Here is a 115343-nt window from a genome sequence, read left to right on the forward strand (position 1 = left end):
TTCACAAACAAATAAGATCATACCGCTCAAACAATACGATGTGATTGTTTGGGTTTTTTTGTAAATTTAAGAAATGCAGGAAATGATCATTGTATATCGAATTTTTCATAATTGGAGCTGATAGTAATGTCGACTATTCTTAAACGAATGTTTAAGTCGTACGATTACTCGTTGCTTGTTGTATATTTGCTGCTAGGTTTTTTTGGTGTTGTGATGGTGTATAGTGCAGGGATCGTTTGGGCTGTTGAGCGTTTAAATCAGTCGAGTGATTTTTTGTACCATTTACAGCTTCGCAATCTCATAATAGGATTCATTGGCTTTTGTGTAATGGCATTAATTCCATACAAACTTTATCGTGAGAAGCCAATAACGATTTTTATTGTAGGCATAATGTTTGTATTGTTGGGCGCAGTTCATTTGTTTGGAGCAAATTATAATAATGCTCAAAGCTGGTTGGAAATTGGATCGTTCCAGCTTCAGCCTTCTGAATTTGCGAAATTAGGAATTATCGTATACTTGGCTGCAGTTTATACGAACAAGCAATCGTATATAGACGAATTTAACCGTGGTGTAATGCCACCTCTCATTGTCTTGGCTTTTGTGTTTGTTTTAGTAGCTTCAGAGCCTGATTTTGGTACAGCAGCTATTATTTTTATTATTGGCATGACTGTTATGGTGGGTTCTGGAATGAAGCTGAAAAGTATGCTCAAATTGGCGGGTATTGGGCTAGGCATTGTGGGCGTATTAGCTGGCTTTTTCTATTTATTCCTCCAAGATCGCTTTTTTCGAGTTTTTTCTGAGGAAAGAATGGGCCGGATTGCTGCTTATACAGACCCGTTTGGTCACATTACTGATAATGGGTGGCAGCTAGTAGGCTCCTATTATGCTATAGGTAATGGCGGCTTATGGGGAGCTGGTCTTGGTCAGAGTATACAAAAGCTTGGGTATTTACCGGAGCCTCACACAGACTTCATTATGGCAATTATCGCAGAAGAGCTAGGGATCTTTGGAGTTAGCTTTGTTCTGCTCGGGCTTGGCTATATTGTCCTAAGAGGTATTTACATCGGAATTAGAAGCCGCGACCGATTTGGACGAATGTTGGCGATTGGGATTGCGAGTATGATCGGCATACAAGCCTTTATTAATCTAGGTGGCATGTCCGGCTTGATTCCGATAACAGGTGTGCCGCTTCCTTTCATTAGCTATGGAGGTTCATCATTAATTTTACTTTCTCTAGCTATGGGTGTTTTATTAAATGTCTCTATGTTTGTAAAATATGAAGAAAAATACCGTAATGGAGAAAAAGAATCTATTCCAAAACAAGCGGAAGTGAAAGCTGTCCCGCGCTACAACGCAACGAGAAAGACTGGACGAGGGTAAGAGGGTAAGTTCGCACGGGCATATCAATCACCTTTTACCTGTGCGTGATTAATAGATTAAGAAGGAGGTTGTTTCATTGAAGAATATTCAAAAAATCCTGGTAGCAAACCGTGGTGAAATTGCCATACGTGTATTTCGTGCTTGTACAGAATTAAGTGTAAGGACAGTAGCTATTTATTCAAAAGAGGATAGCGGATCGTATCATCGTTACAAAGCGGACGAAGCATATTTAGTCGGTGAGGGGAAAAAACCGATTGATGCTTACCTTGATATAGAAGGAATCATTGAAATAGCCTTGAAGGCTAATGTGGATGCAATTCATCCCGGATATGGCTTTCTTTCTGAAAACATCCACTTTGCAAGACGTTGTGAGGAAGAAGGGATCGTATTTATCGGTCCTAATTCAAAGCATTTGGATATGTTCGGAGATAAGGTGAAAGCGAGACAGCAGGCAGTTAATGCGGGTATCCCTGTAATCCCTGGTACTGATGGCCCTGTATCGAACCTAGAGGAAATAGAAAAATTCGGCAAAGAACACGGCTTCCCTTTTATTATTAAAGCTTCTCTTGGCGGTGGCGGTAGAGGGATGAGGATTGTTCGATCGGCAAATGATATGAAAGAATCGTACAATCGGGCGAAGTCTGAAGCCAAAGCGGCCTTTGGAAACGATGAGGTATATGTTGAAAAGTATATCGAAAACCCAAAGCATATTGAAGTCCAGATTCTAGGTGATAAAGATGGTAATATTATTCATCTTTACGAGCGGGATTGCTCAGTTCAACGCCGACACCAAAAAGTAGTGGAGGTAGCCCCTTCCCTTTCTCTGACTGAAGAGCTTAGGAATGAAATTTGTGAAGCGGCAGTGAAACTGGCCAATAATGTAAACTACATCAATGCAGGAACTGTAGAGTTCCTTGTGGCTAATGACAAATTTTATTTTATCGAGGTAAATCCACGTGTTCAGGTTGAACATACCATTACTGAAATGATAACTGGTGTTGACATTGTTCAATCACAAATTTTAATTGCAGAAGGTCATTTCTTACATAGTGATCGTATGGGAATCCCCCTTCAAGAAAACATACAATTAAACGGATTCGCAATTCAATCACGTGTTACAACGGAGGATCCATTAAACGGATTTATGCCGGATACGGGAAGAATTATGGCTTATCGTTCTGGCGGCGGGTTTGGTGTTCGTTTAGATGCCGGAAATGCGTATCAAGGGGCAGTCATTTCTTCACACTACGACTCCCTTTTGGTAAAAGTATCAACGTGGGCACTTACCTTTGATCAAGCTGCAGCTAAAATGGTCAGAAATCTTCAAGAATTCCGAATTCGCGGAATCAAAACAAATATTCCGTTTCTTGAAAATGTGGTAAAACATGAAGCATTTTTAACAGGGAATTATAATACAAATTTTATTGATACAACTCCTGAGCTTTTCTTGTTCCCTAAAAGAAAAGACCGGGGAACGAAGATGTTGAACTATATTGGAAATGTGACGATTAATGGGTTTCCTGGCATTGAAAAGAAGAGTAAACCCGAATTTCCAAAAGCACGAATTCCTAAAGTTAGCATACTTGAAGCACCACCAAGGGGAACAAAACAAATTCTTGATGAAAAAGGTGCAGATGGGTTAGTACAGTGGGTTAGAGAACAAAAGGATGTCCTGTTAACGGATACGACCTTCCGCGATGCGCATCAATCATTACTTGCAACAAGAGTTCGAACGGTTGACTTGAAAAATATTGCGGATGCGTCGGCTCGGATGCAGTCGGATTTATTCTCCTTTGAAATGTGGGGAGGAGCAACATTCGATGTAGCCTACCGTTTCTTAAAAGAAGATCCATGGATGAGACTTTTGACATTAAGAGAAAAAATCCCTAATGTTTTATTCCAAATGCTGCTTCGTGCATCTAATGCAGTAGGCTATAAAAATTACCCTGATAATGTGATTCAGGAATTTGTTCAGAAATCTGCTTACGCAGGGATTGATGTTTTCCGGATTTTTGATAGCTTGAACTGGGTGCAGGGGATGGAAGTAGCAATTAAAGCTGTGCGGGATACAGGCAAGCTCGCTGAAGCGGCAATTTGCTACACGGGTGATATTCTTGATCCATCCCGTTCAAAGTATGATATTGACTATTATAAAAAGCTGGCAAAAGAGCTGGAAGCTCAGGGTGCTCATATTTTGGCGATTAAAGATATGGCAGGTCTACTTAAACCTGAAGCAGCTTATCGATTGATATCTGAACTAAAAGCAACTGTTGATCTCCCAATACACCTTCATACGCATGATACAAGCGGAAATGGTATATTCCAATATGCTAGAGCAGCTGAAGCAGGCGTGGATATTGTCGATACTGCACTTGGCTCAATGGCAGGCTTAACTTCTCAGCCTGGAGCAAGCACGATGTACTATGCGCTAAAGGGCAATAAACGCAATCTCATTATGGATATTGATAATGCTGAGAAATTATCACACTATTGGGAAGATGTAAGAAAATACTATCAGGATTTTGAAAGCGGCATGAATTCACCTCATACGGAAGTGTACAAGCATGAAATGCCTGGTGGACAATATAGTAATTTACAACAGCAGGCAAAGGGTGTTGGACTTGGCGACCGTTGGGAAGAGGTCAAGGAAATGTATGCTCGTGTCAACCATATGTTCGGAGATATCGTAAAGGTTACACCATCTTCAAAGGTTGTTGGTGATATGGCTCTGTTCATGGTTCAAAACGATCTTGATGAGGATGCTGTACTTGAGAAAGGGCATATGATCGATTTTCCTGATTCTGTAATTGAACTATTTTCAGGCTATCTTGGTCAGCCTCATAATGGTTTCCCTGAGAAGCTTCAAGAAGTCATTTTAAAAGGTAAGGAATCTATTACTGTAAGACCAGGTGAGCTTCTCGAAGATGTTGATTTTGAAAAGCTGAAAGAAGAGCTATTCAGAGAACTTGATCGACCTGTAACCAATTTCGATGCCATTGCACATGCGTTATATCCGAAGGTGTTTAAAGAGTATACAAATACAGACAAACAATTTGGTGATGTTTCCGTATTAGATACTCCAACGTTTTTTTATGGCATGAAGCTGGGTGAAGAAATAGAGGTAGAGATCGAGACCGGAAAAACATTGATTTTGAAACTTATTTCGATTGGTGAACCAAGACTAGATGGAACAAGGGTCATTTATTTTGATTTAAATGGACAGCAGCGTGAGGTCGTAATTAAAGATGAAAGCGTTAAATCGAGCATTTTAACAAAGAGAAAAGTAGATCCAAAGAATGAAGAAGAACTTGGTGCTACGATGCCTGGAACTGTTATTCAAGTAGTGGTGAAAACAGGGGACGAAGTTCATCGAGGAGATCATTTGCTTATTACAGAAGCGATGAAAATGGAAACGACCGTTCAAGCACCGTTTGATGGTGTAATTGATGAAATATTTGTGGAGAACGGAGAAGCATTAAGTCCTGGTGATTTATTAATTCGACTTAAAAAAAATACCTAAAAAATGACTGGCAGCTAAAGCTGCCAGTCATTTTTTTTACTATTCGCTTTGCTTCTTGAAATAAGAAGGATAAAGTAGCTGAGTAATCCAAACAAAAGTGAAATGATTAATGCGTGAGATAATGCAAAAATAAGATTCAACCGTGTAATAACAACGAAAGCACCTGTTGTAACCTGGGCTAATACAAGTCCAAAAGCAATCATCCAGCCATAATAAATGACTTTTTGATGCTGGTAGTTACGGAATGCAATAATCGCAATGTAGGTAATCCAAACAAATATTAGTAATGCGGCCAGGCGATGCCCCATTTGAATCCATTGTGGAGTGTTTAATGGCAATGACATCCACTGAGAATTTGTACAGAAAGGCCAATCAGCACAAGCAAGGTTTGAATCAGTGTGACGGACGAATGCTCCTGAATAGACAACGATAAATATATATAGCATTATCCCGATGGTATGGAATCTCATCCTCGTATCAATAACAATCGAATTTGCATCAAATTTGCGGTCCACTTCAAAGATGAGAAGAGTTAGTAATAGGACTGAGGCAAATGATATTAAAGATATGCCAAAATGCAGAGCTAAAATGACATCAGATTGTCCCCATACGACAGCTCCTGCGCCAATCAATGCTTGTACCATTAAAAAGACAAAAGCTAAAATTGCCAAGAATTTAGTTTCACGCTTATGGCCAACCGCTCTCCATGACCATACTGATAATAGTAAAACTAAAATACCGGCAACTGCAGAAACTACACGGTGCGATAATTCCACGACTGTTTCAAATTCCAGATTTTCCGGGAGGAGTACACCGTGGCATAGCGGCCATGATTGACCACAACCTGCTCCTGAATCCGTTTTGGTTACGAGCGCTCCGCCAAGCAACACGAATAACATGACCAGCGTAGTCAAAATGCCCAATATTTTTAATGCTTTTTGTTGCAAGTTATTCACCTTCTTGTAGCTGATTTCGTGCAAAAGCACAATTGTTTTCAATTTCTTCAATATAAGTATCACTTTTATTATGGAATAGAAAAGGAGAGGATGGTACCTTTTTTTTCTCAGTGACACAATTTAGCCATTGATGAAGACATAGTTTTTTCACAAAAATAAATATTCTTTGTTCACAACATTATTTCATTTATTACACAGGTGTTTATAAAATATGTGAAAAAATTGTTACATTTAGCTGCAGCTGTCTTGTTGGAAGTTGTCTGAATTTCATTTTAAATATAGAAATCACGTTCGCTATCCTTTATAGTAGATGTAGTCATGTGTATTAGCAAGTTTGGAGAGGAGGGGAAAGTGTGTCAAATAGTCGAGTTGTGGCGGCTGTAAAAGGGGCGGAATATCCAGAAACAACTGCTTGGAAAGATTTCCTTGCACTAATTAAAATTGGGATTGTTAATTCCAATTTGATTACCACATTTACAGGATTGTGGCTGGCTTTATATTTTACCAATACCCATTTCCTCGTATCATTAGATACAATATTTCTAACGCTAGTTGGTTCATCATTGATTGTTGCGGGATCATGCAGCATTAACAACTACATAGACCGTGATATTGATCACCTGATGGAAAGAACAAAAACACGTCCAACTGTTACGGGACGCGTTCAAGCTTCCAAGGTGCTGTCTTTAGGATTAGTTTTAATTGCAATTGGTCAAATCATGCTATTTATGACAACAATTACAGCTGGGATTATTGGGTTAATTGGTGTTTTTAGCTATGTGGTTCTATACACCATGTGGTCAAAAAGAAAATATGTCAGCAATACGATTGTAGGCAGTATTTCAGGTGCAGTGCCTCCTTTAATTGGATGGGCAGCTGTTGATGGCGGCCTTGGTGCAATGCCTTTAGCGCTATTTTTAATTATGTTCGTATGGCAGCCGCCTCATTTTTATGCAATTGCGATGCGCAGAGTTGAAGAATACAGAGCAGCGGGTATTCCAATGCTGCCTGTCGTGAAAGGGTTTGCGGTTACTAAAAAGCATATGCTTATTTGGGTAATTGCTTTACTGCCGCTACCATTTTTACTGTCGTCACTTGGAACACCTTTTTTAGTTCTTGCCACCATTTTAAATATAGGTTGGTTAGCATTATCAATCTATGGGTACAAAATGAAGGACGATCTAAAATGGGCAACATTAATGTTTGTGTATTCATTGAACTATTTGACAATTCTTTTTGTCGGAATGGTTCTTATCACTTTCATTTAAGAAGAGGGAATTCTTTCTTATAGGAAATCCATATAGAACATTCTCCATTTTTAACAGAATATTTAAATGAAAGAGGGGTTTAATTAAGCTATGAAAAATGGGCTAAAGAAATGGCGCCTTTTGCCGTTATTTACGGCGTTAGCGTTTATTTTGTCCGGCTGTGGAGAGCCGTTCCTATCTGCACTTCAACCGGCGGGTGAAGTGGCTCAGATGCAATATGATCTGATGCTCCTAAGTACGATTATTATGGTTGTGGTCATTATTGTTGTAATGATTATTTATGTGATCTCAATTGTAAAATTCCGCCGAGCAAAGGTTGGAGAAAATACGATTCCGAAACAGGTTGAAGGCAGTCATAAGTTAGAGATTATTTGGACTGTAGTTCCAATCATCTTAGTACTTATCTTAGCTGTTCCAACTGTTGCTGCTACGTTTATTCTCGCAGATCAGACAGAAATGGAAGCAGTTGATGAAGAAGGAAATCGAACGGCCCTTGTGGTAGATGTTCGAGCGAATCTTTATTGGTGGGAGTTCAATTATCCTGATTTAGGTATTGTGACTGCTCAGGACTTAGTTGTTCCTACTGATCAAAATGTATATTTTAATGTTATTGCTTCGGATGTAAAGCACTCATTCTGGATTCCGGCAGTTGGAGGAAAGATTGATACGAACGTAGAAAATATGAACACGTTCTACCTTCATTTTGATGGTGAAAAAGCTCAAGAAGCAGACAACTTATTTTATGGTAAATGTGCTGAACTTTGCGGTCCATCCCATGCACTAATGGACTTTAAAGTACAAACGTTGTCTCCAGAAGATTTTGATAACTGGGTTACAGCGATGCAAGAAGCAGAAGCTGAGCCAGAACCACAAAATGACTTGGCTGCTCGAGGAGAAGAAGTATTCGGAGAGCAAGGATGTATCGGCTGTCACGCTGTTTCTCCGGCTCAAGGAGCTGGAATATCTCAAGGACCGAACCTTGCTACATTGGGTGAGCGTTCACGCGTTGCGGGAATCCTTGATTATAAAGGTGACGAAGAGCAACATGAGGCGTATATCAAAGAATGGATTCGTGACGCTGATCGTTTGAAGCCAGGTAATACAATGGGCGGATATAACGAAGATGATCTTTCCGATGAAGATTTGGATGCGCTTACGGAATATTTAATGGGCTTGAAAGTTTACAGTGAATAAAATGGAGATCGTCCAAGGGAGGTAGAACTAGTGAGTACCGTTGTACAAAAAAAGGGATTTTTCCCAGTCCTGTGGGATTACCTCACAACGGTCGACCATAAGAAGATAGCGATACTCTATTTAATTTCCGGAGGTTTCTTCTTCTTGGTTGGCGGACTTGAAGCCATGGTGATTCGTATCCAATTGGCTGTTCCTGACAGCAATTTTGTCAGTGCAGGATTATACAATGAAATATTAACTATGCATGGTACTACCATGATTTTCCTGGCAGCCATGCCGCTGCTATTTGCATTTATGAACGCCGTAGTACCACTTCAGATTGGAGCGCGTGACGTAGCATTCCCATTTCTGAATTCACTTGGTTTTTGGTTGTTTTTCTTTGGTGGTATATTTCTAAATCTTTCATGGTTTTTAGGAGGAGCACCAGATGCAGGATGGACATCTTATGCGTCATTATCGCTCGCTTCTGAAGGACATGGAATTGACTTTTACGTTTTAGGTCTTCAAATCTCAGGTGCAGGTACATTGATTGCAGGGATTAACTTCCTCGTGACCATTATTAATATGCGTGCACCAGGCATGACCTATATGCGTATGCCGTTATTTACATGGTCAACATTTGTGGCCTCAGCACTTATTCTTTTTGCATTCCCTCCTCTTACAGTGGGATTGTTTCTAATGTTGTTTGATCGTATGTTCGGAGCGAATTTCTTTGATCATACAATGGGTGGTAACACAATCATCTGGGAGCATCTATTCTGGATCTTTGGACACCCGGAAGTATACATTCTGATTCTTCCGGCATTTGGTATTTTCTCTGAGATTTTTGCTACATTCTCTAGAAAACGTCTATTCGGTTATTCAGCAATGGTTTTCGCAACCGTGTTAATCGGTTTCCTGGGATTCATGGTTTGGGTTCACCATATGTTTACCGTTGGACTAGGTCCTACAGCGAATGCAATTTTTGCCGTAGCTACTATGGCCATTGCGGTTCCTACAGGAGTTAAAATCTTTAACTGGATGCTAACAATGTGGGGCGGAAGCATTAAATTTACCACACCAATGCTATATGCTGTTGCGTTTATTCCATCATTTGTTGCGGGTGGGGTAACAGGCGTAATGCTTGCAGTAGCAGCTGCTGACTATCAGTATCATGATACGTATTTTGTAGTAGCTCACTTCCATTATGTGATTATTGGTGGGGTAGTGTTAGGACTATTAGCAGGAACACACTTCTATTGGCCGAAGATGTTTGGAACAATGTTGAATGAAACATTGGGTAAAGTCACATTCTGGTTATTCTTAATCGGTTTCCATCTTACTTTCTTTATTCAGCATTTCCTTGGTTTAATGGGGATGCCGCGCCGTATATGGAAATACCTTCCGAACCAGGGGCTTGAAGTTGGAAATGCGATTAGTACTGTTGGAGCTTTCTTTATGGCTGCAGGTGTTCTCGTATTGATTTACAATATTATTATTACTCAAGTACGAAATGAAAGAGTTGGAAATGACCCTTGGGGAGATGGACGTACGCTTGAATGGGCGATTGCATCACCGCCGCCATTTTACAATTTTAAGCAGCTTCCTTTAGTACGTGGATTAGATCCATATTGGATTGAAAAAATGGAAGGCAACGATCGAATGACGCCTGCAGAACCAATTGGTGATATTCACATGCCAAACAATTCATTCATTCCATTCGTGATGTCACTTGGATTGTTCATTGCAGCATTTGGTGCTATGTATCAAGTTGACTGGCGTGCATCTGATGGAGCAGAGTATGGATGGGCTATTCCTGTTCTTGTAATCGGTATGTTAATTACGATCGGCTCTATGGCTGTTCGTTCACTCAAAGATGATCATGGTTATCACGTTCATAAAGAAGATCTTGAAAAAGACGATGAAGAAGGGGGTAGACTATAATGGATATGGAACAAAAATTCACATCCAAGACATGGCCGGAATCTCCGGAAAAAACTACCCTCGAAGGTAAAAATAAGTTCTTAGGTTTCTGGCTTTTCCTTGGTGGAGAAACAGTTCTCTTTGCATCACTGTTCGCTACATATTTAGCGCTGAAGGATCGAGTTCCTGATAACTCTCATGCTCTTGCGCAAGATATGTTTGAACTGCCGCTTGTATTCATTATGACGATGTTGCTTTTGACGTCTTCGTTAACAAGTGTGTACGCCATGTATCACATGAAAAACTACAATTTCAAAAAAATGCAAACATGGTTACTAATTACGGTAGGCCTTGGTCTTGCATTTTTAGGATTTGAAATTTATGAGTTTAATCATTATGTACATGCATTTGATCACACGTTTACGAGCAGTGCTTTTGGATCGGGATTCTATACGCTTGTTGGATTCCACGGAGCACACGTTGTAATCGGACTTGGATGGTTTATACTTCTATTGATTCGTAACTCTAGACGTGGACTTAACCTTTACAATGCACCAAAGTTCTTTGTAGCTTCTCTATACTGGCACTTTATTGACGTTGTTTGGGTATTCATTTTCACGGTTGTATACTTAATGGGAATGGTGGGATAAACTGATGGCGACTACTACAGGATCTACTTCAGCGAACCCGAAAGTGAACTATAAGTACAGACGTAATAAAGCAAGACAAGAAATGCGTGCACACGTTACTTCGTTTGCAATGATGATTTTCTTGACGCTTATTGCTTTTATTATGGTTATGTCAGGATTTGACAAGTATTATGTGTTTCCTGTCTTATTGCTTTTAGCGGGAATACAAGTCGTGCTTCAGCTTTATTACTTCATGCACATGAGTCATAAGGGGCATGGAGCAGTTGCTTTATTCCTATACTCTGGTGCACTAGTTGCTTTAATTGTTATCATTACCTTCATGACAATTGTTTGGTGGTAATAAGTAAAAGAGTCAGCCTATGGGCTGGCTCTTTTTTAGATAAACGGCAATTTTTCGTTATGGAGTTCAATAGATTGTCATGAGGAGACATTGAAGTCGTCTCTTTGCATGGCTATAATATAGGTAGATTAAAGTTGAAGGATATAGAAAAGGAGGTGCAATATGTCCATCGAGATCTTTGGATTTCGTGCGCTATGGAGTCCATATTTTTTAATTAGTATGCTGATATTAACAGCGCTTTTTTTCTTGCTTGCGACTAAATGGAGACGTCGATTTAAAGAGAATGAACCTCTTACAAAAAGACAGGTGTTCCTTTTTATAACAGCGATGGTATTAACATATGCCGTTAAGGGATCACCAATTGATTTACTTGGGCACATTCTGTTTTCAGTCCATATGATTCAAATGGCCATTTTCTATCTGGTCATACCTGCTTTATTTATTGTAGCGATTCCTTCCTATATGTGGAGAGCATTGTTAAGGGTTCCGATTGTAAAACAGTTATTTCTATTTTTCACTAAGCCACTGATCGCTTTGATCGTATTTAATGGTATATTTTCTTTTTACCATATTCCTGCGATTTTTGACACGGTAAAGATCGATGTATACTTACATGCTGCTTACACCTCGTTGTTGTTTATTTTGGCAATTTTTATGTGGTGGCCAATAGTGAACCAATTAGGAGAGCAGTATCGTATTAGTGGTCTTAAAAAAGTCGGTTATATTTTTGGAGCTGGAATTCTTTTAACACCGGCTTGCGCATTAATTATATTTTCTGATACACCTATGTACGATACGTTCTATAATGGGGGAGCTTGGCTTAAAGCGATGGAGCTCTGTGTTCCTGCAAGTACACTTCAAAATTTGGCATCAATCGGATTAACTGGACCTGAGTTATTTACAAATATGCCGCCGCTTGAGGATCAGCAGGTGGGTGGCGTAGTGATGAAAGTGATTCAAGAGCTTGTATATGCATTTGTACTGGGTAAAGTATTTTTTGAATGGTACAATCGTGAGAGAGCTGAAGAGGAAGCATTAAATGCTTCATTATATGAGCCAAAGAACGTTTAATCATGTGTAAAGAATTTGATGGAGAGAGGACAAATGAATGACACTACCCTTATTACCTACGATAAGTACGTTTTTTATTGTTTTAAGTGCTGTATTGGTTGCTGTTGGTTGGATATTGGTCAAGCAGGGTAAGATTGAAGCCCATAAAAAAACGATGTTTGCAGCAGCCATTGCCGCATTAACTTTTTTTGTCTTCTATGTCAGCCGAACTATATTTATCGGTAATACCGCGTTTGGAGGACCTGAAGATATCAAAATTTACTACACAGTATTTTTGATATTTCATATTATCCTAGCAACTTCAGGTGCCGTTTTTGGTTTGATTACGATTTGGCTGGGCTATAAGAATAGAATTAAAAAGCATCGAAAAATCGGTCCAATTACATCTGTAATCTGGTTTTTTACCGCCACTACTGGAGTTATGGTTTACCTGCTCCTGTATGTTTTGTACAGCGGCGGAGAAACTACATCAGTCATCAAAGCAATTCTTGGATTATAAAAATAGCCCTATTCCTTGATAATAGAAGGAATAGGGCTATTTTTAATTCTCAATGTTAAAATTTGAAATTTACTTTAATGATCCGAGCCTCTTTCGCAGAATTGAAAATAATGAGTAAGAGAGGACATTCTTTTAGATGATTGTCACGATTGATTTTATGTGGATTCATCATATAAATGGACAGAGCAATTAAGTATAGTAGTAAATAACAAAGATTAGGGAGATTTGATAAAGAGGTCTCGGTATTAGGAGAATTTGTGATACTTATGTGAAAATCCATAAATCGAATTAAAAAAGAGCCATTAGTTAAATGGCCCTTTTATTACTATTTTTCAGCAATAAGTGAAAGTTCTGCGTAGACTGCTGCAAGTGCCTTCTCACATGTTTGAACAAGATGCTCAGGAAATTCTTCGCCTTCTCCATATTCTATGCCGTGCGGGTAGTAATGCTTGCCAAGAAGCGGGGTTAGAAGCTTAATATCCGCATCGTGACCGCCAACATCGCCATCTTCAGTATAGCCAAAAATACGAAGATAGAAAGTGCCTTCACGAATTTGGAATTTTCGATCGTATGTAACGCGTTCCCAGTCCCATTGACCGGCACGGATTAATCCATGTTCCTTCATAATTTCATCTAAGCGGTCTAATTCTACTACAAGTGTTTCAATGCCTGTATTTTCAAAGCGCATATGAATAATTCCCTCCTATATGTCATTGGCTGATTGTTATTTCAATCTTCTCTAGCTTAATAATAGTCGAAAAAAAGGGAACATGCAATTGTGTCTGAATGAATTCCGTATATTTGTGGCAAATCATTGAATGGGTCAAAAGTATGAACCATTCTATTCAGCTTAGATTTGGATGTGTATAATAAAAGGAGTAAGTTATTTGAGGGGAGGGGCATTATTGAAAACACTCATGAGGATTCTTGTCGTAATTGTTTTTGTGTTTTTAATTGGTTTTTATCGTAATCCCTCCATTCAGGAAAATGATGTACTAGAAAACCAATTAACAGAAAAACCAAGGAAAGAAATGACTCCCGATACATCCGCCCCGGCTATATCAGATGGTCTTACAAGACCGAAATCAGGACTATCAGTGTACATAGGTAAAGATATAAATGCTTATACGGAACAATGGGGCGAGCCTGATCGAGTGGACGCCGGGGATTATTATTTGGATTGGTGGATTTACAATAGGGGAGCAGAAGGCTATATGCAAATTGGTGTAACAAATGGTATTATCCGATCGGTTTATGTAATGGGAGAAGGCGTTGACGTCTCGCCATATTATATTGGGCAGCCGATTGATGAAATCTATCGCTTTACAATGATTAATAGTGAAGTTGTTGTTGAAAGCGAGGATGGTATTTATCAATTTGAATTATCTGAAGAGGATCTTCATACCCGTTTATTAATTCCATTTGGGGAAGTATATGCACAGTTATATATCGATCAATACACGGGAAAAATTCTAGGGGTTCAGTTTTTAGATATTGAAACTTTAATCAATCAAAGACCTTATGAACTTGCTTATCGCGGTGATTTACCTGAGGTTACTATAGCAGAGCAAGAGCAACAGCAGATTGACGCAGCCTATGAAAGACAAATATTTGATATGTCAAATATAATAAGGTTAAATGAAGGGTTAGCTCCTTTAGAATGGGAAGAAAGGATTGCGGTTATTGCAAGAAGTCATAGCCAAAAGATGCAAGAAGACGTATTTTATTCTCGGGAATCCTCGACTGATGCTGCACTTGCAGATCGATTAGATGAAACGATGCTTACGTATGAGATTGCAGGTGAAAATATTGCATCTAATTATACGGATGCATTTGCTGTTGTCCATGCGTGGATAAATTCTGAAAAACATCGTGCAACCATGCTGAGTGATGATTTTACACAAATGGGTGTAGGGGTTATAAGCGATTACTATACTCAAATTTTTATCAAAATTGAAAACGAAGAAGAGGAAGTTTTAGAGTAACACAAAACATCTGTTTAATCTCTGTAAGCTAAACAGATGTTTTTTTAGAAAAACGGAGGAGCTTTTATCAAAAATAAACAATGAAGCCGTAGCATGAGCTAGACGTTTTCCATTTTCACAGAGAATAGCCCCCTTCTAACGCGATTGTGCGGTTGCCTTGATGAAGAAGGTTTGCTGTTGATGTCATTTTTCCCCCTCGAATGGTTGCAATGTAGTGAACATTTAGTTGATTGGTTACGGCACCATAGCCTTCGGGCACCAATTGATTGGCTAATATCCTCATTGCGGAATCAATCATTGTGGCGGTTACTCCTCCATGAACAATCCTTAGTGAGTTAAAAAGCGCTGGAGTGATCGGGAATGAGACTGTACTATTGAAAGATGCAGCATCCCAATTCATATTAAGTATAGCTCCGATATACGAAGAATAGATGCTTTCACGCTTTTCTTTTAACCCTTTAACAACTCGGTGAAGCACTTGTGTATCTTCTTCTGACCCACATTTTAATATATCTCCTGTTAAAGCAATTTTTTCATCCCTTATATGAACAAAGCCTCCCAATAAATGTTATAACGGGTTCATCATAACATTATCAGGTTGTAAAACCATCTGTAAAAGATCTTACCCAATTTTGTTGATGTATCATATACTATTAAAAATTCGGGGAGAGATGATCATGGAGGACCGTGAACGTCAAATACAAAAGTTTAAAGAATTTCTTCTTAAAAATCCTCATTTAATACACTATGTGCGCAAGGAAAATAAGACGTGGCAAGAAATGTTTGAGGAATGGTATTTGTTTGGCGATGACGATTCAAGATGGTATACAGAATATGAAGGGAAAAAAGAGAAAAATAAGCAATCAAACGACTGGATCCAATCGGTGAAAGGTCGTTTGCAATCGTTGGATGAGCAGCAAATAGAGCAATATTTAGCACAGTTTAAAGATGCACTTGAAATGATTTCAAGCTTGCTTACTCAATTTAAACCAACAAATGATCAACCAAACAGACCTAATAATGAAACGAAGAATGAATCCTACATGACATATTGGAGGTAGTGATGATCATTGATTTACCAATTTATGATTAATCATGGTAGAATAAAGTCATGGAGGTGAAGATATGTTTGCAACAATGGAACGAATTGAACTGCTTGACCTTTCGGATGAACTGTCCGATATGATCATAGCTTCAGATATAGCAAAACAATACCTGCTACAATATAGATCGCTTAAATCCTCAAAAGAGTCGATGGACAAAATTTATCGATTCGTTAAACTGAAAGATTTATATGAAGAGGTTCAGCGTTTTGGACGGTACCATCCTGATTACAGCAGAGTGAATAAAGAAATACGTGAAATGAAGCGTGATATGGACATGGATCCTCTCGTTGCAGCATTTCGAGTAGCGGAGAATAGTCTTCAATCACTTCTTGATGAAGTGAGTGTGCTCATAGGGCGCTCAGTATCTGAAAACGTTAAAATTCCAACAGGTAATCCATTTTTCGATTCTCAATCGGGATGCAGCGGAGGCTGTGGCTCTGGAGGAGGATGTTCTTGCTCAGCATAGTTTTATGCTCTGAGCAATAAATAAAGATAAGCCGACTTTTTGACAAGTCGGCTTATCTTTATTTATTATGATTCATCATGAGCAATAAGCTGCATGGCAATGTCAGGTCTGTCGGTAATAATGCCATGTGCCCCATACCGAAGAAGACGATCCATCGTTTCTACATCATTTACTGTCCAGTATTCAACATGAATATTTAGCGATGTTAAAAATTCGATAAAGGTTTGTGAGTCCAATGGCAGAATGCCGTATTTTGTTGGAATTTGAAGGACATCGGCGCGCGGATGATACAGGTGACCAAAGCCGCTTTTGAATAATGAAAAAGCTTTTTTCGCTTCATTTTCACCCGCACCGACAACAACCCGCCCTTGAGCGTAAAGAGAGAATCGGTCGATTTGCTCATCATAAAAGCTTGTAATAAGCACACGATCCTCAACACCTAGTTTTTCAATCAGTCTCCATAGTTTAGAAGGTAGGAGGCTTCCTTCATAGGTATCAGGATCTTCTTTCATATCAATATTGATCAATTTATCCGGGTAAGCTTCCAGCAGTTCCTGCAAGGTAACAATTTTTTCACCCTTACCACGATAGCTTTGAGCCCCTTGAAGATCACGAAAGTGAAAACCTAAGTCAAACTCTTTTAATTCTTCAAGCGTATAATCTGCAATTCTACCGGCGCCATTTGTTGTACGGTCAATAAAGCGATCATGAAAAACGACAAGGATTTCGTCCTTTGTTAAGCGCACATCTATTTCAAATCCATCCACCCCAAGCTCTGCTGCATGACGAAATGCAGCCATCGTGTTTTCGGGCGCTAAATGAGCTCCTCCTCTGTGGGCAAACACACGCGGCTTTTCTCCTTCGAAAAAGGGCTTCACTGGCCGTTTTTCAGGCTTTGAAATGACTTTAGATCCTGCCCAGATTGCCGCTCCAGTCGCAGCGATCGCTATACCTACTTTTGTTTTGCTTCCCATTTTCTTCCCCCATTTCTTTATGTACATGTCTTCTTCTTCATGGTAGCATGTTACCCTTTATCGAACAAATGTAACCTTGCTATCTCTCATTAAATCGTATACAGTCAATACAAAGATTTCCACAGCAAAACATTTTCATCTGAGGAACATAAAAGCGATGCCGGAAAACATAGAGGTATCCATTTGAACGGACTGGAATGGTTTCGGAATGAAGGCGCTTACCTTTCATGGATTTGGCTGCGCATTTGCGAATCGTCAAAGTAAGTTCTTCCTTATGGATATCCTTAGCTGAAATATATAAAAATGGAATACCGGCAACTCGTTTCCACGAAGCATGATCAATTTTGTCTACTTCAGCAAGCCGAGCAATGAAGTCACTCCAAATTATGTCTAGATCCATTTTCATCTCCTCCGTTCATACAAACATTGCCGGTGTACTTAGCCATGTGCTACAATTTAATATAATGATGAACAGGTGAGGTAAAAAAATATGTTAATGGATCGACAAGGATTAATTGTATGGTTGCATAGTTTAAAACACGCAAAAACGTTAAGAAGGTTTGGCAATGTCCATTACGTATCAAGAAAAATGAAATATGTCTTATTATACTGCAATCAAAATGAAGTTGAAAAGCTATCTGAAAAATTGGCAAACTATTCATATGTTAAAAAGGTTGAACTTTCACAGCGTCCTTTTGTAAAAACCGAATATGAAAACACAAAACCGGATAAAGCGAAAGAGTACGATTATAAAATGGGTTTATAAGATCCTCCATAATCAAAAAGGCGAGAACAAAATATGTTCTCGCCTTTTATGCTAGAGGGCGAATGAATCGATTCATTCGTAAAATGCCTATCAAGTATTGATAGTAAAGCTCTTTTTCAGCAAACATACTTGAGTGCTGAACATCCAGATCTATAACTGCCATGTCAACTTCTTTTGCAGCTTGTATAAACAAATCAAATCGTTTATTTTTAACTTTCCTAGGATCAGGGATTCCTTCTCTGCATGTGTAAAGAGCTTGGAACTGACCAGGATCTGTTGGTTTCATGACAACAACTAAAGTTGTAGTATGCTTGTCGTTTTTTTTAGTATGAAGTGCAAGAACTCGTTCTAATCGCTCCTGGTTTTGTTTTATCAACTCTAGTAATTCATAGATATCTGAATACCCTTCACCAAGTTCAATAAATCGTTGAATCATCGGCTCGTCTCCTTCCTGTATCTCGTTGACTAGTTTACCACCTTCCTGTGTACTTGCCTAATAACATGATGATTACCTTTAAAAGGAGTGAATCTTATGCATGTGGACTCCTTTCTTATCGTTGGTGTTCTGCTGCTAGGCTATATTTTCACTAATTAAAAAAAATGTAAATGGAGAGATAGACGAATTAATGATGGTTGCTGCCATACTGTCCGCATTGGTAACCCCACGGGGTAATTTCAATCGTGCAGTAACAGGAGTGGTCAGCATTATCACTCTATGAACTGCAGTGGGCTATGGTTAATGAATTATCAATTGATGAAAATAGGGAAGACTTTATTCAAAAGTATTTACAAGTCAATGATGCAACAGAATTTTCTCATACTGACTACCAGTTTGATGGCTAGGCTGGCTAGATCTGTGGATTGTATAATTTTTTTCATAATCGCAAAGTTAGACCACGGTGTTTTTTGTTTAAATTTGTTCTATTTCCAGATATTACTATACATCCATTTTCTCTTTTGGAGAAATACAAAAAATTAAACAAAAAAAAGAGCAGTGCCAGCGATCAGCACACTGCTCTGAAGTGGGGGAGCCACTTCATAAGGGAGAGGAGAAACCTTGGAAGAAGTGCTTACCAAACTTCATTCCACTACCATCTTTACCTAAAAAAGCTGGATTTATACGACAAACCATACATGGCGGTAAAGCGTAAAATATGATAGGATAGTGAGCGATATTAACGGATAAGTGGTGAGAAGTATGAGAGTGATCTCAGGAGAGAAAAAAGGGATTCATTTAAAAGCGGTCTCCGGCATTAATACTCGTCCTACGACGGATAAGGTAAAAGAGTCCATTTTTAATGTGATTGGACCGTATTTCTCTGGAGGCTGGGGTCTGGATCTGTTTGCAGGCAGCGGTGGACTAGGAATAGAGGCGTTAAGCCGGGGAATGGAAAGGGTCATCTTTATTGACCGAGATAAAAATGCGATTCAGACAATAAAATCAAACATTGAACGCTGTGGATATCAAGATCAGTCTGAAGTGTTTCGCAACGATGCCGAACGTGCATTGAAAGCTGTTTCAAAACGAAACATTAAATTTTCATGCATTTTTTTAGATCCGCCATATCGGCTTCAAAAGCTAGCGTTGTTACTAGAGTTGATCGATGAATTTGGTATACTAGAAAAGAATGGCGTCATTATGTGCGAACATGATTCAGAGGTTTCATTGCCAGAATCAATCGGTTCGCTAACATGTATAAAAGGGGAGACTTATGGCGTGTCAGCGGTCTCAATTTATCGTCTACAGTCAGAGGATAGGGAGGAATAACGATATGGCAAGCAGGGCCGTTTGCCCGGGGAGCTTTGATCCGGTTACATATGGACATTTAGATATTATTTCTAGAGGAGCAAAGGTCTTTGACGAATTGTACATTGTGGTACTAAATAATTCGGCGAAGCAGCCAGCATTTTCAGTAGAAGAAAGAATCGACTTGATTCGATCGGTTACAAAGGATATTCCGAATATTAAGGTGGATTCATATCAAGGGCTTTTAGTTAATTATGCAAGGGAAATTAAAGCAAATGCCATTATTCGCGGATTGCGAGCTGTGTCAGATTTTGAGTATGAAATGCAGATCACATCGATGAACAGGGTACTTTATGAGGAGTTAGAGACGTTTTTTATTATGACAAATAATCAATATTCATTTTTAAGCTCCAGTATTGTAAAAGAAGTTGCACGATACGGAGGACATATTTCGGAACTTGTTCCTCCTCAGGTAGAAGAAGCATTAATGAAAAAATATGTTACATCTAAATAAAAACAAAAAACGTACAGCCCCATCCAAAATTGGGAGGGGCTGTACGTTTTTTATACTGAAAGAATTCTTTTTTTAATTAGGATCAAACAGGTAAGAAATAGTGTAATCAAGGTTAGGATAGGCCCGTAAAAATGCAGTAATTCCAACCATACCACCATTCTTTGGAAAGAATCAGGTTGTAACATTGTTTCCCTTGTGAGAAAAGAATAGGGCAGCTTGAGTAGATCGATGATTTGCAGAATTCCCCATAGGAGAATAGGGGACAGAATAGTGTGTGCAATACGAGAATACAAATAGGGACGATAAGATAAAGGAGAACCATGCAGACATGAGATGATTTGTGCGTGAATGCAAAATCCTCCAAAGGACAAAATAGCAACAATGAGCAAACAACGAACGATAAGATCATTGTTTGCAACGGCAATTAATGCGATACCGTTGGACATTTCCAAGAGCCCTTTAATGAATCCGCTACTCCAATCAGAGGAGATTGCTAGTTCAGAACTTATGGAATGGAGTCCATTTGTGAATATAGAAAAAAAAGGAAGTTTCATGATTAAATCACTTAGAACTGAAAAAAATACAATAAGACCTCCTATTAGCAAAAGCTGTTGAACTGAATTTGTGACGGCTGTCTGCAACAATGTACCAATTGATTTTCGAGATTTCATTTCCTTTATAACCGTGCGGAAAGCAGGTTGGGAGGTATCTTCTTGAATCATTCTTCCTATAAAGATTCCAATAATAATATTCCCTAAATAGTGAGAGGTCAAAAGCAGAATCCCGAGCTCAGGAGTTTGAAGCAAGCCTGCAGCGATCGCCCCTAAAATGAAAATAGGACTAGCCCCATTAGTAAAGCAGATTAGCTTTTGTGCATCAGTTTTGCTTAGCATGCCTTCCTGGTATAGCTTCACAGACATTTTTGCTCCGACTGGAAAACCAGAGGTATAGCCCAACAAAAGGATAATTGCCCCGTTCCCAGAAACACGAAATATCGGTTTCATAACGGGTTCAAGAAACTGACCTAACCGGCTTGTCCAGGTTGCTTCTGATAATAAATCAGACAAAATAAAAAAAGGAAGCAATGAAGGAAATATGATGGTCCACCATAGTTCTAATCCTCTCGTTGAAGCATCAAGCGATTCTTTAGGAAACAAAAGAAGCCCAAGTAAACAAATAAATACACACGCTGAAAAAAGATGAGGCATTAATCGCTGCTTCATTTTTACCAAATTCCTCTCATCAAAAGACTGTGGTAGAATGATCAATCTTTTATGTATGCTTATATCAGTGGTAAAATAAAGTAGTTAACAAACCTTTTTTATGATATGAAAAATCAATCGAGATAGAACTGTCAAGCTTTTGGGAGGATTGAGAAAATGGAGCCTCGGATAGGTCTTGCATTAGGTTCTGGAGGTGCAAGAGGGTTTGCTCACCTTGGTGTATTAAAAGTCTTGAAGGACGAAAATATTCATATAGATATGATTGCTGGTAGCAGTATGGGATCGTTGATTGGTGCATTATATTGTGCAGGGCATGACCTGGAGGATTTGTACCGTTTAGCAAACACCTTTCACAGTAAGTACTTTGTTGATTTTACTGTACCTCGCATGGGATTTATATCAGGAGAAAAAATCAAGCAATTTATCAAGCTCTTTACTCATCAAAAAAAATTGGAGGACCTAGCGATTCCATTGGCGATTGTCGCAACAGATATCGTTAAAGCGGAGCGGGTTGTTTTTATAGAAGGACCGATTGATATTGCCGTTAGAGCGAGTATATCTATTCCGGGAATTTTTGTACCGCAAAAAGTGGGAGATCGATTGCTGGTGGACGGAGGCGTGATTGACCGCGTGCCCTCATCAGTAGTGAGAGAGATGGGAGCAGATATTGTAATTGGAGTGGACGTGTCTCAAGTGAAGAGAAATGCAGACATTAACACCATTTACGACGTCATTATGCAAAGTATCGATATCCTGCAAATGCAGGTTCTACAGTATAAAGCAACAACGTCAGATGTACTGATAAGCCCAAAGGTTGGACAATTTAGTTCTAAAACATTTACTCAATCTGTAGATATTATCCGTTTTGGTGAGGAGGAGGCGCGTAAAGCAATTCCGGCGATTCGAGCAGCAATTGTTGATTGGAAGGAGCGTCAAAGGACGAATGAAAAATAAATTATGGTTCACCATCTTACTGGCTTTCACGATTCTTTTATTGTTTGCGAGCTTTTATACTCTGCCCTACTATGTGCAAAAACCAGGAAATGCTTTTGTATTAGATGATATTGTTGAGGTTGAAAATGGGACTGAAAGTGAAGGAGATTTTTCGCTGATGACGGTTTCTCAGATCAAAGCGAATGTATTTTCTTATTTGTGGGCCTTAATGGACGAGTATCAGATTATTTATCCCGTGGATCAGGTTAGAGCACCTCATGAAAGTGAAGATGAGTATTCAGTTCGCCAACTTTATTTAATGGATAATTCTGCTCAACAAGCCATTGAAGTTGCCTATAAACAGGCCGGTGCTGATTTGTCTTATGAATACAACGGAATATATGTGTTAAATATTTATCCTGGTATGCCTGCTGAAAAAATTTTAAAGGCAGGAGACAGAATTACTTCAATTGATGAACATATTTTTCAATCATCAGAGGAATTTATCGACTATGTCGGAGGAAAAAAGAAAGGAGACTCGATTACGGTTACAATCGAACGAGACAATCAAGTTTTTGATGAAAACCTTACGCTGCAATCCTTTCCGGACAATCCTGAACAAATAGGATTAGGAATATCGCTCGTAGATGATCGGAATGTACAATCTGATCCGCAAGTATTAATTGACTCAAGCGGAATAGGAGGGCCCTCTGCTGGGTTAATGTATTCTTTAGAGATTTATGATCAGCTTATCCCTGAGGATTTAACAAAGGGTTATAACATTGCGGGCACGGGAACCATTTCTTCTGATGGTGAGGTCGGCAGGATTGGAGGTATAGAACAAAAAGTGATAGCAGCAGACCGCCAGGGAATTGAAATCTTTTTGGCTCCGGATGATACGATTCCCGAGGATGTAGCTGCTGAAGACCCTGATGCTGTGTCAAATTATCGTGCAGCAGTAAAAACAGCAGAGGAAATTGGAACAGATATGCAAATTATTCCTGTGAAAACATTTGAAGATGCACTGAAGTACTTACTATTATTAGAGAAAAAATCTTCATCATAAAAGCCGCTTTAAAGCGGCTTTTATGATGAAGAATGGAGGTGAATTGGGGGTTGCGTGAAGTCTTTTTTTAGAAATTCTTGTCTGCGTGTGCGATCTTTTATTCCAAGTGCGTAAGTACGACCGGCACGGAGATCAAGGTTTAAAAGCGGATCAATCATTCCTCCAACCTTACTTACAAGGGGCAACGTTAATTTTTTCTTGTTTTTTTGTAAATAATTTCTGCCATTATCGGTCATTCCAAGTAGACGAATGTATGTAGGAGATTGTATTGATTGAACTTCTGATTTTTTTGTTCCAGTCAACAGGTGAGTAAGCATTCGCTGAATTCTTGTCCAGGTATAACGCTTTGTTTTTACTTGTTCCATAAATAAAAGGAAAGAAAGCGATGTATAAGCAGCCTCCTGAAGACGGTGTTCGATTCCTTCTTCAATCTCATAATGATCTCTTAGCTCATGAAGAGACGAAGTCACAAGTTTATATTGAAGGATACTCCAATAATCTTCCCAAGAATGAAATTGGTGATAAGACTTTTTATAAAGAAGTAATTCATTGTATGTAGATGGTGGGACATGATCCTCAATATCTTCTAAATAGGAACCATTTATTTTTTTGCGAATGCTAGTGGCGCTGGAGATTTTGTTATTTCCAAGTATTTCATCGTGATAGTTTGCCTCTACTCGCTTAATTGTGTGTGGGGTGATTGATAGCTGCTGCTGATCGATTGCCTCTGTATAATGGAGCCCGAGAATATTGTTAGGCTTAGATAAATCAAGAACAGGAGCTTTATCGATGGATGTATAGCTTTTAGCAACGGCAGAAGGATAGCTAAGTCCTAAGCGGATATACTGTTGAATAAGTCGATCAATTTCTTTAGAATGCTTCTTTTTCCATTGAACTGCATGAAGAAAAGGAGCAATCTGGCCGTCCTCACTGCCAAAGCAAACAGCTGAGCAGCCCATTGCGCCTAAAATCGCGATAGAGCCTGATGCAAATGTTGTTGCATGTTGTGTTGAAAAAACATAGGGCAATTCAACAACAATATCTACACCAGATAATAAGGCCATTTTTGTACGAGCCCATTTTGAAACAAGAGCAGGCTCACCTCTTTGTAAAAATGGACCACTCATCACTGCAATCAGTACATCATTTTCCGTTTGTTCTTTAGCAGCCAATGCATGAAAAAGGTGTCCGTTATGAAAAGGATTGTATTCGACAACCATTCCTGTCGCTTTCATTTAGAACCTCCTCGAAATTCCTTTGCGATCATAATTAATTTTCCTTTCTTGCATGTCATGTTTACGTTATAATAGCATTTGAGGTCGGTGAATGGAACACCGATCTTTAATCATGTACTGTTAAGAAAAAATCTTGACATTCCCTATTCTCGGGGATATAATCAACTTTGTGCCTTGAGGTGATGACATATGAAATGGTCAATCATTCAATTACAAAAATTTCGTGACAAGGAATTTCTAATTGATGAAAAGATAATAATGAACGGATTAAAGGATAGAGATCCTCAAGTTCGTGATGTGAGTCCAATTCACATTACTGGACGAGCCGATATCAGCTCCGCAAAAATTACTTTTCATCTGCACATTGAAGGTATTCTTACTCTTCCATGTGCGAGAACACTTGTAGATGTTCCTTTTCCTATCTCTCTTGATACAAAAGAAACGTTTCTATTGAAACCTGATTTTGTTGACGTGTCTGAAGATGAGGAGACTCATCAGCTTGAAAGAGATGTAGTCAACCTTCAGCCTGTAATCGAAGAGATTCTTTTATTAGAGATTCCCCTTCAAGTCTTTAGCGATAAAGCGATGGAAGAGGAAGGAATGCTAACCGGCAAAGGCTGGGAAGTTCTCTCTGAAGAAGAGCTGGAAAAAGAAAGGGAACAAACTGAACAGCAAAAAGCGGATCCGCGCTTTGCTGATCTTGCGAAATTTTTTGACGAAAACAAAAATACGTAAAACATGAACGGACTTTAACTTTAGTAAGTTCATTTTACAATCACTCTCTTTAAGGAGGTGGGAAACATGGCGGTACCATTTAGAAGAACATCCAAGACTGCAAAGAGAAAGCGTCGTACGCATATCAAATTGTCAGTGCCTGGTATGGTAGAATGCCCAAACTGCGGGGAAATGAAGCTTTCTCACCGCGTGTGTAAAGCGTGCGGAACATATAAGGGCAAGGAAATTGTAAGCAATTAATAGAGTCGTTTAGACGATTCGAAAAAACCAAACCTGTTAAAGAGGCCATGGCTCTTTTACAGGTTTGGTTTTTTTTGTAGGTAACCATTTTAGACTCTCAATCATATTCTAAAACTTTTGACCTCTTAAATAATACAAGATAGCATGTTACAATCAAACAGTGAAAAGGACAGGAATTTGCAGCTAGGAGGGACATGGGGTGGCATATCGTATCGAAAGATTAGATTCAGTATTACTTTTTTGCATTGATCGCCCTGAAAGAAGAAATGCCATTAATATTGAAGTAATGGATGGATTACAAAAAGCAATTGACAATGCGCGTGAGGATCATCGGATCAAGGTATTAATGATTACTGGAGAAGGTAACCAGGCATTTTGTTCTGGTGGGGACCTCCAAGTGTTTCATAAGCTAAAAACCCAGCAGGAAGCATACAGTATGCTATCAAAAATGGGTGGAATCCTGCATGATCTTGCAACACTTCCTAAAATGACTGTGGCATTTATTAACGGTACGGCAATAGGAGGAGGGTGTGAAATTGCGGCAGCATGTGATTTTCGAATTTCTCGTCCAAAAGCAAAGCTGGGATTTGTACAGGGAGATTTATCCATTACAACAGGCTGGGGAGGCGGAACTCTATTATATGAACGCTTATTGCCAAACCAGGCACTTACTATATTGACAACTGCAACTGTTCGAGAGGCAGAGAGTTTTCATGATCTTGGTTTTATTGATTATATGTGCGAAGGGGAAACCTATTCAGAAGCAATTGAGCTATTGCAGCCAATTATTTTAAAGAACGTTCATGTCCTTATGGCGTATAAGCAGATGCTGATTGAAAAATGGAAAAAAAGCGATCTTCAACATAGAATGCAGCTAGAGATACAAGAGTGCTCCATGCTATGGGAAAAGCAAGACCACCATGATGCAGTTGATGCCTTTTTACAGGGCAATCCTCGTAAAAACACGAAATCTTAAAATTTCGTGTTTTTTAATGTCTATTTTCTAGATTCATTGCATAGAATAGCAGTAGAGAAAGGACAACGATCTTTACTAGGGGGATGAGAGAATGACAAAGCATAGACAGGACGGATGGACGGCACAAGAAGACCGCTGGCTAGCAGATGCTGTACTTGCACATATTAAATCTGGCAGCACTCAATTGAAGGCCTTTGAGGAGATTGGAGAAAAAGTAAACCGTACTGCAGCGGCATGTGGGTTTCGCTGGAACTCATGTCTAAGAAAAGAATGTCAGCAGCTAATCGATGAAGCAAAAAAAGAAAGGTATGCAAGCCGTAAAACGATGACTCCGAATAAACGTCCAATGGCAAACTCACCTATGGAATGGTCTGCAAATGAACTATCGGCACAATTAGAAAACTGGATTGAAAAAATAACACGTTATGAAAAATCAGAAGATTGGGAACGGAAATGCAAAACTTTGGAATTTTCACTTGATAAGATAACCAAGGAAAAAGAAAAGCTAGAGAAGAAAGTTCAAGGCTTGGAAGAAGACTACAGGGCGCTTTTGTTTTTAATTGAGAAAGCTAGAAAACTAGGCGTAGCTGAAGAGAGTATGGAATCTGCTTCAGAAGCACCCATATTTCAAATGGAAGCGAACGGAAATCTATTTCGTTTAAATCGGAAAAATGGCTCAGCAACATCTGATCGACGAGAGGCGATGGATGTATAAAAAAAGGAGGAAAGTCTCTGGACTCTCCTCCTTTTTCGATCTAATCATCAATTATGCTTTTGTTCCTTAACTCCTTCAGGGTACCAGACAAGGGGATTTTGTCCAAGGTCTCGCTCCATATCATACGTTACTTTTTCAAAGCCCATTTTCTCCCAAAAATGATGAGATTGAACTCTTGGATTTGTTTTTATAGGTAAATTGAAGCTTTTTGCAAACTCCACCATTTGAGCTCCGTAGCCTTTTTTTTGATAATCTGGCAAAACCTCTAGTTTCCATAGTTCTAAATAGTCCTGGGCCGGTTCGAAGTAAAGATCAAATCTGGAATCACGTCGATATAAATTCATTCTGGCAATCAGCTTATTCCCAAGGTAAATCCCATAGAAGGGAGAATCGATGTCATTTTCCACTATATTTGTTTGCAGCTCTTCCAGCATTGAGAGCTCTTGAAGACCAATTTCACGAAATTTATTAAATTCCTCTAATGTCTTGTAATTAACACGTAATTTCTCGACTTTAAATTCCATTCATGAACACTCCTTATTAGCAGTACTTAAACGTTTGACCCTCTCAGCTTGCACATGAGTGTATGCGCTTACGGAAAGGAGTATGAATTGTAACGCTTATACAATCATTATATATCAATAGGACAAAAAATACTGCACATTTAACAAGAAAGCGTTTACAATGGAAGGGGATATTTTTAAAAAATATACATTTCAATTAGAATAAGGCATTTAGAAAAATGATTTTTTGACAAATCGAAATAGGAAAGGGGCAGAGGTGTGAAAAAGCTGTTAGTTGCCAATAGAGGAGAAATCGCTTTACGCATCATTCGTTCGTGTCAGAAGCTAAATATTACAACGGTAGCCATTTATTCTGAAGCAGATGCGCAAATGCCTTATGTTAGTGAAGCGGACATTGCTTATGAAATTGGTCCAGCTCCTGTAGCGAAATCTTATTTAAATATGGATGCCATTTTAAATATTGCTAAAAAAGAACAAGTAGATGCCATTCATCCAGGATATGGGCTGCTTTCTGAAAATGCCATTTTCGTAAGGAAAATTGAAGATGCTGGTATACGATTCGTTGGACCTGATGCATCTATTATCGAACGAATGGGTGATAAAATTTCCGCCAGAAAGACGATGATGGAGGCAGGAGTGGCAGTTATTCCTGGTATAGATAGTGAAATGGAGAGTGTCAAGACCGCTTTTCAATTTGCAACTGAGGTTGGTTATCCGATCATGCTTAAAGCTAGCAGCGGCGGTGGTGGTGTTGGAATGATCCGGTGCGATGATGAGCAAGCGCTCACTCAGCATTTTGAATCAACGAAGCAACGATCCAAAACGTACTTTGGCTCAGATCGCTTATTTATCGAAAAGTACATACCGAGAGCAAGGCATATTGAAGTGCAAATATTTGGTGACTATAAAGGAAGTATATTTCACTTGTGGGAGCGGAACTGCTCCATGCAGCGCAGAAATCAAAAAATCGTAGAGGAATCACCTGCACCAAAACTTTCAAATGAAGCTCGTACTAAAATCCTTAAAACAGCGGTCCGTGCAGCTCAAGCAGTTGGCTACAAAAATGCAGGAACCATTGAAATGATCGTGGACGAGAAGGAAAATGCTTATTTTCTCGAAATGAACACGAGGCTGCAAGTCGAGCATCCAGTCTCAGAAATGATCACCGGAGTGGATTTAGTAGAGTGGCAGCTATTAACAGCTATGGAAAAGCCACTTCCCATTTCAAAGCAACAGGAAATCCATGTTAATGGCCATGCAATGGAATTTCGATTGTACGCAGAAGACCCGATAACGTTTTATCCATCCCCTGGAACATTGTCATCAGTTGTGTTTCCGAGCGGAGAAGGTATTCGGATTGATGAAGGCTATCTGGAAGGAAATAAAGTAACGCCTTTTTATGATCCTATGATCGCTAAAATGATCATTCATGCTGACTCACGTGAAAAATGCTTGGAAAAAGCACGGAAGGCTGTAAAGGCTACAGTGATAGAAGGAGTAAAGACGAACCTGCTTTTTTTTATAAAAATGTTAGATGAAAAAGACTTTATAGAGGGTAGTTATCATACCCAATCCATCGACCAAATCGTTAAAGGAGAGAAAAATCTATGAAAGAAGTTCCATCATCCATGGCAGGAACAGTATTGCACATAATGGTAAGCACTGGTGATCATGTTTCTGTAGGACAAGCTGTAGTAATGATCGAATCAATGAAAATGGAGATTCCGGTTGAGTCGGAACAGTCAGGGGTTGTAGAAGCAGTGAAGGTAGCTATTGGTGATTTTGTCAATGAAGGTGATGTTGTACTTGTTTTATCCTAGGACTCGTTAAAGAAGGGGGAGGTTAGATGACAAATTCAACAAGTGATCAAAATCGTTTAGAACAAGCATACGCATCAATAAAAGCTGGCGGGAATCAGAAATATCACGAAAAACAAATAGAGCAAGGTAAGGTATTCGTACGTAAAAGACTTGAACAATTACTTGATGAAGGATCATTTCAGGAGGATGGATTATTTGCAAATTATACAGCTGGTGATCTCCCGGCAGATGGTGTTATAACTGGAGTAGGAAAAATAGAGGGACGGCCGGTTTGTATCATGGCGAATGATTCGACGGTTAAAGCAGGTTCGTGGGGAGCAAGAACTGTAGAGAAGATTATTCGTATCCAGGAAACAGCAGAAAAGCTATGCGTACCGTTACTCTATTTAGTAGATTCTGCAGGTGCAAGAATCACAGATCAGCTTGATATGTTCCCAAATCGCAGGGGAGCTGGACGGATATTTCATAATCAAGTAAGACTGTCAGGTACAATTCCGCAAGTGTGTCTATTATTTGGACCTTCTGCAGCAGGAGGAGCTTATATTCCTGCATTTTGTGATCTTGTTATTATGGTGGATGGGAATGCATCGATGTATTTAGGTTCACCACGCATGGCAGAGAAGGTAATTGGTGAAAAAGTAACGCTCGAAGAAATGGGAGGAGCTAAAATGCATTGCTCTGTTAGCGGCTGCGGCGATGTTCTTGCTTTATCTGAAGAAGAAGCGATTACACAAGCAAAAAGATATTTGAGCTTTTTCCCAACCAATTTTGAAGAGCCGGTTCCTACTGCCGAAACGAAATTACCTGCGAGTCAAAAAACGCTTGCTGAACTAATTCCAGAAAATCAGAACGCACCGTTTGATATGCATCAAGCGATAGAAACACTTATTGATGAAGATAGCTTTTTTGAAGTGAAGAAGCTTTTTGCTCCTGAACTTATTACGGGATTAGCTCGATTGGACGGAAAAGCGGTTGGGATCATTGCCAATCAACCACGTGTGAAAGGCGGTGTTCTTTTTGTAGACTCAGCGGACAAGGCAGCCAAATTTATTCAGCTATGTGATGCGTTTGGCATTCCCTTGTTATTTCTAGCCGATGTTCCAGGGTTTATGATTGGTACCAAGGTTGAACGTGCGGGCATAATCCGTCACGGAGCGAAGATGATCTCGGCTATGAGTTCTGCAACTGTGTCTAAAATATCCGTTATTGTTAGAAAAGCATATGGAGCAGGGCTATACGCAATGGCTGGTCCTGCCTTTGAACCGGATTGCTGTATCGCATTACCAACTGCACAAATTGCCGTAATGGGACCCGAGGCAGCTGTAAATGCAGTATATTCGAATAAAATCCAAGCAATCGAAGACCCGAAAGAACGGCTGGCCTTTGTACAGGAAAAGCATCAATCCTACAAAGAGGAAATTGATATTTACAAGCTTGCTTCAGAGTTAATTGTGGATGATATTATTGAACCAAATGAATTGAGAAGTGAATTGATTCGAAGATTTGCTTACTATTCATCTAAACAAATTTCATTCGCACCGAAAAAACATCCTGTTTACCCGGTGTAAGTAAAAAGGGCTTTTGTGACGAGTTATCAGCTAAAGGGAGGCTGGAGGCTGTTTGACTCTCATAAAAGCCTTTTTTTCGTTGTACTTATTTTTATATTCCTTCTTTGATGATTTTTGCTAGACTAAAGATAGAGGAGTGTGAAAGTAATGAATGTGACAATCGTAGGGGCTGGAGCGATCGGCTTATTATTTTCCGCCCGTTTAGCAATACAAGGTCATCACGTCTGTTTAATCACGCATTACCAGGAGCAGGCAGATGAGATTAATAAAAGAGGGATTACGTTAATAGGGGAACAAAATCAGACGGTTAGCGTTTTAGCTACTCACAATCCCGATAATGGGTTCAAGGATGGGGTCTGGATTGTCACACTGAAGCAATATCAGCTAGAAATGGCTTATTCAATGTTCATGCAAATTCCACAGGATGCAGCTGTTATTTTTACGCAAAATGGAATGTCTCATCTTGCTCTGTTAGAGCGTCTTCCTCACTCAAATCTTTTTGTAAGCACAGTTGAGCATGGTGCATGTAAGCAATCAAATACATCAGTTAAACATAATGGAATTGGTGCCTGGAAAATTGCTGCATTCAGAGGGCTGCATTCACTGGCGGATAGCTTGGACTTGGATCAAGATCGTTTCTTTCCTATTTTGTTTCACCCTGATTATGAAACCTTGCTGCTTGAAAAGTTAATAAAAAATATCATGATTAATCCGATGACGGCCATTCTTAATGTCCGCAATGGGGAGCTGATTAAAAACCCATATATCTATCGTACTATGGAGCAGCTTTATAATGAAGTGGCATGCGTTTTTCCAGCGGCACGATCAATTGTTCCATTTGAAGAGGTAGTGTTGTTATGTCAGCGCACATCCGAAAATATCTCATCCATGAACGCGGATTTACGATCAAAAAGACAGACAGAGATTGATGCAATTGTTGGGTATGCGATTGAAAAAGGAAATGGCAAGGAGGAACTTCCCCTATTGCGTTTTTTATATGATGCAATTCGTGGGCAAGAATATACAATCGGGGTGAGGAGTTGAGTACATTTTTAGCTTATTTTCTTGGTGTAACCGTCATCGCTCCTTTTCTTGTTTATATTGCTCTTTTTTCTTTTGTTAAGTGGGTTACAGGGCATCACAAGTCTGCTGTAAATTTTGCAGTAGACGGAACAACCCCCTTCATGATTATTGCTGTGTATTTTTTGCTGCTCTCCATTTGGGAAGTATCTTTACTATGGGTATTATTGCTTGTAATGTGTATGGTAGGTATTACCTTTTCATTTTATAAATGGAGGCGAGAACCAGATTTTGAATGGAGGAAAGTTTGGAAAGGATTTTGGCGTATTAATTTTCTGTTGTATACGATAGGATATGTATTTCTTTTCCTTTGCGGCCTCACCCTAGAAGTTTTTCAAGCAGTTATAAGATGAATAAGCATCTTCTTTTTTATTTTTCGTACTAGGTGCTATACTCAATGATGGGCAGATATTGGATAAAGGAGATTTTTCATATGCTATTAGAAAACGTTAAGCTTCCTGCGATTCAACCGTTTACATCTCGCTATATTGAAGAAGATCAGCTTGTGCGATCATTATTTCATAGCGGGTACCGTGAACAGGAAGTTTTTACGGAAAGAGTGAAGGAAGTCCAGGCACGGTCATTTGAGCGTGACACACTGGTTCATTGTATAAAAAACTATATGGCAGATTTACCACAGAGTAAAGCGGTGGAGCGATCTCTTAAAGCACTTGGAGAAGATGCCCTAGTTGTGATCGGTGGGCAGCAGGCAGGTTTATTAACAGGACCTCTCTATACCATACATAAGGTTCTTTCCATCATTCATTTGGCTAAACAGCAGGAAACAAAGCTGGGTGTTCCCATAGTCCCTGTTTTTTGGATTGCCGGGGAAGACCATGATTTTCTTGAAGTAAATCACGTCTATGTTGAAAAGCAACATCAAATGGTAAAAAAAGGGTATCCGGAACGCGTGCTTGATAAAAGAATGACGACAGAAATTGAATACGATGAAACCATTATGAAAAAGTGGGTGCGTTCCGTATTTAAGGACTTTGGTGAAACCTCCTATACCAACTCACTCATTAACAAGCTCGATACCGCCATTGAGCAATCTTCCACAATTGTACAGTTTTTCTCTTATCTCGTTATGGATCTCTTTAAAGATGAAGGATTATTAGTAATCGATGCAGCGGATTCAGCTCTTCGAGAACTTGAACGTCCTTTCTTTTTGCAACTTTTAAACGAGAATCGGCAGATTACTCAACTTGTACTGCAGCAGCAAGCTCAAATTCAACAGCTTGGCTTTAAGCCGATGATTGATCTTTCATCCAATGCAGCCAATTTATTTATTACGATTGATCATGAACGGATACTATTGGAAAATACGAGTGAGGGTTATCAAGATAAGAATGGATTTTACTTCTTTTCACACGAAGAGCTTCATGCTCTTATTGAAGAAAAACCCTGGATGTTCAGCAATAATGTTGTAACGAGACCGATGATGCAGGAATGGGTGTTTCCAACGCTTTCATTTATAGCAGGTCCAGGCGAAATAGCCTACTGGGCTGAATTAAAAACTGCATTTGAGCATATGGGGATGAACATGCCGCCAGTTGTGCCAAGGTTAAATATAACGATTGTTGAAAGGGATGTATCTCAAAAAATAAATGATCTTGGACTTAAGCTTTCATCAGTGCTTGAACATGGTGTTATGAAGGAAAGAGAGCAGTATTGGAATCATGTAAAAGATGAAACAATGGATATCCTAATTAAAGAGGCCGAGGAGTGGATCCATTCCCACTATCTAAAAATCAGCAAGCATGCAGAGGGACTCCACCCTGGACTTCCTCCAATTGTGAAACGGAATCTTGAAATCCATACAGATCAGCTGGCTTATTTAGGTAAGAAATCGAATGATCACATCGCAATCAAGCATGAAGTGACTTTATCAAAATACGATCGTATTGCCAGCAGTCTAAGACCTGGAAATGGACCGCAGGAACGGGTATGGAATATGTATTATTTCTTAAACCGTTATGGAGATGAATTCCTTAAGCAGCTGGTGGAAAAAGAATATGATTTTGGTGGTGATCACAAAGTATTAGTGCTATAAAAGCAAACTAGAGAGGCTTTTCCTCTCTGGTTTTTTTGTTGATGAATTTTCTGCAAATTACCTAGCGTTACTTTATTACAGTTGTGTTAGAATAACTAAAAACAAGTGGTGCAAAGTGGGGGAGTGTGGTACATTTAGGGAGAAAGGTGGGATAGACGCATGTTCATGGGTGAATATCAGCATAATATAGATGCGAAAGGGCGGATTATTGTGCCTGCAAAATACCGTGAACATGTCGGGGAAGCTTTTATTATCACTAGAGGGCTTGACCAATGTCTTTTTGGCTATCCTATGGAAGAATGGCGCCGTCTTGAAGAGAAAGTGCGTTCGTTACCTGTTACGAAAAAGGATGCAAGAGCATTTGCGCGTTTTTTCTTTTCCGGTGCAGTTGAATGTGAGCTTGATAAGCAAGGGCGTATTAACCTTCCGCAAAACCTTCTTGATTACGCAAAAATTGAAAAAGAATGTATGATTCTGGGTGTTTCGAGCAGGATTGAGATTTGGAGTCAAGCCATTTGGGATGACTATTTAGCCCAATCCGAGGATTCTTTTGCAGAGATTGCAGAAAATCTTATTGACTTTGACTTGTAGCATGCAACATTCGGTACAGAAAGGTGACCCCAATGTTTGACCACACAACCGTATTATTAAGAGAAACCGTTGACGGATTAAATATTCGACCTGATGGCATTTATGTAGACTGTACATTAGGCGGAGCCGGACATAGTGAATATTTGTTGTCCCAGCTTTCTGACAAAGGCCATTTATATTGTTTTGACCAAGATGAAACAGCAATTCGTCATGCGAAAGAAAAGTTACAAGGGTACGCAGGACAGGTAACCTTTATTAAAGCAAATTTTCGCTGCTTGAAAGAAGAGTTAGCGAAGCATGATGTTCATGAGGTAGATGGGATTTTGTACGATTTGGGTGTTTCCTCTCCTCAGCTTGATACCCCTGAAAGAGGGTTTAGCTACCATCACGACGCGCTTTTAGATATGAGAATGGATCAATCAGCAGAATTGTCGGCAAAAACCGTTGTGAATAAATGGGCTTTTGAGGATCTTGTTCGTATTTTTTACCGGTATGGTGAAGAGAAATTTTCTAAACAAATTGCGAGGAAAATTGAGGCTGCCAGGGAAAAAAAACCGATTGAAACGACGGGAGAGCTTGTTGAATTGATCAAAGAAGGAATTCCAGCACCTGCCAGAAGAAAGGGTGGTCATCCTGCAAAACGTATTTTCCAGGCCATTCGAATTGCTGTTAATGATGAACTCGGAGTTGTTGAGGAATCCTTGGAACAGGCAATTGAGCTAATAAAGCCAGGTGGAAGAATTAGTGTGATCACTTTTCATTCCTTAGAGGATCGTATTTGTAAGACGATGTTTAAGAAAGCAGCGCAAGGACCTGATCTGCCACCCGGACTGCCTTTTATTCCTGATGAGTATAAACCTGTATTGAAGCTTATAACGAGAAAACCAATTTTAGCAAATGAAGATGAGCTTGAAGCAAATAATCGTTCTCGTTCAGCGAAACTGCGAATAGTAGAGAAAAATTAAGACAAGTCATCGAAATTGAATGGGGGATTTGACATGACAAACTCAGCGCGGCAATACCAAGAGCAGCATCAAACAAAGCAAAAGAAGAAAGTAAAAATTGTTCGTCGTTCAGCTTCTGGTTCTTCGGTCTTTACATTAGGAGAGAAAGTATTAGCAATGCTATTTGTTGCTTTTATCTGTTTTGCCAGCCTTCAAATTATCTCCGTTCAAGCTGATATTTACGATGTGAACAAAGATATTCAAGATCTGGAATCAACTGTTGTTGTGCAGCAAAACATAAATAATGATCTCGCGATCCAAGTAAGCCAAATGAGTACATACGAGCGTATTTGGGAAAAAGCAAAAGAGCTTGGATTAACACTAAATGAAGCAAACGTTAAGGTCGTGCAGCAGCCATGATTTCAATGATTGCGAAAGCAATAAAACAAAATTGGGGAGCCTACCTGTTATTTTTGGTATTTGGTGCTCTCTTTTTTGTTTTGTTAACACGATTTTTGACACTTCAAATCACTGGAGAAGCAGAAGGTAGAGATCTTGCGGCGCAGGCAGCAGCCCAGTATGCAAGAGAACAAATCCTTGAAGCTGAACGCGGGAAAATTTTGGATCGGAACGGTGAAGTCATCGCAGAAGATACAATCACTTTCAAGGTAGTTGCTGTGTTAAATGAAGAGATGACAACAGACGCTAAAAATCCTAAACACGTTACGGATCCTGAGAAAACTGCCCAAGCTTTAGCTCGGTATATTGATATGCCTGAAGAGGATATTTTGAAAAGACTGCAACAAAAGGGGAAATTTCAAGTTGAATTCGGTCCAGCTGGACGTGATATTTCTCATGAGGTAAAAATGGGAATTGAACAAGAAAAATTACCAGGTTTGATCTTTTTGCAGGATTTAAAACGTTTTTATCCAAATGGGATTTTCTCTTCACATTTAATCGGCTTTGCACAGGCTGAGGAAAAAGAGGATGGAACATTTGAAACCACTGGAAAAATGGGAATTGAGCTTAATTTAAATAAATATTTGCAGGGAACTAACGGGAAAATGGCATTTGAAGAAGATGCCAGAGGATACTTGCTTCCGGATGGTGAGGAAAAAATCCAAAAAGCACTTGACGGAAATAATGTTTATTTGACACTTGATAAAAAGGTGCAAACGTTTTTGGAAGATTCAATGACCCAGGTTGCTGAAGAATACAATCCTAAACAAATGTATGGTATAGTGGCTGACCCGAAAACTGGAGAGATTCTAGCGATGAGTCAGCGACCAACATTTGATCCAGATTCAAGGGAAGGGCTAGCGGACAATTGGTATAATCAAATTGTTGAAAGCACATTTGAGCCGGGTTCTACATTTAAAACCTTTTCACTGGCAGCGGCGATAGAAGAAGGAAAATTCAATCCGAACGCAACTTACCAGTCAGGCGTCTACGATGTTTTGGATGTGAGGATCCACGACCATAATCGTTATGGCTGGGGAGAGATTAGTTATTTGGAAGGTGTTCAGCGCTCCTCTAACGTAGCATTTGCCAGATTGTTAGATCATATGGGGGAGGACCGCTATAAAAGCTATTTGGATGCATTTGGTTTCGGCAAGCCTACAGGGATCGATTTACCGAACGAAGCAGCAGGAAACATCTTATATAATTATCCAGCTGAACGTGTAACGACTATTTTTGGACAAGGTACAACCGTTACACCTCTCCAAATGATTCAAGCTGAAACAGCCATTGCAAATGATGGGAAAATGATGAAGCCTTATGTCATATCCCAAATCGTTGATCCCAACACGGGTGATGTTGTTCGTGAAGGGAAACCTGAATCATCAGGTAATCCGATCTCTGCAGATACGGCTAAGAAAACACGAGAATATTTAGCAACTACAGTCACATCCGATGTTGGAACAGGGCAGCTGTTTTCGATCCCGGGCTATGATATTTCAGGAAAATCAGGCACCGCTCAAATACCGAATCTGGATACCGGTGGATATATGATCGGTAGAGAAAATTATCTGTTTTCATTTATTGGTATGGCACCAGCAGATGATCCGGAGCTGATTGTTTATGTAGCCATTCAGCAGCCGACTTTACCTGAAACAGAAAGTGGTTCTATACCTGTATCGAAAGTATTTAATCCCGTTATGCTCAATAGTTTAAAATACTTAAATATCCAACCGGCTGAAGCGCCTTCAATTAATATTTTTAAAGTACCTGATTTTGAAGGTGAGAACGTTGAGGATACCGTTAGTAAGCTGGAAAATGAAGGGGTTATTCCAGTAGTATTAGGTGTTGGTAATACCATTAAAGGTCAATCTGCAAAAGGAACAAGTATGATGGCGGGTGAACGTCTTATCTTGTTAACAGACGGAGAACTTACCATGCCTGATTTATCAGGCTGGTCTGTGCGAGATGTCATGAAGGTGGCCAACATAGCTAATCTTGATCTTAATATAACGGGTTCCGGTTATGCTGAGAGGCAAAATTTACAGGCAGGTGCTGTTTTATCAAAAAGTGAACAGCTTATTGTAAGTTTTTCAACGAATCAGGAACAAATTGCTAGACAGCAGGCTCCAGAAGAAGAGGAGACTGGTCCTCAAGACTAACAAACCTAGCCACTTCATCGAAATATGTTGTTACTAAACAACTATTTAATGGTGAGGTGGTTTTTGTCATGAAAAAAACAGCTGGTTCATAGAATAATGATAACAATGGGAGGAGGACAGTGCTCCTTGAAAAAACTACCTGCTCGAATTATTCGAAAACGATTGATGATCGCCTTTTTCCTTTTTCTTCTGGGACTCACTATCATGATAACGCGTCTATTTATTGTCCAATTTGTTTCACATGATACACTTTTGACAAAGGCATTAAACAGCTGGAGCAGAGAGCTTCCTCTGGAGTCTGAAAGAGGAAGTATTTATGATCGAAACGGAGAAGCAATTGTATTAAATAAGCTGGCTCCGAGTGTTTATTTAATTCCACGACAAATCGAGGATCGGGAAAAAACTGCTAAGCAGCTCTCGGACATTTTGCAGCTGCCTTATGAGAAGGCAATACAGCATGTAGAGAAAAATGTTTCAATCGAAAAGATTCATCCAGAAGGACGCAAGCTTTCTTTTGATCAAGTGAGGAAAATTGAGGACGCGGCACTTGCTGGTGTCTACATCGCTGACGATTTTGAACGTCAATATCCAAATGGTCGTGCACTTTCCCACGTATTAGGTTTTATTGGTGTGGATAATCAAGGATTATCTGGACTTGAACTGATGCATGATGAGAAGCTAAAAGGTGAAAATGGTGCTATTGAGTTTTTTACAGATGCAAAAGGAAAAGACATGGAACAAATGGGGAGCCAATATAATCTTCCTTTGCCAGGGGAGGATTTATACTTGACGATTGATGAAAGAATTCAATCAATATTGGAGCGAGAATTAACAAATGCACAGATTACATATAACCCTGACCAAATGCTTGCGATTGCGATGAATCCAAAATCAGGTGAAATATTAGGGATGGCAAGTCGCCCCGATTTTCATCCATCCGCTTTTCAAGAAACAAATCCGGATATTTATAACCGCATTCTTCCTATCTGGAGTACATATGAACCAGGTTCTACCTTTAAAATCATTACACTTGCCGCTGCTTTAGAGGAAAAAAAAGTTGATTTAGAAAATGAACACTTTTTCGATAGCGGTCATGTAGAGGTTGGGGGCTCCACCCTACATTGCTGGAAGAGGGAGGGTCATGGTGATCAGACCTTTCTTGAGGTAGTAGAAAATTCATGTAATCCCGGCTTCATCGAAATGGGTCAGCGCTTGGGCAAGGAAACCTTGTTTTCATATATTGATAAATTTGGCTTTGGTGAAAAAACAGGGATTGATCTTCAAGGAGAAGCAAGCGGGATCTTATTTTCACTAGATCGGGTAGGACCTGTTGAATTAGCGACAACTTCTTTTGGGCAGGGAGTTTCTGTCACTCCTTTACAGCAAATAACAGCTGTTTCAGCAGCAATTAATGGAGGGTATTTATACACACCTCATATTGCGAAAAAGTGGGTTAATCCATTGGATGGAGAAGTTACGGAAGAGATAAAGCCAGAAATGAAACGAAGGGTGATCTCAGAAGAAACTTCCAAAAAAGTGCGAGAAGCATTGGAAAGCGTTGTAGCACAAGGTACTGGACGAAATGCTTTTGTTGAATCGTACCGGGTGGGCGGAAAAACAGGAACAGCACAAAAAGTAAAAGATGGAAGATATATGGATGATAGTTATATCGTATCGTTTATTGGATTTGCTCCAAGCGATGATCCGGAAATTATCGTGTATTTAGCGATTGACCATCCAAAGAATACAGTTCAATTTGGTGGAGTTGTCACTGCGCCGATTGTTGGCAAAGTGATAGAGGATAGCTTGAGCATATTGGGTGTAAAGCCAAGAACTTCTCAAATCGATAAAGAAGTACAGTGGCTCGATCCTGTTACTTATAAAATTCCAGATCTAACAGGTTTTACCATTATGGAATTAAAAGAAGTGCTGCTTCCATTAAAGCTTGATATACAAGGAACAGGAGAAAAGGTAATAAGTCAATCACCAAATCCAAACGTTACTGTGAACGAGGGATCTACGATTCGCGTCATGATGGGAAATGGGGATTGAGATTCATGAATGAACTCAGTTACAATAGTATGAGATTTCACTGTATCCGAGTGAGGAGTTGAAAGAATGAAATTATTGGAATTGTTACATTGTCTTCCCTATTACGAAAAAAATGGACATAATAATGATCCAATCATTAAATATATATCCCATCATCACAAGCAAGTTATCCCGGAAACATTGTTTGTAGCGTTGAAAGGAATTAAATCAGACGGTAAGGACTACATAAATGAGGCTGTTGCTAAGGGTGCTGTAGCGATCGTTTGTGAGGATGCTTTAGATTTAACGGTTCCTGTTATAAGAGTAAAAAATGCACGGCATGCGTTAGCCTATATCGCCAATCATTTCTATCAGTATCCAAGTCACAAGATGAATATGGTTGGGATAACTGGTACAAATGGAAAAACAACGGTTTCCCATATGGTACAGTCGATTTTACAGCAGTCCGGGGAACGAACTGGAATAATTGGCACGCTATATATGAAGCAAGGAAATGATACAAAGCAGGCGTCTCATACTACACCTGATAGTTTGCTCCTGCAGCGGATCTTAAGCGAATTTTTAGCTGAAAAGGTAACAACAACAGTGATTGAGGTTTCCTCTCATGGTCTCATTCAAGGAAGACTATTAGGCTGTGATATTGACATTGCCGTATTTACAAATATCACGCAGGATCATTTGGATTATCATGGAACGATGGACAATTATCGCTGGGCAAAGAGCCTACTATTTTCCCAATTGGGTCACAGGCATTTGGCAGATTCGCCAAAATTTGCAATCCTCAATGAGGATGACCCTTTTTCAGAAACACTTAAAAAAGCAACCTCTGCACACATTGTAACCTATGGCCTTACAAAAGAAGCAGATGTGTTTGCAACGGATATCAGATACGGTCACCATTATACTGTCTTTACGGTCCATACCCCAAAAGGAAGCTGTTTTATTTCTATCCCGGTTGTTGGTGTTTTTAATGTTTACAATGCCCTTGCAGCGATATCCACGGCAATCGTTAAAAATCTTTCGCTTCAAGAAATAAAAAACGGATTGTCTAAAATGCAAAGTGTGCCTGGTAGGTTTGAACTCGTGGATGCCAATCAAAACTTTACTGTTATTGTGGATTATGCCCATACTCCAGATAGTTTAAAGAATGTATTAAAGGCGATCGATAAAATGACATCTAAGAGAATACATGTAGTAGTAGGCTGTGGTGGTGATCGCGATCGGGCAAAGCGGCCATTAATGGCATCTGTCGCATGCCAGTATGCAACGGATGTTATCTTTACCTCAGATAACCCGCGAAGTGAATCGGCTTTAAGTATTATTCGTGATATGGAAGAAGGCGTGACCGGGCAGTTTTATACAGTGATTCCTGACCGGGCGGAAGCGATTGAATTCGCTTTAAGGAATGCAGCTGAAGGAGATGTGGTTTTGATTGCAGGAAAAGGTCATGAAGCCTATCAGGTTATAGGAGACAGATCAGTCCCCTTTGACGACAAAAAAATCGCTAAAGAGATCCTTAATGCTTTAAATGATAGCTCGAAGTCAAGCGAGCAGTAACGAACAAAGCCTTGTAAGGTGCGATGATAAAATAACGGAGCAACTAACCGTGATTTGTCATCGTAGTCTTGCGGTTTTTTTTTTGAAGAGAAAATAAATGTTAGAGAATAAAGGAAAGAGAAATATAAAAATACAAAATAATACTTTACGTTGATCGTTTTGGCTACTATGATAATATGGGGTCTTTTTGTAGGAAAGATGGCTAGACCTACGATATAATACAATAATATTGCTTATGAATACATAAGGTAAGGGAATTGTAAGGAGGAGTTTGCATGTCGATTTTGGCAATTATTATCGCAATATTAGTCGGATTTATTGTTACGGTGGCAGTATCACCGCTTTTTATTCCGTATTTGCGAAAATTAAAATTTGGACAAAGTATTCGTGAAGAAGGACCGCAATCACACCAAAAGAAAACAGGAACACCTACTATGGGTGGTATAATTATTATGCTGTCGATATTTATTACAACACTTTCGGTAGCATGGATATTTGATCAATTAAATGTATCAACTTTTTTATTGTTATTTGTGACATTGACATTTGGTGTACTTGGATTTTTGGATGATTTTATTAAAGTGGTTATGAAACGAAATCTGGGATTGACCTCTCTGCAAAAATTAATTGGGCAAATCATTATTTCAATCATTTTTTATCTTATTTTTCAAGCTAATGGATTCTCATCAGCTATTTCCATTCCGTTTACCGATTTTGAAGTAAATCTAGGAATACTTTATATGGGATTTGTGATTTTTTGGCTTGTTGGGTTTTCAAATGCGGTTAATCTGACGGATGGGTTGGATGGTTTAGTGTCAGGCACCGCTGCTATTTCATTTGGTGCGTTTTCCATTATCGCTTGGCAACAAGAGCAATTTGCAGTTGCTATATTTTGTCTTGCTGTAATTGGCGCGTTGCTTGGATTTCTCGTCTTTAATGCTCATCCTGCTAAAGTATTTATGGGAGATACCGGATCTCTTGCTCTTGGAGGGGCTATTGCCACCGTATCAATATTATTAAAGCAGGAACTATTACTGCTGTTAATTGGACTAGTTTTCGTATTTGAGACGTTATCCGTCATCATGCAAGTAACTTCTTTTAAGCTTACGGGGAAACGAATATTTAAAATGAGTCCACTCCACCATCATTTTGAGTTAATTGGCTGGTCTGAGTGGAAGGTTGTAACGGTCTTTTGGGCAGCAGGAATAGTGGTAGCCACCTTGGGAGTGGCGATAGGAGTGTGGGTATAATGAAATCTATTTCAACATACGAAAACAAGAAAGTTCTAGTGGTGGGGCTTGCAAAAAGCGGAGTTGCCGCATCACTGCTATTGCATCGATTGGGCGCTTTTGTAACGGTGAATGATTGGAAGCCGCTCTCAGAGAATAAAGAAGCACAAGCCTTATTGGATGAAGGTATTAAAGTGATTTGTGGCAGTCATCCAGTTGAACTTTTAGATGAAGGTTTTGAATTTATTGTGAAAAATCCAGGGATTCCTTATACGAATCCTCTGATTTCAGGGGCCGTTGAGATGGGGCTTCCTGTATTAACTGAAGTAGAATTAGCTTTCCAAATAAGTGAAGCAGACATTATAGGAATCACAGGTACAAATGGAAAAACAACGACCACAACACTCGTGCACCATATGCTGAATGCAGGAGGAAAACGGGCCTTCATGGCTGGTAATATTGGGACTGTGGCTTGTGAGGTAGCTCAAGAGGCTTCTGAAGAAGATACAATGGTAATTGAGCTGTCATCTTTTCAGTTGATGGGAATCAAAGAATTTAAGCCGTCAATCGCAATTATCACAAATCTCTATGATGCGCATTTAGACTACCATAGTTCCAAAAATGAGTATGCAATGGCTAAGTCTGCAATTACAAAGAATCAGACGAAAAATGATTTCTTAATTGTCAATGCGGATCAGCCAGAACTGCTGGAGTTAGTACAGGATACAAAAGCACAAGTTCTTCCATTTTCGACTTCTAGAAAACTAGAGGGCGGTTTGTATGTAGCTAACGGTTCAATCTACTATAATCAGGAAGAAATTATACGAATACAAGACATTGTTTTACCAGGAGCACATAACCTAGAAAATATTCTTGCAGCCATTGGTGCTGCTAAACTCTCGAATATTGAGAATGAAGCGATTGTAGCAGTGTTAACTACTTTTACAGGAGTGCGCCACCGGACGCAATTTGTACGAGAATGGCAGGGAAGAAAGTTTTACAATGATTCAAAAGCTACGAATTCACTGGCAACAAAGAGCGCGCTAGCTGCTTTTACTAAGCCGACGATTTTACTTTGCGGAGGATTAGACAGAGGAAATGATTTTGATGAGTTGCTTCCTTATTTAAATAATGTTAAAGCCATGATCGTTTTTGGACAAACCGCCCAAAAAATGAAGGAATTAGGTGAAAAGGCGGGTATTTCTATAATTAAAAAAGTTGAAAGTGTTAAAGAAAGTGTTCCTTCAGCAGTAGAAATATCAGAAGAAGGTGATATTGTTTTACTTTCGCCCGCGTGCGCTAGCTGGGATCAGCACCCAACTTTTGAAGTAAGAGGAGACATATTTATTGAGGAAGTGAATAGACTGTAATAGGGCAGTATTAGCGCTCAATCCATGTTAGTGAGGGTTTTATCAGATGGATCGTTGGCTAGTAGCACTAATTGTCGTATGTGTCTTTTTTGGAATTGTCATGATTGACAGTGCAAGTTCTGTATGGGCACTTGACCGATTTGCAGACAAGCATTATTTTTCTAAGCGCCAATTGATATTTGCCTGCTTTGGACTCGTTGTCATGTTTTTTATTTCCAAGGTGGATTACTGGATATGGAAAAAATTCGTATGGATTGCCTATGGAGGTGGAATATTACTTCTCAGCCTCGTTTTAATTCCTGGTGTTGGTTTAGTCCGGAACGGTTCACAAAGCTGGTTAGGTGTTGGACCTCTTTCGCTTCAACCATCTGAATTCGCAAAGATAGGTGTATTATTGCTCTTAGCAAAAAAGATCGAGAAGGAACAGCACTTAATGAACAATTTGCTGAAAGGGATTGCACCTCTTATGCTGTTGCTGTTGGTTCCTTTTGGACTGGTTATGCTTCAGCCTGATCTCGGAACAGGGACAGTAATGCTTGGAACGGGAATGTCCCTTTTATTTTTAGCGGGTGCTCCCTATCGCTTTTTTGCAGGGCTGATCCTGCTGGGTTTGACCGGGTTTGCGGCATTAGTCATTTCTGCTCCGTATAGACTTCAGCGTATTGTTTCGTATTTGGATCCTTGGCAAGACCCGTTGGGTGCTGGCTTTCAAATGATTCAATCACTTTATGCAATAGGACCAGGGGCAATGTTTGGATTTGGTCTGGGGGAAAGCAGACAAAAATATTTTTATTTACCAGAGCCCCAAAATGATTTTATCTTCGCCATTGTTGCAGAAGAGCTTGGTTTTTTTGGTGGAGCAATACTTATCGCGCTATTTGGTGCGATCGCCTGGCGCGGCATTTTGATTGCATTGCGTGCACCTGATCATTTTGGTCAGCTGCTTGCTGGTGGAATTGTACTTATGATTGGAATCCAAGTAATGATTAACGTTTCTGTTGTTATCGGGTTAATCCCAGTTACTGGTATTACATTGCCGTTTATGAGCTACGGGGGATCCTCGTTATTACTCATATTACTATCATGTGGCATTCTGCTTAACATTAGCAGGCACTCAACTGCACTTTAATTTAGGGGAAAATAGAGGATAGCAGGAGAGAAATCTCCCGTTGTCCTCTTTTTTAACTAGCTTATGTGGCAATTGCATCAGTTGGAAAACATTTCTTTTACAATTTAATGACGAACCGCTTGAAGAAGTGTGTTCTTGGATTAGAATAGTGTAGTATAGGGAAAAGACATTATTGCGGAGATTTGCTTCTTTAAAGATGAAAACAGCAAATCCTGCAAATGTAGATTTTTTTAAGGAGAGAAAGTATGGATAATTTTGTGAAAAATTTAAAGGAAGCTAATGTGGGTCAAGTAACGGTTAGTGGAATACTCGCTAATCATACGACTATGAAAATAGGCGGTCCTGCCGATGTGCTTGTTGAACCTTCATCCCTTGATGGATTAAAAGAAACAATGGAACTGGTTAGACAACACAATATACAGTGGAGAGCCATTGGAAGAGGTTCAAATTTACTAGTCAGTGACGCTGGAATTCGCGGGGTCGTAATAAAGCTTGGAAAAGGTATGGATGCATTTCAAAGAACTGGAACGACGATTAAGGTAGGTGCAGGCTATTCTATTATTGTTTTAGCCACCCAGATGGCTAAAGAAGGACTAGACGGCTTGCAATTTGCCAGTGGTATACCAGGTTCTGTTGGTGGTTCAGTTTACATGAATGCTGGAGCTCACGGCTCTGATATTTCAAGAATATTAAAAAGAGCCCATATTCTTTTTCCGGATGGAACGATGGAATGGCTCACAAATGAAGAAATGAAATTTTCATATCGTACTTCAGTTTTACAAAAAGAACGCCCAGGAATTGTGTTAGAAGCTGAATTTTTATTGATAGAAGGTAACAAAGAGTCAATTAAAGCCGATATGAAAAAGTATAAGGAGTATCGAAGAAATACTCAGCCATGGAATCATCCGTGTGCAGGGAGTATATTTCGGAATCCACTGCCGGAATATGCGGGTCTCTTAGTTGAAAGGGCTCAGTTAAAGGGTTATCAGATTGGAGGAGCTCAAGTATCTCCAATGCATGGCAACTTTATTGTAAATGCTGGAGGGGCAACTTCTAAAGATGTGCAGCAATTAATTAAGCATATTAAAAAAACAGTATTCGATCAGTATGGAATTGAAATGGAAACCGAAGTAGAATGGGTAGGAGACCAATCGGACCTGTTAGGATAGTGAGGCAGGTTGATGAATATAGATGTCGAAGGAGTGGAAGGATGTATGGGCAGGCAGCCGGTAGTTTCTTTAGAGGATCGCGTGCCTCAGTTAAAGGAGCGGCGTAAAAAAAGAGCTAATCGTCGACTCATTTTTGTGGTGCTTTTATTTGTTCTGCTCATACTGATTATTCTTTATTTCCAATCTCCTTATAGTAAAATTCAAACCATTGAAGTAGAAGGATCTAATTTGATGCAATCAAACGTTATCATAGATTCCAGCAGGATCAATGAGGGAGACTCTTATTGGGGAACAGATGCTAATCGAGCAGAAGAGTCAATCATGAACCTGTCTGAGGTGAAAAAAGCGGTTGTTGAAAAGAAATTTCCAACTACTTTAATGATTCAAATAGAGGAATATAAGCAGGTGGCTTATATAAGACACGATCAGCAGTTTATTCCACTTTTGGAAAACGGTGCTTCGTCTCTTCCGGTGGCTGCAAATGAGATATCGGCTCACGCTCCTTTACTCATTGGATTTCCGCCAGAAGGGATGCTGGAAAATATGACAAAACAGTTGGCAGAGCTGCCTTCAGAAGTGCAGGAATCAATTTCTGAGATTCATTATACTCCAACTGAAACAGATCAAAGCCACATTACTGCCTATATGAATGATGGCTTTGAGGTCTCAGCGCTGATTTCCACTTTTGCTGATAAAATGGTTCATTATCCTTCAATCGTCAGCCAGCTCGATCCTGATGTGAAAGGGGTTATTGACCTTGAGGTCGGTTCGTATTTTAGAGCCTATGAAACAATGGGTGGAGCGGAGGAAGAAGAATCGAATGAAATCGAAACAGAGGGGTAAAACTCTCGCATTTTCAATTGTATTTTTAGTGGCAGGATTCTTATTATCATTTTCCTATAGCATCACGAAGGATGAACTTGAAAACGGTGAAGTGAGTAGCTCGTCTGGCAGCCGCTATGGAGCACAGGAAGAGCGATTGCGTAAAGAGCTATTAGATAAGCAACAAGAAAATATTGCTTTGCAAGATCGTCTTTATGAGCAGCAGGACATTGTACGGGAATACGAAAAATCAATGTCCTCAGAAGAACAAGCCTTTTTTAATCTTGCTGAAGATGCTGAAAATTATCGGATGTTCTTAGGTAAAATTGCTGTCGAAGGACCAGGATTGAGCGTTCAGCTTGAGGATGGAAAGTATGATCCTGCTTCAGGCAATGTAAATGATTATATTGTTCACGAGCACCATGTTTTTAATGTCATGAATGAGCTTTTTATTGCAGGTGCATCAGCGATCTCCATTAATGGACAGCGAATAAAGCATAATTCCTATATTGTATGCACTGGTCCAGTGATAATGGTTGATGGGGTGCAATATCCGGCGCCTTTTACCATTACTGCCATAGGAGATAGTGATGTATTGGCAGCTGCATTAAATTTAACAGGTGGTGTTAGAGATCAACTTGTTAATGACCATATTGTCTTTACGTTAGAGAAAATTCCTAATATAAAGATGAATCCTGTAATAGCTGATTCGTAATTAATGAATGAGAAAGGCGATTAATGTTAGATGGATATTAAAGCAAAGCGAAGTTTTACGCTTATTATGTTAGTAGTGGGTTTTTTAATCGCCGTTCAATTTCAGAGTGTGCAACAACCGGAAAGTCGTGATACCCGTGATATGTGGGATATTCGCCAAGAATTGTTAAAAGAGCTTGAACAGCAGTCAGTTCTACTAACAGAGATACAAAAACATGAACAAACAATAAGGCAATATGAGCAAGATCAAGCCGCCAGCAGTGAACAAGCATTAAAGGATACCCTTAACTCTTTAGAGCAAGCAGCTGGATTGACGCCATTAACAGCTCCTGGAATTACCATTACGCTTGAGCCTGTAATGGAAGAGTTACTACTAGGAATACCAGTTGGACAAGTAACACCTGAGCTACTAAAAAGACTGGTCAATGAGCTTTACAGATTTGATGCAGAACACATATCTATCGACAGCAAACGTCTAATCACAACGTCTGTTATTCGTGATATAAACGGAGAGACTACCGTTAATGGACTTCCATTATCTGATCTACCTGTTATGATTGAGGTCATAACCAAAGATATGGAATCAGCAGAAAAGCTATATAATCGAATGCAGGCATCTGTTTTAATGGAGGACTTTTTTATTGACAATATTCGACTGACGGTGAGTGAACCTGGACGTAACATTGAGATCCCTGCTTATGAGGATACGATTCGCGTTCGTTACATGGAACCCGTATCTGATGAGGGGAGTAATTAACAATGTGGATACCAATTTTGGCATTATTGGTTGGGATTGCTTTAGGACTATTTACGGATCTTTCAGTTCCTGAGCAATATGCTAACTACTTATCCATTGTTGTTCTAGCAGCATTGGATACACTGTTTGGTGGAATTAGAGCTCATTTACAAGGGGTTTATGATGATAGAGTGTTTATCTCTGGATTCTTTTTTAACATTGCGCTTGCTGCAAGTTTGGCTTTTCTAGGTGTCCATCTTGGTGTAGACTTGTACTTAGCAGCAATTTTTGCTTTCGGGGTACGTTTGTTCCAAAATATTGCCGTGATTCGTCGGATTTTGCTTGTCAAATGGAGTGAAAAGAAAAAATCAATTAATATATGAAGGTTTTCTTTCAAATCTGTAGAAGACATATATTAATGATTTTAAAAAAATTAATAACTTAATCTAAATATATTTGAAGATTAAATGTGTTTGAAGGAGGTGCCACAGGTTGAATAACAACGAGTATTTTGTAAGTTTAGATATTGGATCATCAAGTATAAAAGTGATTATTGCAGAATTGGTACAGGACTCGCTCAACATTATCGGTGTGGGAAATGTTAAATCCGAAGGAATCCGTAAAGGATCCATTGTGGATATAGATGAAACCGTGCAATCGATACAGAAGGCTGTTGAACAAGCTGAAAGAATGACAGGTCTCGATATACATAATGTAATTGTCGGTATCCCGGGAAATCATGTATCTCTTCAACCCTGCCATGGTGTAGTGGCAGTATCCAGTGATGACAAAGAGATTCGTAATGAAGATGTTGCTAGGGTACTAGATGCTGCCCAAGTCATGCCGATATCTCCTGAAAGAGAAATCATTAACATTGTACCAAGACAATTTATAGTCGATGGATTGGATGAAATTAAAGATCCTCGTGGAATGATCGGTGTTCGTTTAGAGGTTGAGGGAACAATTGTTACAGGTTCGAAGACCATGCTGCACAACATTTTACGATGTGTCGAGCGTGCTGGTTTAGAAGTTTCAGATATATTTCTACAACCTTTAGCAGCAGGCACCATTGCCCTGTCAAAAGATGAACAAAGTTTAGGTACTGCTATAGTTGATATTGGCGGTGGGTCGACCAGTATTGCTGTCTTTGAGCAGGGGCATCTCGTGTCTACCTCCATTATTCCAGTTGGCGGCGAGCATATAACCAAAGATTTGTCGATTGGTCTACGTACAACAACAGATGACGCAGAATCGATAAAGGTTAAACATGGTCATGCTTTTTATGATTATGCATCTGAAGAAGAGGTGTTCAGTGTTCCGATTATTGGGAGTGATCAGCATCAACAATTTAATCAATTAGAAATATCTGATATTATTGAAGTAAGGCTGGAAGAAATGTTTGAACTTGTACGTAATGAGTTAAGACGATTAAACATTCATGACCTTCCAGGCGGATTTGTTCTTTCTGGTGGTGTAGCAAACATGCAAGGCGTATTAGACCTTGCTCAAACGGTTCTGCAAAATCAGGTAAGGGTGGCAATACCAGATTATATAGGCGTTAGAGAACCACAATATACAACCGCTGTCGGGCTGATAAAATACGCTCATAAGCATGCCAAGCTTCAAGGAAGGCTAAATAAACAGCCTTCTGCATCCGAATATGATGGTGCCGGTGAACACACTGCAAAGAAACAACCGGAATCCAGGCCTAAACCGCCAAAACAGAAGCAGAAAAAAGAAGAAGGTCGTTTCAAAAAGATTTTAGGATACTTTTTTGAATAGCCTTTGGTCAATCAAGCAATTTGGATGAATTAGGAGGATTTGTGATGTTGGATTTCGATACGAATGTAGATCATTTGGCAACCATAAAAGTCATAGGTGTTGGAGGCGGCGGAAATAATGCGGTCAATCGTATGATTGAACACGGTGTTCAAGGTGTTGAATTTATTGCTGTTAACACTGATGCACAAGCATTAAACCTATCCAAAGCTGAGATTAAAATGCAAATTGGCGGCAAGCTGACTCGAGGACTCGGAGCAGGTGCGAACCCGGAAGTTGGAAAAAAAGCAGCAGAAGAAAGCCGAGAACAAATTGAGGAAGCGATTAAAGGTGCAGATATGGTCTTTGTTACTGCCGGTATGGGTGGTGGAACAGGTACAGGAGCAGCACCTGTAATTGCTCAAATCGCCAGAGAACTCGGCAGTTTGACGGTTGGAGTTGTTACTCGTCCGTTTACTTTTGAAGGCAGGAAACGTGCTAACCAAGCAGCTGGCGGAATAAGTTCAATGAAGGAAGCTGTAGACACACTGATCGTTATTCCAAATGACCGTCTTCTTGAAATTGTAGACAAAAGTACACCAATGCTGGAAGCATTCCGTGAAGCAGATAACGTACTACGACAAGGTGTTCAAGGGATATCGGATTTAATAGCAGTTCCTGGTCTTATTAACTTGGACTTTGCGGATGTAAAAACGATTATGTCCAACAAAGGGTCGGCGCTTATGGGTATTGGTGTCGCTTCAGGCGAAAATAGAGCAACTGAGGCAGCGAAAAAGGCTATCTCAAGTCCACTTCTTGAAACTTCAATTGATGGCGCGCAGGGTGTCTTAATGAATATTACTGGCGGTGCCAATTTAAGCTTGTATGAAGTGCAAGAGGCAGCAGATATTGTTGCTAGTGCATCTGACCAAGAAGTAAATATGATTTTTGGTTCAGTTATTCGTGAGGATCTTAAAGAAGAAATATTAGTTACCGTTATTGCGACTGGATTTGATGAAAATATGAGTCAAGCAAAACCAACTCGCTCACAGGTGGGTGGACAGGCTAGACAGCAGCAGCCGGCACCATCTCAATCAAACCCGCCAAAGAGAGAACGTGAAATTAGAGAAGAAGCTCCTTCTCAAGAACAGCCAACACGATCTTCTCAGCAGCCTGTTGAAGATACACTTGATATTCCAACATTTTTGCGGAATCGCAATCGTCGACGAAACTAATCATTTAATGATTTGAAAATTGAAAGACTGAATTCCTTTTAGGAATTCAGTCTTTTTTTGTGGCAAATAATAGAAATGTTTTCTTGAGACCAGGTAGAATTCTGACATTTTTCTTCTATCGAATTCGCTATACTGTTTTACAAAGAGAGGGGGACCTAAAAAGATGCTTCATCTTGAAGCACTATGGGCATTGAATGTTTGGATCGACAGCTGTCTATTATGGGTCACCGGAAGATTTATTCATCAATCACCGAATTGGGAACGCTTCCTAATTGCTACTACCCTTAGCACATTTTTACAAGCAGTGGTTATATTTTTTCAATTATCAAATGGTTTTGCACTGATGATGGGTTTTCTTTCTAGTTTACTTGTCGTGACACTTTCGTTCTCATTAAGGTCCTTTAAAGAAATTCTTCGTTCGTTTTATGTTCTTTACTCGTTCGCATGCTTATTGGGCGGAGGGATAATGATGACTGCTCAATTCTCGATTCCACCTTTTCTATATAAATATGTGAGCGATTCATTGATCATGCTAGGATTCGTGGCATTGGTTTTGATTGTAATTCTGATGGGGAGTTCTCATTTTATTAGCGCTTTTCGCTTAAAGCATATTCAACAAACATTTACTTATCAGGTTTCCATTGAAGTAGATGGACAAGCATGGGAAGGCTTCGGTTTTTTGGACAGCGGTAATCATCTAGTGGATCCATTTACACAAGCTCCCGTCATGCTGGCTTCATCACATGTTGCACGTAATCTTTTGCCTCAGGAAGTTATAAACATAAAAGATTCGTCTTCTTTTGATTTATCAAGTGTACCCGTAAAGTGGCAAAGACGCATCAGGATGATACCATCACGCTCTATTCATTCTTCAAATAAAATTATGATAGGGATCGTATGTGACAGCGTTCAATGGAGTATTGAAGGAAAAAAATACAGAGTGAGAAATATCCCAGTAATTTTTACCGATCAATCTTTATTATTTGAAAACGATTGCTCATGTCTATTAAATCCCCTTCAATTTCAGCAGTGTCAACAATTATAAGGAGTGATGGGAAGATGCTTTTACTTTCAGCAAAGCGAACTGTTCAATTGTGGTTTATTAATGCCTCCAATCGATTAGGTATTCGTGTAAAGGATATTTTTTACATTGGAGGAAGTGAGGCGCTTCCATCACCGCTCGATCGCCAAGAAGAAGCAGTAGTATTAGACCGTTTATCCAAGGGAGATGAAGAGGCTCGATCCATTTTAATTGAGCGTAATCTTAGACTTGTTGTTTATATCGCTAGGAAATTTGAAAATACAGGGATCAATATTGAAGATTTAATTAGTATTGGGACGATCGGTCTAATAAAGGCAATTAACACGTTTAATGTAGAGAAGAAGATAAAGCTCGCGACTTATGCTTCACGCTGCATTGAAAATGAAATTTTAATGTATTTGAGAAGGACAAGTAAGCTTAGATCTGAAGTCTCATTTGATGAACCGTTGAATACGGACTGGGATGGCAATGAACTTTTACTGTCTGATGTCCTTGGGACAGAAAATGATCTTATTGTGAAAGATATAGAATCTCGTATGGATCGTGTATTATTAAAGCAGGCGCTGAGTATTTTAGATGAGCGCGAAACCTTTATTATTGAATGCCGATTTGGTTTAAATGGACAGCAGGAGCACACTCAAAAAGATGTAGCTGATTTAATGGGGATTTCACAATCATATATTTCTAGGCTTGAAAAACGAATCATTCGAAGACTTCAAAAAGAGGTGAATAAGATGGTCTAACGAAGTTTCTCAGCCCTTTGCTCAACCTCATCAACCTTCGAATATTTTTTCTTGTGGACGCAGATACTGTACGAGACAGTTACTCCCGACAGGAGGAAAAATGATGGCACGCAATAAGGTTGAGATTTGTGGGGTCGATACATCTAAATTACCGATTTATAAAAATGAAGAGATGAGAAAGCTTTTTACTGATTTTCAAAGTGGTAATGATGAAGCAAGAGAGCGTTTAGTGTACGGTAATCTGCGTCTTGTTTTAAGCGTAATTCAGCGCTTCCAGCATCGAAATGAAAATCCTGATGATCTTTTTCAAGTTGGTTGTATCGGATTGCTAAAATCAATTGATAACTTTGATCTGGGTCAAAACGTTCGATTTTCAACGTACGCTGTACCTATGATCATTGGAGAAATTAGACGTTATTTGCGCGACAATAATCCAATTCGTGTGTCCAGGTCACTTCGGGATATTGCGTATAAATCTTTACAAGCAAAAGAGCAGCTCATTAGTGAAACCTCTAGAGAACCAACAATTGAAGAAATCGCTAAACGGATTGAACTGCCGAAAGAAGATATATTATTTGCTCTTGATGCCATTCAAGATCCAGTGTCTCTTTTTGAACCCATTTATCAAGATGGCGGAGATCCTATTTATGTACTTGATCAAGTGAGCGACGATCGGACAAGTGATGTACAGTGGGATGATGAACTTTCGTTAAAAGAAGGGCTCAGTCATTTAAGTGATCGTGAAAAACATATTATTCAAAATCGTTTCTTCTACGGAAAAACGCAAATGGAAGTTGCGGAGGAAATTGGTATTTCGCAGGCTCAAGTGTCCAGGTTAGAAAAAGGAGCCATTCAACAAATGAATCGATATGTTCATTGAGAGGAGAGAAGTGTTCTCCTCTCTTTTTTTTGCATAAAATACATTATAGGGGGGATGAACGTGAGAATTTCAGAGCTGCAACAAAAGGATGTTGTTTCTGTAACAGATGGAAGGAAGCTTGGACCGATCGCCGATATTGATGTCAACATAAAGACCGGTATGATCGAATCCATCATTATTCAAGGTTCTGGTAATTGGAAGGGTTGGTTTAATCGAGGGGGAGAAATTGTTATTCCGTGGAAGGATTTAGTGAAGATTGGTAATGATGTTATTTTAGTAAGAGGTCAAGCCATACAAGATGCGATTGTGGAGTCGACGTAAAGCTAGGTTCATCATGACTTTACTATCCCAGTATGGTACACTGAACAAAAATAGATGAGAAGTGGGTGAACTATGGAGATTATGACATCAATCTCATCTTCTGCACTCAAGGTTGAAGAGTGGGATAAGGCATTTCCTTCGCTTGTTGCTGCTTTTTCGACTAAAAATGGAGGATGCAGCAGTGGGGATTTTCTTTCACTGAACACAGGATTGCATGTGAAAGATCGTGAAGAGGATGTTGTTTATAATCGTTCCTGCTTAGGTAATCAAATACATGCCCCGCTTTCCAAATGGGTATTAGCAGACCAAGTTCACGGGAGCAAGATTCAGCATGTTTCGGCAGGAGACTGTGGAAGAGGTACTTTAAAATATGAAAATGCAATACCTGATACAGATGGTCTTTGGACAACGGACTTAAATGTTTTTTTAAGCTTATGTTATGCTGATTGTGTACCTCTCCTCTTTGTTGAGCCGACATCACGATTTGTGGGTGCGGCACACGCAGGCTGGAAAGGTACCGTTCAAAATATTGCTGGCAAAATGATACTAGAAGCACAGAATGCAGGAGTAGATATTGATCAGCTGCAGGCTGTGATTGGCCCATCGATTGGTCCATGCTGCTACATAGTGGATGAATATGTGATTAATCAGGTAAATAATGTTTTAGCAAATGAAAAACAAAAACCTTATCAAGAAATTTCAGATGGACAATTTCGATTAGATCTAAAACAGTTGAATAAACTGCTTTTACTTCAAGCAGGGCTAAAAGGACAACAAATATTATCATCAATACTATGTACAAGCTGCGAGGACCAGCTGTTTTTCTCACATCGCAGAGATAGAGGTAAAACGGGCAGAATGATGGCTGTGATTGGTTGGAAGGGGTAAGTAAGTATGAGGGTAGAAGAAAAATGGCAGGCGGTAAAAAAGCAGATTGAACAAGCTAGTTTAAAATCGAATCACCCTGTTACAGACGTAACAGTGATTGCTGTGACGAAATATGTCACGAATGAACGGGCACAAGAAGCAATTGATGCAGGGATTATCCATCTGGGTGAAAATCGCCCAGAAGGACTTTTAGAGAAGCAGCAATCTATTATTGGACAGGCTGTTTGGCATTATATTGGAACGATGCAGACTAGAAAAGTAAAGGATGTTATTGATCATGTAGATTACCTTCACTCTCTTGATCGAATATCTTTGGCTAAAGAAATTCAAAAACGTGCTGCATCACCGGTTAACTGTTTTGTGCAAGTAAATGTTTCTGGTGAAGAAAGCAAGCAAGGCTTGTTTCAAGAAAATGCTATTTCTTTTATCAAAGAAATAGCAGGATATGATAAAGTTAGAGTGGTCGGTTTAATGACAATGGCCCCAAATACAAAAGATCAAAAAGTCCTTAGACAATGCTTCAAAAACTTAAAAGCATTGCAAGTGGAAATTCAAAACCAACATTTTGAACATGCCCCCTGCACCGAGCTATCTATGGGAATGTCAAATGACTTTGAAATTGCGATTGAAGAAGGTGCAACGTTTATACGTGTTGGCACTGCGTTAGTCGGTGAATAAAAGGAGGTATTGCCATGGGAATGAAATCAAAATTTAAAAATTTCTTTTTAATCGACGAAGAAGAGCGGGAAGTTATGGAAGAATATGTAGAAGAAGTGGATGAAGAGCCCGCTCCCGCCCGTGCAAATAAGAAAACTGTACAGAAACAAAATGTTGTTAGCTTGCAAAGTGTGCAAAAATCATCCAAAATGGTATTACTTGAACCTAGAATGTATGCGGAAGCACAAGATATTGCCGATCATTTAAAAAGTCACCGTGCTGTAGTGGTTAATTTGCAGCGCATTAATAAAGACCAAGCTAAGAGGATTGTTGATTTCTTAAGTGGTACAGTTTATGCGATCGGTGGAGATATTCAGCGTGTTGGAACAGATATTTTCCTCTGTACGCCAGATAATATCGAAGTCAGCGGGAATATTACGGGTTTCATTCAAGAGGATTGAGCAAAATTGAAAAAAGAGGTGGTATAGAAACCTATGTTACAAACGATATTTGGACTATTTATGACAGCACTAACTCTGTATAGCTACGCACTAATCATTTACATTTTGTTATCTTGGTTTCCAAATGCACGCGAAAGCAGCTTTGGACAAATGCTTGGAAGAATTTGCGAACCCTTCCTAGAGCCGTTTCGCCGTTTTATTCCGCCGCTTGGAATGATCGATATTTCTCCAATTGTTGCGATCATCACATTAAGGCTTGCTAGTGGCGGATTAGAACAGCTTTATAGAATGATTATGTAGTCCGTAATTAAAAATGCCTTTGTCCGTATGCCGGAGAAAGGCATTTTCTGTCTAACAAATGGTGGAAGGACGTTATTATGTCATCAATTTATCAGCATTTTAGAAAAGAAGAGAAAGAATTTATCGATCAGGTTCTTGGTTGGAAGTCAGATGTTGAATTAATGTATGCCCAAAAGCTAACGGACTTTCTTGATCCAAGACAACGATTTATTTTAGAGTCATTGATTGGTTCAACAGGGGATATTCTTGTATCCTTTGCTGGAGGAGAGGGTGCTGAGCGCAAGAGAGCCTTGATATACCCTTCCTATTACAGTCCTACGCAGGAAGATTTTCAACTGCAGCTGCTTGAAATCGTATATCCATCTAAGTTTGTTCATGTTGAACACAAGCATGTATTAGGTTCAATTATGGCTCTTGGAGTTAAAAGAGAAAAATTTGGCGACATTTTGTTCACAGATGAAATGCTGCAGCTTGTCGTGGCAAAGGAACTTTCCTCCTTTATGATGATGAATTTTACGCAAATAGGAAAATCATCCATCAAGGTAAATGAAATTAGCTGGGATCAATATCTTCCATCCAATGAAAAATGGCAGGAGAGATTTGTTACCTTAAGCTCTCTTCGTTTGGATGTTGTGATGGCAGGTGTATTAAATTTATCACGCCAGAAAGCAAAACTTCTCATACAGGCAGGTAAGGTAAAAGTGAATTTTAGAGAAGTGGATAACACTTCGTTTGAATGTGCAGAAGGAGATATGCTTTCTGTAAGAGGGTTAGGAAGATGCAGGATTGGAGAAATAGAAGGCAAAACAAAAAAGGACAAATGGCGCCTGAATATGTATATTTTAGGAGGATAGGCTTCTGTAATGCACTCAATTATAAGTCCAAATGACGAAATATGAAAAAATATAGAATGTTTTGCAAGAGTTTCCCCACAAAAGGAAGAATCAACAGTATAATGATAGATGAAGAGCTTAGAAGAGTTATGGAGGTGTCAACATGCCATTATCGCCACTAGATATACATAATAAAGAATTTAATCGTGGATTTAGAGGGTATGATGAAAATGAGGTAAATGAATTCCTTGATCAGATTATTAAAGACTATGAAATTCTTATTAGGGACAAAAAAGAATTAGAGGAAAAGCTTAATTCGATTAATGAGCGTCTCGGACACTTTACCAATATTGAAGAAACGCTAAATAAATCAATCGTGGTTGCTCAAGAAGCAGCAGAAGAAGTAAGACGCAACGCTCAAAAAGAAGCCAAGCTTATTGTAAAAGAAGCAGAGAAAAATGCCGATCGAATCGTGAATGAATCATTATCAAAAGCACGAAAAATTGCCATTGAAATCGAAGAGCTTAAGAAACAATCAAAAGTTTTCCGTACACGCTTTAAAATGTTAATTCAAGCGCAAATGGATTTAATTGCAAATGATGATTGGGATGAATTAATGGAATTTGATATCGATACTACAGACCTAAAAAGTCTACAGCCAGAAGAGAATTAATATTGACAGTTGACGGCTGTATCCGTTGTCACATATAATGTCATGAGAATCAATCATACGTTACATCGACTATGATAGGAACAGTATCCAGTAAAATTTCAGCAAAAGCGAGTCGGGGGCGGTGTGAGCCTGGCGCATGAATTATTGGAGAAAATCATCCTTGAGTCCTGCTGCCGAACGATTTATTTTAAGCAGCAGCGGATAGCAACCGTTAACAGCTACTTGAGTGGAGTATAATAATGATTATGCTCTATAAGGGTGGTACCGCGTGAAACGATGCTTTCTCGTCCCTTTTATGGGATGAGAGAGCTTTTTTTGTTTTTCTTGCTATTTGTTGAGATCGATTGAAAAGAGGAGGATTTAAATGGAATATAAAGATACGCTCTTAATGCCAAAAACGGACTTTCCAATGCGCGGGAATTTGCCAAATCGCGAGCCTGAAATTCAGCAGCAATGGAAGGATATGAATATCTACGAGCAAGTTCAAAAGAGAACGGAAGGCCGCCCGCTCTATGTATTGCATGATGGACCTCCGTATGCTAACGGAGATCTGCATATGGGACACGCACTTAATAAAGTGCTGAAAGACTTTATCGTTCGCTACAAGTCAATGAGCGGCTATCAGGCTCCTTATGTGCCAGGATGGGATACACACGGACTTCCTATTGAACAGGCACTTACGAACAAAGGTGTAAAACGTAAAGAAATGACAATTGCTGAATTTCGTAAGCTTTGCGAAGAATATGCTTATCAGCAAATTAATAATCAGCGTGAACAGTTTAAACGTATTGGTGTAAGAGGCGATTGGGAAAATCCTTATATCACGCTTAAACCAGCATACGAAGCGCAGCAAATTCGTGTTTTTGGTGAAATGGCCAAAAAAGGATACATTTATAAAGGGAAGAAACCAGTATACTGGTCTCCGTCTAGTGAATCAGCACTTGCTGAAGCAGAAATTGAATACCATGACAAACGTTCTGCATCCATTTATGTTTCATTTGATGTAACAGAAGGGAAGGGCGTTTTGGAGGAAGGTACGGGCATTGTGATCTGGACGACTACTCCATGGACCATTCCTGCAAACTTGGCGATCGCTCTGCACCCTGAGCTTGAATATGTAGTAGTAGAAGAGAGCGGTAAGAAATATGTTGTGGCTAAAGAGCTTTTAGGAAAAGTAGCTGAAACGGTAGGCTGGGGAAATCCAGTTGTAACAAAAACCGTTAAAGGTACTGACTTGGAATATGTAAAAGCAAAGCATCCGTTTTATGATCGTGAATCACTTGTTATTCTAGGTGAACATGTAACGATTGAAGCAGGGACAGGGTGCGTTCACACAGCTCCTGGACATGGAGAAGACGATTTTCAAGTTGGACGCAAGTACGGTCTTGACGTATTATGTCCGGTTGATGATCGAGGTGTTTTTACAGGTGAGGCGCCTGGCTTTGAAGGGTTATTCTACGATACTGCAAACAAGCCAATCACGGAGAAATTGGAAGAAGTGGGCGCTTTATTAAAGCTTGAATTTTTCACACACAGTTACCCTCATGACTGGCGTACAAAAAAACCAATTATTTTCCGTGCAACAGCTCAATGGTTTGCCTCTATCGATAAATTCCGTGAAGACTTGCTTGAAGCAGTCAAGGAAACAAAATGGGTACCTGCATGGGGAGAAACAAGGCTCTTTAATATGGTCCGTGATCGCGGGGATTGGTGTATTTCCCGTCAGCGTGCATGGGGTGTGCCTATTCCTGTGTTCTATGCAGAAAACGGGGAAGAGATTATTACAGAAGAAACCATTGACCATGTTTCAAATTTATTTAGAGAGCATGGATCAAATATCTGGTTTGAAAGAGAAGCGGCTGACCTTTTACCGGAAGGCTTTACGCATCCGGGAAGTCCGAATGGGCGCTTTACAAAAGAAACAGATATTATGGATGTATGGTTTGACAGCGGTTCTTCCCATCAAGCTGTACTTGAAGAGCGCGACGACCTACAGCGCCCTGCAGACCTTTATTTAGAAGGATCTGATCAATATCGCGGATGGTTTAACTCTTCGTTAACTACAGGAGTTGCAGTCACTGGTAAAGCACCATATAAAGGAGTACTTAGCCATGGCTTTGTCCTTGATGGTGATGGCCGTAAGATGAGTAAATCTCTTGGGAACGTCATGCTTCCGTCAAAAGTAATGAATCAGCTTGGAGCAGATATTCTACGCCTTTGGGTGGCTTCTGTTGATTATCAAGCGGATGTTCGTGTGTCTGATGCAATTTTAAAACAAGTGGCAGAGGTGTACCGTAAGATTCGTAATACGCTTCGCTTTTTGCTTGGAAATCTTGCAGACTTTGATCCGAAAAAGGATAAAGTGACATTTGATCAACTGCGTGAAGTAGATCAATTTATGATGGTGCGATTAAATCAAGTGATCAGTACCGTAAAAAAATCCTATGAGGAATATGAGTATGCAACGATCTACCATACGATTAACAATTTCTGTACACTTGATCTAAGCTCATTCTATATGGATTTTGCAAAAGATATTTTATATATCGAAGGGGCTGATCACAAAGATCGCCGTGCCATGCAGACCGTAATGTATGAAACGCTTATCGCTTTAGTTAAATTGACATCACCAATCCTTTCTCATACTGGAGATGAGGTTTGGAAATTCGTTCCAGGAGTAACGGAGGATAGTGTTCAATTAACAGATATGCCTGAGGAACAAACATTTGGGAATGAAGAGGCTCTTCTGACAAAATGGAATGCGTTCTTAGACTTGCGTGATGATGTTTTGAAATCACTTGAGGAAGCGCGAAATGCAAAGTTGATTGGTAAATCATTAGCAGCGAAGGTTGTTCTTTATGCAGATGAGAAAACGAGTAGTTTACTATCGTCTATTGATGAAGATTTAAAGCAGCTTTTCATCGTTTCTCATTTTGAAGTAGCGGGTTTACTTCAGGAAGCTCCTGAGAACGCGGTTCAATTTGATGGTCACGCAGTTGTTATCACGAAAGCCGATGGCACTACATGTGAGCGCTGCTGGACTGTGACACCTGATGTTGGTAAAGATTCTGAACATCCATCTCTTTGTCCGAGATGTGCAAAAGTTGTAAAAGAAAACTATACGGATCTTTCAGCGGAATAATTTTATTCCTTTCTGTGAGTCAAGTATGAGTAAGCAGGCCCGGCAACAGTAGCCGGGCCTTTTACCATGCTAGTGTGGTTTTATCTAAATTATGATAAAATAACATGGGATCCATATTGATAAGTGGAGGTAGACTGGTGTTTTATTTTCTTATCGTCTTTATTATTATCGCACTTGATCAGTTAACAAAATGGCTTGTTGTCCGTAATATGGAACTTGGCGAATCTGTTCGTGTGATTGATGGATTATTTTACATTACCTCACATCGCAACACAGGAGCAGCGTGGGGGATGTTACAGGGACAAATGTGGCTTTTTTATATCGTCACGATCGTAGTTATCGTAGGAATTCTCTATTATTTTTATCGTTATGCAAAAGAGAATCCGCTTTTGGGCATAAGTCTTATGGTGATTCTAGGCGGTGCGGTGGGCAACTTTATTGACCGGGTTTTTAGACAAGAGGTCGTTGACTTTGCTCATTTCACATTCTTTAATTTTATTTTTAATATTGCAGATGCTGCATTGACAATCGGTGTCATTTTTTTATTCATTCAAATGATCAGAGAAGAAATGCAGGAAAAGAGGAAAAAACGTGGAAAACATTCAACACATCATTCAGGAAAATGAAAAAGGAAATCGACTTGATTTGGTCATTTCTACATTACAAGAAGACTGGTCAAGAACGCAAGCTCAATTCTTGATAAAAGAAGGACATGTAACTGTAAATGGCAAGACTTCAAAACCGAATTACAAAAGTGCAGTAGGTGATGAAGTTTTAATTACCATCCCGGATCCAGAGCCACTGGATGTAATCGCAGAGGAAATGGACCTAGATATTTATTACGAGGATGAAGACGTATTAGTGGTGAATAAGCCAAAAGGGATGGTTGTTCATCCGGCACCAGGTCATTTAACTGGTACACTGGTTAACGGGCTAATGGCTCATTGTAAAGATCTCTCTGGTATAAATGGCGTTATGAGGCCTGGGATTGTTCATCGTATTGATAAAGATACATCAGGCTTGTTAATGGTAGCAAAAAATGACCGAGCGCATGAAAAGCTTGTACAACAGCTTGTTGATAAAAGTGTAACAAGAAAATACCGTGCAATCGTACATGGAATTATCCCACACGAATACGGCACGATAGACGCACCTATTGGACGTGATCCAAAAGATCGCCAAAAAATGACTGTCGTGACTAAAGGAAAGCAGGCAGTGACGCATTTCCATGTGTTGGATCGATTCAAAGAGTTTTCATTTGTGGAATGTGAGCTTGAAACAGGAAGAACCCACCAAATTCGTGTGCATATGAAGTATATAGGTTTTCCTCTCGCAGGAGATCCAAAATACGGTCCGAGAAAAACAATGGATTTGAATGGACAAGCGCTTCATGCCGGGGTTTTAGGATTTGTTCATCCGCGTACGGAAGAATACATGGAATTTCAAGCACCTCTTCCGGCATATTTTGAGGAACTGTTGATACAATTGAAGAACGATCGTTGACAATTGGTTTAAAAAACATTATAATATAAACAACTTAATGATTCGGACCCTTTAATACAGTCCTGTGAGGCTGGGAAGGAACAGTTAAGCAATAGTTAACCCTATTGTAAAACTCTTTGTGTGTGTACACGAACCCTCCCTGTCAAAACGGGGAGGGTTTTATTGTTTTGAGAGGAGAAAGATCAATGTCACAAAAAGCTGTTGTGATGGACGAGCAAATGATGAAACGTGCTCTTACACGTGTGGCACATGAGATTATCGAACGTAATAAAGGCGTTGAAGATTGTGTGCTTGTGGGTATTAAAACTCGAGGGATCTATTTAGCCAAAAGGCTTCAAGAGAAGATTGAAACAATCGAAGGCATAGATGTTCCAGTTGGTGAATTAGATATCACCATGTATCGCGATGACTTAGTAGCGAAGCATGAAAACCGTGAACCCGAAGTAAGGGATGTTCAGCTTGCTTCTACCGTGGATGGACGTAAAGTTATTGTAATTGACGATGTGCTATACACAGGAAGAACCGTTCGGGCAGCAATGGATGCATTGATGGATCAAGGCCGTCCGGATCAGATTCAATTAGCTGTGCTGATTGATCGCGGACATCGTGAATTGCCGATTCGTGCTGACTTTGTGGGGAAAAACATCCCTACATCAAGCGATGAACAAATTAAAGTAGAATTATTTGAAGTTGATCATCAAGATCAAGTAACAATTCATAAATAAGCGCGTCCTTTAATCGCGGTCCAGTGAGGCTGACAAAGGAGCTGTAAGAAGTACCATAAGGGAGTAAAGTGCCCTTATAACCTTCTTATGCCCTCTTTGTCTTCCTGCTGGAAAATACAAAGAGGGTTTTTATTTTAGGAGGTCAACAGCAATGTCAATATCTCAGACACAGCGTCCAGTATTGGATGTACACGAAGTTCCAAAACCAGCTCAGTGGCTCACATTAAGCTTACAGCACTTATTTGCCATGTTTGGCGCAACAGTTTTAGTACCGGTACTTGTGGGGTTAAGCCCTGGAGTCGCTTTAATTTCAAGCGGTCTTGGTACTCTTGCCTACTTACTTATTACGAAAGGGAAAATCCCTGCGTATCTTGGGTCATCATTTGCTTTTATTGCACCGATTATTTCCGCAACTACAATGGGCGGACCTGAAGCTGCTATGTTTGGAAGCTTTTTTGCAGGACTTATATATGGTCTAGTGGCATTATTGATTTATAAGTTAGGTCTTTCATGGTTAATGAGAATTTTGCCGCCTATCGTTGTGGGACCGATCATTATCGTAATTGGGTTAGGATTGGCAGGTACGGCCGTTGAAATGGCAATGTATGAAAATCCAGGTGCTCCCGCTGCTGAGCTAGTTTACAGCGGAACGCACATCTTTGTAGCATTGATTACATTAGCGATTGTTATTATCGGATCCATTTACTTTAAAGGCTTTTTCGGTTTAATTCCGATCTTGATCGGTATAGTTGGAGGGTATATCGCAGGTGTTTTTGCAGGGCTTGTGAACTTCCAGCCGGTGCTTGATGCGAAATGGTTTGCTATGCCGGATTTTGTTATCCCATTTGTCACCTACACGCCAGGCTTTCCATGGGAAGTATTAATTATTATGGTGCCTGTTGCAATTGTAACGCTGTCAGAGCATACAGGACATCAAATGGTTGTTAGTAAAGTGGTCGGCCGTAATTTCTTGGAAAAACCAGGCCTTCATCGTTCCATTCTCGGAGATGGTGCAGCTACAGTAATTTCTTCTCTAATTGGCGGTCCTCCCAATACCACATATGGCGAGAACATTGGCGTATTGGCGATTACCAAAGTATACAGTGTGTACATTATCGGTGGAGCCGCTGTACTGGCCATTACCTTTGGTTTTGTAGGAAAGATTTCTGCATTAATTAGTTCGATACCATCCGCAGTAATGGGAGGGATATCCATTCTATTATTCGGTATCATTGCTTCCAGCGGCCTTAGAATGCTAATTGACAGCAAAGTAGATTTCTCAAATAAACGCAACTTGATCATCTCTTCTGTTATTTTGATCATTGGCATCGGTGGCGCTTTTGTTCAAGTCACTGACACACTTTCTCTTTCCGGGATGGCACTTGCAGCAATCGTGGGAATAGCACTGAATCTTGTTCTTCCAGGAAGAAATAAGGAAGAAGAAGGAAATATGTTCGAGAAAGAGGATCAAGGAGCAGCATAGTCAACCTTTAAATGAAGTCCCGTGAGGCTTTCAAAGGCGAATTGAGTGATGAACCAGGTGAGAACTAAGAATTTTCCTGGACAGAAGCTTGAAAACACCTTTGGGGACCTCCTCAAAGGTGTTTTTTTATAGGAGGGGAAACATGCATATTTTAACGATGGATGATTTGACAAATGAGCAAATGTTAGAGCTATTGCACGCCGCTGAACAGTACAAATCAAACAAACAATGCACTTTTCATTCTGCTTTTGCAGCAAATTTGTTTTTTGAAAACAGTACGAGAACGAAAATAAGCTTCGAAATGGCTGAGCGAAGATTAGGTCTATCAATGATCTCGTTTGATGCACAAACCGCCTCTATTCAAAAAGGCGAGACTCTATACGATACAGTTAAAACACTTGAAGCGATTGGGCTCGATGTTGTCGTGATAAGACATATGGAGGATCGTTATTTTGATGAATTAACTGGTCGGGTAAAGCTTTCGATTATTAATGGCGGAGATGGAACTGGTCATCATCCATCACAATGTCTACTCGATCTTTTGACCATCTATCAGGAATTTCAACGGTTTAACGGGCTAACGGTGACAATCGTAGGTGATATAAGCCATAGCCGTGTTGCACGATCAAATGCGGAAGCATTGAATAGACTTGGTGCATACGTTCAATTTGCCGGACCTCAGGAGTGGATGGATTCATCACTTGATCATCTTGGTCCTAATGTAGAACTTGATCAGGCTGTCAAAGAAAGTGATGTATTAATGATGCTTAGGGTGCAGCATGAACGGCATGCGTTTGGTGTGTCTTTTTCAAAAGATCAATATCACCAGCAGTACGGTCTAACTGAAGAACGAGAAAGAAAAATGAAACCCTCAAGCATTATCATGCATCCAGCACCAGTAAATCGTGGAGTTGAAATTGCGGATTCACTTGTAGAGTGTGATCGTTCAAGAATTTTTAAGCAAATGGAGAATGGGGTTTATATAAGAATGGCGATGCTTCAATATGTATTAAATCAAAGGGAGGCAATAAAACATGAATTTGTTAATTAAGCAGGCAGTGCTAGTGAATGATGAATCAGTGCAGGTTGATGTACGGATTAAAGAGGGCGTGATCACTGAGATCGGAACTGAATTAGAGAATCAAGGTGAAGAGCCGTTTGAAGCAAAGGGGCACACACTGGTTCCTGGATTTGTCGATGTTCATATTCATCTGCGTGAACCAGGAGGAGAAAAAAAAGAAACCATTAAAACAGGCACGCTTGCTGCGGCAAGAGGCGGCTTTACGACAGTGGCGGCAATGCCAAATACACGTCCTGTACCAGACTCAACGGAAAATATGAAATCATTACTTGAACAGATCCATCAAAAAGCTCATGTACGCGTGATCCCATATGCGTCCATTACGGAGCGGCTATTAGGCGAAGAGCTTGTTGATATGCCAGCGCTTGCTGAGCTTGGAGCGTTTGCATTTACAGATGATGGAGTGGGAATTCAATCAGCTGGAATGATGTATAAAGCGATGGCAACCGCAGTGAAGTTAAACAAGGCTGTGGTCGCTCATTGTGAAGATAATTCATTAATTTACGGCGGCTGTATGCATGAAGGCAAGAAGTCACAGGAATTAAATCTTCCGGGTATTCCTTCTATATGTGAATCTGTACAAATTGCGAGAGATGTTTTATTGGCAGAAGCTACTGGCTGTCACTACCATGTATGTCATGTGTCGACTAAGGAGTCTGTCCGTGTGATACGTGATGCGAAGAAGGCTGGAATTCGAGTTACAGCAGAAGTAACACCACACCATTTGCTATTATCAGAGGATGATATTTTAGAAGAGAACACGATGTTTAAAATGAACCCTCCACTTCGTGCTAAGGAAGATCAGCAGGCTTTACTTGAAGGGCTGGAGGATGGCACCATTGATTTTATCGCAACGGACCACGCTCCCCACACTGCAGAAGAAAAGGCAGCAGGAATGAAACGGGCACCGTTTGGTATTGTCGGGTTAGAAACAGCTTTTACACTACTATATACTCATTTTGTGAAAACAGGGAGCTGGACGCTGAGCCAGCTGCTAGACTGGCTGACTGTGAAACCAGCTGAAGTGTTTCAGCTTCCAGTAGGAAGTATTGAAATAGGGAAACATGCTGATCTTGTTTTGCTAGATTTAACAAAGTCACAAGCAATTGATGCATCTACCTTTTTATCAAAAGGAAGGAATACACCGTTTGACGGCCGGGAGACAATGGGATGGCCCGTTACAACGATTGTTAACGGCAAACTTGTATGGCAGGAGGAATTATGATGAAGCGACAGCTTATTTTAGAAGATGGCACAGTATTTATCGGAGAAGGTTTTGGAAGTGAAACAGAAGCGTCAGGAGAAGTTGTGTTTAACACAGGTATGACAGGCTATCAAGAAATTTTGTCAGATCCATCATATTGCGGGCAGATGGTGACATTAACTTATCCATTAATCGGGAATTACGGTATAAATCGCGACGATTTTGAATCCATACAGCCTTCCATTAAAGCTTTAATCGTAAGAGAAGCCACTGATCTTCCATCGAATTTTCGCAGTGAATTAACGATCGATGAATTATTAAAACAAAAAGGAATTCCAGGACTTGCGGGAATCGATACTCGTAAACTGACTCGTTTAATCCGACAATATGGGACACTAAAGGGCCGATTAACGGCAATCGATCAGGATGTTGCGAAAACAGTCGAATCCCTTAAAGAAACACAGTTTCCAACAAATCAGGTAATGCAGGTATCAACTCCTACTCCGTATCCAAGTCCCGGTAGAGGAAAGCGTGTGGTGCTTGTAGACTTTGGCATGAAGCATGGTATTTTACGAGAGCTTAATCAACGTGATTGTGACGTGGTCGTTGTTCCATACAACACGAGCTCAAAGGACATTCTCTCTCTTCATCCTGATGGCATTATGCTCTCTAATGGACCTGGAAACCCTAAGGATGTACCGGAAGCCATCGAAATGATCAAAGAAATACTTGGTGTCGTGCCGATGTTTGGGATCTGTTTAGGTCATCAATTATTCGCACTTGCATGTGGCGGTGATACATTCAAGCTTAAGTTTGGCCACCGTGGATCGAACCATCCTGTTAAAGAGCTTTCTACAGGAAAAGTAGCCATTACAGCACAAAATCATGGTTACTCTGTCGATCCTGCTTCAATCGAAAATACAGTATTGGAAATTACCCATATTGCATTAAATGATGGAACAATTGAAGGGTTGCGCCATAAAGAAGTTCCGGCATTCACTGTACAATACCATCCGGAGGCATCACCTGGACCAGAGGATGCAAACGATTTGTTCGACTCATTTATGACGATGATGGAGCAATCCCTTAAGGAGGATAAAATAAATGCCTAAACGTACAGACATAAAAAGTATTCTTGTAATCGGATCAGGACCCATTGTTATTGGTCAAGCAGCAGAATTTGATTATGCAGGAACACAGGCCTGCTTAGCGTTAAAAGAAGAAGGATACCATGTAATATTAGTCAATTCAAATCCAGCAACCATCATGACGGATACAGAAATTGCCGATGAAGTTTATCTAGAACCTCTAACAGTTGAATTTATCAGCAGAATTATTCGGAAGGAACGTCCGGATGCACTTTTGCCTACACTAGGTGGTCAAACCGCATTGAATCTGGCAGTCGAGCTTTCTGAGTCCGGGATTCTTGATGAGTTTAAAGTAGAGATTCTTGGAACAAAGCTTAGTGCGATTCAGCAGGCGGAGGATCGTGACCTTTTTCGTACATTAATGAACGAACTGGGTGAACCCGTTCCTGAAAGTGATATTATACATAACTTGCAGGAAGCGAAAGTGTTTGTTGAAAGAATTGGCTATCCAGTGATCGTGCGCCCAGCCTTTACGCTGGGCGGTACGGGTGGAGGAATCTGTCATAACGATGAAGAACTAGTGGAAATCGTTAAGAGCGGTTTGAAATATAGTCCTGTTACACAATGTTTATTAGAAAAAAGCATAGCGGGCTTTAAGGAAATTGAATATGAGGTTATGCGAGATGCGCAGGATCATGCCATTGTGGTATGTAACATGGAGAATATTGATCCTGTAGGAATTCATACTGGTGACTCGATTGTTGTTGCACCTTCACAAACATTAAGTGACCGTGAATACCAAATGCTGCGCAACTGCTCATTAAAGATTATACGGGCACTTGGAATTGAAGGAGGCTGTAACGTTCAGTTAGCACTTGATCCAGATAGCTATCAATACTACATCATTGAAGTTAATCCGCGTGTAAGCCGTTCATCAGCATTAGCATCAAAGGCTACAGGCTATCCAATTGCAAAGCTGGCAGCGAAAATCGCTGTAGGTCTATCGCTTGATGAAATGATGAATCCAGTAACGGGTACATCTTATGCTTGCTTCGAGCCTGCACTAGATTACGTTGTATCAAAAATTCCAAGATGGCCATTTGATAAATTTGAGTCAGCAAAACGTAATCTTGGTACGCAAATGAAAGCGACTGGAGAGGTTATGGCAATTGGACGTACGCTTGAAGAATCATTGTTAAAAGCTGTACGTTCCCTTGAAAGCGGGGTTTATCATCTCGAGCTCGATGATGCAGAATTGTTAACAGATGAATGGATTGAGAGAAGAATTAGAAAGGCTGGGGATGAGCGTCTATTTTATGTAGGTGAAGCTCTCAGACGCGGAGTTACAATGGAGACCATTCATGAGTGGAGTAAAATTGACCTCTTTTTCTTGAAAAAGATGAACAATATCATTCAGTTTGAATCGAATGTTAAAGAAAATCCATTTAATAAGCAAGTAGGATATGAAGCAAAGCGTATGGGATTTGCTGATAAAACGATGGCAAAGCTTTGGAATTGTTCAGAAAAAGAAGTATATGATTGGCGCCATGATAATGAAATCGTACCAGTCTATAAAATGGTTGATACATGTGCAGCAGAGTTTGAATCATCTACGCCATATTTCTACGGAACGTATGAAGATGAAAATGAGTCCATTAAAAGCGATCGTAAAAAAGTAATTGTTCTTGGTTCAGGTCCAATTCGAATTGGACAAGGAGTTGAGTTCGACTATGCAACAGTTCACTCGGTTTGGGCTATTAAGGAAGCTGGATATGAAGCTATTATTATAAATAACAACCCAGAAACCGTATCTACAGATTTTTCTATCTCAGATAAGCTTTATTTTGAACCATTAACAATAGAAGACGTTATGCATATTGTTGATTTAGAAGGACCAGAAGGAGTAATTGTACAGTTTGGCGGACAAACAGCGATTAATCTTGCGGATAAGCTAGTTGAAAGAGGAGTCCGAATTCTGGGGACAAGCTTAGAGGATTTAGATCGAGCTGAAAACCGAGATAAATTCGAGCATACGCTAACGAAGCTTGAGATTCCACAGCCAATGGGTAAAACAGCAACCTCTGTCGAACAGGCCCTATTAATCGCCGATGAGATTGGCTATCCCGTTGTAGTTCGACCTTCTTATGTACTAGGTGGACGAGCAATGGAGATTGTTTATCTTGAAGAAGAATTGTTACATTATATGCAAAATGCTGTAAAAGCAAGTCCCGAGCATCCGGTTCTTATCGATCGATACTTAACAGGAAAAGAAATTGAAGTGGATGCGATCTCTGATGGAGAAAATGTTCTTATACCAGGAATCATGGAACATATAGAACGTGCAGGGGTACACTCAGGAGACTCGATCGCTGTGTATCCGCCTCAATCTGTTTCGAAGGAGCATTTGGAGCAACTTGTCGATTATACAACCCGATTGGCAAAAGGATTAAAGATTATAGGGCTAATTAACATTCAATATGTGATTTCAAAAGGGGAAATATATGTTTTAGAGGTAAATCCTCGTTCAAGCCGGACTGTACCGTTTTTAAGCAAAATCACGGGAATACCGATGGCAAATCTTGCGACAAAGGCGATTTTAGGCTCGAAGCTTACAGAACTGGGATATGGCACTGGACTAGTATCGCCGGGTCAAGGCGTTTATGTAAAAGTACCTGTATTCTCTTTTGCTAAGCTTAGAAGAGTAGATATCACGCTTGGCCCAGAGATGAAATCTACTGGAGAAGTAATGGGCAGGGATCATACACTTGAAAAAGCATTGTATAAAGGGTTAGTAGCAGCTGGCATGAGTATGAAAAATAATGGTTCAGTTTTGCTGACAGTTGCTGATAAGGACAAGCCTGAGGCGGCAGCCATTGCGAAAAGATTCCATTATCTCGGTTATAAAATTTTGGCAACTGGAGGTACAGCTGCTTTTCTTCAAGAGGCAGGGATTCCAATTGAAGTCGTCAATAAGATTGGTGAGGGAGAAAAAACGTTGCTTGATTTCATTCAAGCAGGAGAGATTCAGCTTGTCATTAACACATTAACAAAAGGCAAGCAGCCTGCAAGAGATGGCTTCCGTATTCGAAGAGAATCCGTTGAAAACAGCATTCCTTGTTTAACATCTCTTGATACAGCTGAAGCAATGGTCCGGGTATTTGAATCGATGAACTTTGCTGTTGACTCCATGTCGCCAGATAAAAAGGAGGCTGTGCGAGTATGATTCAAAAGCAGGATATGATCATTGTCTCTCATAAACAAATCGCTGATCATATTTTTGAGCTGACACTTAGAGGTTCTTTAACAAATGAAATGACTTCACCTGGCCAGTTCGTCCATGTGAAAATTATGAATGGAAGTGAACCTCTCTTAAGACGCCCGATCAGTATCTGTTCAATCGATCGTGAGAACGAACAATTTACGATGCTGTACCGAGTTTCAGGAAGCGGGAGTGGAACGTCTACGCTTTCGCAATTAATGAAGGGCTTTACGGTCAATGTGTTAGGTCCATTAGGGAATGGTTTTCCTGTAGATGAACTTGAAGAAGGACAAACTGCTTTATTAGTTGGAGGGGGAATCGGTGTACCGCCCTTGTATGAGCTTTCAAAGCGCCTGACTTCCCGAGGTGTAAAAGTCATTCATATCCTCGGTTTTCAGGAACAAAAAGTGGTTTTTTATAAAGAGGAATTTACAGCCCTAGGCGAAACTTACATCGCAACTGTAGATGGTTCGTTTGGAACGAAGGGCTTTGTAACAGACGTCATAGACAAGCTCGATGTAACGATTGATGGATACTACACCTGTGGACCTGCTCCAATGCTTCGAGCAGTAGAACAAAAGCTTTCTGGAGTAGACGGCTACATTTCAATGGAACAAAGAATGGGCTGCGGTGTTGGAGCGTGTCTTGCGTGCGTATGTCATGTGCAGGGAGATGACACAGGTACAGCTTATAAAAAAGTGTGCAGTGATGGACCGGTATTTAAAAGCAAGGTGGTGGTTGTATGAATCGATTAGCTATTGAACTGCCAGGCTTATCGTTGAAAAATCCGATCATGCCAGCCTCTGGCTGCTTTGGTTTTGGCAAAGAATATAGCCAGTTCTATGATTTAAGCGAGCTCGGTGCCATTATGATTAAAGCGACAACGAAGGAAGCAAGATTTGGAAATCCGACACCAAGGGTAGCTGAGACCTCCTCTGGTATGCTGAATGCGATTGGTTTGCAAAATCCTGGACTTGATCATGTAATGGCAAATGAGCTTCCTTGGCTCACGCAGTTTGATGTGCCTATCATTGCGAATGTTGCAGGCTCCACTCTAGAGGACTATATTGATGTCGCAAGAGTCATCTCTACTGCTGAAAATGTAAAGGCACTTGAGTTGAATATTTCCTGTCCTAATGTAAAAGATGGGGGAATTGCCTTTGGTACAGATCCTAAAACGGCAAGAGAACTTACAGCGCGTGTGAAAGAAGTTTCAGAAGTCCCTGTCTATGTAAAACTTTCTCCGAATGTAACGAGCATCACTGAAATGGCTCTTGCAGTTGAAGAAGGTGGAGCAGACGGTTTAACCATGATTAACACGCTTGTTGGAATGCGCCTTGATCGAAAAACAGGTAATCCAATTATTGCAAATAAAACAGGCGGATTATCTGGCCCGGCAATAAAACCAGTCGCGATTCGTATGGTATATGAGGTAAGTCAGAGAACCGCTCTTCCAATTATTGCGATGGGAGGTGTTCAAGATTCCTATGACGTAGTCGATTATTTATCAGCTGGAGCAAGTGCAGTTGCAGTTGGAACACAAAATTTTGTTGATCCGTTTGCTTGTCCGGCAATTATCGAAGATCTCTCTAAAATTGTAAAGGAGTGGGAGCTTGAACACATTCTTGATTTAAAAGGAAGGAGTTGGGGAAAGCATGGTAAAACAGCCAATCATCGCGCTTGATATGTCGACCTTTAAAGAGGTTGAAAGGTTTTTACAGCTTTTTCAAGAATCATTATATGTAAAAGTTGGGATGGAGCTGTATTTGCAAAACGGTCCAATCATCATTGAAAGATTAAAAGAACAGGATCATCAAATTTTTTTAGATTTGAAGCTCCATGATATTCCGACAACGGTTAAAAAAGCAATGAAAGGTCTTGCTTCACTCGGTGTGGATATGATTAATGTCCATGCAGCTGGCGGAAAGCGTATGATGGAAGAAGCGCTTGAAGGACTGGAACAAGGAGCAGGCGGGGCCAAACGGCCAAAGCTGTTAGCTGTTACCCAGCTTACTTCAACATCGCAAGCACAAATGCAGAAGGAACAGCGCATCGCGACATGTATACAGGAATCTGTTTTACATTATGCACTCCTGGCAAAAGAAGCTGGACTTGATGGAGTTGTCTGTTCCCCTCTGGAAGCAAAACAAATCGCACAAGCTGCAGGAGAGGATTTTTGGCGAGTGACTCCTGGTGTTAGGCTGGAAAGAGGAATTGCACACGACCAAATCAGAACGGCTACTCCTGCTGATGCCAAATTACTTGGTTCAAGTGCAATCGTCGTTGGACGAGCGATTACAGACCATCAAAATCCAGTTGAAGCATACGAAATCGTTCGAAAAGAATGGGAGGAAGAGTAAATGAAACATCAAATCGCAGAGCAGCTGTTACAAATTAAAGCGGTATTTCTCCGTCCGGACGAGCCATTTACTTGGTCTTCAGGGATCGAGGCGCCTATTTATTGCGACAACCGTTTGACCATGTCCTATCCAAACATAAGAAAAGATATTGCAAAAGGACTTGCTGTATTAATTCGAGAACATTTTCCACAAGTTGACGTTGTTGCGGGTACAGCTACAGCAGGAATTCCTCATGCGGCGTGGGTAAGCGATCAATTGGAGTTGCCAATGTGCTATGTGCGTTCTTCAGCCAAAAAGCACGGAAAGGGCAATCAAATTGAAGGGCTTGTGCAGCAAGGGCAAAAGGCTGTCGTAATTGAGGATTTGATTTCCACAGGAGGAAGCAGTCTTGCGGCAGTTGATGCACTAAAAGAAGCAGGGTGCGAAGTACTTGGAATCGTCTCAATCTTTACATATGGATTGCCAAAAGCAGAGGAAGCACTAAAGGACGCAGAGGTAATGAATTATTCATTAACCGACTATGAGACGCTTATTGAAAAGGCAGCTCAGCTCGGCTTTGTAAAAGAAAGCGATCTACGTGCATTGCGCGATTGGAAGAATCAGCTTACATAAATATGGTGATGTTCTGTATAACATTAAGAAAGTGGGTGCTCCTAATTTTAATTAATGGAGGCACTCACTTTTTATTGTCTAAAAACTATTATTTTTTAAGCTTTAAAATTAGCTCCTCAGTAGGAGTGACATAAACCGTTTCCTGATTGTCATAAATAACAAATCCAGGCTTGGCTCCGTTTGGCTTCTTTACGTGACGCGCCTTAGTGAAATCAACTGGAACAGAGCTTGATGCTCGTGCTTTACTAAAATAGGCGGCAATTGCTGCGGCTTCTAGAATGGTTTGCTCGGAAGGTTCACGATCTCTAATTACAACATGAGATCCAGGAATATCCTTTGTATGGAGCCAAATTTCATCTCTTGCTGCTACACGGTTAGTTAAATAATCATTTTGTTTATTATTTTTTCCTACAAGAAGAAGTGTCCCGTCAGTCGCTTCATATTCCTCAAGGTGAGGCTTCTTTGTCTGAGCTTTTTTTTTCTTTTGCTGCTTGGCTTTTATATAGCCTTCTTCAGCCAGCTCTTCACGAATTTCTTCAATATCAGATGTGGAAGCTGATTCAAGCTGCTGCAGCAGTTGGTCGAGATAAGCGATTTCCTCTGTTGCATTTTTGATTTGCTGCTCAACAACACCAAGTGCATTTTTAGCTTTTTGATATCTTGTAAAGTACTTTTGTGCATTTTCAGACGGTGTTTTTCTAGGATCGAGCGTGATTGTGATCATTGCTCCGTCTTCGTCGTAGTAGTTTTGTACAGTGATTGATTCCATTCCTTTTTGAGCAGCAAATAAATTAGCTGTTAACAGCTCTCCCTGGAGCTGATATTCATTTCCTTTATTTGCTTGTTCAAGGGTTTTTGCAAGCTTTTTAATCTTTAATTCATTTTTCTCTTTTTCATTGCGAATAAATCGTTCAAGATCATGACCTTGCTGCTTTACACGGTCGCGTTCAGCTTTACCGAAGTAAAAGCGGTCCAGCATTTCGCTAAGGGTGGAGTAGTTCGTAATCTTTCCTGCTGACCATTGTTTAAGAGGCAGCAGATAATAATAATCCTTTCCTTCGTGCTGCATAAAGGAAGGGGAATAATTATGCCTTCGCACTTGTTCAATTAATGTAAAAAAAACATGAGAAAGTGCTTCTTTTGTGGTTAAGCCCGCTCTTGTAATAACCTCATTGGCAAACAAAGGGGAAATGCCGGAAAAACGTGAAACGAGCTGGCGGTCAATTTTTCCGCTATTAAAGTCAATTTGCTGCAGAAAGGTTTCATGATCAACATTAAATGGGTCAATCTTACCCTGCTCTGGCGGCCATTCAAACGGTGCACCAGGCATGATGGTCCGTACCCTGTTTACTGAAGGAGAAAGGTGTTTAATGCTATCCAGAATCATTGTACGATCCTTATCAACCAGTGTTATATTTGAATGGCGTCCCATGACTTCAATAATGAGCTGTTTATAGGATATATCACCAATTTCATTACGTCCCTTTACTTCAATGACGATAATACGCTCCATTTCCTTTTGATAGATTGCTTCAATGATCGCTCCTTCCAGGTGCTTTCTTAGAAGCATGCAAAACATTGGCGGCTCGCTAGGGTTGTCATAGGTTTCATTTGTAATTTGTACACGTGCATATGTGGAGTGTGCTGATATCAAGACTTTGTGATTCGTACCTTGTGCACGAATAACCAGCACGATTTCGTTTTTAAAAGGCTGATGAACGCGGCTTATTCTGCCACCACCCAATGTATTTTTTAGTTCGTTTGTCATGGCTCTTGTGAATAATCCATCAAATGACATTTTAATCCCTCGTTTCGAAAATCAATCTTTATTATTGTTTCCTTCATTATCATCTTATCATTTTTTTACGAATTGCGTGATGGTTATGCTATAATAGTGTGACCAATGGACGAACGATCTGTTGCTTATTTATTTTTAGACAAAGTAGGTGAGATCGAACAGTGGTATTAAGCATGACAGGTTTTGGCAGAGGAATTGCCGAGTCAAAGAGACATATGGTGACGGTGGAGATGAAATCAGTTAATCATCGATTTCTAGAATGCTTCATTCGTATGCCAAGGCAGTTTGTGAAAAGGGAAGACAAATTTAAAAAAACGATTGGCCAATACATAAAAAGAGGAAAAGTGGACGTTTTTGTCACGATTTCAGGCGGAGAATTATTGAATCGCTCATTAAATATTGACTGGCAGCTGCTTGATGCTTATCATGATTTTGTTAAGGAAGCGAAGAATCGCTATAGAATCTCTCAAGATATCACACTTGACCATCTTCTTTCACGTCCAGATTTAGTGACGATCGAAGAAACAGAGGAAATGGATGAAGAAATTGAGTCGCTAATTATACAAGCTCTTGAAGAGGCTGCGAATCGTCTATGTTTTATGAGAAGTAATGAAGGAAAAGAGCTTGAAAAAGATTTGCGACTTCACTTACAATCATTTAAGCAGGTCACTGACGAAGCAAAGCAGATTTGTCCAACGATCACATCCAAATATCGTGAACGTATAGAAAAAAGAATGAAAGATTACGTGAATGGTGAGATAGATGAGAACAGAATCCTGATCGAAGTGGCGGTATTTGCTGAAAAAATAGACGTGACTGAAGAACTGACACGTTTAAACAGCCATTTAACACAGTTTGAAATTGCCCTAAATAAAGAAGAACCGATTGGGAGAAGGTTGGATTTTCTTACCCAGGAAATGAACCGAGAAGTAAATACTATTGGTTCTAAGGCAAATGATGCTGAGCTTGTATCACTAGTAGTAGATTTAAAATCTGTATTAGAAAAGATTCGAGAACAAGTCCAGAATATTGAATAGATTATATGAATACAACTGCATGGGTATAGTGTAGAAGGGGTGTCATGGATGTCAATTAAACTGATCAATATTGGATTTGGTAATATCGTATCTGCTAACCGGATCATTTCAATTGTAAGTCCTGAATCAGCACCAATTAAGAGGCTGATTCAGGATGCGAGAGATCGGGGAACGCTAATCGATGCTACGTATGGCAGGAGAACAAGGGCTGTGATGATCATGGATAGTGATCACGTTATCTTATCTGCTGTGCAGCCTGAAACGGTGGCATCCAGATTAATCGATAAAGAAGAAGGTCAGGAAGAAGGGTAAGCAATGATGAAAGAAAAGGGATTATTAATTGTCCTTTCAGGTCCGTCAGGTGTGGGAAAAGGAACGGTGAGAAAAGAATTATTTTCTCAGCCAGACATAACATTCGAGTACTCGATCTCGATGACAACACGTGTTCCTCGTGAAGGAGAAGTAGACGGTGTTGATTATTTTTTTAAATCCAGAGAAGAATTTGAAAAACTCATTGAACAGGACAGGCTGTTAGAATACGCTGAGTTTGTTGGCAATTACTACGGTACACCGGTAGACTATGTAAGAGACACCATCAACGATGGCCGAGATGTATTCTTAGAGATCGAAGTGCAGGGAGCAAGACAAATAAGAGATAAGTTCCCAGAGGGATTATTTATCTTTCTAGCCCCGCCAAGTCTTTCTGAGCTTGAAAACCGCCTTATTCATCGTGGGACAGAATCATCTCACGTCATTGCCAACCGTGTGGAGACAGCTAAGAAAGAACTGGAAATGATGAATTTATATGATTATGTTGTAGAAAATGACCAAGTAAAAAAAGCAAGCGAGCGAATAAAAGCGATCGTAGTAGCAGAACATTTGCGTCGTGAGCGAGTTGAAGCTCGCTACAAAAAAATGCTGGAGGTTAAATAATATGTTATACCCATCATCTGATTCATTAAGAAAGAACATTGATTCAAAATATTCATTAGTAAGTGTGGCTGCTAAACGTGCTCGCAACATGCAGGAAAAAGGTGATAAAGGTACGCTTGACCGCTATCATTCCATTAAATATGTTGGGCAGGCGTTAGAAGAGATTGCAGCCGGTCATTTAGTAATGAAGAAACCGCTTGAAGGAATTGAATATGCTGACGAAAAATAACAACCCATGGGTTGTTTTTTCTTTTACATTTAAGAAGTGAAAAAAGTATCCTTTTCATTCATAATGAAAGCAATGATTGTGAAACAGGGGAGTTGGAACACTGTGGAAAAGAATCGTATACTACTATGTGTTACAGGAGGAATTGCTGTATATAAAGCAGTGGCACTGACGAGCAAGCTGAGTCAGGCTGGTTTTGATGTTAAGGTGATGTTGACGAATAATGCGATGGAATTTGTTACTCCACTCACTTTCCAAGCAATGTCTCGTAATGATGTTTATTTTGACACATTTGACGAGAAGGATTCATCAAAAATTGCTCATATTGATCTTGCTGATTGGGCGGATTTAATTTTAGTAGCGCCTGCAACAGCTAATGCCCTTGGGAAACTAGCAAACGGAATTGCAGATGATATGATTTCTACAACTTTGCTTGCAGCGACATCACCAGTATGGATAGCGCCGGCAATGAATGTGCATATGTATGATCATCCAGCTGTGAAAAAAAATATTGATACACTACATTCCTTTGGACATCGATTTATCGAGCCATCGGAAGGTTTCTTGGCATGCGGGTACGTAGGAAAAGGAAGATTGGAAGAACCTGAGCAGATTGTTGCGCTAGTAAAAGAAAATCTGCATCGTTCGACCTCAGATATATTAAAGGGGAAAAAAGTGATGATTACAGCGGGTCCAACGAGAGAACATGTGGACCCAATACGATTTTTCACTAATCATTCAACTGGAAAGATGGGCTATGCGATTGCAAAGAAAGCTGCAGAATGGGGAGCGGAAGTAACGCTTATTTCAGGCCCGGTCTCATTAGAAGCACCAAAAAACGTGAAGCTGGTTCAAGTGGATACCGCTGAGGAAATGAGACAGGCAGTATTTGAACATTTTAAAGCCTCAGATGTTGTGATCAAAAGCGCTGCAGTGGCAGATTATCGCCCGGCAATAAAGCATCTGGAGAAGCTGAAGAAGCAAGATGGCTCGATGGTCATGGAATTTGAACGCACGACTGATATTTTAAAACAGCTTGGAGAAGAGAAAGAACATCAGATATTGGTTGGTTTTGCTGCTGAAACGCAAGATCTGGAACATTATGCCATGAAAAAGCTGCAATCAAAAAATGCTGACATTATCGTAGCAAATAATGTTAAACAAACGGGTGCAGGTTTTGGCGGCGATACGAACATTGTGAGTATTTTTCATCGAGACGGCTCTAAGAAGGAATTACCAATTCTTTCAAAGGAAGAGGTTGCGGAAGAATTGCTTAAAGACATCATTGACCTGGTAATCCATAAAGCACAAGGCCAGAATGAATTATGATCGCCTCTGTCATTGTTGATGTTCCAGCAAAACAAACAGATCGAGCGTTTGATTACCGAATTCCCCCTTCACTTGAAGGACTTGTTCGGCCAGGTATGCGTGTTGTTGTTCCATTTGGACCGCGCAAAATCCAGGGCTTTGTTATTGCTCTTTTAGAAAAATCGTCTTATGACAAACTGAGAGATATTGAAGACGTGCTAGATATTGTCCCTGTATTAAATGAAGAGCTATTATCGCTTGCTGAGTGGCTGTCAGAAGAAACGCTATGCTATCAGATTTCAGCTATGCAAGTAATGCTGCCAGCGGCTATGAAGGCGAAGTATGAAAAAAACTTTGAAGCCCTTGTTCCAGTAGAACAGCTTCCACAAAGTATTAGCAAGCATTTGGACAAAGAAGGAAGACTAAGCTGGAAAGAAGGAATAGAGAAAAAGCTGTTAAATGAACTTCAACAGCTTGTGACAGCAGGACAAATGGAGCTTAAATACGCGGTATCGAGTAAAGGGAAAAAGAAAAAAGAACGTGTTCTTTCTTTAGCGGCTTCCAGTGAAGAAGCGTTAGTTCTCCTTGATACGTTACCTCAACAAGCGGATAAACAAAAAAGAGTCATTCAATTTTTGTTAGATCACCAAAGTGATGAACAAAATGCAGCAACGGTGAAAGATGAAACAGGAGCTTCAAGCTCGACAATTCGGACAATGATTGACCGAGGCTACGTAATTGAAAGCTTCAAAGAAGTATATCGAGACCCGTACCAGGACCGAATGTTCCAAAAAACAAGCGCTTTTTCCTTAACGGAGGAACAGCAAACTGCTATTGGACCAATTTTGCAGAAGGTACATGACTATGAGCATGAAACATTTTTGCTTCATGGAGTTACTGGAAGCGGGAAAACAGAAGTCTATTTACAAACAATTGATCAGGTGTTAAGCCAAGGCAGACAGGCAATTATGCTTGTGCCTGAAATCTCTCTCACCCCGCAAATGGTCGAACGGTTTAAAGGTCGTTTTGGTGACCGGGTAGCAGTGATGCACAGCGGTTTATCCACTGGAGAAAAGTACGATGAATGGCGAAAGATTCATCGTAAAGAAGTTAATGTGGTCGTGGGAGCACGATCTGCGATCTTCGCTCCTTTTGAAAAACTAGGTGTGGTGATTATCGATGAAGAACATGAGATGAGCTATAAACAAGAGGATTCCCCTCGCTACCATGCTCGAGATGTCGCAATTGAACGGGCAAGACGTCACGGATGCCCGGTTATTCTAGGCAGTGCAACTCCTTCGTTAGAAACCTTTGCTCGAGCTCAAAAAAATCGATATCAGCTGCTGTCACTCACAAGGAGGATGAACAATCAGGAGCTACCCTCAGTAACAATTGTAGATATGAGGGAAGAACTGCGTGAGGGAAACCGTTCAATGTTTTCCCGCCAATTATTTGAACAGCTTACCCTTCGTCTTGAAAAGAAAGAACAGACGGTATTATTTTTAAATCGAAGAGGGCACTCTTCTTTTGTCATGTGCCGTGATTGCGGATATGTTATGCAATGTCCCCACTGTGATATTTCGATGACTTATCATCGACATTCAGAACAAATGAAATGTCACTATTGTGGACATGAAGATCGCGTTCCAGTTCAATGTCCAGAATGTCAGAGCGAGCATATTCGCTATTTTGGAACAGGAACACAAAAAGTAGAAGAAGAGCTGACCAAATTGATTCCTGAGGCAAGGGTTATTCGTATGGATGTAGATACAACGACGCGTAAAGGTTCACACGAAAAACTTCTAACTGCTTTTGGACAAGGAGAAGCGGATATTTTACTTGGAACGCAGATGATTGCAAAAGGACTTGATTTTCCAAACATAACGCTGGTGGGTGTGTTAAGTGCTGATACCATGCTGCATTTACCTGATTTTCGGTCAGCTGAAAAAACATTTCAGCTATTAACGCAGGTAAGCGGTCGTGCAGGCAGGCATGATAAAAAAGGAGAGGTTATTATTCAAACCTACTCCCCAGAGCATTATTCAATTGATCTAGCAAAGACACAGCAATTTGAGTTATTTTATAAACAAGAAATGATGATGAGAAGAATTGGACAATATCCTCCGTATTATTTTTTGGCTATGGTGACATTAAGTCATGAAAACCTGTTGAAGGTTGTCTCGGTATGTGAGGAAATTACCTCTCTTTTAAAACAGAAACTGTCAAATAACGCAATTATATTAGGGCCAGTTGCTTCACCGATTGCCCGGATCCAAAATAGATATCGGTATCAATGTTTGGTAAAATACAAAATGGAACCGGAGCTAAAGCCATTATTAAAATCAATTTTAGACACGTATCAACCAAAATCAACAAATGATTCATTGTTGATTCACATAGATGTGCAGCCATATATGATGTTATAGAAGGACTTGAGGAGGAATTACGTTTGGCGATTTTACCTATCGTAAAACACCCGAATAAGGTGTTGGAAACAGAAAGCATTACAGTAAAAGAATTTAATAAGGATCTTCATACATTGCTCGACAGTATGTATGAGACAATGGTAGAAGCAGATGGAGTGGGATTAGCTGCTCCGCAGGTTGGCATTAACAAGCGTATAGCTATAGTGGATTTGGATGATGACGAAGGAACGATAGAGTTGATAAATCCAACCATTATCACATCAGAAGGTAAGTCTGTAGATTTAGAAGGCTGTCTCAGCTTTCCTGGTGTGTATGGTGAAGTCGAGAGACCTGATGTTGTAATTGTACAAGCACAGGATCGAAATGGAGAATGGTATGAGATTGAGGCTGAAGGATATTTGTCTAGAGCCATCCAGCACGAGATCGATCACCTGCACGGCGTCTTGTTTACTTCAAAAGTGACACGATACATCGATGAAGAAGAGATAGAAGGGTACGGTGTGGAATGAAAAATGTAATCTTTATGGGCACACCTGAATTTTCCGTTCCAATTTTGCAGCAAATCATTAAAGACGGCTACAATGTCCAGGCTATTGTTACGCAGCCTGATCGTCCAGTAGGCAGAAAAAAACAATTGACCCCTCCCCCGGTAAAAGTTGAAGCGTTAAAACATGGAATCGAAGTCATCCAGCCTGAAAAATTGTCTGGATCAGCTGAACTCGATCGGATCAAAGCTCTTCAGCCTGATTTAATTATTACAGCAGCTTTCGGACAGCTTTTGCCAAAGGAATTACTTGAGATACCGGCGTTAGGCTGTATTAATGTACATGCATCGCTTCTTCCTGAACTTCGAGGTGGTGCACCGATTCACTATGCCATCATTCAAGGGAAAGAAGAGACGGGGATCTCCATTATGTATATGGCTGAAAAGCTTGATGCAGGGGATGTCATTACCCAACGAGCCATAAAGATAGATGAGATGGATGACGTTGGCTCGCTGCATGATAAATTAAGCGTAGTCGGTGCGGAACTTCTATCCGAAACGCTTCCCTCCTTAATTGAAGGAACGGCAAGCCGGACGCCACAAGATCATCAAGCGGCTACGTTTGCCTGGAATATTAAACGTGAACAAGAATTAATTGATTGGAGCCGATCTGGAGAGGAAATTTACAATCAAATTCGCGGACTTTACCCATGGCCCGTTGCCTATACTATGTATCAAGGGAAAGTGATGAAAATATGGCAAGTTAAGAAAATTCTTACAAAACACGAATCTGTGCCTGGTGTTATAATAGAGAAAACGGACCTAGGACCAGTCGTTGCTACTGGCAATGAAACAGCCATTTTAATTACGGAGCTGCAGCCATTTGGCAAAAAGAAAATGCTTGCGTCTGACTACTTGCGAGGAGCAGGAACTTCAATAACAGTTGGTGAAAGGTTAGGTTTTATAAATGACTAAACCATCGTATTCAGTTAGAGAAGCCGCACTGCATATATTAGACCAAATTGACAAAAACCAATCATACAGTAATCTTTTATTAAATCATGCCATACGCCAATTTGAGATTAAGGGACCTGATATAGGTTTACTGACTGAACTAACTTACGGTACGATTCAACGTAAACTTACTCTTGATTTTTATCTGACACCTTTTATAAAAAAGAAGGTGGAAGGCTGGGTGAGAAATTTACTTCGAATGAGTCTATATCAAATGCTTTATTTAGACCGTGTACCTGAGAGAGCTGCAATCCATGAAGCAGTAGAAATTGCGAAAAAAAAGGGACATAAAGGTATTTCGGGTCTTGTTAATGGCGTCCTTCGATCTATACAGCGTCAAGGAGTCCCATCTCTTGATACCATCAATGACCCGATCGAGCGATTATCCATTGAAACAAGTCACCCGCTATGGCTGGTTGCCCGATGGTCCGAGCAATTTGGCCTGACAAAGACACGTGAAATGTGTGAAACAAACTTGCTGCCACCTGTTCAAACAGCAAGAGTTAACCGGACACAATCATCAAAGGATGAGGTTTTACGATTGTTAGCTGAAGAAGGTGTGGAGGCAGAGGAAAGCAGAATCATTCCAGAAGGCATACAGATAAAACGTGGAAATATTGCCCACACGGAAGCTTTTCGATCAGGTTTTTTGACGATACAGGATGAGAGTTCTATGCTAGTAGCTTATGCATTGGATCCTAGACCTGGAGAAAGCGTACTGGATATGTGTGCAGCACCTGGAGGGAAAACAACGCATATTGCTGAAAGGATGAATAATGAAGGGAAAGTTCTTGCGCTGGATCTTCATCCACATAAAATTAAACTTATTCAAGAGAACGCATCAAGACTTGAGCTTACCAATATTGAAGGGCATGCTTTAGATGCTAGAAAAGTTCAAGAACGTTTTGAACCCGCTTCATTTGATCGTGTATTAGTTGATGCCCCATGCAGTGGGTTAGGCGTTTTAAGAAGAAAGCCTGATATAAAGTATGCAAAAAATGAGCGAGATCTTGAATCTCTTCAATCCATTCAACTTTCTTTGTTATCATCGGCAGTAGAAATGCTTAAGCCAGGCGGTACTCTAGTTTACAGTACATGTACAGTTGATAAGAAAGAAAATCATCAAACCGTCACTCAGTTTTTGGTGAAACAACCACAAATGAAGCTCGCGACGGCAGAATCTTTACCAGAAGCCATTCAACCACTTGTTCAAGAGCAAGTGCTTCAAGTATTTCCACAAGATTTCGGTGGAGACGGCTTTTTCATAGCGTGCTTTAAAAAAGGAGAATAATTTATTATGGTACAAGCAGTAGAAAGAAAGAAAAAGGAACAAGAAATCGTTCGAAAACCATCGATTTACTCGATGGAGCTTGATCAGCTAAAAAGCTGGTTAGTAGAAAATGGCGAGAAGCCATTTCGAGCAGAACAAATTTATAAATGGTTGTATGAGCAGCGTGTTGCAGAATTTGATGAAATGTCAAATCTATCAAAAGCTCTTCGTGAAAAACTTACTGAATCATTTTCATTAACTACTTTGGAAACAATCATCCAACAAACATCCAAAGATGGAACCATTAAATTTTTATTCCAATTACAAGACGGTTATTCAATTGAAACGGTATTGATGCGTCATGAATATGGCAATTCAATCTGTGTGACGACCCAGGTTGGCTGTCGAATTGGTTGTACTTTTTGTGCTTCCACACTTGGCGGATTAAAACGAAACCTTGAAGCAGGGGAAATCGTGGAACAAGTAGTAAAGGTTCAAAAAGCTCTAGATGAGTCAGGTGAACGTGTCAGTCATTTAGTAATTATGGGAATCGGAGAACCTTTCGATAATTACGATGCAATGATGAGCTTCTTGAGAACGATAAACCATGATAAAGGTCTTAACATTGGTGCTCGCCATATTACGGTTTCAACAAGCGGAATTATTCCGAAAATATACAAATTCGCGGATGAAAAACTTCAAATTAATTTTGCCGTTTCACTTCATGCACCAAATAATGAAATTCGTTCAAAATTGATGCCAATAAACAAAGCATATAAGCTTCCTGATTTAATGGATGCTATTCGTTATTACGTGGATAAAACGGGAAGAAGAGTTACATTTGAATACGGATTATTTGGCAGTGGCGTAAATGATCAGGTTGAGCATGCAGAGGAATTGGCTGATTTAATTGGCGATTTGAAATGTCATGTGAATTTAATTCCAGTAAACTACGTACCTGAACGTGATTTTGTACGAACAGAAAAAGATCAAATATTCGAATTTGAACGCACGTTGAAAAAAAGAGGAATCAATGTGACGATCCGCCGTGAACAAGGATCAGACATCGATGCTGCTTGTGGTCAGCTTCGCGCCAAGGAGCGTAAAGAAGAAACGAGGTGACGTCAGTGCAATTTGCTTTTTTAAGTGATCAAGGCATGGTTCGAAAGCTAAATGAAGATTCGGGTGGGGTTTATCCCCACCCCCTTGGTTATTATTTAGCGGTAGTGGCTGATGGAATGGGTGGACATCGTGCTGGTGATGTGGCAAGCGCAATGGCAGTTCGTTTACTGGAGGAGTATTGGAGAGAAATTCCACCACTTAAACGTCCAACTGAAGCAGAGGAATGGCTCTCATCAAGCATCGAGTCAATCAATGAAAAGCTTTATTCACATGCAGCCAATCATGAAGAATGTGAAGGAATGGGAACAACGATTGTCGCAGCTATTTGTACAAAGGAGTTTATCACCCTTGGAAATGTAGGAGACAGTCGTGGATACATATGGAACAATGAGCGGATTAGACAGATCACGGAAGATCATTCATTTGTCAATGCGCTTGTTCAGTCTGGAGAAATATCTCGTGAGGATGCTGAACATCACCCTAATAAAAACTTGCTTTTAAAAGCATTAGGTTCGGAAGGGAAAATTAAGCCTGACGTACGTACGATTGAATTTGAACAAGGTGATTTAGTTTTACTTTGTTCGGATGGGCTGTCCAATAAGATTACAGAAGCTTTTATAGAAGAGATAATGATAAATTTTCAATCGTTGGATGAGCGAGCTAAGCAGCTTATTGAAAAAGCGAATTCAGAAGGTGGAGAAGATAATATCACGATCGCGATGGTGGAGTTCAGTCCAGTCGTAGAAAGTGAGGGGATATAATGCTGATCGGAAGAAGGCTAAGCGGACGCTATAAAATTCTTCAGACCATTGGCGGAGGCGGTATGGCCAACGTCTATCTTGCTCATGATATGATATTAGACAGGGACGTTGCTGTAAAAGTACTTAGACTGGACTATGTTAGTGAAAATGAACTGATGAAACGTTTTCAGCGTGAGGCACAATCAGCCACCAGCTTAACACATCCCAATATTGTCAGCATGTATGATGTAGGTGATGAGGGGGAACTTTATTATCTCGTAATGGAGTATGTCGATGGAATGACGCTAAAGGAATACATTCAGAGAAATTCTCCTGTATCTCTTGAGCATGCCATTCAAATTATGAGTCAGCTTACCGATGCAATTTCTCACGCACATCATAATGGAATCATTCATCGGGATATTAAACCGCAAAATATATTGGTCGACCATGAAGGTCATATTAAAATAACAGATTTTGGTATTGCTATGGCGCTAAGTGCAACCTCTATTACGCAAACGAACTCTGTAATGGGGACGGTTCATTATTTGTCTCCGGAGCAAGCTAGGGGTGGAATAGCAACAAAAAAATCAGATATTTATTCTCTCGGAATCGTGATGTTTGAGCTCATCACTGGAAGATTGCCTTTCGAAGGCGAATCAGCAGTATCAATCGCACTAAAGCATTTGCAGTCCGAAATACCGCACCCATCAAAATGGATTCCTAATTTACCGCAAAGTGTTGAAAATGTAATTTTAAAGGCAACAACAAAGGATTCTTTCTATCGTTATGAGTCAGCAGATGAAATGCAGGAAGACTTGAAAACGGTTTTGGATAAAGACAGAGAGAATGAACCGGTATTTACTGTCGAACCAGATAACGATGCAACGCGGGCAATACCTGTCATTAGGGACGAACGGTCATTTACAAATATGGCTGATACAAAGGTTCGTAATGAATCGACGGTTGTGCAGTCTGCAAAAGATCCTGTTGAACAACAAGAAGCCCCAAAAAGAAAGCGAAAAAAATGGCCTTGGATCGTTTTGGTCACTTTACTCTTAATTCTTATAAGCGTTTCGACAATGGCGGCCATGGGCGTGTTTGGTCCAACGAGAATAGAGCTTCCAGACGTAGTCGGCGAAACAAGGGAAGATGCTGAGGACATACTTGAGGGATTAGGATTCACGATTGGTGAAGTCACATATGAGCCACACGAAGAGATACCTGCAGAAGAGGTGTTGAGAACGGATCCAAAAGCTGGCCGCGTGCTGGAGGAAGGCTCAGAAATTTCGTTATTTGTAAGCAGTGGAAAAGAAACCATTGAACTTGATAGCTATACTGGTCGCATATATGAAGATATTGAGTCTTTATTAAACCGACTTAAGTTCGAAGGAATTGAGATAGAGCGAGTATACGACTCTACAAGCATTGGAACCATTCTTGAACAAGACCCTGCACCTGGGGAAGAAATCATTCCAAGTGAAACGACATTGAGGTTAACGCTTAGTCAGGGTGAGGAAACGGTTGCCGTGGAAAGCCTTGTTGGAATGAACGCCTCTGAAATCGATTCTTTCGAGCAGCGTACAGGCTTAGTGGTCAATGTGACAAGAGAAGAATTTTCAGCCGAACAGCCGGAAGGGGTAATATTGTCACAGGACCCAGCGGAAGGAACTGAGCTTGAAGTCGGACGTTCTGTAAATGTTGTCGTATCAAGAGGGCCAGAGCCTCTTCCGCCAAGTACAGTGATTGTTCCTCTCACCATTCTATATGAAATGAAAGAAGAGCCGCCAGAAGAAGGAGAAGATCCTCCTGAAGTACCTGGAGAACCAATGCCGCAAACGATTAGAATATTTATTGAAGATCGTGATCGTAATATGACTGAGCCTGTTGAAGAATTTACGATAACAGAAACGACTGAAAAAAATATAAGACTGATTATTGAAGCAGGTCAAACTGGAGGCTATCGTGTGGAAAGAGATGGAGAAATCATCCTTGAACAATCGATACCTTATGACGAGAATCAATAATTCCAGGTAGAGGAGAGATTGAATGCCAGAAGGAAAAATCATGAAGGCACTTAGTGGTTTTTATTATGTTCAGGATGGAGACCAAATGATTCAATGCCGGGGGAGGGGAGTGTTTCGTAAACAAAAAATCACCCCGTTGGTAGGAGATTATGTAGAGTATCAAGCTGAAAACGATCGTGAAGGCTATGTTCTAGATATTGGGTCTCGTAAAAATGAACTAACACGTCCCCCTATTGCAAATGTAGATCAAGCAGTACTTGTATTTTCAGCAACCGAACCGGACTTCAGCACATCGCTTCTTGATCGATTTTTAGTTTTGGTAGAGAGTCATCAAATTGATCCGCTTATTTGTATTACGAAAATGGACCTTTTAACGAGCGATGACACGAAAAGAATAGAAGAGTATGCGAAGCAGTATGAAGAAATTGGTTATACGGTATTGCGTTCATCTGCAATATGGGAGGATGGCATGTCTACATTACTGCCTTACTTGCAAAACAAAATAACGGTTTTTGCAGGTCAGTCAGGAGTAGGAAAGTCATCAATCTTAAATGCGATTAGACCAGATCTTAAGTTGAAAACTGATCAGATCTCCTCTTCCTTGGGCAGAGGTAAGCATACGACAAGGCATGTGGAATTGCTCGCAATCGGGAGTGGATTTGTTGCTGATACGCCTGGATTTAGTGCGCTGGAGTTTATTGATCTTGAACTGGAAGCCCTTCCGACATGCTTTCCTGAAATGGTCCATTACGGGGAGCAGTGTAAGTTTCGCGGCTGTCTTCATATGAATGAGCCTAAGTGTGCAGTAAAAGGTGCAGTTGAAAATAAAGAGATTCAATCGTATCGATATCACCATTATCAGCAATTTTACGAAGAAATTAAATCAAGAAAGCCGAGGTATTAACAATGGTCAAATTAGCTCCTTCGATTTTGTCTGCTGACTTCTCTAAATTGGGGGAGGAGGTTCGTGACGTTGAAAAAGCAGGTGCAGATTACATTCACATAGATGTAATGGATGGCCATTTTGTTCCAAACATTACAATGGGACCTATAGTTGTCGGTGCGGTGCGTCCTGTTACTACATTGCCGCTGGATGTACATTTAATGGTTGAAGAACCAGACAGATTTATAGAAAGCTTTGCTAAAGCGGGTGCAGATATACTATCTGTTCATGTGGAAGCTACAAAACATCTGCATCGTACGATACAACTAATAAAATCGTACGGTGTTAAAGCAGGGGTTGTATTAAATCCTCATACACCAGTAGATGCGGTTAAGCAGGTGCTTCAAGACTTAGATCTCGTTCTTGTCATGACCGTGAATCCGGGATTTGGCGGACAATCTTTTATTGAATCAACTCTTCCAAAAATTAAAGAACTTCATAGGATGAAGGAAATTAACGGTTTCAGCTATGAAATTGAAGTAGATGGAGGCGTCAATGATCAGACGGCGCGTCAATGTGTAGAAGCAGGTGCGAATGTATTGGTTGCAGGCTCTGCCATATTTGATAAAACAGATCGAGCAGCTGCTATAAAACTTATTCGCTCAAATAGCTGAAAAAAGATTCCACTGGGTACAAAGGTGGAATCTTTTTTTCAGCAAATAATTTAGTAAAACGATAAAAGGGTGTGATCGATTGATTTATTTGGTTGGCGGAGCCGATGTGGATTTAAAATGGTTAAGAAGCCTCGATTCTCCTAAAGTTCAGTGGGTGGGTGTTGACAGAGGAGCAATAAGCATACTGAAAGCAGGATTGATCCCTGATTATGCATTTGGTGATTTTGACTCAGTAACACAGGATGAGCGTCAGGAGATAAAACGAATCGTTAAGCACAACGTGGAAGAGGCAGCGTCCGAAAAAGATGAAACGGATATGGAGTTGGCGCTTAATTGGGCACTCACACAAAAGGATGAAATTAAGTTATGTGCTGTGACGGGTCAAAGGCTGGATCATTTCTTTGGAAACGTTCAGCTTCTCTTATCGGAAAGAGTGTTGCATAGTGGAGTGGTGGTAGAAATCATTGACAAGCAAAATCGTTTACGCTGCATGTTGCCAGGGAGCGAGCTGATCCCAACAGATGACCAATTTCCTTATTTCTCTATTATCCCAATGACGCCAAAGGTAGAGGGTCTATCCATTGACGGTGTGAAATATCCATTGGTTAAAGCTGATGTATACATAGGAAATACATTGACGATAAGCAACGAAATTACAGTAGAAAAAGCGTCTATTTCATTCGAAACCGGCATAATAATGATCATAAGAAGCAAGGATTAATAAAAGCTCCTTTGACTATTTAAACCAGGTCGGTATAAGGAGATTGGTGAGGAGATGTACTTTTCCGCAGCTATGCAACCTGTGACTCGAGATTCTAGCCATGGAATCTGTATAAGCAAGAAACTTTTTGGTCATTTAGGTCCGGCAGGTAGTAGACAGGCTTTGCAGAGAACAATCTTTTCCGTTTCAGCAGACAAAACTTTAAGCTGTGGTGCTGGTTTAAAGTAGCTGAGAATTAATAAACGATTCCTTTCAATAAGCGTTTTTGGCTGTTCGGACTTATGGCTTACTGTTGAAGTCTTTAGCAGTCAACCAATATAGAAACGGAGGAATTCGATTGAGGTTTTATACGATTAAACTACCAAGATTTCTCGGAGGGATTGTCAGAGCAATGCTGGGTGCTTTTAAAAAAGAAGTATAATAATCATAATAAGAAGGGGAGCTGTCAGTTATGACAGCTCCCCTTCTTATTATGTCAAATGCATTAAACACGCTCAACTTTACCGGATTTTAATGCTCGTGCAGAAACCCATACGCGCTTTGGCTTACCATCAATAAGAATACGAACCTTTTGAAGGTTAGCGCCCCATGTACGCTTGCTTGCGTTCATAGCGTGAGAGCGAGCGTTGCCTGAACGAGTCTTACGACCAGTTACAACACACTGTTTCGCCATTTAATTCCCCTCCTCACAAATGAAGCTGAAAACAATTTGTTTCAATCTTTCACTTAGTCATTTACACCCTTATTAACTTACCATACATCAATTTCATTTGCAATAACTAAAACAATACCTATCAAGTTTTTTTACTTTACATCTTAAAAGCTTTCTGAACCGCTTAGTTCCGACTGGCGTAAAAGGATTGGCGAGGAGGCGTTTTTTGCCACCACAGCCAAGCAGCTTACGACCCGAGGAACTGGTTCAGAAAGCTGGATAACATCTTAAAAGCTTTCTGAACCGCTTAGTTCCGACTGGCGTAAAAGGATTGGCGAGGAGGCGTTTTTTGCTACCACAGCCAAGCAGTAAGTAGTTTTTCAAAGAGTATACTTAAACAAGAGCCGTTTAGCTCATGATCCAGCCGAATAAAGTCCATACTAATGAAAAATATACATATGACGATGGGTCCTTTTCCGGTTTAGCTTTCAAAAAGCTAAATGTTATAGTAAAATGTCTTTAGCCAAGACAGTATCCAAAGGGGGAGTAAGGCATGTCAATAGAATTAACAACAAAGTTTGGACAAATTGATATTTCTAATGAAGTTATTGCAATGATTGCGGGTGGCGCAGCTATCGAATGCTACGGTATTGTTGGCATGGCGTCCAAGCATCAAATCAGGGATGGGCTGACTGACATCCTTCGCCGTGAAAATTTCACACGTGGAGTGATTGTGCGCCAGGTAGAAGATGAGGTCTCCATCGACATGTACATTATTGTCAGCTTTGGAACCAAAATTTCTGAAGTGGCTCACAATGTACAATCAAAAGTGAAGTATACGTTGGACAAAACTGTCGGGCTGTCAGTAGAGTCCGTCAATATATATGTTCAAGGAGTTCGTGTAACGAACCCGTAATGAGGAGGAAAGTTTGTGTCAATTACAGCATTAGGTGGTAGACGATTTGCCGAAATGGTGATGCAAGGGGCAACTAATTTGTCCAACAACGCTGAGACAGTCGATGCCTTAAACGTTTTTCCAGTACCAGATGGTGATACTGGTACCAATATGAACCTGTCAATGTCTTCAGGTTCCAAAGAAGTAAAAGCAAACACTCAAGATCACTTAGGCAAAGTGGCAGCAGCGCTTTCTAAAGGGCTGCTAATGGGTGCGCGTGGAAATTCAGGTGTCATTTTATCTCAGCTCTTTCGCGGATTCGGTAAAGCAGTCGAGGAAAAAAATGTATTAAATGCGGAAGAATTTGCCCATGCCTTAGAGGCGGGCGTTGAATCTGCTTATAAAGCTGTCATGAAGCCTGTTGAGGGTACAATCTTAACAGTTGCAAAAGATGCAGCAAAAAAAGCTGTTCAGGTTGCACAAACAGAAAAAGATCTAGTTGTGTTGATGCAGGAGATCGTAGCGGAAGCAAATGCTTCTCTGAAAAGAACGCCGGATCTTTTGCCTGTCCTTAAAGAGGTAGGCGTGGTTGATAGTGGCGGGCAAGGTCTCGTATATGTTTATGAAGGTTTTTTAGCAGAATTAAAAGGTGAAAAGATCTCAGATGCTCCTGTCAGTCCATCGATGGAGGATCTTGTCAGTGCTGAGCATCACATTGGAGTACAAGGTTTTATGAACACAGAAGATATCGAGTTTGGATATTGTACAGAATTCATGGTGAAGCTTGAAGAGAAAAAGACGGCTGATCGTCCTTTTGATGAGACGGCCTTCCGCAATGAGCTAAGTGAATTTGGTGATTCCCTTCTTGTTATTTCTGACGATGAGGTTGCAAAAGTGCATATTCATACAGAACAGCCTGGTGAAGCTCTCTCATACGGTCAGCAATATGGTAGCCTAATTAAAATCAAGATTGAGAATATGAGAGAGCAGCATTCAGAAATCGTGGGAAGCGAGCATCGAGCTCCTTCGAAAAAAGAATCCCAATCACCGAAGGAAAAGCAACCATATGCTATCATTACGGTTTCAATGGGTGACGGTATTGCGGATTTATTTAAAAGTATTGGTGCCACAAACGTAATTGAAGGTGGTCAGACGATGAATCCGAGCACAGAGGATATCGTTAAAGCAATTAAAGAGGCCAATGCAGAAAAAGTCATTATCTTACCTAATAATAAAAATATTATTATGGCTGCAGAACAGGCAGCTGAAGTTGTTGAAATGGATGCTGTTGTAGTTCCTTCAAAGACTGTTCCTCAAGGGATGGCTGCCATCCTTGCATTTAATCCAACAGCTGACCTTATACGGAATCAGCAAGGGATGAAAGCAGCACTGGAACATGTGAAGACGGGTCAAGTGACGTTCGCTGTTCGAGATACATCGATTGACGGTGTGTCAATTTCCAAAGATGATCATATGGGAATAGCTGACGGTAAAATTGTCGTAAGTGAAAAGGATCGTTTAACATCTGTCAAAAAGTTATTGACTCATCTCTTGGATGAAGATGCAGAAATTATTACGATTCTTTACGGTGAAGACAGTATCCCTGAAGAAGTAAAACAGATTGAAGCGTTTATTGAAGAAGAATTTAATGAGATTGAGGTAGAAATCCATAATGGGAAACAGCCTCTTTATTCATATATATTTGCCATTGAGTAGATCGTGTTATTGTAATTGAATGGTAAAAAAGAGAAAATAGAAGGGTAGCTGCCCTTCTATTTTCTATGTCGTTAATGAAATGGGCAAGAAGATCATAGGTAGGTGTGAATAATGAAATATAAAAGTGTATTTGATATTATTGGACCCGTAATGATAGGTCCGTCATCTTCTCATACGGCTGGAGCAGCTAGGATTGGGAAAATGGCCCGTGAACTTTTTGGGCGTGAGCCAAAATGGGCGAATATTTCATTTTATGGTTCATTTGCTAAAACCTATAAAGGACATGGAACGGATGTAGCAATGATTGGCGGAATCATGAACTTTGAAACGGATGATGAACGAATTATAAAAGCATTTGATTATGCGCGTGAAAAAGGAATAAAAATTCGAATAAGAGTAGAAGATGCGATAACCGATCATCCAAACACAGCAAGAATTAAAATAGGCGATGACGATGGTGAGACTGAACTAGTGGGGATCTCTATCGGTGGAGGGAAAATTGAAATTGTAGAATTAAATGGATTTGAATTAAAGCTGTCTGGCCATCATCCGGCTATTCTCGTTGTACACGATGATCGTTTTGGTGCCATCGCAGCCGTTTCGAATTTACTTGCAAAGCACCATATTAATATTGGTCATATGGACGTTTCGAGGAAAGACATTGGAAAAATAGCATTAATGACGATTGAAGTGGATCAAACAGTAGATGAGGCTGTGATAAATGAATTACAGCAGCTCCCTCAAATTACTCAAGTTACAAGAATTGCTGAATAATACATTGATGTGATAATGCTTATGCTCTTGCAGTATATACAATGATGAAAAAAAGGAGGGTTTCACATGTTTCGAAACGCAGCAGAGCTAGTGGAACTTGCTGAAAGCCAAAATAAAAAAATATCAGATATAATGATTGAACAAGAAATGACTGTGACTAAACGTTCTAAAGAAGATGTACTGGCACAAATGGAACGAAATTTAGTCGTAATGGAAGAAGCTGTGGACAGAGGGCTAAAAGGCGTTAGGTCGCATTCAGGTTTAACTGGTGGAGATGCCGTGCTCCTGCAAAAATACATACAGTCTGGAAGATCTCTATCTGGAGAACTCCTGCTGGATGCAGTAAGTAAAGCTGTAGCCACAAATGAAGTGAATGCAGCAATGGGAACGATATGTGCAACGCCGACTGCTGGCTCAGCTGGTGTAGTACCTGGAACTCTATTTGCTGTTCAACACAAACTTAATCCAACAAGGGAAGAGAAACTCCGCTTTCTGTTTACATCAGGAGCTTTTGGTTTCGTTGTAGCGAATAATGCATCGATTTCAGGAGCAGCTGGAGGCTGTCAAGCGGAGGTAGGTTCTGCATCTGGAATGGCTGCAGCAGCTATTGTCGAAATGGCAGGAGGTACACCCGCTCAATCGGCTGAAGCAATGGCCATCACACTAAAGAATATGCTCGGGTTAGTGTGTGATCCTGTTGCCGGATTAGTTGAGGTTCCTTGTGTGAAACGAAATGCGATGGGAGCAGCCAATGCCATGGTTGCTGCAGATATGGCCTTAGCTGGAATCACGAGTCGTATCCCATGTGATGAAGTAATTGATGCGATGTATCGAATCGGACAAACGATGCCGGTAGCCCTAAGAGAGACTGGACAAGGTGGATTAGCTGCTACACCAACCGGTCGTGAACTGGAGGCGAAGATTTTTGGATTCGCGCTTGATAAATAAAGCAAATCCATTGAAAGAAACGGTTCAGTTGTTAAAAGGTGTTGGAGAAGAAACTGTACAGCAGCTTGAGGCAATGGGAATCGTTTTAATCGAAGATCTTATAAACTATTTACCTTACCGGTACGATGATTTTAGATTAAAAGATTTGTCTGAGGCCGCACATGAGGAAAGGGTGACGATCGAAGGGCGTGTTCACAGTGAACCAGCTTTGCAATTTTTCGGAAAGAAAAAATCCAGACTCACTGTCAGGCTTTTAGCAGGACCTCATGCAGTAAAAGTTACTTTTTTTAACCAACCATATTTAAAAAAGCAGCTTAATTTAAATGACATTATCACAGTAACAGGTAAATGGGATCGTCATCGTCAAATCGTTACTGCTCAAACATACAAGCTTGGTCCGCAGCAAGGTGTGGAAGAGTTCACGCCGGTTTATCCCTTGAAAGGTTCAATGACAAATCGAACGCTGCAAAAAATGATAAAGCAAGCGTTACAGCTCTGTAAAGGGATTATAATTGATCCCTTGCCAGAAGAGCTGATTGTGCAATATCGATTGATGAATCGGCAGGCTGCGTTAGAAGCAATGCATTTCCCTTCAAATCCTGAGGATATGAAGCAAGCGAGACGTCGATTTGTCTATGAAGAGTTTTTTTATTTTCAATTAAAGATGCAGGCGCTGCGTAAGTTTGAGCGCGAACAGTCAAAGGGAATATCAATTAAGTACAACAAAGACGATGTTACAGGGTTTATTAAGCGTTTGCCTTTTCCCTTGACAAAAGCACAGCAGCGGGTTATGGACGAGATTTTTACCGATATGTTGTCGCCTAACCGGATGAATAGGCTTCTGCAGGGGGATGTGGGCTCTGGTAAAACAGTGGTTGCTGCGATTGCATTGTATGGCGCTATAACGGCGGGTTATCAAGGAGCGCTTATGGTTCCCACAGAGATTTTGGCAGAACAGCATGCAGAGTCTCTAAATGAGCTCTTTGCTCCAATCGGTATTACAGTCGCTCTATTAACCAGTTCAGTTAAAGGGAAAAAACGGACTTTATTGCTGGAGAAACTAAAAGCAGGTGAGATTAATATTATGATCGGTACACATGCGCTAATCCAGGATGAAGTTGACTTTCAACAGCTGGGTCTTGTTATTACGGACGAACAGCATCGTTTTGGCGTAAATCAACGAAGGGTGCTCCGAGAAAAAGGGGAAAACCCTGATGTATTATTTATGACAGCCACGCCGATTCCGCGTACATTAGCCATTACCGTTTTCGGGGAAATGGACGTATCCATTATTGATGAAATGCCTGCAGGAAGAAAGCCGATTGAAACCTACTGGGCAAAAGAAAACATGCTTGATCGTATCTTGGCGTTTATGGAGAAAGAGCTTGTTGCTGGCAGACAGGCGTATGTTATATGTCCTCTCATAGAAGAATCAGATAAGCTTGATGTTCAAAATGCAATTGATGTTCATATGCAGCTTGAACAGTATTTTTCGGGCAGGTTTAGTGTTGGTCTAATGCATGGGCGACTGCATTCGGATGATAAAGAAGCCGTAATGAAACAGTTTAGTGAAAATAAACACCAGGTGCTCGTTTCGACGACAGTTGTTGAAGTAGGAGTAAATGTGCCAAATGCTTCTCTTATGGTTATATATGATGCAGAACGTTTTGGTCTATCTCAGCTCCACCAGCTAAGAGGACGTGTAGGGCGTGGCAGCGATCAATCCTATTGTATATTGCTTGCAGAACCGAAAAACGAAGTAGGGAAAGAACGAATGAAGATAATGACCGAAACAAATGATGGTTTTGTTCTAAGTGAAAAGGATTTAGAGCTTCGAGGCCCCGGAGATTTTTTTGGCCGCAAACAAAGTGGGCTTCCTGAATTCCGCGTAGCTGACATGGTCCATGATTATCGTGCGCTTGAAGTAGCAAGAGATGATGCTCATAAGCTGATTGAAAGACTTGAATTTTGGAATGATGCTCGGTTTGAACCTCTGCGTTCCTACTTAATGGAAGAAGGAATTTTAAGTGGAGGAAAGCTTGATTAGACAGGATGCCATTTGCATTCTGTCCTCTTTCTTTATATACTACTATTAGTACCTAGTGCTAGTAGCGGGCGGTGTGAAGATGAAATTACCTAAAAAAGAACGGCAATCCAGATTAAAACAAAAAATTTTCGAGAATCCATTTGTTACAGATGACGATTTAGCGAAGCAGTTTAACGTCAGTGTTCAAACAATTCGGCTCGATCGAATGGAGCTCTCTATTCCAGAGTTGCGAGAGCGTATAAAAAGTGTGGCAGAGAAAACGTTTGAGGATGAAGTGCGTTCTTTGCCAATTGATGAAATTATCGGAGAAATCATTGATATAGAACTAGATGAGAGTGCCATCTCCATTTTTGATGTGAAAGATGAGCACGTATTCCAGCGTAACGGCATTGCAAGAGGACATCATTTGTTTGCACAGGCAAACTCGCTTGCTGTGGCGGTAATAGACGACGAACTTGCTTTAACTGCAAGTTCGCAATTGCAATTTTATAAACCTGTTCAGCTAGGAGAACGAGTGGTAGCGAAAGCAAAGGTTAGCAGCAAGGATCAGCGTCGTACGACAGTTGAAGTACAATCCTATGTAGGTCAGACACTTGTCTTTAAAGGTGATTTTAATATGTATCGATCAACTACACAATTAAAAGGTGATGAATAAAATGAAAATTGCAGTAGATGCAATGGGGGGAGATCATGCTCCAAAGGAAGTTGTCCTTGGTGCAATGAAGGCAGTGGAAGAATTCCCTTCAATATACATAACGTTATATGGTGATGAATCAAAAATTCGTCCGTATTTAACGGAGGATAAAAATATTACTATTGTACACACGGTAGAAACAATTCTAGGTACAGACGAACCTGTTCGTGCCGTTAGAAGGAAAAAAGATGCTTCAATGGTCTTAATGGCACAATCCGTTAAAGATGGAGACGCAGATGCTTGTGTTTCAGCGGGTAATACGGGTGCACTAATGGCCGCGGGTCTATTTGTAGTAGGAAGAATTAAAGGAATCGATCGTCCGGCCTTATCTCCTACTCTTCCAACCATGGATGGGAAAGGATTCGTCATGCTTGATTTAGGCGCTAATGCAGATGCAAAACCTGAGCATCTTCTCCAATATGCCATTATGGGAAGTATTTATGCAGAAAAAGTTCGGGGCATCTCTTCTCCAACTGTTGGTTTGTTAAATATAGGAACTGAAGAGAAAAAGGGAAATGATCTAACAAAGGCGGCGTTCGAGCTTTTAAAAGATGCGGATATTCATTTCATTGGTAACGTGGAGGCTAGAGATTTATTAGAGGGTGCTGCTGATGTTGTTGTAACCGACGGTTTTACAGGGAATATGGTGTTAAAATCGATTGAAGGAACTGTACAAGCTCTCTTTGGTATGCTTAAGGAAACCTTTACTTCTTCTTTGAAATCAAAGCTTGCTGCGGGACTTGTCAAGCAGGATCTTCGTCAGCTGAAAAACAAAATGGACTACACGGAATACGGTGGTGCAGCACTGTTTGGACTGTCGGCACCCGTTATTAAAGCACATGGCTCTTCAAATGCGAATGCAATCTATAATGCGATTAAACAAGCGAAGCTGATGGCTGAAGAAGAAGTAGCAACGATGATTAAAAATACTTTAGAAAAAAATGATCAAAAGGGATAAGGGGAAGAAAAGATGACTAAAATAGCTTTTTTATTTCCAGGGCAAGGGTCTCAATCAGTTGGGATGGGACAAGAGATTGCTGCAGCGTACCCTTCCGCCAATGAGATCTTCCAAAATGCGGATATGCGTTTAAATGAGCCGCTCTCAACCTTGATGTTTGAAGGGCCGCAAGAAATCTTAACCAAAACAGTTAATGCGCAGCCTGCGCTGTTAACCTCAAGCATTGCAATATTATCTGTTCTTAAAGAGCACAATGTTTATGCTGATTACGTTGCAGGACATAGCTTAGGTGAGTATTCAGCACTTGTAGCAGCGGATGTACTGTCGTTTGCTGATGCTGTTGAAGCGGTTAGAAAACGCGGCGAGTTAATGGAGGAGGCGGTGCCGAATGGACAGGGTGGTATGGCTGCTGTTTTGGGACTTGATCGCCAGCTTCTTAAGGAAGTAACGGATGAAATAACAGCTGCTGGAGACCCTGTACAGCTAGCGAATCTTAACTGTCCTGGACAAATTGTTATTTCTGGTTCTGCTGCTGGAGTTGAAAAAGCTTCGGCTTTGGCAAAAGAAAAAGGAGCAAAAAGATGCTTACTGCTAAACGTTAGCGGACCTTTTCACTCGAGTCTCATGAAGCCTGCCGCTGAAAAATTTGAATCAGTGATAAGTGGTTATGTCCTGAAGAATGCGAGTATTCCAGTTGTAGCCAATGTAACAGCAGATCCTGTCTTTGAAGCAGATAGAATTCGACAGCTTTTAGTTGCACAGCTCTATTCCCCAGTTCTTTGGGAGGATACAATCGTAAAATTAATCGATCTTGGTGTTGATACGTTTATAGAAGTTGGCCCGGGCAAAGTGTTGTCTGGTTTGGTGAAAAAAGTGGACCGTCGAGCGAAGACACTCCCTGTATTTGATCAAGAGTCGCTACAAGCGGCAATTACAGCATTAAAGGAGGATCAATAAATGATGAAACTTGAAGGAAAAGTGGCATTAGTTACAGGAGCTTCACGAGGAATTGGTCGAGAGATTGCTCTGCAGCTTGCCAGAAATGGTGCGAACGTTGCTGTGAATTACAGCGGCAGTCAGGAAAAAGCTGAACAAGTAGCAAAAGAGATTCAAGAAATGGGAAGAAAAGCGTTCGTTATTCAAGCAAACGTTGCTGACACTGATCAAGTGCAAGGGATGATCAAACAAACCATTGATGAGCTTGGCAAGATTGATATTCTCGTTAATAATGCGGGAGTGACACGGGACAACCTTCTAATTCGAATGAAGGATGATGAGTGGGATGATGTTATGTCGATCAATCTAAAAGGTGTGTTTTTGACAACAAAGGCCGTCTCAAGAAGCATGATGAAGCAGCGCAGCGGTAGAATTATTAATATTTCCTCTATCGTAGGTGTAACAGGAAATCCAGGACAGGCAAATTATGTCGCTGCAAAAGCAGGTGTAATCGGTTTAACAAAAACGACTGCTAAAGAGCTTTCTTCCCGTGGCATTACAGTTAATGCTGTTGCTCCTGGATTTATCGAAACGGATATGACGGATAAACTGACTGTTGAGATTCAGGATGAGATGAAAAAACAAATTCCTCTAGCTCGTTTTGGGCAGCCAGAAGATATTGCAAATGTTGTGGTCTTTCTTGCTAGTGATGATGCTTCCTACATGACAGGACAAACATTGCACGTCGATGGCGGTATGGTAATGTAGAAAAAGATTTTCATAATGTTTATTTCAATCGCATTTTCTACTATAATAACTTGAGGGGAGGTGACAGATGTGGCAGAAGTATTAGAACGTGTAACAAAAATTATCGTTGACCGACTAGGTGTTGATGAATCTGAAATTAAGCTTGAAGCTTCATTCAAGGAAGATCTTGGTGCCGATTCATTAGATGTAGTAGAATTAGTAATGGAGCTTGAAGATGAATTTGATATGGTAATTTCTGATGAAGATGCAGAAAAGATTGGTTCAGTTGGTGATGCAGTTACTTACATACAAAACAATATGTAATGTGATCATCCTGCCAGGATGATATCTTTTCTTTTGTGTGATAAAACTTGGCATGGGTTTTCATGCCAAGTTTTATTTCGTTCAACAAGCTAATATTCAGTAGACAAAATCTATTGCTATAAGTGGTTGTGAATGAAGGGCGTTGAAAAATAAAAAGAGAATAGAAACGGCAAGGTGAAGTCCCGTGGGTAAAATGAAAAAAGAGCTATTATCCATAAAGAAAATGGAAGTGCGATTTCAACAGTTTCAACAACAACATGACATTCAATTTAATGATCCTAAGTTACTAACAAAAGCTTTTACTCATTCATCGTATGTGAATGAGCATCGAAGAAAACCTTATGAGGATAATGAGCGTCTTGAATTTTTAGGTGATGCTGTACTTGAATTATCTGTATCTCATTACTTATTCGAGCGTTACCCAACGATGAGCGAGGGAGAAATGACCAAGCTTAGAGCGGCAATTGTTTGCGAGCCTTCTCTTGTAATATTTGCTAATGAACTGGAATTCGGTAAGCTCATTTTACTTGGCAAAGGAGAAGAACAAACTGGCGGAAGAATGCGGCCTGCTTTACTTGCAGATGTGTTCGAGGCGTTTATTGGTGCCCTATACTTAGATCAAGGGATAGAGCCCGTTCAGGTGATGCTTCAAAAAGTGATATTCCCTAAGGTGGAGTCCGGTGCTTTTTCTCATGTGATGGATTTTAAGAGCCAACTGCAAGAATTTATTCAACGTCATCACTCTGGAACATTAAGTTATGAAATATTAAAAGAAAAAGGACCAGCTCATAATAGAGAATTTGTTTCCCGTGTGCTTCTTGGTACAGAGGAGCTTGGAACTGGTTCAGGAAGATCGAAAAAAGAAGCAGAGCAGCATGCCGCACAACAAGCGCTTGATTATTTGAAAAAACGGCCAGATGATGGTCAGCAGGTGAAATCATAATGTTTTTAAAACGACTGGATGTTTTGGGGTTTAAATCCTTTGCCGAACGAGTGACGATTGATTTTGTTCCTGGAGTAACAGCAGTAGTAGGTCCTAACGGCAGTGGGAAAAGTAATATAACAGATGCCATTCGGTGGGTGCTTGGTGAGCAATCAGCAAAATCCCTTCGAGGCGGTAAAATGGAAGATGTAATTTTTGCTGGAAGCGATTCAAGAAAACCATTGAATATTGCTGAGGTGACGCTGACTCTGGATAATGAGGATCAGGCGTTGCCTCTTGATTATGCAGAAGTAAGCGTTACAAGAAGAGTGTACCGTTCTGGTGACAGTGAATACTTATTAAATAATCAATCCTGTCGCTTAAAGGATATCGTGGATTTATTCATGGATTCAGGGCTTGGCAAAGATGCTTTTTCAATTATTGGCCAAGGTAGGGTCGAACAAATTTTGAATAGTAAGCCAGAGGACCGCCGTATTATTTTAGAAGAAGCGGCTGGCGTTTTAAAATATAAGAACAGAAGAAAAAAAGCGGATATGAAACTTGTTGAAACACAGGAAAACTTGTATCGTGTTCAGGATATTCTTCATGAGCTTGAAGGGCAGATCGAACCCCTTAAAATTCAATCATCAATTGCAAAAGACTATTTGGAGAAAAAAGCAGATCTTGAACGTACTGAGGTTTCCTTGCTTGTGCACGACATTGAACAGATGAACAAGGAATGGGAACAGGCGAAGGCTAGTCACCAGACGATTGAGAAGCAAGAAGAAGAAAAACAACATGCGATTACCGTAATAGAAGCAGGTTTGATTGAAAAGAGAGATCATATTGAAGGGCTGGATGAATCAGTAAATGATTTGCAAAAGGTTCTTCTTACCGTGACGGAAGAAACAGAACAGCTAGAAGGACGCAGGCAAGTACTTGTGGAGCGCCGTAAGAATGCTCATCAAAACGAAGAGCAAATGCGTCAAGCAATGAATGAACTTGAAATGCAAATTGGGGCTTCGCAGGAAGCTCTTCAGCTGAATGAAAAAATGGCAGAAGAAAGTAAGCGCCGTGTCAATTCTTTAGCTGATGAACTGAATGCGCAGAAGCATGAGTTAAAGCAATTAGAAGAAAATATAGAAGAACAGCTTGAGCAGATTAAAAATGACTACTTCGATGCACTTAATGAAAAAACTTCAATCAACAACGAGCTAAGCTATACAGATCAGCAAATTGATCAACAATCAAAGCGGGCGGATAAGCTCATTGGGCAAAATAGTAAATATATAGAAGAACGCAAACAAAGGCTTGCACAAAAAGAAAAAAAGCAGCAGGAATTAAACGACCTCTCTGCAAACCTTGACCAAACAACGAAAGACTACGTTTCGTTGCAAGGGCAGATAAAGCAGTCGAGAGAAACCATAGAGAAATTGGAAGCTCAATTATATAAAGCGTATCAATTTGTCAGTCAAGCAAAATCAAGAAAAGAAATGCTAGAAACGATGGAAGATGATTTTTCCGGCTTTTATCAAGGGGTAAAAGAGGTCTTAAAGGCGCGTAATAAGCATCTGAAAGGAATAGAAGGGGCAGTTGCAGAGCTCCTCACTGTCGATAAGCGTTATGAACTGGCTGTTGAAACAGCGCTTGGCGGTTCCACGCAAAGTATTGTCACCCAAAACGAACAGGACGCAAGAAGTGCGATTCAATTTTTGAAAAAAAATCGTTATGGCCGTGCCACTTTTTTGCCGATGTCTGTTATTAAGCCTAAGTCGTTGCAGCAGCATCAGTACAACGCAGCGAGTGAGCATCCCTCCTTTATTAATGTTGCTTCGTCTATTGTAACGTTTGATGAGCAGCATCGTACAATTATTGAGAACCTTCTTGGAAATGTTCTCATCGTAAAGGATTTAAAAGGTGCGAATGAACTGGCTGCGCGTCTGCAGTATCGCTTCCGTCTAGTGACGATCGAAGGCGATATTGTTAACCCGGGCGGTTCAATGACTGGCGGAGCTCAATCAAAAAATAATGCCTCATTGCTGTCTCGTAAAAATGAACTCGAACAGCTGAAAATACAAATTCCAGAAATAGAACGAACAACAACACTTCTAGAAAGCAAGGTTAAAGAAGCGAAGGATCAGTCGTCGGCCTCTGATCAGGAAATTGAAGCCTTGAGGTCAGAGGGCGAGGCTTTGAGAATTCGTGAATCTGAAATGAAGTCTGTCTTAAGGGAAATCGAAGCTGCATTAAAACAAACGGATGACCGATTAGCACTTTATGATTTAGAGATGGGCGAATTTACGTATTCAAAAACGGAACTCGAACAGCGCAAAACAGGATTGTATAAGCGATTAGAGGAACTCGAAAAGCTGCTTTCTGATTTGAATGATCAAATGAGCGAGCTTACAAAGAAAAGACAATCTCAACGATCTTCAAAGGAAGAACTCACTGCTAAATTTTCAACTACACAATCTTCATTGGCAGTGGCTAAAGAACAAAAGCAGCAGCTTAAACGTGAAGGCGATCAGCTCCTACTGGAACTTGAAAAAGCGACAAAGCGAAAACAGGCGCTTTCTGAGGATCTGGAATGGATGTCAAAAGAGCTTCATAGTGGTGAAGACCATGAGGAATTGCTGCAAAAGAGTATAGAAGAAAAGCAACAGGATCGACAGCAAACAACTACTTTGATCTCAAAACGGCGTGAGGAGCGTTTGACACTGCAGCAGGAAGTAGAACAGCTTGAAAGAGAGCTCAAAGAGTTCAAAAGGCTCCAAAAAGGTCTGCAGCAAGGCTTGCATGATGAAATTATTAGAATCAACCGGTTGGAAGTAGAGCTTGATTCCCGTATACGCAGGTTAGAAGAGGAGTATCAGCTGACATTTAATGGTGCGAAGCTGCAATATCCTCTTGTAGAACCCGTGGATGATGCAAGGCGCAAAGTAAAATTGATCAAGCTTTCTATTGATGAGCTAGGGTCAGTTAACATCGGTGCCATCGAAGAATATGACCGTGTAGCAGAGAGGCATGAATTTCTGCTTGAACAACAAATGGATCTTTTAGAAGCAAAAGATACACTGCAAAAAGTGATAGCAGAGATGGATGATGAAATGACCCGCAGATTTAGCGAAACATTTGATCAGGTGAAAATTCACTTTACACATGTATTTAAAGAGCTGTTTGGCGGTGGGCGTGCTGAACTAAAATTGACAGATCCATCGGATCATTTACATGCAGGAGTTGAAATTGTTGCACAGCCGCCTGGTAAAAAACTGCAAAATCTCGGATTAATGTCCGGTGGAGAACGTGCACTAACAGCCATTGCCCTTCTTTTTGCAATTCTTAAGGTGAGACCGGTTCCGTTCTGTGTATTAGATGAAGTAGAAGCAGCGCTTGATGAAGCGAATGTTCATCGCTTCAGCCAGTATTTACGCGCGTTTAGTCAGCAATCACAATTTATTGTGATTACACACCGGAAAGGAACGATGGAGGGGGCTGATGTTTTATATGGCGTCACGATGCAGGAGTCGGGTGTGTCGAAATTAGTTTCTGTTAGATTAGAAGAAGATTCGGTTCAAGAGCCATTATAGAAGGGAAGAGTCGATTCATGAGTTTTTTTAAAAAATTGAAAGAAAAGTTTACACATTCTCAAGATACTATGACTGAAAAATTCCGTGATGGATTAACAAAAACTAGAGATTCCTTTACCTCAAAAATGAATGATCTGGTTGCGCGCTATAGAACCGTTGATGAAGAGTTTTTTGAAGAATTGGAAGAACTTTTAATTCAAGCAGATGTTGGCGTTGATACCGTAATGGAGCTTGTAGATGAGCTGAAAATGGAAGTGAAAAGGCAGAATATCAAAGATACCAAAGATATTCGCGGCGTTATTTCAGAGAAACTTGTGGACATCTATCAAGGGGAACATGAAGTAGACCCTTCTCTTGCTATTCAGCAGGAAGGTCTTACAGTTATTCTCTTCGTCGGAGTGAATGGCGTGGGCAAAACAACCACCATTGGAAAGCTTGCTCATCAGCTGAAAAACGACGGAAAAAAAGTATTGTTAGCGGCTGGAGACACATTCCGTGCCGGGGCAATTGAACAGCTTGAAGTGTGGGGCAGTCGCGCGGGTGTTGACGTGATTAAACAGGGGGAAGGTTCAGATCCTGCTGCGGTAATGTTCGATGCTGTTCAAGCAGCAAAAGCTCGCCAAGTCGATGTCCTAATTTGTGATACAGCCGGCCGTCTTCAAAACAAAGTAAACTTGATGAAGGAACTGGAAAAAGTAAAGCGTGTGATTGAACGAGAAGTACCGGGAGCACCGCACGAAGTGTTGCTGGCACTTGACGCAACGACAGGTCAAAATGCTTTAACGCAGGCAAGGATGTTTAAGGAAGTAACAAACGTATCAGGAATTGTATTAACAAAACTAGACGGAACTGCTAAAGGTGGAATCGTGTTAGCGATAAAGCGAGAACTGGACATCCCTGTGAAGTTCGTTGGACTTGGTGAAAAGATGGATGATTTGCAGCCGTTTGATGCAGAAAAGTATGTGTACGGATTATTTGCAGATTTAGTTGATGAAGAACCGGTTGATATGCGCGAGGAATAATGTCAAAACAAGGACAACACTTGACACTCATACGTTCAATCGTTATGATCATACTGTAAAGGTTTTTAACTTAACAAAGGAGGGATCGGTATGCTCGCTAAAACAACCCGGATTAATTTTCTGTTTGATTTTTATCAATCGTTGTTAACACCTAAGCAGCGCAGCTATATGTCCCTCTACTACCTGGATGACTATTCTCTTGGTGAGATTGCGGATGAATACGACGTCAGCAGGCAAGCAGTCTATGATAATATTCGAAGAACTGAAGCGATGCTTGAAGAATATGAATCCAAGCTATTGTTATTTCAAAAATTCCAAGAGCGTGCCCAAATAATCGATCGGCTAAGGAGTGCAGTTGACGAGCAAAAGCTCAATGCTGCGCAGCTCTTGCCGATCATTAATGCGCTTGAGGAACTGGAATAGGAGGCGGCATTAATATGGCATTTGAAGGATTAGCCGACCGACTGCAAGGCTCCATACAAAAGATTCGTGGAAAAGGTAAAGTAAACGAGTCAGATGTCAAGGAAATGATGCGTGAAGTACGTCTTGCTCTTTTGGAGGCGGATGTTAACTTCAAGGTCGTTAAAAACTTTGTCAAGCGAGTGAGTGAAAGAGCAGTTGGCCAAGAGGTCATGAAAAGTTTAACCCCTGGTCAACAGATCATTAAAGTGGTTAAGGAAGAACTAACCGAGTTGATGGGGGGAGAGCAAAGTCAGATTGCTGTTTCTAAGAGGCCGCCAACTGTTATTATGATGGTTGGGTTGCAGGGTGCAGGTAAAACGACAACTACTGGTAAACTAGCGAACCTTCTACGGAAAAAGCATAATCGCAAGCCTTTGCTTGTTGCCGCCGATATTTATCGCCCTGCAGCGATAAAACAGCTCGAAACACTTGGCAACCAGCTTGACCTTCCTGTCTTTTCGATGGGAGATCAAGTAAGCCCTATTGATATTGCGCGACAAGGGATTGAAAAGGCGAAAGAAGATCATTTGGATTACGTCTTAATTGATACGGCAGGTCGACTGCATGTTGACGAGACATTAATGGATGAGCTTAAACAGATTAAAGAGCTTTCATCTCCGGATGAAATTTTCCTTGTCGTTGATGCGATGACGGGTCAAGACGCAGTAAATGTTGCTCAAAACTTCGATGAAGCTCTTGGGGTAACGGGGGTCGTTTTAACAAAGCTTGATGGTGATACACGTGGTGGTGCAGCGCTTTCTATCCGTGCAGTAACAGAAAAACCGATTAAATTTGTTGGGATGGGCGAAAAAATGGATGCGCTTGAAGCCTTTCATCCGGAACGAATGGCTTCAAGAATATTAGGTATGGGTGATATGCTTTCGCTCATCGAGAAAGCTCAAACGAATATCGATGAAGAGAAAGCTAAAGAGATGGAGAAGAAGCTGCGTACAGCTACTTTCACACTCGATGACTTTTTAGAGCAGCTTGGCCAAGTTAAGCAAATGGGCCCGCTTGATGAATTAATCAAGATGATTCCGGGTGCAAATAAAATGAAGGGGTTAGATAACCTTCAGGTTGACGGTAAACAGCTTGGCCATGTTGAAGCGATTATTCAATCCATGACAAACGCTGAAAAAGAACAGCCCGAAATCATCAATGCGAGCAGGAGAAAGCGTATTGCTCGCGGAAGCGGTCGTACGATTCAAGAAGTAAATCGGCTCTTGAAGCAGTTTGAGGAAATGAAAAAGATGATGAAGCAGATGACGAATATGCAGCAAAAAGGCAAAAAACGCGGCGGATTCAACTTCCCATTCATGAAGTAAGCCGATTTTTGACAAAAAAATCGGTGTGTTAAGAAAAAAGACTTTACAAAGGATCAAACCCTTGATATTATACTATCTTGTGTGAAACTATTCGGAGGTGCAATTAAAAATGGCAGTAAAAATTCGTTTAAAGCGTATGGGAGCAAACAAAAACCCATTCTATCGTATTGTAGTAGCAGATTCTCGTTCACCACGTGATGGACGTTTCATTGAAATAGTTGGAACGTACAATCCAGTTGCGAACCCAGCAATTGTTGACCTTAAAGAAGATCTTATTCTTAAATGGATGCACGATGGCGCTAAGCCATCTGATACAGTTCGTAACTTGCTATCAAATGAAGGCATCATGGAAAAATTCCATAATGCTAAATTAGGCAAGTAAGAGACTCGTACATGAGAGAGCTTATCGAAACGATTGTCAAGCCTCTTGTTGATCACCCGGAAGCCGTGAGTGTTGAACGATCTGAAAATGACCGCGTCATCACATACCGCTTATTCGTCCACAAAGACGATATGGGGAAAGTCATAGGGAAACAAGGCAGAGTTGCGAAAGCCATACGTACAGTCACTTATGCCGGTGCCGGAGTGCAGCAGCAAAAGCGAACAGTAATTGAAATAGTGGACCAATGAAAGGGAGGACATGTCCTCCCTTTTTCCATATGGACATAATCCTGTAAAGGAGCGTGCATGAATGAAGATTATTCAAAAGGCTGTCGTGAAAGAGATTATGACGAATGCTTCTAAAGCTAAGTTGCAGCAATCCATGACCAGTAAAATTGATCGAGCTGAAAAAGAGTGTGAACAGCTTCGGTTTCAGCAAAAAAAACTGGAAAAACAGTTTGAGCGGTCAACTGAAAATGTAAAAGGTAAAATTCAACAGGAGCTTGCCAAACGAGTGCAGTTCATTCGTACGACAACCGCACAGTTAGCAGCGATTAAAGAAATACCGCTTGGAACAGAATATACGCACTCAGAAACGGAAACGCTAATAGAGCTAGAGGTAGGTTCTGCATGGCATCCAGACCAAAAACCGGTGATCGTCATTGAAGACGGGATCGTCAAAGAGATACGACAGAGGTGGTAAGAATAATGAGCAAATGGTTTAATGTTGGGAAAATAGTTAATACTCATGGCATACGCGGAGAAGTGCGTGTCATTTCAAGAACGGACTTCCCGGATGAGCGATATGTACCTGGAAACGTTCTTTTTTTATTTTTAGCAAATAAAGATGAACCGATTTCTTTAACAATAAAAAGTCATCGTAAGCATAAGAATTTCGATCTCCTTCAGTTTGAAGGCTATGATAATGTAAACCAGGTCGAGCCTTTTAGAGAAGGGATGCTCAAGATCACAGAAGAGCAAATGGGAACATTAGATGATCATGAGTTTTACTATCATGAAATTATCAGCTGCTTGGTTGTAACAACCGAAGGAGAAGAAATAGGAGAGATTAAAGAAATTTTATCTCCTGGTGCGAATGATGTGTGGGTAGTAAAAGGAAAAGACGGCAAGGAAGTATTAATTCCATATATTGAGTCTGTTGTGAAGAAGGTAGATGTAGATAAAAAGGTCGTGACCATTGAAGTTATTGAGGGCCTTTTGTGATGAGGATTGATGTGCTTTCTCTATTTCCTCCAATGTTCGAAGGGGTATTTGGAGAGTCAATCTTAAAAAAAGCACAGGAAAAAAAAGCGGTCGAGCTAAATGTGATAAATTTCCGTGACTTCTCACCAAATCGACATAATAATGTTGACGACTACCCATATGGGGGAGGAGCTGGGATGGTATTAAAGCCGGAGCCGATCTTCGAAGCAATTGATCATGTAACAACTTCAAAAGCAAGCTCGCCGCGTATTGTCCTAATGTGTCCGCAGGGAGAACGCTTCACTCAGCGAAAAGCAGAAGAGCTCGCCAAGGAGGAGCATTTAGTTTTTATTTGTGGTCACTATGAAGGCTATGATGAGCGGATCCGAGAGCATCTAGTTACAGACGAAATTTCAATCGGTGATTTTGTTTTAACAGGAGGAGAGCTTGGTGCAATGGTTGTGATCGACAGTGTAGTACGTTTATTGCCTGAAGTGCTTGGGAATGAGGAATCTTCTGTAAAGGATTCTTTTTCAAGCGGTTTACTGGAGCATCCACACTATACACGCCCTGCAGAATACAAAGGAATGAAGGTACCTTCTGTTTTAATATCAGGGAATCATGCTCATATTGAAGAATGGCGTGAAAAAGAATCTCTAAAGAGAACGTGGCAAAGAAGACCTGATCTTTTAACTAGCTATCCTTTAACTGATCAGCATAAAAAATGGATCAAAGAATGGGAAAAAGACAAAAACATGCTTGAATGATTAATAGGTGTATGCTATTATTGTGTTTGTGCCAAGAATCGCAAACGCGTTTTCTGGTCATTGAAAACGATGTTCCGCTGTAAAGGAAATAGAGGACAAGAGCATCTGTTGGAAGGAGATGAAATCGATGCAAAACTTGATTCAAGAAATTACTCAAGAACAATTACGTACGGACCTTCCGTCTTTCAAGCCTGGTGATACTGTTAAAGTACACGTTAAGGTTGTTGAGGGAACTCGTGAGCGTATTCAAGTGTATGAAGGCGTAGTAATCAAACGTCGTGGTGGTGGAGTAAGTGAAACTTTCACCGTTCGTAAGGTATCTTACGGAGTTGGAGTTGAACGTACATTCCCTGTACACACACCAAAGATCGCTAGACTTGAAGTTGTGCGTCGCGGTAAAGTTCGTCGTGCGAAACTTTACTACCTACGCAATCTGCGTGGTAAAGCGGCTCGTATTAAAGAAATTCGCTAATACCTTAATGAGGAAAAGGAGCTTGCCTGCAAGCTCCTTTTTCTATGGAGAGAATAATGTAATAAGTTGATTATAGCAATTTATGGTATAATGGTGGGTGGAAGTTTCTATAAGCGTTTAATGAGGATGTCAGGGGTTGAATCTGTTGAGTAAAGCAAAAAATGAGTGGTGGGAATGGACAAAGGCTTTATTGATTGCTGTATCTTTGGCAGCCCTAATACGGTTCTTTTTGTTCACACCAATCGTTGTTGATGGGTTATCAATGATGCCCACATTACAAAACGGAGATCGCATGATCGTGAGTAAAATGGATTATAAACTATCATCACCGAAACGCTTTGATGTGGTTGTTTTTCACGCTCCAGAGCAGAAGGACTACATTAAACGTGTGATTGGCTTGCCTGGTGACTCGATTGAGTTTAAGGATGACCAGCTATACATAAATAACACCCTGATAGACGAACCTTATTTAGAAGGATATAAAGTACAATTGTCGAATGGCAAGCTAACAGAAGATTTTTCACTCGATCAAATTATAGGACAGTCGATCGTTCCAGAAGGCGAGCTGTTTGTCATGGGGGATAACCGCAGATTTAGTAAAGACAGTCGCCATATTGGAACAGTTCCAATTGAAGAAGTTGTTGGCAGTACAAGTTTTGTATTTTGGCCTATTCAAGAGATCAGGCTAATCGATCGTTAAGTTTATATCGTTTATATGTAAAGAAGGAGTGACAGCATGACCATACAATGGTTTCCTGGCCACATGGCAAAGGCGAGACGTCAAGTAACAGAAAAATTAAAGCTTGTAGATATTGTTTTTGAATTAGTAGATGCAAGAATACCGATCTCTTCCAGAAATCCAATGATTGATGAAATCATTCAGCAAAAGTCTCGTCTAATTTTAATCAATAAAGCAGATATGGCAGACCCTGTAAGAACAAAGCAGTGGGTGGCCTATTTTGAAAACCAAGGTATTCGAGCGCTACCGATCAATGCTGATAAAGGAGTAGGATTAAAGGAAATTCAGCGAGTAACGATGGAGATTCTCAAAGAAAAATGGGATCGTATGATAGCGAAAGGAATACGCCCAAGAGCTGTGAGAGCAATGATTGTTGGGATTCCTAATGTTGGTAAATCGACATTAATCAATCGTCTGGTGAAAAAAAATATTGCGAAAACAGGAAATACTCCAGGTGTTACAAAAGCTCAACAGTGGATCAAAGTAGGAAAAGAGATGGAACTTCTTGACACCCCGGGAATACTTTGGCCGAAATTTGAAGATCAGCAAGTGGGATATCGTCTTGCATTAACAGGAGCGATAAAAGATACGTTGCTTAATCTGCAAGATATTTCTATGTACGCGCTCAAATTTCTGGAAGCCTATTATCCGGAACGCTTAATGTCCCGTTATGATCTAACAGAAATTCCTGAAGATGTAGTTGAACTTTATGAAGCGATCGGCAGAAGAAGGGGTACATTAATGGCGGGTGGAGTCGTTGACTTTGACAAAACGGCAGACCTGATCGTACGTGATGTAAGAAATGTGCAATTTGGACCGTTGACATTTGACTTAGACGTGCTTGATGATGGTGACCATGAAGAGAAAGAATGACCCTGTAGCTGCAGGGTCTTTATTTAATTTATTTACAGCCGATATTATGTATAAGGATGATTAAATTGAAAAATACAATTAAAGAAATAGCAGAAGCACTTCGTTCGATGGAAGATGACAAGGATCCGAGAATTCATGTCTGGGAGCAAGATGACAGAAAAGGTGTAAATCGATTAATCAAGTCCTTTCGAACCAGACTTGAAAGAGTACAAAAAGAACACGAGCGTTTTATTGACATGACGGCCTTTGAGATGAGTGCTAGAGAAAACGGGTACAAACTTATAGCAGGCATAGATGAAGTCGGCAGAGGACCGCTTGCAGGTCCTGTAGTAGCTGCTGCTGTAGTCTTGCCAGATGCGTTTTATTTGCCAGGACTTGATGATTCCAAAAAATTGAGCAATACAAAAAAGCTGGAGCTGTATGAAACAATCCAACAGCGTGCACTGGGAATTGGAGTTGGTTTTGCAAGTGCAAAAGAAATTGACGATGTAAATATTTATCAAGCGACAAAATTGGCCATGCTACGAGCCCTGGGAGAGATGAAAGTA

At 40.3% G+C, this 115343-nt stretch carries 118 protein-coding genes and 1 other annotated feature (2 of these 119 cut by a window edge); of the genes, 107 read left to right on the plus strand and 11 right to left on the minus strand.

The window, feature by feature from the left end:
• The 3 genes from KP78_RS10705 to pyc all read left to right on the plus strand — a co-directional run.
• Window positions 1–15, plus strand: partial view of an Fpa/YlaN family protein gene (locus KP78_RS10705; RefSeq protein WP_041088820.1) — the 3' portion only. The gene continues 267 nt to the left of window position 1, outside the view; the window shows 15 of its 282 coding nt (coding positions 268–282); the start codon falls outside the window, past its left edge; the stop codon is at window positions 13–15.
• Between the two features lie 120 nt (window positions 16–135).
• Window positions 136–1380: an FtsW/RodA/SpoVE family cell cycle protein gene (locus tag KP78_RS10710; RefSeq protein ID WP_052474841.1), complete on the plus strand. Its 1245-nt coding sequence runs from the start codon at window positions 136–138 to the stop codon at window positions 1378–1380.
• Window positions 1381–1456: 76 nt separating this feature from the next.
• The gene (gene pyc, locus KP78_RS10715; RefSeq protein WP_041088821.1) at window positions 1457–4900 is read left to right on the plus strand and encodes a pyruvate carboxylase; all 3444 of its coding nucleotides are present in this window, start codon (window positions 1457–1459) and stop codon (window positions 4898–4900) included.
• 14 nt (window positions 4901–4914) lie between these two features.
• Here the strand turns inward: pyc and KP78_RS10720 are convergent, their stop codons facing one another.
• The gene (locus tag KP78_RS10720; RefSeq protein WP_327063185.1) at window positions 4915–5889 is read right to left on the minus strand and encodes a COX15/CtaA family protein; all 975 of its coding nucleotides are present in this window, start codon (window positions 5887–5889) and stop codon (window positions 4915–4917) included.
• A 320-nt stretch (window positions 5890–6209) separates the two neighbouring features.
• Here KP78_RS10720 and cyoE point away from each other — a divergent pair, with 320 nt between their 5' ends.
• From cyoE to KP78_RS10755, 7 genes are all read left to right on the plus strand, one after another.
• Window positions 6210–7124 (plus strand): heme o synthase, encoded by a 915-nt coding sequence (gene cyoE, locus KP78_RS10725; RefSeq protein ID WP_041088825.1) that lies wholly within the window; start codon window positions 6210–6212, stop codon window positions 7122–7124.
• Between the two features lie 90 nt (window positions 7125–7214).
• Complete coding sequence (gene coxB / locus KP78_RS10730; protein ID WP_041088827.1) at window positions 7215–8318, plus strand: cytochrome c oxidase subunit II; 1104 nt, start codon at window positions 7215–7217, stop codon at window positions 8316–8318.
• 30 nt (window positions 8319–8348) lie between these two features.
• Window positions 8349–10241, plus strand: coding sequence for a cytochrome c oxidase subunit I (gene ctaD, locus KP78_RS10735; RefSeq protein WP_041088829.1), 1893 nt, complete (start codon window positions 8349–8351; stop codon window positions 10239–10241).
• Window positions 10241–10870, plus strand: coding sequence for a cytochrome (ubi)quinol oxidase subunit III (locus KP78_RS10740; protein WP_041088831.1), 630 nt, complete (start codon window positions 10241–10243; stop codon window positions 10868–10870). The genes ctaD and KP78_RS10740 overlap by 1 nt, the downstream gene beginning before the upstream one ends.
• Before the next feature lie 4 nt (window positions 10871–10874).
• Complete coding sequence (gene ctaF / locus KP78_RS10745) at window positions 10875–11210, plus strand: cytochrome c oxidase subunit IVB (RefSeq protein ID WP_041088832.1); 336 nt, start codon at window positions 10875–10877, stop codon at window positions 11208–11210.
• 162 nt (window positions 11211–11372) lie between these two features.
• Entirely contained in the window at window positions 11373–12281 is a 909-nt protein-coding gene (ctaG, locus tag KP78_RS10750; protein ID WP_041088834.1) for a cytochrome c oxidase assembly factor CtaG, read from the plus strand.
• 37 nt (window positions 12282–12318) lie between these two features.
• Window positions 12319–12780 carry a DUF420 domain-containing protein gene (locus tag KP78_RS10755; RefSeq protein ID WP_041088836.1) on the plus strand — a complete coding sequence of 154 codons (462 nt, stop codon included), beginning with the start codon at window positions 12319–12321 and terminating at the stop codon, window positions 12778–12780.
• A gap of 325 nt (window positions 12781–13105) precedes the next feature.
• Here the strand turns inward: KP78_RS10755 and KP78_RS10760 are convergent, their stop codons facing one another.
• Window positions 13106–13468, minus strand: a complete 363-nt coding sequence (locus KP78_RS10760) for a YugN family protein (RefSeq protein WP_041088838.1) — start codon at window positions 13466–13468, stop codon at window positions 13106–13108.
• 217 nt (window positions 13469–13685) lie between these two features.
• On the opposite strand from KP78_RS10760, the gene KP78_RS10765 reads away from it, so the two are divergent.
• Window positions 13686–14765: a CAP domain-containing protein gene (locus tag KP78_RS10765; RefSeq protein ID WP_052474766.1), complete on the plus strand. Its 1080-nt coding sequence runs from the start codon at window positions 13686–13688 to the stop codon at window positions 14763–14765.
• A gap of 115 nt (window positions 14766–14880) precedes the next feature.
• On the opposite strand, the gene KP78_RS10770 is transcribed toward KP78_RS10765, so the two are convergent.
• Complete coding sequence (locus KP78_RS10770; protein WP_052474767.1) at window positions 14881–15327, minus strand: PaaI family thioesterase; 447 nt, start codon at window positions 15325–15327, stop codon at window positions 14881–14883.
• A 76-nt stretch (window positions 15328–15403) separates the two neighbouring features.
• Here KP78_RS10770 and ylbD point away from each other — a divergent pair, with 76 nt between their 5' ends.
• Together ylbD and KP78_RS10780 are read left to right on the plus strand one after the other, a co-directional pair.
• Window positions 15404–15826: a YlbD family protein gene (gene ylbD / locus KP78_RS10775; RefSeq protein WP_235420905.1), complete on the plus strand. Its 423-nt coding sequence runs from the start codon at window positions 15404–15406 to the stop codon at window positions 15824–15826.
• A 64-nt stretch (window positions 15827–15890) separates the two neighbouring features.
• Window positions 15891–16337: a YlbF/YmcA family competence regulator gene (locus KP78_RS10780; RefSeq protein WP_041088842.1), complete on the plus strand. Its 447-nt coding sequence runs from the start codon at window positions 15891–15893 to the stop codon at window positions 16335–16337.
• A 65-nt stretch (window positions 16338–16402) separates the two neighbouring features.
• Here the strand turns inward: KP78_RS10780 and KP78_RS10785 are convergent, their stop codons facing one another.
• Together KP78_RS10785 and KP78_RS10790 are read right to left on the minus strand one after the other, a co-directional pair.
• Window positions 16403–17311, minus strand: a complete 909-nt coding sequence (locus KP78_RS10785; protein ID WP_041088844.1) for a glycerophosphodiester phosphodiesterase family protein — start codon at window positions 17309–17311, stop codon at window positions 16403–16405.
• Window positions 17312–17390: 79 nt separating this feature from the next.
• A complete protein-coding gene (locus tag KP78_RS10790) occupies window positions 17391–17711 on the minus strand; it encodes a hypothetical protein (protein WP_041088846.1) in 321 nt (106 codons plus the stop codon).
• Between the two features lie 90 nt (window positions 17712–17801).
• Here KP78_RS10790 and KP78_RS10795 point away from each other — a divergent pair, with 90 nt between their 5' ends.
• Window positions 17802–18077, plus strand: a complete 276-nt coding sequence (locus tag KP78_RS10795) for a YlbG family protein (protein ID WP_041088848.1) — start codon at window positions 17802–17804, stop codon at window positions 18075–18077.
• 46 nt (window positions 18078–18123) lie between these two features.
• Here KP78_RS10795 and KP78_RS10800 read toward each other — a convergent pair whose 3' ends face one another.
• Entirely contained in the window at window positions 18124–18513 is a 390-nt protein-coding gene (locus tag KP78_RS10800) for a DUF7147 family protein (RefSeq protein WP_041088851.1), read from the minus strand.
• 762 nt (window positions 18514–19275) lie between these two features.
• Here KP78_RS10800 and rsmD point away from each other — a divergent pair.
• Window positions 19276–19845, plus strand: coding sequence for a 16S rRNA (guanine(966)-N(2))-methyltransferase RsmD (gene rsmD / locus KP78_RS10810; protein ID WP_041088854.1), 570 nt, complete (start codon window positions 19276–19278; stop codon window positions 19843–19845).
• Between the two features lie 4 nt (window positions 19846–19849).
• Window positions 19850–20338, plus strand: a complete 489-nt coding sequence (coaD, locus tag KP78_RS10815; RefSeq protein ID WP_041088856.1) for a pantetheine-phosphate adenylyltransferase — start codon at window positions 19850–19852, stop codon at window positions 20336–20338.
• A gap of 50 nt (window positions 20339–20388) precedes the next feature.
• On the opposite strand, the gene KP78_RS10820 is transcribed toward coaD, so the two are convergent.
• Window positions 20389–21561: a nucleoside recognition domain-containing protein gene (locus tag KP78_RS10820; protein WP_041088858.1), complete on the minus strand. Its 1173-nt coding sequence runs from the start codon at window positions 21559–21561 to the stop codon at window positions 20389–20391.
• A gap of 156 nt (window positions 21562–21717) precedes the next feature.
• On the opposite strand from KP78_RS10820, the gene KP78_RS10825 reads away from it, so the two are divergent.
• Both KP78_RS10825 and KP78_RS10830 read left to right on the plus strand, forming a co-directional pair.
• Window positions 21718–22515: a patatin-like phospholipase family protein gene (locus KP78_RS10825; RefSeq protein WP_041088860.1), complete on the plus strand. Its 798-nt coding sequence runs from the start codon at window positions 21718–21720 to the stop codon at window positions 22513–22515.
• Complete coding sequence (locus KP78_RS10830; protein ID WP_041088861.1) at window positions 22505–23560, plus strand: SepM family pheromone-processing serine protease; 1056 nt, start codon at window positions 22505–22507, stop codon at window positions 23558–23560. Before KP78_RS10825 ends, KP78_RS10830 begins: the two co-directional genes overlap by 11 nt.
• 20 nt (window positions 23561–23580) lie before the next feature.
• Here KP78_RS10830 and KP78_RS10835 read toward each other — a convergent pair whose 3' ends face one another.
• The gene (locus tag KP78_RS10835; RefSeq protein ID WP_041088862.1) at window positions 23581–24795 is read right to left on the minus strand and encodes a nucleotidyltransferase; all 1215 of its coding nucleotides are present in this window, start codon (window positions 24793–24795) and stop codon (window positions 23581–23583) included.
• A gap of 189 nt (window positions 24796–24984) precedes the next feature.
• Here KP78_RS10835 and KP78_RS10840 point away from each other — a divergent pair, with 189 nt between their 5' ends.
• The 4 genes from KP78_RS10840 to KP78_RS10855 all read left to right on the plus strand — a co-directional run bounded on the left by KP78_RS10840 (window position 24985) and on the right by KP78_RS10855 (window position 27461).
• Entirely contained in the window at window positions 24985–25530 is a 546-nt protein-coding gene (locus KP78_RS10840) for a YceD family protein (protein ID WP_041088864.1), read from the plus strand.
• Window positions 25531–25596: 66 nt separating this feature from the next.
• Entirely contained in the window at window positions 25597–25770 is a 174-nt protein-coding gene (gene rpmF / locus KP78_RS10845) for a 50S ribosomal protein L32 (RefSeq protein ID WP_041088866.1), read from the plus strand.
• Between the two features lie 199 nt (window positions 25771–25969).
• Window positions 25970–26746, plus strand: a complete 777-nt coding sequence (locus KP78_RS10850) for an enoyl-CoA hydratase/isomerase family protein (RefSeq protein ID WP_041088868.1) — start codon at window positions 25970–25972, stop codon at window positions 26744–26746.
• Between the two features lie 91 nt (window positions 26747–26837).
• Entirely contained in the window at window positions 26838–27461 is a 624-nt protein-coding gene (locus KP78_RS10855; RefSeq protein WP_052474768.1) for an RsfA family transcriptional regulator, read from the plus strand.
• Window positions 27462–27508: 47 nt separating this feature from the next.
• Here the strand turns inward: KP78_RS10855 and KP78_RS10860 are convergent, their stop codons facing one another.
• Window positions 27509–27985 (minus strand): N-acetyltransferase, encoded by a 477-nt coding sequence (locus KP78_RS10860; protein ID WP_041088870.1) that lies wholly within the window; start codon window positions 27983–27985, stop codon window positions 27509–27511.
• Between the two features lie 258 nt (window positions 27986–28243).
• On the opposite strand from KP78_RS10860, the gene KP78_RS10865 reads away from it, so the two are divergent.
• The 45 genes from KP78_RS10865 to pyrE all read left to right on the plus strand — a co-directional run bounded on the left by KP78_RS10865 (window position 28244) and on the right by pyrE (window position 75688).
• Window positions 28244–29596 (plus strand): acetyl-CoA carboxylase biotin carboxylase subunit, encoded by a 1353-nt coding sequence (locus KP78_RS10865; RefSeq protein WP_041088872.1) that lies wholly within the window; start codon window positions 28244–28246, stop codon window positions 29594–29596.
• Window positions 29593–29805 carry a biotin/lipoyl-containing protein gene (locus tag KP78_RS10870; RefSeq protein WP_041088874.1) on the plus strand — a complete coding sequence of 71 codons (213 nt, stop codon included), beginning with the start codon at window positions 29593–29595 and terminating at the stop codon, window positions 29803–29805. The genes KP78_RS10865 and KP78_RS10870 overlap by 4 nt, the downstream gene beginning before the upstream one ends.
• A gap of 26 nt (window positions 29806–29831) precedes the next feature.
• A complete protein-coding gene (locus tag KP78_RS10875) occupies window positions 29832–31373 on the plus strand; it encodes an acyl-CoA carboxylase subunit beta (RefSeq protein ID WP_041088876.1) in 1542 nt (513 codons plus the stop codon).
• A gap of 147 nt (window positions 31374–31520) precedes the next feature.
• The gene (locus KP78_RS10880; RefSeq protein WP_041088878.1) at window positions 31521–32417 is read left to right on the plus strand and encodes a 2-dehydropantoate 2-reductase; all 897 of its coding nucleotides are present in this window, start codon (window positions 31521–31523) and stop codon (window positions 32415–32417) included.
• A complete protein-coding gene (locus KP78_RS10885) occupies window positions 32414–32806 on the plus strand; it encodes a DUF3397 domain-containing protein (RefSeq protein WP_041088880.1) in 393 nt (130 codons plus the stop codon). The genes KP78_RS10880 and KP78_RS10885 overlap by 4 nt, the downstream gene beginning before the upstream one ends.
• Before the next feature lie 80 nt (window positions 32807–32886).
• Window positions 32887–34506, plus strand: a complete 1620-nt coding sequence (gene bshC, locus KP78_RS10890; protein ID WP_041088882.1) for a bacillithiol biosynthesis cysteine-adding enzyme BshC — start codon at window positions 32887–32889, stop codon at window positions 34504–34506.
• Between the two features lie 159 nt (window positions 34507–34665).
• Window positions 34666–35097 (plus strand): division/cell wall cluster transcriptional repressor MraZ, encoded by a 432-nt coding sequence (gene mraZ / locus KP78_RS10895; protein ID WP_041088884.1) that lies wholly within the window; start codon window positions 34666–34668, stop codon window positions 35095–35097.
• Between the two features lie 32 nt (window positions 35098–35129).
• On the plus strand, window positions 35130–36062 hold the full coding sequence (gene rsmH / locus KP78_RS10900; protein WP_041088886.1) for a 16S rRNA (cytosine(1402)-N(4))-methyltransferase RsmH: 933 nt from the start codon (window positions 35130–35132) through the stop codon (window positions 36060–36062).
• 33 nt (window positions 36063–36095) lie between these two features.
• A complete protein-coding gene (ftsL, locus tag KP78_RS10905) occupies window positions 36096–36461 on the plus strand; it encodes a cell division protein FtsL (protein WP_041088888.1) in 366 nt (121 codons plus the stop codon).
• Window positions 36458–38662, plus strand: coding sequence for a penicillin-binding protein (locus tag KP78_RS10910; RefSeq protein WP_235420906.1), 2205 nt, complete (start codon window positions 36458–36460; stop codon window positions 38660–38662). Before ftsL ends, KP78_RS10910 begins: the two co-directional genes overlap by 4 nt.
• Before the next feature lie 165 nt (window positions 38663–38827).
• On the plus strand, window positions 38828–40714 hold the full coding sequence (locus KP78_RS10915; RefSeq protein WP_084220079.1) for a stage V sporulation protein D: 1887 nt from the start codon (window positions 38828–38830) through the stop codon (window positions 40712–40714).
• Between the two features lie 66 nt (window positions 40715–40780).
• Window positions 40781–42271, plus strand: coding sequence for a UDP-N-acetylmuramoyl-L-alanyl-D-glutamate--2,6-diaminopimelate ligase (locus KP78_RS10920; RefSeq protein WP_041088890.1), 1491 nt, complete (start codon window positions 40781–40783; stop codon window positions 42269–42271).
• A 275-nt stretch (window positions 42272–42546) separates the two neighbouring features.
• Window positions 42547–43521 carry a phospho-N-acetylmuramoyl-pentapeptide-transferase gene (gene mraY, locus KP78_RS10925; protein WP_041088891.1) on the plus strand — a complete coding sequence of 325 codons (975 nt, stop codon included), beginning with the start codon at window positions 42547–42549 and terminating at the stop codon, window positions 43519–43521.
• The gene (murD, locus tag KP78_RS10930) at window positions 43521–44870 is read left to right on the plus strand and encodes a UDP-N-acetylmuramoyl-L-alanine--D-glutamate ligase (RefSeq protein ID WP_041088893.1); all 1350 of its coding nucleotides are present in this window, start codon (window positions 43521–43523) and stop codon (window positions 44868–44870) included. The genes mraY and murD overlap by 1 nt, the downstream gene beginning before the upstream one ends.
• 46 nt (window positions 44871–44916) lie before the next feature.
• Window positions 44917–45999, plus strand: a complete 1083-nt coding sequence (gene spoVE, locus KP78_RS10935; RefSeq protein ID WP_041088895.1) for a stage V sporulation protein E — start codon at window positions 44917–44919, stop codon at window positions 45997–45999.
• 245 nt (window positions 46000–46244) lie between these two features.
• Window positions 46245–47168 (plus strand): UDP-N-acetylmuramate dehydrogenase, encoded by a 924-nt coding sequence (gene murB, locus KP78_RS10940; protein WP_041088897.1) that lies wholly within the window; start codon window positions 46245–46247, stop codon window positions 47166–47168.
• A 12-nt stretch (window positions 47169–47180) separates the two neighbouring features.
• Complete coding sequence (locus tag KP78_RS10945; RefSeq protein ID WP_235420907.1) at window positions 47181–48011, plus strand: cell division protein FtsQ/DivIB; 831 nt, start codon at window positions 47181–47183, stop codon at window positions 48009–48011.
• Window positions 47989–48705 carry a DUF881 domain-containing protein gene (locus KP78_RS10950; protein WP_041088900.1) on the plus strand — a complete coding sequence of 239 codons (717 nt, stop codon included), beginning with the start codon at window positions 47989–47991 and terminating at the stop codon, window positions 48703–48705. Before KP78_RS10945 ends, KP78_RS10950 begins: the two co-directional genes overlap by 23 nt.
• A 30-nt stretch (window positions 48706–48735) precedes the next feature.
• Complete coding sequence (locus KP78_RS10955; RefSeq protein ID WP_041088902.1) at window positions 48736–49461, plus strand: DUF881 domain-containing protein; 726 nt, start codon at window positions 48736–48738, stop codon at window positions 49459–49461.
• 2 nt (window positions 49462–49463) lie between these two features.
• Window positions 49464–49823 (plus strand): small basic family protein, encoded by a 360-nt coding sequence (locus tag KP78_RS10960; protein ID WP_041088905.1) that lies wholly within the window; start codon window positions 49464–49466, stop codon window positions 49821–49823.
• A gap of 109 nt (window positions 49824–49932) precedes the next feature.
• Complete coding sequence (ftsA, locus tag KP78_RS10965) at window positions 49933–51222, plus strand: cell division protein FtsA (RefSeq protein WP_041088907.1); 1290 nt, start codon at window positions 49933–49935, stop codon at window positions 51220–51222.
• 44 nt (window positions 51223–51266) lie between these two features.
• Window positions 51267–52433 (plus strand): cell division protein FtsZ, encoded by a 1167-nt coding sequence (gene ftsZ / locus KP78_RS10970; RefSeq protein WP_041088908.1) that lies wholly within the window; start codon window positions 51267–51269, stop codon window positions 52431–52433.
• A 163-nt stretch (window positions 52434–52596) separates the two neighbouring features.
• Window positions 52597–53478 carry a sigma-E processing peptidase SpoIIGA gene (locus KP78_RS10975; RefSeq protein ID WP_041088910.1) on the plus strand — a complete coding sequence of 294 codons (882 nt, stop codon included), beginning with the start codon at window positions 52597–52599 and terminating at the stop codon, window positions 53476–53478.
• Between the two features lie 14 nt (window positions 53479–53492).
• Window positions 53493–54218 (plus strand): RNA polymerase sporulation sigma factor SigE, encoded by a 726-nt coding sequence (sigE, locus tag KP78_RS10980; protein ID WP_052474769.1) that lies wholly within the window; start codon window positions 53493–53495, stop codon window positions 54216–54218.
• A 103-nt stretch (window positions 54219–54321) separates the two neighbouring features.
• Window positions 54322–55098 carry an RNA polymerase sporulation sigma factor SigG gene (sigG, locus tag KP78_RS10985; RefSeq protein WP_041088912.1) on the plus strand — a complete coding sequence of 259 codons (777 nt, stop codon included), beginning with the start codon at window positions 54322–54324 and terminating at the stop codon, window positions 55096–55098.
• Between the two features lie 60 nt (window positions 55099–55158).
• Complete coding sequence (locus KP78_RS10990) at window positions 55159–55419, plus strand: YlmC/YmxH family sporulation protein (protein ID WP_235420908.1); 261 nt, start codon at window positions 55159–55161, stop codon at window positions 55417–55419.
• Between the two features lie 72 nt (window positions 55420–55491).
• Entirely contained in the window at window positions 55492–56307 is an 816-nt protein-coding gene (pgeF, locus tag KP78_RS10995; RefSeq protein WP_041088916.1) for a peptidoglycan editing factor PgeF, read from the plus strand.
• 6 nt (window positions 56308–56313) lie between these two features.
• A complete protein-coding gene (locus tag KP78_RS11000; RefSeq protein ID WP_041088918.1) occupies window positions 56314–56985 on the plus strand; it encodes a YggS family pyridoxal phosphate-dependent enzyme in 672 nt (223 codons plus the stop codon).
• Window positions 56986–56999: 14 nt separating this feature from the next.
• On the plus strand, window positions 57000–57425 hold the full coding sequence (locus tag KP78_RS11005; RefSeq protein WP_041088921.1) for a cell division protein SepF: 426 nt from the start codon (window positions 57000–57002) through the stop codon (window positions 57423–57425).
• A 33-nt stretch (window positions 57426–57458) separates the two neighbouring features.
• Complete coding sequence (locus tag KP78_RS11010; protein WP_041088922.1) at window positions 57459–57725, plus strand: YggT family protein; 267 nt, start codon at window positions 57459–57461, stop codon at window positions 57723–57725.
• A 77-nt stretch (window positions 57726–57802) separates the two neighbouring features.
• Window positions 57803–58579, plus strand: coding sequence for a YlmH family RNA-binding protein (locus tag KP78_RS11015; protein ID WP_041088923.1), 777 nt, complete (start codon window positions 57803–57805; stop codon window positions 58577–58579).
• Between the two features lie 142 nt (window positions 58580–58721).
• Window positions 58722–59231 (plus strand): DivIVA domain-containing protein, encoded by a 510-nt coding sequence (locus KP78_RS11020; RefSeq protein ID WP_041088925.1) that lies wholly within the window; start codon window positions 58722–58724, stop codon window positions 59229–59231.
• 62 nt (window positions 59232–59293) lie between these two features.
• Window positions 59294–59526, plus strand: a binding site (T-box leader).
• A 69-nt stretch (window positions 59527–59595) separates the two neighbouring features.
• A complete protein-coding gene (gene ileS / locus KP78_RS11025) occupies window positions 59596–62373 on the plus strand; it encodes an isoleucine--tRNA ligase (RefSeq protein WP_041088927.1) in 2778 nt (925 codons plus the stop codon).
• 137 nt (window positions 62374–62510) lie between these two features.
• Window positions 62511–62999 carry a signal peptidase II gene (gene lspA / locus KP78_RS11030; protein ID WP_041088929.1) on the plus strand — a complete coding sequence of 163 codons (489 nt, stop codon included), beginning with the start codon at window positions 62511–62513 and terminating at the stop codon, window positions 62997–62999.
• Complete coding sequence (locus KP78_RS11035) at window positions 62965–63876, plus strand: RluA family pseudouridine synthase (RefSeq protein ID WP_041088931.1); 912 nt, start codon at window positions 62965–62967, stop codon at window positions 63874–63876. The genes lspA and KP78_RS11035 overlap by 35 nt, the downstream gene beginning before the upstream one ends.
• Window positions 63877–64061: 185 nt before the next feature.
• Window positions 64062–64601 carry a bifunctional pyr operon transcriptional regulator/uracil phosphoribosyltransferase PyrR gene (gene pyrR / locus KP78_RS11040; protein WP_041088934.1) on the plus strand — a complete coding sequence of 180 codons (540 nt, stop codon included), beginning with the start codon at window positions 64062–64064 and terminating at the stop codon, window positions 64599–64601.
• Window positions 64602–64752: 151 nt separating this feature from the next.
• The gene (gene uraA, locus KP78_RS11045; RefSeq protein ID WP_041088936.1) at window positions 64753–66084 is read left to right on the plus strand and encodes a uracil permease; all 1332 of its coding nucleotides are present in this window, start codon (window positions 64753–64755) and stop codon (window positions 66082–66084) included.
• 142 nt (window positions 66085–66226) lie between these two features.
• Complete coding sequence (locus KP78_RS11050) at window positions 66227–67135, plus strand: aspartate carbamoyltransferase catalytic subunit (protein WP_041088938.1); 909 nt, start codon at window positions 66227–66229, stop codon at window positions 67133–67135.
• Window positions 67119–68390: a dihydroorotase gene (locus tag KP78_RS11055; protein ID WP_041088940.1), complete on the plus strand. Its 1272-nt coding sequence runs from the start codon at window positions 67119–67121 to the stop codon at window positions 68388–68390. Before KP78_RS11050 ends, KP78_RS11055 begins: the two co-directional genes overlap by 17 nt.
• The gene (locus KP78_RS11060; protein WP_041088941.1) at window positions 68390–69481 is read left to right on the plus strand and encodes a carbamoyl phosphate synthase small subunit; all 1092 of its coding nucleotides are present in this window, start codon (window positions 68390–68392) and stop codon (window positions 69479–69481) included. The genes KP78_RS11055 and KP78_RS11060 overlap by 1 nt, the downstream gene beginning before the upstream one ends.
• A complete protein-coding gene (gene carB / locus KP78_RS11065) occupies window positions 69474–72680 on the plus strand; it encodes a carbamoyl-phosphate synthase large subunit (RefSeq protein WP_041088943.1) in 3207 nt (1068 codons plus the stop codon). Before KP78_RS11060 ends, carB begins: the two co-directional genes overlap by 8 nt.
• Window positions 72677–73462 carry a dihydroorotate dehydrogenase electron transfer subunit gene (locus KP78_RS11070; protein WP_041088945.1) on the plus strand — a complete coding sequence of 262 codons (786 nt, stop codon included), beginning with the start codon at window positions 72677–72679 and terminating at the stop codon, window positions 73460–73462. The genes carB and KP78_RS11070 overlap by 4 nt, the downstream gene beginning before the upstream one ends.
• The gene (locus KP78_RS11075; protein ID WP_041088947.1) at window positions 73459–74400 is read left to right on the plus strand and encodes a dihydroorotate dehydrogenase; all 942 of its coding nucleotides are present in this window, start codon (window positions 73459–73461) and stop codon (window positions 74398–74400) included. Before KP78_RS11070 ends, KP78_RS11075 begins: the two co-directional genes overlap by 4 nt.
• Window positions 74372–75076 (plus strand): orotidine-5'-phosphate decarboxylase, encoded by a 705-nt coding sequence (gene pyrF, locus KP78_RS11080; protein ID WP_041088949.1) that lies wholly within the window; start codon window positions 74372–74374, stop codon window positions 75074–75076. The genes KP78_RS11075 and pyrF overlap by 29 nt, the downstream gene beginning before the upstream one ends.
• Window positions 75077–75688 carry an orotate phosphoribosyltransferase gene (gene pyrE / locus KP78_RS11085; protein ID WP_041088951.1) on the plus strand — a complete coding sequence of 204 codons (612 nt, stop codon included), beginning with the start codon at window positions 75077–75079 and terminating at the stop codon, window positions 75686–75688.
• A gap of 88 nt (window positions 75689–75776) precedes the next feature.
• Here the strand turns inward: pyrE and KP78_RS11090 are convergent, their stop codons facing one another.
• Entirely contained in the window at window positions 75777–77486 is a 1710-nt protein-coding gene (locus KP78_RS11090) for an Rqc2 family fibronectin-binding protein (protein ID WP_041088952.1), read from the minus strand.
• Window positions 77487–77647: 161 nt separating this feature from the next.
• Here KP78_RS11090 and KP78_RS11095 point away from each other — a divergent pair, with 161 nt between their 5' ends.
• From KP78_RS11095 to spoVM, 16 genes are all read left to right on the plus strand, one after another.
• A complete protein-coding gene (locus tag KP78_RS11095; RefSeq protein ID WP_041088954.1) occupies window positions 77648–78523 on the plus strand; it encodes a YicC/YloC family endoribonuclease in 876 nt (291 codons plus the stop codon).
• A gap of 48 nt (window positions 78524–78571) precedes the next feature.
• The gene (remA, locus tag KP78_RS11100) at window positions 78572–78835 is read left to right on the plus strand and encodes an extracellular matrix/biofilm regulator RemA (protein WP_041088956.1); all 264 of its coding nucleotides are present in this window, start codon (window positions 78572–78574) and stop codon (window positions 78833–78835) included.
• Between the two features lie 6 nt (window positions 78836–78841).
• Entirely contained in the window at window positions 78842–79456 is a 615-nt protein-coding gene (gmk, locus tag KP78_RS11105; protein WP_041089912.1) for a guanylate kinase, read from the plus strand.
• A 1-nt stretch (window position 79457) separates the two neighbouring features.
• The gene (gene rpoZ, locus KP78_RS11110) at window positions 79458–79685 is read left to right on the plus strand and encodes a DNA-directed RNA polymerase subunit omega (protein WP_041088958.1); all 228 of its coding nucleotides are present in this window, start codon (window positions 79458–79460) and stop codon (window positions 79683–79685) included.
• Between the two features lie 72 nt (window positions 79686–79757).
• Window positions 79758–81011 (plus strand): bifunctional phosphopantothenoylcysteine decarboxylase/phosphopantothenate--cysteine ligase CoaBC, encoded by a 1254-nt coding sequence (gene coaBC, locus KP78_RS11115; RefSeq protein WP_041089914.1) that lies wholly within the window; start codon window positions 79758–79760, stop codon window positions 81009–81011.
• Window positions 81005–83416 (plus strand): primosomal protein N', encoded by a 2412-nt coding sequence (gene priA, locus KP78_RS11120; RefSeq protein WP_041088960.1) that lies wholly within the window; start codon window positions 81005–81007, stop codon window positions 83414–83416. The genes coaBC and priA overlap by 7 nt, the downstream gene beginning before the upstream one ends.
• A gap of 23 nt (window positions 83417–83439) precedes the next feature.
• Window positions 83440–83925 (plus strand): peptide deformylase, encoded by a 486-nt coding sequence (gene def / locus KP78_RS11125; RefSeq protein WP_041088962.1) that lies wholly within the window; start codon window positions 83440–83442, stop codon window positions 83923–83925.
• Window positions 83922–84875, plus strand: a complete 954-nt coding sequence (gene fmt / locus KP78_RS11130; RefSeq protein ID WP_041088964.1) for a methionyl-tRNA formyltransferase — start codon at window positions 83922–83924, stop codon at window positions 84873–84875. Before def ends, fmt begins: the two co-directional genes overlap by 4 nt.
• Window positions 84868–86205 carry a 16S rRNA (cytosine(967)-C(5))-methyltransferase RsmB gene (rsmB, locus tag KP78_RS11135; protein ID WP_041088966.1) on the plus strand — a complete coding sequence of 446 codons (1338 nt, stop codon included), beginning with the start codon at window positions 84868–84870 and terminating at the stop codon, window positions 86203–86205. The genes fmt and rsmB overlap by 8 nt, the downstream gene beginning before the upstream one ends.
• A 6-nt stretch (window positions 86206–86211) precedes the next feature.
• On the plus strand, window positions 86212–87306 hold the full coding sequence (rlmN, locus tag KP78_RS11140; RefSeq protein ID WP_041088968.1) for a dual-specificity RNA methyltransferase RlmN: 1095 nt from the start codon (window positions 86212–86214) through the stop codon (window positions 87304–87306).
• 5 nt (window positions 87307–87311) lie between these two features.
• Window positions 87312–88067, plus strand: a complete 756-nt coding sequence (locus tag KP78_RS11145; protein WP_041088970.1) for a Stp1/IreP family PP2C-type Ser/Thr phosphatase — start codon at window positions 87312–87314, stop codon at window positions 88065–88067.
• On the plus strand, window positions 88067–90073 hold the full coding sequence (pknB, locus tag KP78_RS11150) for a Stk1 family PASTA domain-containing Ser/Thr kinase (protein WP_041088972.1): 2007 nt from the start codon (window positions 88067–88069) through the stop codon (window positions 90071–90073). Before KP78_RS11145 ends, pknB begins: the two co-directional genes overlap by 1 nt.
• Window positions 90074–90095: 22 nt before the next feature.
• Window positions 90096–90977, plus strand: coding sequence for a ribosome small subunit-dependent GTPase A (gene rsgA / locus KP78_RS11155; protein WP_041088973.1), 882 nt, complete (start codon window positions 90096–90098; stop codon window positions 90975–90977).
• A 2-nt stretch (window positions 90978–90979) separates the two neighbouring features.
• Window positions 90980–91630, plus strand: coding sequence for a ribulose-phosphate 3-epimerase (gene rpe / locus KP78_RS11160; RefSeq protein ID WP_041088975.1), 651 nt, complete (start codon window positions 90980–90982; stop codon window positions 91628–91630).
• Between the two features lie 79 nt (window positions 91631–91709).
• The gene (locus tag KP78_RS11165; protein ID WP_041088977.1) at window positions 91710–92351 is read left to right on the plus strand and encodes a thiamine diphosphokinase; all 642 of its coding nucleotides are present in this window, start codon (window positions 91710–91712) and stop codon (window positions 92349–92351) included.
• A 337-nt stretch (window positions 92352–92688) separates the two neighbouring features.
• Window positions 92689–92772, plus strand: a complete 84-nt coding sequence (gene spoVM / locus KP78_RS19585) for a stage V sporulation protein SpoVM (protein ID WP_106388560.1) — start codon at window positions 92689–92691, stop codon at window positions 92770–92772.
• 63 nt (window positions 92773–92835) lie between these two features.
• Here the strand turns inward: spoVM and rpmB are convergent, their stop codons facing one another.
• On the minus strand, window positions 92836–93024 hold the full coding sequence (rpmB, locus tag KP78_RS11170) for a 50S ribosomal protein L28 (RefSeq protein WP_041088979.1): 189 nt from the start codon (window positions 93022–93024) through the stop codon (window positions 92836–92838).
• Window positions 93025–93556: 532 nt separating this feature from the next.
• On the opposite strand from rpmB, the gene KP78_RS11175 reads away from it, so the two are divergent.
• From KP78_RS11175 to KP78_RS11290, 24 genes are all read left to right on the plus strand, one after another.
• Window positions 93557–93919: an Asp23/Gls24 family envelope stress response protein gene (locus tag KP78_RS11175; protein WP_041088981.1), complete on the plus strand. Its 363-nt coding sequence runs from the start codon at window positions 93557–93559 to the stop codon at window positions 93917–93919.
• 15 nt (window positions 93920–93934) lie between these two features.
• Window positions 93935–95614, plus strand: coding sequence for a DAK2 domain-containing protein (locus tag KP78_RS11180; protein ID WP_041088983.1), 1680 nt, complete (start codon window positions 93935–93937; stop codon window positions 95612–95614).
• A gap of 111 nt (window positions 95615–95725) precedes the next feature.
• On the plus strand, window positions 95726–96388 hold the full coding sequence (sdaAB, locus tag KP78_RS11185; RefSeq protein ID WP_041088985.1) for an L-serine ammonia-lyase, iron-sulfur-dependent subunit beta: 663 nt from the start codon (window positions 95726–95728) through the stop codon (window positions 96386–96388).
• A gap of 66 nt (window positions 96389–96454) precedes the next feature.
• Window positions 96455–97336: an L-serine ammonia-lyase, iron-sulfur-dependent, subunit alpha gene (gene sdaAA, locus KP78_RS11190; protein WP_041088987.1), complete on the plus strand. Its 882-nt coding sequence runs from the start codon at window positions 96455–96457 to the stop codon at window positions 97334–97336.
• Complete coding sequence (recG, locus tag KP78_RS11195) at window positions 97314–99383, plus strand: ATP-dependent DNA helicase RecG (RefSeq protein ID WP_235420910.1); 2070 nt, start codon at window positions 97314–97316, stop codon at window positions 99381–99383. Before sdaAA ends, recG begins: the two co-directional genes overlap by 23 nt.
• Window positions 99384–99462: 79 nt before the next feature.
• Window positions 99463–100038 carry a transcription factor FapR gene (gene fapR, locus KP78_RS11200; protein WP_041088990.1) on the plus strand — a complete coding sequence of 192 codons (576 nt, stop codon included), beginning with the start codon at window positions 99463–99465 and terminating at the stop codon, window positions 100036–100038.
• Window position 100039: 1 nt separating this feature from the next.
• Entirely contained in the window at window positions 100040–101035 is a 996-nt protein-coding gene (gene plsX, locus KP78_RS11205; RefSeq protein WP_041088992.1) for a phosphate acyltransferase PlsX, read from the plus strand.
• A gap of 12 nt (window positions 101036–101047) precedes the next feature.
• Complete coding sequence (fabD, locus tag KP78_RS11210) at window positions 101048–101992, plus strand: ACP S-malonyltransferase (protein ID WP_041088994.1); 945 nt, start codon at window positions 101048–101050, stop codon at window positions 101990–101992.
• Between the two features lie 3 nt (window positions 101993–101995).
• On the plus strand, window positions 101996–102739 hold the full coding sequence (gene fabG / locus KP78_RS11215) for a 3-oxoacyl-[acyl-carrier-protein] reductase (protein ID WP_041089918.1): 744 nt from the start codon (window positions 101996–101998) through the stop codon (window positions 102737–102739).
• A gap of 69 nt (window positions 102740–102808) precedes the next feature.
• Window positions 102809–103042 (plus strand): acyl carrier protein, encoded by a 234-nt coding sequence (gene acpP, locus KP78_RS11220; RefSeq protein ID WP_041088996.1) that lies wholly within the window; start codon window positions 102809–102811, stop codon window positions 103040–103042.
• A gap of 223 nt (window positions 103043–103265) precedes the next feature.
• Entirely contained in the window at window positions 103266–103985 is a 720-nt protein-coding gene (rnc, locus tag KP78_RS11225) for a ribonuclease III (RefSeq protein WP_422723708.1), read from the plus strand.
• Entirely contained in the window at window positions 103985–107551 is a 3567-nt protein-coding gene (gene smc, locus KP78_RS11230; protein WP_041088998.1) for a chromosome segregation protein SMC, read from the plus strand. Before rnc ends, smc begins: the two co-directional genes overlap by 1 nt.
• A 17-nt stretch (window positions 107552–107568) precedes the next feature.
• On the plus strand, window positions 107569–108573 hold the full coding sequence (gene ftsY / locus KP78_RS11235) for a signal recognition particle-docking protein FtsY (RefSeq protein WP_041089000.1): 1005 nt from the start codon (window positions 107569–107571) through the stop codon (window positions 108571–108573).
• Between the two features lie 90 nt (window positions 108574–108663).
• Entirely contained in the window at window positions 108664–108996 is a 333-nt protein-coding gene (locus tag KP78_RS11240) for a putative DNA-binding protein (protein WP_041089001.1), read from the plus strand.
• A gap of 14 nt (window positions 108997–109010) precedes the next feature.
• Window positions 109011–110360, plus strand: a complete 1350-nt coding sequence (gene ffh / locus KP78_RS11245) for a signal recognition particle protein (RefSeq protein ID WP_041089003.1) — start codon at window positions 109011–109013, stop codon at window positions 110358–110360.
• 109 nt (window positions 110361–110469) lie between these two features.
• Window positions 110470–110742, plus strand: a complete 273-nt coding sequence (gene rpsP, locus KP78_RS11250) for a 30S ribosomal protein S16 (protein ID WP_041089005.1) — start codon at window positions 110470–110472, stop codon at window positions 110740–110742.
• Between the two features lie 11 nt (window positions 110743–110753).
• A complete protein-coding gene (locus KP78_RS11255; protein WP_041089007.1) occupies window positions 110754–110990 on the plus strand; it encodes a KH domain-containing protein in 237 nt (78 codons plus the stop codon).
• A gap of 61 nt (window positions 110991–111051) precedes the next feature.
• Window positions 111052–111444 carry a YlqD family protein gene (locus tag KP78_RS11260; RefSeq protein WP_041089009.1) on the plus strand — a complete coding sequence of 131 codons (393 nt, stop codon included), beginning with the start codon at window positions 111052–111054 and terminating at the stop codon, window positions 111442–111444.
• Window positions 111445–111449: 5 nt separating this feature from the next.
• Complete coding sequence (rimM, locus tag KP78_RS11265) at window positions 111450–111965, plus strand: ribosome maturation factor RimM (protein ID WP_041089011.1); 516 nt, start codon at window positions 111450–111452, stop codon at window positions 111963–111965.
• Window positions 111965–112711 (plus strand): tRNA (guanosine(37)-N1)-methyltransferase TrmD, encoded by a 747-nt coding sequence (trmD, locus tag KP78_RS11270; RefSeq protein ID WP_041089013.1) that lies wholly within the window; start codon window positions 111965–111967, stop codon window positions 112709–112711. The genes rimM and trmD overlap by 1 nt, the downstream gene beginning before the upstream one ends.
• A 127-nt stretch (window positions 112712–112838) precedes the next feature.
• Window positions 112839–113183 (plus strand): 50S ribosomal protein L19, encoded by a 345-nt coding sequence (gene rplS, locus KP78_RS11275; protein WP_041089015.1) that lies wholly within the window; start codon window positions 112839–112841, stop codon window positions 113181–113183.
• Window positions 113184–113328: 145 nt separating this feature from the next.
• Complete coding sequence (gene lepB / locus KP78_RS11280) at window positions 113329–113883, plus strand: signal peptidase I (RefSeq protein ID WP_041089017.1); 555 nt, start codon at window positions 113329–113331, stop codon at window positions 113881–113883.
• A 36-nt stretch (window positions 113884–113919) separates the two neighbouring features.
• Entirely contained in the window at window positions 113920–114795 is an 876-nt protein-coding gene (ylqF, locus tag KP78_RS11285; protein ID WP_041089019.1) for a ribosome biogenesis GTPase YlqF, read from the plus strand.
• 65 nt (window positions 114796–114860) lie between these two features.
• Window positions 114861–115343, plus strand: partial view of a ribonuclease HII gene (locus tag KP78_RS11290; RefSeq protein WP_422723705.1) — the 5' portion only. 288 nt of this gene lie beyond the right edge of the window; 483 of the gene's 771 nt are visible here — the first part of the coding sequence; its start codon is at window positions 114861–114863; its stop codon lies beyond the right edge, outside the window.

The sequence above is a fragment of the Jeotgalibacillus soli genome (genome assembly GCF_000829435.1).
In the GTDB taxonomy this organism is placed as follows: domain Bacteria; phylum Bacillota; class Bacilli; order Bacillales; family Jeotgalibacillaceae; genus Jeotgalibacillus; species Jeotgalibacillus soli.

Excerpts from the sequence above, each read along its gene's own strand:
- KP78_RS11240 (WP_041089001.1), top strand. The coding sequence starts at position 108,664 with ATGCTCGCTAAAACAACCCGGATTAATTTTCTGTTTGATTTTTATCAA.
- KP78_RS11090 (WP_041088952.1), bottom strand. The coding sequence starts at position 77,486 with ATGTCATTTGATGGATTATTCACAAGAGCCATGACAAACGAACTAAAA.
- murB (WP_041088897.1), top strand. The coding sequence starts at position 46,245 with ATGGATAATTTTGTGAAAAATTTAAAGGAAGCTAATGTGGGTCAAGTA.
- pgeF (WP_041088916.1), top strand. The coding sequence starts at position 55,492 with ATGGAGATTATGACATCAATCTCATCTTCTGCACTCAAGGTTGAAGAG.
- KP78_RS11010 (WP_041088922.1), top strand. The coding sequence starts at position 57,459 with ATGTTACAAACGATATTTGGACTATTTATGACAGCACTAACTCTGTAT.
- ileS (WP_041088927.1), top strand. The coding sequence starts at position 59,596 with ATGGAATATAAAGATACGCTCTTAATGCCAAAAACGGACTTTCCAATG.
- KP78_RS10910 (WP_235420906.1), top strand. The coding sequence starts at position 36,458 with ATGATTTCAATGATTGCGAAAGCAATAAAACAAAATTGGGGAGCCTAC.
- KP78_RS11260 (WP_041089009.1), top strand. The coding sequence starts at position 111,052 with ATGAAGATTATTCAAAAGGCTGTCGTGAAAGAGATTATGACGAATGCT.
- KP78_RS10920 (WP_041088890.1), top strand. The coding sequence starts at position 40,781 with ATGAAATTATTGGAATTGTTACATTGTCTTCCCTATTACGAAAAAAAT.
- KP78_RS11015 (WP_041088923.1), top strand. The coding sequence starts at position 57,803 with ATGTCATCAATTTATCAGCATTTTAGAAAAGAAGAGAAAGAATTTATC.
- KP78_RS10950 (WP_041088900.1), top strand. The coding sequence starts at position 47,989 with ATGAAATCGAAACAGAGGGGTAAAACTCTCGCATTTTCAATTGTATTT.
- KP78_RS11005 (WP_041088921.1), top strand. The coding sequence starts at position 57,000 with ATGGGAATGAAATCAAAATTTAAAAATTTCTTTTTAATCGACGAAGAA.
- mraY (WP_041088891.1), top strand. The coding sequence starts at position 42,547 with ATGTCGATTTTGGCAATTATTATCGCAATATTAGTCGGATTTATTGTT.
- KP78_RS11050 (WP_041088938.1), top strand. The coding sequence starts at position 66,227 with ATGCATATTTTAACGATGGATGATTTGACAAATGAGCAAATGTTAGAG.
- fabG (WP_041089918.1), top strand. The coding sequence starts at position 101,996 with ATGAAACTTGAAGGAAAAGTGGCATTAGTTACAGGAGCTTCACGAGGA.
- KP78_RS11060 (WP_041088941.1), top strand. The coding sequence starts at position 68,390 with ATGAAGCGACAGCTTATTTTAGAAGATGGCACAGTATTTATCGGAGAA.
- smc (WP_041088998.1), top strand. The coding sequence starts at position 103,985 with ATGTTTTTAAAACGACTGGATGTTTTGGGGTTTAAATCCTTTGCCGAA.
- rpmF (WP_041088866.1), top strand. The coding sequence starts at position 25,597 with ATGGCGGTACCATTTAGAAGAACATCCAAGACTGCAAAGAGAAAGCGT.
- pknB (WP_041088972.1), top strand. The coding sequence starts at position 88,067 with ATGCTGATCGGAAGAAGGCTAAGCGGACGCTATAAAATTCTTCAGACC.
- fmt (WP_041088964.1), top strand. The coding sequence starts at position 83,922 with ATGAAAAATGTAATCTTTATGGGCACACCTGAATTTTCCGTTCCAATT.
- KP78_RS11075 (WP_041088947.1), top strand. The coding sequence starts at position 73,459 with ATGAATCGATTAGCTATTGAACTGCCAGGCTTATCGTTGAAAAATCCG.
- KP78_RS10760 (WP_041088838.1), bottom strand. The coding sequence starts at position 13,468 with ATGCGCTTTGAAAATACAGGCATTGAAACACTTGTAGTAGAATTAGAC.
- KP78_RS10825 (WP_041088860.1), top strand. The coding sequence starts at position 21,718 with ATGGAGCCTCGGATAGGTCTTGCATTAGGTTCTGGAGGTGCAAGAGGG.
- KP78_RS10880 (WP_041088878.1), top strand. The coding sequence starts at position 31,521 with ATGAATGTGACAATCGTAGGGGCTGGAGCGATCGGCTTATTATTTTCC.
- KP78_RS10740 (WP_041088831.1), top strand. The coding sequence starts at position 10,241 with ATGGATATGGAACAAAAATTCACATCCAAGACATGGCCGGAATCTCCG.
- KP78_RS10960 (WP_041088905.1), top strand. The coding sequence starts at position 49,464 with ATGTGGATACCAATTTTGGCATTATTGGTTGGGATTGCTTTAGGACTA.
- rsmH (WP_041088886.1), top strand. The coding sequence starts at position 35,130 with ATGTTTGACCACACAACCGTATTATTAAGAGAAACCGTTGACGGATTA.
- KP78_RS10800 (WP_041088851.1), bottom strand. The coding sequence starts at position 18,513 with ATGATTCAACGATTTATTGAACTTGGTGAAGGGTATTCAGATATCTAT.
- fabD (WP_041088994.1), top strand. The coding sequence starts at position 101,048 with ATGACTAAAATAGCTTTTTTATTTCCAGGGCAAGGGTCTCAATCAGTT.
- KP78_RS10785 (WP_041088844.1), bottom strand. The coding sequence starts at position 17,311 with ATGGGAAGCAAAACAAAAGTAGGTATAGCGATCGCTGCGACTGGAGCG.
- mraZ (WP_041088884.1), top strand. The coding sequence starts at position 34,666 with ATGTTCATGGGTGAATATCAGCATAATATAGATGCGAAAGGGCGGATT.
- KP78_RS10830 (WP_041088861.1), top strand. The coding sequence starts at position 22,505 with ATGAAAAATAAATTATGGTTCACCATCTTACTGGCTTTCACGATTCTT.
- carB (WP_041088943.1), top strand. The coding sequence starts at position 69,474 with ATGCCTAAACGTACAGACATAAAAAGTATTCTTGTAATCGGATCAGGA.
- KP78_RS10795 (WP_041088848.1), top strand. The coding sequence starts at position 17,802 with ATGTTAATGGATCGACAAGGATTAATTGTATGGTTGCATAGTTTAAAA.
- sigE (WP_052474769.1), top strand. The coding sequence starts at position 53,493 with ATGCTTTTACTTTCAGCAAAGCGAACTGTTCAATTGTGGTTTATTAAT.
- KP78_RS11175 (WP_041088981.1), top strand. The coding sequence starts at position 93,557 with ATGTCAATAGAATTAACAACAAAGTTTGGACAAATTGATATTTCTAAT.
- pyrE (WP_041088951.1), top strand. The coding sequence starts at position 75,077 with ATGAAACATCAAATCGCAGAGCAGCTGTTACAAATTAAAGCGGTATTT.
- KP78_RS10755 (WP_041088836.1), top strand. The coding sequence starts at position 12,319 with ATGACACTACCCTTATTACCTACGATAAGTACGTTTTTTATTGTTTTA.
- fapR (WP_041088990.1), top strand. The coding sequence starts at position 99,463 with ATGAAATTACCTAAAAAAGAACGGCAATCCAGATTAAAACAAAAAATT.
- KP78_RS10790 (WP_041088846.1), bottom strand. The coding sequence starts at position 17,711 with ATGGATCTAGACATAATTTGGAGTGACTTCATTGCTCGGCTTGCTGAA.
- bshC (WP_041088882.1), top strand. The coding sequence starts at position 32,887 with ATGCTATTAGAAAACGTTAAGCTTCCTGCGATTCAACCGTTTACATCT.
- trmD (WP_041089013.1), top strand. The coding sequence starts at position 111,965 with ATGAGGATTGATGTGCTTTCTCTATTTCCTCCAATGTTCGAAGGGGTA.
- rsmB (WP_041088966.1), top strand. The coding sequence starts at position 84,868 with ATGACTAAACCATCGTATTCAGTTAGAGAAGCCGCACTGCATATATTA.
- rsgA (WP_041088973.1), top strand. The coding sequence starts at position 90,096 with ATGCCAGAAGGAAAAATCATGAAGGCACTTAGTGGTTTTTATTATGTT.
- KP78_RS11055 (WP_041088940.1), top strand. The coding sequence starts at position 67,119 with ATGAATTTGTTAATTAAGCAGGCAGTGCTAGTGAATGATGAATCAGTG.
- KP78_RS10870 (WP_041088874.1), top strand. The coding sequence starts at position 29,593 with ATGAAAGAAGTTCCATCATCCATGGCAGGAACAGTATTGCACATAATG.
- gmk (WP_041089912.1), top strand. The coding sequence starts at position 78,842 with ATGAAAGAAAAGGGATTATTAATTGTCCTTTCAGGTCCGTCAGGTGTG.
- KP78_RS10820 (WP_041088858.1), bottom strand. The coding sequence starts at position 21,561 with ATGAAGCAGCGATTAATGCCTCATCTTTTTTCAGCGTGTGTATTTATT.
- remA (WP_041088956.1), top strand. The coding sequence starts at position 78,572 with ATGTCAATTAAACTGATCAATATTGGATTTGGTAATATCGTATCTGCT.
- KP78_RS10955 (WP_041088902.1), top strand. The coding sequence starts at position 48,736 with ATGGATATTAAAGCAAAGCGAAGTTTTACGCTTATTATGTTAGTAGTG.
- KP78_RS10780 (WP_041088842.1), top strand. The coding sequence starts at position 15,891 with ATGTTTGCAACAATGGAACGAATTGAACTGCTTGACCTTTCGGATGAA.
- pyrR (WP_041088934.1), top strand. The coding sequence starts at position 64,062 with ATGTCACAAAAAGCTGTTGTGATGGACGAGCAAATGATGAAACGTGCT.
- ctaG (WP_041088834.1), top strand. The coding sequence starts at position 11,373 with ATGTCCATCGAGATCTTTGGATTTCGTGCGCTATGGAGTCCATATTTT.
- sdaAA (WP_041088987.1), top strand. The coding sequence starts at position 96,455 with ATGTTTCGAAACGCAGCAGAGCTAGTGGAACTTGCTGAAAGCCAAAAT.
- KP78_RS10875 (WP_041088876.1), top strand. The coding sequence starts at position 29,832 with ATGACAAATTCAACAAGTGATCAAAATCGTTTAGAACAAGCATACGCA.
- ftsL (WP_041088888.1), top strand. The coding sequence starts at position 36,096 with ATGACAAACTCAGCGCGGCAATACCAAGAGCAGCATCAAACAAAGCAA.
- rimM (WP_041089011.1), top strand. The coding sequence starts at position 111,450 with ATGAGCAAATGGTTTAATGTTGGGAAAATAGTTAATACTCATGGCATA.
- KP78_RS10855 (WP_052474768.1), top strand. The coding sequence starts at position 26,838 with ATGACAAAGCATAGACAGGACGGATGGACGGCACAAGAAGACCGCTGG.
- ftsZ (WP_041088908.1), top strand. The coding sequence starts at position 51,267 with ATGTTGGATTTCGATACGAATGTAGATCATTTGGCAACCATAAAAGTC.
- ftsY (WP_041089000.1), top strand. The coding sequence starts at position 107,569 with ATGAGTTTTTTTAAAAAATTGAAAGAAAAGTTTACACATTCTCAAGAT.
- murD (WP_041088893.1), top strand. The coding sequence starts at position 43,521 with ATGAAATCTATTTCAACATACGAAAACAAGAAAGTTCTAGTGGTGGGG.
- ylqF (WP_041089019.1), top strand. The coding sequence starts at position 113,920 with ATGACCATACAATGGTTTCCTGGCCACATGGCAAAGGCGAGACGTCAA.
- KP78_RS10860 (WP_041088870.1), bottom strand. The coding sequence starts at position 27,985 with ATGGAATTTAAAGTCGAGAAATTACGTGTTAATTACAAGACATTAGAG.
- KP78_RS10975 (WP_041088910.1), top strand. The coding sequence starts at position 52,597 with ATGCTTCATCTTGAAGCACTATGGGCATTGAATGTTTGGATCGACAGC.
- rplS (WP_041089015.1), top strand. The coding sequence starts at position 112,839 with ATGCAAAACTTGATTCAAGAAATTACTCAAGAACAATTACGTACGGAC.
- ctaF (WP_041088832.1), top strand. The coding sequence starts at position 10,875 with ATGGCGACTACTACAGGATCTACTTCAGCGAACCCGAAAGTGAACTAT.
- coaBC (WP_041089914.1), top strand. The coding sequence starts at position 79,758 with ATGATTGTGAAACAGGGGAGTTGGAACACTGTGGAAAAGAATCGTATA.
- rpe (WP_041088975.1), top strand. The coding sequence starts at position 90,980 with ATGGTCAAATTAGCTCCTTCGATTTTGTCTGCTGACTTCTCTAAATTG.
- KP78_RS11070 (WP_041088945.1), top strand. The coding sequence starts at position 72,677 with ATGATTCAAAAGCAGGATATGATCATTGTCTCTCATAAACAAATCGCT.
- rpsP (WP_041089005.1), top strand. The coding sequence starts at position 110,470 with ATGGCAGTAAAAATTCGTTTAAAGCGTATGGGAGCAAACAAAAACCCA.
- ffh (WP_041089003.1), top strand. The coding sequence starts at position 109,011 with ATGGCATTTGAAGGATTAGCCGACCGACTGCAAGGCTCCATACAAAAG.
- rsmD (WP_041088854.1), top strand. The coding sequence starts at position 19,276 with ATGAGAGTGATCTCAGGAGAGAAAAAAGGGATTCATTTAAAAGCGGTC.
- KP78_RS10945 (WP_235420907.1), top strand. The coding sequence starts at position 47,181 with ATGAATATAGATGTCGAAGGAGTGGAAGGATGTATGGGCAGGCAGCCG.
- coxB (WP_041088827.1), top strand. The coding sequence starts at position 7,215 with ATGAAAAATGGGCTAAAGAAATGGCGCCTTTTGCCGTTATTTACGGCG.
- pyrF (WP_041088949.1), top strand. The coding sequence starts at position 74,372 with ATGGTAAAACAGCCAATCATCGCGCTTGATATGTCGACCTTTAAAGAG.
- KP78_RS10835 (WP_041088862.1), bottom strand. The coding sequence starts at position 24,795 with ATGAAAGCGACAGGAATGGTTGTCGAATACAATCCTTTTCATAACGGA.
- coaD (WP_041088856.1), top strand. The coding sequence starts at position 19,850 with ATGGCAAGCAGGGCCGTTTGCCCGGGGAGCTTTGATCCGGTTACATAT.
- spoVE (WP_041088895.1), top strand. The coding sequence starts at position 44,917 with ATGGATCGTTGGCTAGTAGCACTAATTGTCGTATGTGTCTTTTTTGGA.
- sigG (WP_041088912.1), top strand. The coding sequence starts at position 54,322 with ATGGCACGCAATAAGGTTGAGATTTGTGGGGTCGATACATCTAAATTA.
- rnc (WP_422723708.1), top strand. The coding sequence starts at position 103,266 with ATGGAAGTGCGATTTCAACAGTTTCAACAACAACATGACATTCAATTT.
- rpoZ (WP_041088958.1), top strand. The coding sequence starts at position 79,458 with ATGTTATACCCATCATCTGATTCATTAAGAAAGAACATTGATTCAAAA.
- rpmB (WP_041088979.1), bottom strand. The coding sequence starts at position 93,024 with ATGGCGAAACAGTGTGTTGTAACTGGTCGTAAGACTCGTTCAGGCAAC.
- plsX (WP_041088992.1), top strand. The coding sequence starts at position 100,040 with ATGAAAATTGCAGTAGATGCAATGGGGGGAGATCATGCTCCAAAGGAA.
- KP78_RS11255 (WP_041089007.1), top strand. The coding sequence starts at position 110,754 with ATGAGAGAGCTTATCGAAACGATTGTCAAGCCTCTTGTTGATCACCCG.
- KP78_RS10915 (WP_084220079.1), top strand. The coding sequence starts at position 38,828 with ATGATCGCCTTTTTCCTTTTTCTTCTGGGACTCACTATCATGATAACG.
- rlmN (WP_041088968.1), top strand. The coding sequence starts at position 86,212 with ATGGTACAAGCAGTAGAAAGAAAGAAAAAGGAACAAGAAATCGTTCGA.
- ylbD (WP_235420905.1), top strand. The coding sequence starts at position 15,404 with ATGTATCATATACTATTAAAAATTCGGGGAGAGATGATCATGGAGGAC.
- uraA (WP_041088936.1), top strand. The coding sequence starts at position 64,753 with ATGTCAATATCTCAGACACAGCGTCCAGTATTGGATGTACACGAAGTT.
- sdaAB (WP_041088985.1), top strand. The coding sequence starts at position 95,726 with ATGAAATATAAAAGTGTATTTGATATTATTGGACCCGTAATGATAGGT.
- KP78_RS11000 (WP_041088918.1), top strand. The coding sequence starts at position 56,314 with ATGAGGGTAGAAGAAAAATGGCAGGCGGTAAAAAAGCAGATTGAACAA.
- KP78_RS10840 (WP_041088864.1), top strand. The coding sequence starts at position 24,985 with ATGAAATGGTCAATCATTCAATTACAAAAATTTCGTGACAAGGAATTT.
- KP78_RS11020 (WP_041088925.1), top strand. The coding sequence starts at position 58,722 with ATGCCATTATCGCCACTAGATATACATAATAAAGAATTTAATCGTGGA.